The 92,766-nt window shown below is 67.1% G+C and carries 86 protein-coding genes, 1 rRNA gene and 3 pseudogenes; 47 read left to right on the top strand and 43 right to left on the bottom strand.

Annotation, left to right across the window (positions count from 1 at the left end):
• Positions 1-237: 237 nt before the first annotated feature.
• Together NI2_RS33345 and NI2_RS28400 are read right to left on the bottom strand one after the other, a co-directional pair.
• Positions 238-1,605, bottom strand: coding sequence for an esterase/lipase family protein (locus NI2_RS33345; RefSeq protein WP_084476914.1), 1,368 nt, complete (start codon positions 1,603-1,605; stop codon positions 238-240).
• Between the two features lies 1 nt (position 1,606).
• Entirely contained in the window at positions 1,607-6,589 is a 4,983-nt protein-coding gene (locus NI2_RS28400) for a caspase family protein (protein ID WP_166655843.1), read from the bottom strand.
• Between the two features lie 709 nt (positions 6,590-7,298).
• On the opposite strand from NI2_RS28400, the pseudogene NI2_RS35785 reads away from it, so the two are divergent.
• Together NI2_RS35785 and NI2_RS28390 are read left to right on the top strand one after the other, a co-directional pair.
• A pseudogene (locus tag NI2_RS35785) lies at positions 7,299-7,472 on the top strand (hypothetical protein); the annotation flags it as partial.
• A 177-nt stretch (positions 7,473-7,649) separates the two neighbouring features.
• Positions 7,650-8,624 (top strand): hypothetical protein, encoded by a 975-nt coding sequence (locus tag NI2_RS28390; RefSeq protein ID WP_067497037.1) that lies wholly within the window; start codon positions 7,650-7,652, stop codon positions 8,622-8,624.
• Positions 8,625-8,824: 200 nt separating this feature from the next.
• Here the strand turns inward: NI2_RS28390 and NI2_RS28385 are convergent, their stop codons facing one another.
• From NI2_RS28385 to NI2_RS28360, 4 genes are all read right to left on the bottom strand, one after another.
• Complete coding sequence (locus NI2_RS28385) at positions 8,825-10,858, bottom strand: hypothetical protein (RefSeq protein ID WP_133734288.1); 2,034 nt, start codon at positions 10,856-10,858, stop codon at positions 8,825-8,827.
• Positions 10,859-11,090: 232 nt separating this feature from the next.
• The gene (locus tag NI2_RS28370) at positions 11,091-11,390 is read right to left on the bottom strand and encodes a hypothetical protein (protein ID WP_133734287.1); all 300 of its coding nucleotides are present in this window, start codon (positions 11,388-11,390) and stop codon (positions 11,091-11,093) included.
• Between the two features lie 990 nt (positions 11,391-12,380).
• Positions 12,381-12,950, bottom strand: a complete 570-nt coding sequence (locus tag NI2_RS28365) for a hypothetical protein (protein ID WP_133734285.1) — start codon at positions 12,948-12,950, stop codon at positions 12,381-12,383.
• A 392-nt stretch (positions 12,951-13,342) separates the two neighbouring features.
• The gene (locus NI2_RS28360; protein WP_371852020.1) at positions 13,343-13,858 is read right to left on the bottom strand and encodes a DUF1990 domain-containing protein; all 516 of its coding nucleotides are present in this window, start codon (positions 13,856-13,858) and stop codon (positions 13,343-13,345) included.
• 81 nt (positions 13,859-13,939) lie between these two features.
• On the opposite strand from NI2_RS28360, the gene NI2_RS28355 reads away from it, so the two are divergent.
• Positions 13,940-14,644, top strand: coding sequence for a helix-turn-helix domain-containing protein (locus tag NI2_RS28355; protein ID WP_067497024.1), 705 nt, complete (start codon positions 13,940-13,942; stop codon positions 14,642-14,644).
• Here NI2_RS28355 and NI2_RS28350 read toward each other — a convergent pair.
• Positions 14,626-15,201, bottom strand: a complete 576-nt coding sequence (locus tag NI2_RS28350) for a dihydrofolate reductase family protein (protein ID WP_067497022.1) — start codon at positions 15,199-15,201, stop codon at positions 14,626-14,628. The genes NI2_RS28355 and NI2_RS28350 overlap by 19 nt on opposite strands.
• Before the next feature lie 171 nt (positions 15,202-15,372).
• Positions 15,373-15,996: a hypothetical protein gene (locus tag NI2_RS28345; RefSeq protein ID WP_067497020.1), complete on the bottom strand. Its 624-nt coding sequence runs from the start codon at positions 15,994-15,996 to the stop codon at positions 15,373-15,375.
• A gap of 684 nt (positions 15,997-16,680) precedes the next feature.
• Here NI2_RS28345 and NI2_RS28340 point away from each other — a divergent pair.
• Positions 16,681-17,079, top strand: coding sequence for a hypothetical protein (locus tag NI2_RS28340; protein ID WP_067497018.1), 399 nt, complete (start codon positions 16,681-16,683; stop codon positions 17,077-17,079).
• 250 nt (positions 17,080-17,329) lie between these two features.
• On the opposite strand, the gene NI2_RS28335 is transcribed toward NI2_RS28340, so the two are convergent.
• Positions 17,330-17,890, bottom strand: coding sequence for a TetR/AcrR family transcriptional regulator (locus tag NI2_RS28335; protein ID WP_067497016.1), 561 nt, complete (start codon positions 17,888-17,890; stop codon positions 17,330-17,332).
• A 70-nt stretch (positions 17,891-17,960) separates the two neighbouring features.
• Here NI2_RS28335 and NI2_RS28330 point away from each other — a divergent pair, with 70 nt between their 5' ends.
• Positions 17,961-18,734, top strand: a complete 774-nt coding sequence (locus tag NI2_RS28330; protein ID WP_067497014.1) for an ABC transporter ATP-binding protein — start codon at positions 17,961-17,963, stop codon at positions 18,732-18,734.
• Positions 18,731-20,047 carry an FtsX-like permease family protein gene (locus NI2_RS28325; protein WP_067497069.1) on the top strand — a complete coding sequence of 439 codons (1,317 nt, stop codon included), beginning with the start codon at positions 18,731-18,733 and terminating at the stop codon, positions 20,045-20,047. The genes NI2_RS28330 and NI2_RS28325 overlap by 4 nt, the downstream gene beginning before the upstream one ends.
• A gap of 58 nt (positions 20,048-20,105) precedes the next feature.
• On the opposite strand, the gene NI2_RS28320 is transcribed toward NI2_RS28325, so the two are convergent.
• Positions 20,106-20,987: an alpha/beta fold hydrolase gene (locus tag NI2_RS28320; protein ID WP_067497012.1), complete on the bottom strand. Its 882-nt coding sequence runs from the start codon at positions 20,985-20,987 to the stop codon at positions 20,106-20,108.
• Between the two features lie 82 nt (positions 20,988-21,069).
• Here NI2_RS28320 and NI2_RS28315 point away from each other — a divergent pair, with 82 nt between their 5' ends.
• From NI2_RS28315 to NI2_RS28310, 3 genes and pseudogenes are all read left to right on the top strand, one after another.
• A complete protein-coding gene (locus NI2_RS28315; RefSeq protein WP_067497067.1) occupies positions 21,070-21,699 on the top strand; it encodes a winged helix-turn-helix transcriptional regulator in 630 nt (209 codons plus the stop codon).
• Positions 21,700-21,757: 58 nt separating this feature from the next.
• Positions 21,758-21,933, top strand: a pseudogene (locus tag NI2_RS34160) (ArsR/SmtB family transcription factor); the annotation flags it as partial.
• A 77-nt stretch (positions 21,934-22,010) separates the two neighbouring features.
• Positions 22,011-22,301 (top strand): annotated as a pseudogene (locus tag NI2_RS28310) (arsenic resistance protein); the annotation flags it as partial.
• A gap of 100 nt (positions 22,302-22,401) precedes the next feature.
• Here the strand turns inward: NI2_RS28310 and NI2_RS28305 are convergent.
• A complete protein-coding gene (locus NI2_RS28305; protein ID WP_067497065.1) occupies positions 22,402-22,764 on the bottom strand; it encodes an ArsR/SmtB family transcription factor in 363 nt (120 codons plus the stop codon).
• A gap of 5 nt (positions 22,765-22,769) precedes the next feature.
• Positions 22,770-23,996 carry an MFS transporter gene (locus NI2_RS28300; protein ID WP_067497009.1) on the bottom strand — a complete coding sequence of 409 codons (1,227 nt, stop codon included), beginning with the start codon at positions 23,994-23,996 and terminating at the stop codon, positions 22,770-22,772.
• Between the two features lie 425 nt (positions 23,997-24,421).
• Between NI2_RS28300 and NI2_RS28295 the strand changes: the two genes are divergently transcribed.
• The 3 genes from NI2_RS28295 (at position 24,422) to NI2_RS28285 (ending at position 27,027) form a co-directional block, all read left to right on the top strand.
• On the top strand, positions 24,422-24,826 hold the full coding sequence (locus NI2_RS28295; RefSeq protein WP_208115425.1) for a Gfo/Idh/MocA family oxidoreductase: 405 nt from the start codon (positions 24,422-24,424) through the stop codon (positions 24,824-24,826).
• Positions 24,827-24,918: 92 nt separating this feature from the next.
• Positions 24,919-25,350: a MarR family winged helix-turn-helix transcriptional regulator gene (locus NI2_RS28290; protein ID WP_067497007.1), complete on the top strand. Its 432-nt coding sequence runs from the start codon at positions 24,919-24,921 to the stop codon at positions 25,348-25,350.
• A 78-nt stretch (positions 25,351-25,428) separates the two neighbouring features.
• Positions 25,429-27,027, top strand: a complete 1,599-nt coding sequence (locus NI2_RS28285; RefSeq protein WP_166655842.1) for a carboxylesterase/lipase family protein — start codon at positions 25,429-25,431, stop codon at positions 27,025-27,027.
• On the opposite strand, the gene NI2_RS28280 is transcribed toward NI2_RS28285, so the two are convergent.
• Together NI2_RS28280 and NI2_RS28275 are read right to left on the bottom strand one after the other, a co-directional pair.
• Positions 27,028-27,621: a hypothetical protein gene (locus NI2_RS28280; RefSeq protein ID WP_067497003.1), complete on the bottom strand. Its 594-nt coding sequence runs from the start codon at positions 27,619-27,621 to the stop codon at positions 27,028-27,030. It abuts the gene before it with no gap.
• A 101-nt stretch (positions 27,622-27,722) separates the two neighbouring features.
• Complete coding sequence (locus NI2_RS28275) at positions 27,723-27,902, bottom strand: hypothetical protein (protein WP_067497001.1); 180 nt, start codon at positions 27,900-27,902, stop codon at positions 27,723-27,725.
• On the opposite strand from NI2_RS28275, the gene NI2_RS35390 reads away from it, so the two are divergent.
• Both NI2_RS35390 and glmS read left to right on the top strand, forming a co-directional pair.
• Positions 27,901-28,278 carry a hypothetical protein gene (locus NI2_RS35390; RefSeq protein ID WP_243750144.1) on the top strand — a complete coding sequence of 126 codons (378 nt, stop codon included), beginning with the start codon at positions 27,901-27,903 and terminating at the stop codon, positions 28,276-28,278. The two genes, NI2_RS28275 and NI2_RS35390, sit on opposite strands and share 2 nt — an antisense overlap.
• A 10-nt stretch (positions 28,279-28,288) precedes the next feature.
• Positions 28,289-30,121 carry a glutamine--fructose-6-phosphate transaminase (isomerizing) gene (glmS, locus tag NI2_RS28265; RefSeq protein ID WP_067496999.1) on the top strand — a complete coding sequence of 611 codons (1,833 nt, stop codon included), beginning with the start codon at positions 28,289-28,291 and terminating at the stop codon, positions 30,119-30,121.
• A gap of 1 nt (position 30,122) precedes the next feature.
• Here glmS and NI2_RS33330 read toward each other — a convergent pair whose 3' ends face one another.
• The gene (locus NI2_RS33330; protein ID WP_218018533.1) at positions 30,123-30,266 is read right to left on the bottom strand and encodes a hypothetical protein; all 144 of its coding nucleotides are present in this window, start codon (positions 30,264-30,266) and stop codon (positions 30,123-30,125) included.
• Positions 30,267-30,375: 109 nt separating this feature from the next.
• On the opposite strand from NI2_RS33330, the gene NI2_RS28260 reads away from it, so the two are divergent.
• Positions 30,376-30,771 (top strand): RidA family protein, encoded by a 396-nt coding sequence (locus tag NI2_RS28260; RefSeq protein ID WP_067496997.1) that lies wholly within the window; start codon positions 30,376-30,378, stop codon positions 30,769-30,771.
• A gap of 3 nt (positions 30,772-30,774) precedes the next feature.
• On the opposite strand, the gene NI2_RS28255 is transcribed toward NI2_RS28260, so the two are convergent.
• Positions 30,775-31,242 (bottom strand): hypothetical protein, encoded by a 468-nt coding sequence (locus tag NI2_RS28255; RefSeq protein ID WP_133734284.1) that lies wholly within the window; start codon positions 31,240-31,242, stop codon positions 30,775-30,777.
• Entirely contained in the window at positions 31,239-31,655 is a 417-nt protein-coding gene (locus NI2_RS28250) for a hypothetical protein (RefSeq protein ID WP_133734283.1), read from the bottom strand. The genes NI2_RS28255 and NI2_RS28250 overlap by 4 nt, the downstream gene beginning before the upstream one ends.
• Before the next feature lie 196 nt (positions 31,656-31,851).
• Here NI2_RS28250 and NI2_RS28245 point away from each other — a divergent pair, with 196 nt between their 5' ends.
• A complete protein-coding gene (locus NI2_RS28245) occupies positions 31,852-32,124 on the top strand; it encodes a hypothetical protein (protein ID WP_067497061.1) in 273 nt (90 codons plus the stop codon).
• Here the strand turns inward: NI2_RS28245 and NI2_RS28240 are convergent.
• From NI2_RS28240 to NI2_RS28225, 4 genes are all read right to left on the bottom strand, one after another.
• Positions 32,121-34,121 (bottom strand): hypothetical protein, encoded by a 2,001-nt coding sequence (locus tag NI2_RS28240; protein ID WP_067496991.1) that lies wholly within the window; start codon positions 34,119-34,121, stop codon positions 32,121-32,123. The genes NI2_RS28245 and NI2_RS28240 overlap by 4 nt on opposite strands.
• Positions 34,122-34,133: 12 nt before the next feature.
• On the bottom strand, positions 34,134-35,174 hold the full coding sequence (locus NI2_RS28235; RefSeq protein WP_243750143.1) for an ATP-grasp domain-containing protein: 1,041 nt from the start codon (positions 35,172-35,174) through the stop codon (positions 34,134-34,136).
• A gap of 331 nt (positions 35,175-35,505) precedes the next feature.
• Positions 35,506-40,962: an ATP-binding protein gene (locus tag NI2_RS28230; RefSeq protein ID WP_067496989.1), complete on the bottom strand. Its 5,457-nt coding sequence runs from the start codon at positions 40,960-40,962 to the stop codon at positions 35,506-35,508.
• Between the two features lie 291 nt (positions 40,963-41,253).
• Positions 41,254-42,282 (bottom strand): Acg family FMN-binding oxidoreductase, encoded by a 1,029-nt coding sequence (locus tag NI2_RS28225; protein ID WP_084476910.1) that lies wholly within the window; start codon positions 42,280-42,282, stop codon positions 41,254-41,256.
• Between the two features lie 304 nt (positions 42,283-42,586).
• Between NI2_RS28225 and NI2_RS28220 the strand changes: the two genes are divergently transcribed.
• On the top strand, positions 42,587-44,104 hold the full coding sequence (locus tag NI2_RS28220) for a SulP family inorganic anion transporter (protein WP_067496985.1): 1,518 nt from the start codon (positions 42,587-42,589) through the stop codon (positions 44,102-44,104).
• Position 44,105: 1 nt separating this feature from the next.
• Positions 44,106-44,474 (top strand): MerR family transcriptional regulator, encoded by a 369-nt coding sequence (locus NI2_RS28215; protein WP_067496983.1) that lies wholly within the window; start codon positions 44,106-44,108, stop codon positions 44,472-44,474.
• Here NI2_RS28215 and NI2_RS28210 read toward each other — a convergent pair whose 3' ends face one another.
• Positions 44,475-45,506, bottom strand: coding sequence for a hypothetical protein (locus NI2_RS28210; protein ID WP_067496981.1), 1,032 nt, complete (start codon positions 45,504-45,506; stop codon positions 44,475-44,477). It lies immediately after the preceding gene.
• A gap of 170 nt (positions 45,507-45,676) precedes the next feature.
• Here NI2_RS28210 and NI2_RS28205 point away from each other — a divergent pair, with 170 nt between their 5' ends.
• From NI2_RS28205 to NI2_RS28180, 6 genes are all read left to right on the top strand, one after another.
• Positions 45,677-47,749, top strand: a complete 2,073-nt coding sequence (locus NI2_RS28205) for an acyltransferase family protein (protein ID WP_133734282.1) — start codon at positions 45,677-45,679, stop codon at positions 47,747-47,749.
• 56 nt (positions 47,750-47,805) lie between these two features.
• Positions 47,806-48,387, top strand: a complete 582-nt coding sequence (locus NI2_RS28200; protein WP_067496979.1) for a TerD family protein — start codon at positions 47,806-47,808, stop codon at positions 48,385-48,387.
• A gap of 154 nt (positions 48,388-48,541) precedes the next feature.
• Complete coding sequence (gene nhaA, locus NI2_RS28195; protein ID WP_067496976.1) at positions 48,542-49,834, top strand: Na+/H+ antiporter NhaA; 1,293 nt, start codon at positions 48,542-48,544, stop codon at positions 49,832-49,834.
• A 21-nt stretch (positions 49,835-49,855) separates the two neighbouring features.
• On the top strand, positions 49,856-50,383 hold the full coding sequence (locus NI2_RS28190; protein WP_067496974.1) for a TerD family protein: 528 nt from the start codon (positions 49,856-49,858) through the stop codon (positions 50,381-50,383).
• Positions 50,380-51,081 carry a response regulator transcription factor gene (locus NI2_RS28185; protein WP_067496972.1) on the top strand — a complete coding sequence of 234 codons (702 nt, stop codon included), beginning with the start codon at positions 50,380-50,382 and terminating at the stop codon, positions 51,079-51,081. The genes NI2_RS28190 and NI2_RS28185 overlap by 4 nt, the downstream gene beginning before the upstream one ends.
• Positions 51,068-52,450 carry a sensor histidine kinase gene (locus NI2_RS28180; protein WP_084476908.1) on the top strand — a complete coding sequence of 461 codons (1,383 nt, stop codon included), beginning with the start codon at positions 51,068-51,070 and terminating at the stop codon, positions 52,448-52,450. The genes NI2_RS28185 and NI2_RS28180 overlap by 14 nt, the downstream gene beginning before the upstream one ends.
• A gap of 195 nt (positions 52,451-52,645) precedes the next feature.
• On the opposite strand, the gene NI2_RS28175 is transcribed toward NI2_RS28180, so the two are convergent.
• On the bottom strand, positions 52,646-53,311 hold the full coding sequence (locus NI2_RS28175; protein WP_067496968.1) for an MspA family porin: 666 nt from the start codon (positions 53,309-53,311) through the stop codon (positions 52,646-52,648).
• Positions 53,312-53,345: 34 nt separating this feature from the next.
• Positions 53,346-53,990 carry an MspA family porin gene (locus NI2_RS28170; protein WP_084476906.1) on the bottom strand — a complete coding sequence of 215 codons (645 nt, stop codon included), beginning with the start codon at positions 53,988-53,990 and terminating at the stop codon, positions 53,346-53,348.
• A gap of 285 nt (positions 53,991-54,275) precedes the next feature.
• Between NI2_RS28170 and NI2_RS34545 the strand changes: the two genes are divergently transcribed.
• Both NI2_RS34545 and NI2_RS28165 read left to right on the top strand, forming a co-directional pair.
• Entirely contained in the window at positions 54,276-54,647 is a 372-nt protein-coding gene (locus NI2_RS34545; protein ID WP_166655841.1) for a hypothetical protein, read from the top strand.
• Entirely contained in the window at positions 54,596-55,060 is a 465-nt protein-coding gene (locus tag NI2_RS28165) for a CinA family protein (protein ID WP_225281181.1), read from the top strand. The genes NI2_RS34545 and NI2_RS28165 overlap by 52 nt, the downstream gene beginning before the upstream one ends.
• Here the strand turns inward: NI2_RS28165 and NI2_RS28160 are convergent.
• Positions 55,057-56,094 (bottom strand): beta-ketoacyl-ACP synthase 3, encoded by a 1,038-nt coding sequence (locus NI2_RS28160; RefSeq protein ID WP_067497053.1) that lies wholly within the window; start codon positions 56,092-56,094, stop codon positions 55,057-55,059. The two genes, NI2_RS28165 and NI2_RS28160, sit on opposite strands and share 4 nt — an antisense overlap.
• Before the next feature lie 93 nt (positions 56,095-56,187).
• Between NI2_RS28160 and NI2_RS28155 the strand changes: the two genes are divergently transcribed.
• Complete coding sequence (locus NI2_RS28155; protein ID WP_067496966.1) at positions 56,188-56,769, top strand: TetR/AcrR family transcriptional regulator; 582 nt, start codon at positions 56,188-56,190, stop codon at positions 56,767-56,769.
• On the opposite strand, the gene NI2_RS28150 is transcribed toward NI2_RS28155, so the two are convergent.
• The 7 genes from NI2_RS28150 to NI2_RS28120 all read right to left on the bottom strand — a co-directional run bounded on the left by NI2_RS28150 (position 56,760) and on the right by NI2_RS28120 (position 61,627).
• Complete coding sequence (locus NI2_RS28150) at positions 56,760-57,683, bottom strand: alpha/beta hydrolase fold domain-containing protein (RefSeq protein ID WP_067497049.1); 924 nt, start codon at positions 57,681-57,683, stop codon at positions 56,760-56,762. The genes NI2_RS28155 and NI2_RS28150 overlap by 10 nt on opposite strands.
• Before the next feature lie 40 nt (positions 57,684-57,723).
• Positions 57,724-58,266 carry a YaeQ family protein gene (locus NI2_RS28145; RefSeq protein ID WP_067497047.1) on the bottom strand — a complete coding sequence of 181 codons (543 nt, stop codon included), beginning with the start codon at positions 58,264-58,266 and terminating at the stop codon, positions 57,724-57,726.
• A gap of 13 nt (positions 58,267-58,279) precedes the next feature.
• Positions 58,280-58,630: an MmcQ/YjbR family DNA-binding protein gene (locus NI2_RS28140; protein WP_067496964.1), complete on the bottom strand. Its 351-nt coding sequence runs from the start codon at positions 58,628-58,630 to the stop codon at positions 58,280-58,282.
• A gap of 31 nt (positions 58,631-58,661) precedes the next feature.
• Positions 58,662-59,489 (bottom strand): metal ABC transporter permease, encoded by an 828-nt coding sequence (locus NI2_RS28135; RefSeq protein ID WP_371852019.1) that lies wholly within the window; start codon positions 59,487-59,489, stop codon positions 58,662-58,664.
• A 41-nt stretch (positions 59,490-59,530) separates the two neighbouring features.
• Positions 59,531-60,259 carry a metal ABC transporter ATP-binding protein gene (locus NI2_RS28130; RefSeq protein ID WP_067496960.1) on the bottom strand — a complete coding sequence of 243 codons (729 nt, stop codon included), beginning with the start codon at positions 60,257-60,259 and terminating at the stop codon, positions 59,531-59,533.
• Positions 60,256-61,128 (bottom strand): metal ABC transporter substrate-binding protein, encoded by an 873-nt coding sequence (locus NI2_RS28125; RefSeq protein WP_371852018.1) that lies wholly within the window; start codon positions 61,126-61,128, stop codon positions 60,256-60,258. The genes NI2_RS28130 and NI2_RS28125 overlap by 4 nt, the downstream gene beginning before the upstream one ends.
• Positions 61,129-61,252: 124 nt before the next feature.
• Complete coding sequence (locus NI2_RS28120; protein WP_067496957.1) at positions 61,253-61,627, bottom strand: cupin domain-containing protein; 375 nt, start codon at positions 61,625-61,627, stop codon at positions 61,253-61,255.
• Between the two features lie 69 nt (positions 61,628-61,696).
• On the opposite strand from NI2_RS28120, the gene NI2_RS28115 reads away from it, so the two are divergent.
• Both NI2_RS28115 and NI2_RS28110 read left to right on the top strand, forming a co-directional pair.
• Entirely contained in the window at positions 61,697-62,146 is a 450-nt protein-coding gene (locus NI2_RS28115; protein ID WP_067496954.1) for a MarR family winged helix-turn-helix transcriptional regulator, read from the top strand.
• Between the two features lie 200 nt (positions 62,147-62,346).
• Positions 62,347-62,571 carry a hypothetical protein gene (locus tag NI2_RS28110; protein WP_067496952.1) on the top strand — a complete coding sequence of 75 codons (225 nt, stop codon included), beginning with the start codon at positions 62,347-62,349 and terminating at the stop codon, positions 62,569-62,571.
• 4 nt (positions 62,572-62,575) lie between these two features.
• On the opposite strand, the gene NI2_RS28105 is transcribed toward NI2_RS28110, so the two are convergent.
• Positions 62,576-64,000, bottom strand: a complete 1,425-nt coding sequence (locus NI2_RS28105; RefSeq protein WP_067496950.1) for an amidase — start codon at positions 63,998-64,000, stop codon at positions 62,576-62,578.
• Between the two features lie 94 nt (positions 64,001-64,094).
• Complete coding sequence (locus tag NI2_RS28100; RefSeq protein ID WP_067496948.1) at positions 64,095-64,787, bottom strand: DUF8020 domain-containing protein; 693 nt, start codon at positions 64,785-64,787, stop codon at positions 64,095-64,097.
• Positions 64,788-64,887: 100 nt separating this feature from the next.
• Here NI2_RS28100 and NI2_RS28095 point away from each other — a divergent pair, with 100 nt between their 5' ends.
• The 10 genes from NI2_RS28095 to NI2_RS28050 all read left to right on the top strand — a co-directional run bounded on the left by NI2_RS28095 (position 64,888) and on the right by NI2_RS28050 (position 75,397).
• Positions 64,888-66,147, top strand: a complete 1,260-nt coding sequence (locus tag NI2_RS28095) for an ATP-grasp domain-containing protein (RefSeq protein ID WP_133734281.1) — start codon at positions 64,888-64,890, stop codon at positions 66,145-66,147.
• Positions 66,144-66,965 (top strand): hypothetical protein, encoded by an 822-nt coding sequence (locus NI2_RS28090; protein ID WP_067496946.1) that lies wholly within the window; start codon positions 66,144-66,146, stop codon positions 66,963-66,965. Before NI2_RS28095 ends, NI2_RS28090 begins: the two co-directional genes overlap by 4 nt.
• The gene (locus NI2_RS28085) at positions 66,962-68,044 is read left to right on the top strand and encodes a PLP-dependent cysteine synthase family protein (protein ID WP_067496944.1); all 1,083 of its coding nucleotides are present in this window, start codon (positions 66,962-66,964) and stop codon (positions 68,042-68,044) included. Before NI2_RS28090 ends, NI2_RS28085 begins: the two co-directional genes overlap by 4 nt.
• Positions 68,041-69,306, top strand: coding sequence for an MFS transporter (locus NI2_RS28080; protein ID WP_067496942.1), 1,266 nt, complete (start codon positions 68,041-68,043; stop codon positions 69,304-69,306). Before NI2_RS28085 ends, NI2_RS28080 begins: the two co-directional genes overlap by 4 nt.
• Complete coding sequence (locus tag NI2_RS28075) at positions 69,303-70,289, top strand: GHMP family kinase ATP-binding protein (protein WP_067496940.1); 987 nt, start codon at positions 69,303-69,305, stop codon at positions 70,287-70,289. Before NI2_RS28080 ends, NI2_RS28075 begins: the two co-directional genes overlap by 4 nt.
• On the top strand, positions 70,286-71,197 hold the full coding sequence (locus tag NI2_RS28070) for an ABC transporter ATP-binding protein (RefSeq protein ID WP_084476903.1): 912 nt from the start codon (positions 70,286-70,288) through the stop codon (positions 71,195-71,197). The genes NI2_RS28075 and NI2_RS28070 overlap by 4 nt, the downstream gene beginning before the upstream one ends.
• Positions 71,194-72,273, top strand: a complete 1,080-nt coding sequence (locus NI2_RS28065; protein ID WP_067496938.1) for a FecCD family ABC transporter permease — start codon at positions 71,194-71,196, stop codon at positions 72,271-72,273. Before NI2_RS28070 ends, NI2_RS28065 begins: the two co-directional genes overlap by 4 nt.
• A gap of 32 nt (positions 72,274-72,305) precedes the next feature.
• A complete protein-coding gene (locus tag NI2_RS28060) occupies positions 72,306-73,280 on the top strand; it encodes an ABC transporter substrate-binding protein (protein ID WP_067496936.1) in 975 nt (324 codons plus the stop codon).
• On the top strand, positions 73,277-73,837 hold the full coding sequence (locus NI2_RS28055; protein WP_067496933.1) for a GNAT family N-acetyltransferase: 561 nt from the start codon (positions 73,277-73,279) through the stop codon (positions 73,835-73,837). The genes NI2_RS28060 and NI2_RS28055 overlap by 4 nt, the downstream gene beginning before the upstream one ends.
• A 66-nt stretch (positions 73,838-73,903) precedes the next feature.
• Positions 73,904-75,397, top strand: a complete 1,494-nt coding sequence (locus NI2_RS28050) for an AIM24 family protein (protein ID WP_067496932.1) — start codon at positions 73,904-73,906, stop codon at positions 75,395-75,397.
• 63 nt (positions 75,398-75,460) lie between these two features.
• On the opposite strand, the gene NI2_RS28045 is transcribed toward NI2_RS28050, so the two are convergent.
• Positions 75,461-76,747, bottom strand: coding sequence for a hypothetical protein (locus NI2_RS28045; protein ID WP_067496929.1), 1,287 nt, complete (start codon positions 76,745-76,747; stop codon positions 75,461-75,463).
• Between the two features lie 331 nt (positions 76,748-77,078).
• On the opposite strand from NI2_RS28045, the gene NI2_RS28040 reads away from it, so the two are divergent.
• Both NI2_RS28040 and NI2_RS28035 read left to right on the top strand, forming a co-directional pair.
• Positions 77,079-78,224, top strand: coding sequence for an acyl-CoA dehydrogenase family protein (locus NI2_RS28040; protein ID WP_067496926.1), 1,146 nt, complete (start codon positions 77,079-77,081; stop codon positions 78,222-78,224).
• Between the two features lie 98 nt (positions 78,225-78,322).
• Positions 78,323-78,811, top strand: a complete 489-nt coding sequence (locus tag NI2_RS28035; protein ID WP_067496923.1) for a DUF4254 domain-containing protein — start codon at positions 78,323-78,325, stop codon at positions 78,809-78,811.
• Between the two features lie 6 nt (positions 78,812-78,817).
• Here the strand turns inward: NI2_RS28035 and NI2_RS28030 are convergent, their stop codons facing one another.
• Both NI2_RS28030 and NI2_RS28025 read right to left on the bottom strand, forming a co-directional pair.
• Positions 78,818-79,126, bottom strand: coding sequence for an Rv3235 family protein (locus NI2_RS28030; RefSeq protein ID WP_067496918.1), 309 nt, complete (start codon positions 79,124-79,126; stop codon positions 78,818-78,820).
• Positions 79,127-79,440: 314 nt separating this feature from the next.
• Entirely contained in the window at positions 79,441-80,271 is an 831-nt protein-coding gene (locus NI2_RS28025; protein ID WP_243750141.1) for a DUF72 domain-containing protein, read from the bottom strand.
• Between the two features lie 105 nt (positions 80,272-80,376).
• Here NI2_RS28025 and NI2_RS28020 point away from each other — a divergent pair, with 105 nt between their 5' ends.
• From NI2_RS28020 to NI2_RS28000, 5 genes are all read left to right on the top strand, one after another.
• Positions 80,377-81,576, top strand: a complete 1,200-nt coding sequence (locus NI2_RS28020; protein WP_067496913.1) for an MFS transporter — start codon at positions 80,377-80,379, stop codon at positions 81,574-81,576.
• Entirely contained in the window at positions 81,573-81,767 is a 195-nt protein-coding gene (locus NI2_RS28015) for a hypothetical protein (protein WP_067496910.1), read from the top strand. Before NI2_RS28020 ends, NI2_RS28015 begins: the two co-directional genes overlap by 4 nt.
• A 90-nt stretch (positions 81,768-81,857) precedes the next feature.
• Entirely contained in the window at positions 81,858-82,403 is a 546-nt protein-coding gene (locus NI2_RS28010; protein WP_067496907.1) for a YceI family protein, read from the top strand.
• Positions 82,404-82,429: 26 nt separating this feature from the next.
• The gene (locus NI2_RS28005) at positions 82,430-83,632 is read left to right on the top strand and encodes a L,D-transpeptidase (RefSeq protein ID WP_067496904.1); all 1,203 of its coding nucleotides are present in this window, start codon (positions 82,430-82,432) and stop codon (positions 83,630-83,632) included.
• A gap of 125 nt (positions 83,633-83,757) precedes the next feature.
• The gene (locus NI2_RS28000) at positions 83,758-85,206 is read left to right on the top strand and encodes an LCP family protein (RefSeq protein WP_067497043.1); all 1,449 of its coding nucleotides are present in this window, start codon (positions 83,758-83,760) and stop codon (positions 85,204-85,206) included.
• A gap of 68 nt (positions 85,207-85,274) precedes the next feature.
• Here NI2_RS28000 and fadD32 read toward each other — a convergent pair whose 3' ends face one another.
• On the bottom strand, positions 85,275-87,149 hold the full coding sequence (fadD32, locus tag NI2_RS27995) for a long-chain-fatty-acid--AMP ligase FadD32 (RefSeq protein WP_067496901.1): 1,875 nt from the start codon (positions 87,147-87,149) through the stop codon (positions 85,275-85,277).
• A complete protein-coding gene (locus NI2_RS27990) occupies positions 87,149-88,369 on the bottom strand; it encodes a KasA/KasB family beta-ketoacyl-ACP synthase (protein WP_067496897.1) in 1,221 nt (406 codons plus the stop codon). The genes fadD32 and NI2_RS27990 overlap by 1 nt, the downstream gene beginning before the upstream one ends.
• A gap of 181 nt (positions 88,370-88,550) precedes the next feature.
• On the opposite strand from NI2_RS27990, the gene NI2_RS27985 reads away from it, so the two are divergent.
• On the top strand, positions 88,551-89,537 hold the full coding sequence (locus NI2_RS27985; RefSeq protein ID WP_067496895.1) for an acyl-ACP desaturase: 987 nt from the start codon (positions 88,551-88,553) through the stop codon (positions 89,535-89,537).
• On the opposite strand, the gene NI2_RS27980 is transcribed toward NI2_RS27985, so the two are convergent.
• From NI2_RS27980 to rrf, 4 genes are all read right to left on the bottom strand, one after another.
• Entirely contained in the window at positions 89,525-90,844 is a 1,320-nt protein-coding gene (locus tag NI2_RS27980) for a sensor domain-containing diguanylate cyclase (RefSeq protein WP_067496892.1), read from the bottom strand. The two genes, NI2_RS27985 and NI2_RS27980, sit on opposite strands and share 13 nt — an antisense overlap.
• A 48-nt stretch (positions 90,845-90,892) precedes the next feature.
• A complete protein-coding gene (locus NI2_RS27975; protein ID WP_067496887.1) occupies positions 90,893-91,702 on the bottom strand; it encodes an SAM-dependent methyltransferase in 810 nt (269 codons plus the stop codon).
• An 86-nt stretch (positions 91,703-91,788) separates the two neighbouring features.
• On the bottom strand, positions 91,789-92,436 hold the full coding sequence (locus NI2_RS27970; protein ID WP_067496884.1) for a YdcF family protein: 648 nt from the start codon (positions 92,434-92,436) through the stop codon (positions 91,789-91,791).
• Positions 92,437-92,597: 161 nt separating this feature from the next.
• Positions 92,598-92,714 (bottom strand): 5S ribosomal RNA (gene rrf / locus NI2_RS27965).
• Positions 92,715-92,766 lie beyond the last annotated feature (52 nt).

The raw sequence follows: 92,766 nt of genomic DNA, 5'->3' as shown, positions 1-92,766 counted from the left end.
CAGGAGCAGTGTCGGTGGTCCGGTTCATGATGACGGCGTGACGAACTTTGAGGAGTTACCTAAGCTGACGACCGAACAGCTCGCTAAAATTTCCGAGGCCGACCGAGCCGCCTACGAGGAACTATGACACCTGACTGCCCGCTAGAACCTTCGCTCCGACAATCAACCGAGGATTCCTTGGCCTCCCCGCAGCCCGATCTGCTGGCGACGCATCCGCAACCGAACCCGATACAGCACCTATGCGGACGACCACACGAGAAGCGGTGACGAAACTCCAGGTTGCTGGCCGCTTAGGGCAGCTCGAACTCGAATAATGTAACCACCCGGCGGAAGTGCACGAAGAGTGACGGTCTGAGCGAATTCGCGAATAGGCCTGGTGAATTTCGATAGCACAATATTTTGTTCGTTCATGATCTCTATTGCGACGACTTGTGGCGTTCGGGCACAGGACACTTCAAGAACGACATCATCCGCGGAGGTCACGATCTCAGGGGAAGTGACGGCGATCTCTGTATCGCTCGACGCCTTGAAGGTAATCGGTTTGGCCGTGACAATTGCTTCCATCTCGTCTAATGCTGCGCGGTTGGTCTGCAAACTACCGTGCTTCTCCGCGACACGACGAAGTGTGTTGTCGTCGAGCTGAATACCCTTCGGAATGGATGCTGCAGGCACGGTTCCGTCCCCACGGTGGTCGTCGCCGTTGAGAGTGTGGTGGACAATCAGGTTGCCATGCGTGACGGTGAGCGAGGTCGCGGTCCGCTGCATAGTTCCGATAACAGCATGGCGCATCGGGTTGTTTTTTATGTTCAGTTCAGCCGCTTCGAGACGACGGTAGAAGTTCATGGCGTCGTTGACGGCTTTGGTTGGTACGCCGGGGATCACTTGCCCATCAATATGGTGCAGTTCGCCGTCGCGTTCAACACATGCATAGGATGGTAGAAGCTGGTGGGCGGAGGGCAGGGACAGCACCGCAGAGTGCAGGTCGACGCCGACTCTGGCGAGAGCGGGTACCGGACCGTTGGCGAGTGTAAGGACAGCTTTGAGAGAACCACGATACGGTGTTCCGAATGTGATCAGTTTGTTCGTCACCTCAGCGCCGCCTTCGACGGCAATATACCAGCGGGCGATTAGGCCGCCCATCGAGTGGCAGACAAAAGTTACTTCAGCATTTTTATTCTGCGGCGCTGCTTCACGCCAGCGGCTGAGCGCTCGTTCGACAACGACCTTGAGGCGGCGTGCGTTGTAGCGATTGGAAAGCCGCCAGTCGTACGGAAAGAGGACAAGATTGGGTGCGGACGTAGAATTGGGAATGTCCTGGAATCCGATGCTCCGCAGTCGACTGACAAGCGTCCCGTATCCCTGCACCGGGGACCAAAGTCCTGGCACAACATGAATATTCCCCATGAGATCTGTCGGGACTACTCCATCGTCAGGATGGTCATCGCCCAGCCCGTCCGGGACACGTAGATAGTCGATGTTGCGGTTGAGGTGCAGAATAGAATCTGCCAAAGCACCCAGACGGTTGGACCAAAAAGGCCTCTCGCCCTTCTCGAGAGCGCTTCCCATGATTCCCGGGATGACGACGATGAGATCGGTGGGATTCACACTAGTTGTCCTGACGTACGTCGATAAGGAGTGGAATGAGCTGCAGGAACTCTGGCTTGATTGGACCTAGTCGTGCAGCCGCACTGGTCAGGGATACAAGCCGGTCAGGAACGAGTTCTCGAACAGAATCGACCAGGGACGTAGCTTCTTGCTGCTTGCCCTGTTCCATCATGATCGCACTCAGGTAGAAGGCCGCGACTCCGGCCACTTCGGGTTGCCACGCTCGGGGTGGGTGCCGTGTAAGCAGCACTTGAGTGGCCCGCACGAGGGTCGGTTGGTCGTTGTCGCGTGCAATGCGCTCAAGCAAGTCTTGGGCTGCATCGGGGTCGGACAGAGCGCCGGCGACGGCGACGTGCAGGTCGTCCTCTGACAGCCGGAGGAGGAAGTATGCCTTCGTTCCGGACACATCATCGGTGGTGGCGCGGTTACGCAGGTGTTCTTTCACCAGTTCCGAACGAAGTTCTTCTCCGTTCGCGGCAAGGAGTTCGAGCTGTTCGTCGAGGTCGGTCGCCGCGAATGCGTCGGCGATATCGGATGCCAGCGGCTTCTGATAGGCGTCGGCGATATCGCTCACTGCGGCAATCGATCGGATTTCTCGGAGGACGGGGACTCGTTCAGGGATGATGCCCAGATACGCCTCTTCGACGGCGGGGTCGAAGGAAGGATCGACAAGGTAGTGGTGGTGCCGCAGGTACTCGTAACCCTCTCTGTGAGTTGACGAGGACGCCCACTTGAGTGCGGACGCCAGGCGGCGGAGATCGATTGTCAGCCACGATGGAGCATTGGCGTGGGTGGCTCGCGCCCACGCGAGGTCGAAAAGAAAGGGAATCGCTGCTCGTTTGCGTCTGGCGAGCATGCGGAGGCCGAAGAGCGAGGCGGGGTCCTGCTGGCCGAGTTCGTTGAGACCGCGAAGGATCCATTGCGGCACAAATGGACTCAAGTCCGGGAGTCGGGAGACGATCTCACCGAGCAGTCGAGCGCGCTGAACGGCGTCCAACGGTTCGAGCACACGATCGACATACGCGGCAATCGGTAGGCGAGGGTCGAACGCAACACCATCAGTTGCCAGGGCGGCGAGAGCTTCCGCACAGGTGGCGATGTTGGCGGGGGTTAGCTCTGGCAGGCGTTCGTAGTAAACGAGTGCGTCGAGTGCTGCCTGGATGCCCAGGTCGGGATGGGACACGGCAAACTCAAGCCTTGCTTGGATGCCGAGCGCGGATGCCAACTCCGCTTCGACTGCCCGATCAGTCGCAGCAAGCTGGGACAGGACCTCGACCGCTCGCTTAATGGCCTCGACTCCGGCAGTGAACTCTTCCGCCATCCCTTGGACCGCAGCGAGGTTGCGCAACGCCACCGCATATCTCAGGGACTTCGATACTCCTGCAGCTTCGAACGCCGATACCGCGCGTTGTGCGTACTCCAGTTGCAGGCCCAGGTCCAGGGCGCATGTGGTGGCTTGAACGAGTGTCTCGGCACGAGCTTCGGCGAGGAGATTGTCATCGACGATCTTGCGGCCCGCGAGCTCGTTGAACAGTTGTACCGCTTGCGCTGCTGTGGACGCAGCCCCGACCCGATCACGAGCAGCTCGTTGATGGATAGCGAGTTGGGCCATGGTGCGAGCAACTTCCACTCCGAACCGGGCGTTCGATGCCGCGAGGTTGTGGTAGAGATTGCGGGCTTCTTCCGTTGCTACGACTGCATCTTCCGGGTGCCCGACATTTGCGAGCCGATCACCGTAGTTGAGCAGAACACGAGCGACATGCACCAGTTCACCCTTGTTTTGGTTCGCGATCTCGCGGTAGATCGTCAGGGCTTCCTCGGTGAGCTGAATGGCCCTACGGTGTTCACTGAGCTGCGTTAGGCAGTTCGCGAAGTTGTCCAGCGCCATCGCAAGGTCGCCGTTCGTCGCGGGATGATCGGCAGCGATTGTCCGGGCCAGCCGCACCGCAGCGTCACCTCGCCTGGCGGCCTCCATCGTGGCCCCTGCCGAAAGAAGGACGACACAGCAGTTGTTCAACGCACCAAAGTACTGAGTACGCACCTTAAGGCTGGGATTCTCGATCGACTGCAATGTCTCGATCACCTCATCCATCAAGACGAGTGCGCGCTCGTGTTCACCGAGTTCCATCAACCGTGCGGCCACGTCGTTCTTGGCCCCAGCCAGCTTGCTTTTCAGGGAAGGTTCCTCGACTGCTACCTCTTCGAGGACCCGGCGTGCTTCTTCGGCCGCCGAGAGGCCTGACTGAAGGTCACCGATCGAAGCCAGATGACCGCCGAGATTGCTCAGTGATTCCGCGAGTGCGATGCGGTCGCGAACGCGGTTCCGTAGCTCGACTGCTCTCCTGAGTGCGTCGACGGAGTCTCCACTGGCCACCACTGCATCTGCATCGCGGAGGGCGGCGCTGTGGGCGAGAGCGAGGACATTGAGTGTGACACCGAGCCGGTAGTGGTTGTCGCCACCACGTGCGAGAAACTCGCGCTCTAGATCCGCGGCGCGGCTGGCGGCTTCGATCGCAGCCTGTGGCCGGCGGGCGTCCATGAGCGTTGTTCCGTAGTTGTGGACCACAGCCGCGTAGTCGGCGAGCAGGTCCGGATCATGCTGAACGAGCCGGGCGTAGACATCGACGGCAGCGCCCGCCGAACGCACTGCTTGGTCGACATGTCCACTTGCCTGAAAGCAGAGTGCAAGATGGGCATGTGCCTGGGCATACACAGGATCAGAATGCTGCAGGTCACTGTCCTCTAGCTGAGCGATGGTCACTTCTGCGAGTTCCGTTGCTCGTGCAACGTCAGCAGCATCGAGTGCATTGATAGAGACGCCGAGGGTCGCATAAGCCAGCTCCGCCGCATGCCGCGGTACCCGCACCGCGCGATCCCGCAGTAGTGCGAGCCCCTGCTCGCCAGCACGCATGAGGTACTGCCACAAGTATCGGCTGAGGTGCGGGTCAACCGAATCTGCGGACACTGACGACAGAGTTTCCGCCCTGTCGAGGAGAGTCCGCGCAACGCGGATTTCGATGTCGCCGGAAACCTGATCGTTCGTCGCTCTCATTCTGAAGTGCTGTGCGATGAGGGAATGCGCGCAGCGGTACACCGCAACACCCTGCTCGGAATCTTCCACCACATACTTCCCGAGCGCCCCTAACAACCAATCGATATCCGCGCGAGTGAAGTCGCGCTGGGGACAAATTGTATTTGCGACGGCAATCCAATGCTCTTCGGGGAACCCCGCACCCAGTCCCCACTGCAACGCTTCCAGCAGGTGACGTGCGTCGTCGACCGGATGGTTGCGGGGCGATTCATGGACCGAAACAGCCTTCTGCACGACTTGATCCAAAGATGCTGCAATCGTCTCCGTGATGTTCACTTGCCATCCGGACTTTGAAGTGTCAATGGGAGAATCCACCAACCGATCACAGATGAGCTCCATCAAGAGGAACGGAGGCGGATCCTGATCGCCTGCCAACCGCTGAATCTCTAAAGCAACCGCCAGAGTGTCCATGGACTCAGAGACGCCAGACAGGCGCTCATCAACAGACTGCGTCAGTGACCGCCAGCCAGATTCCCGATGAGTCGCCGAATCCAGATCGAGGATGCGGTCGAGCGAGGTGATCACGTCGGTCACGTCCAGCATCGATACAGCTGTCTGCGCAGTGCCACTTCGGTGCACCGTGACGCCGGTGCTGGACCCAGCCAATGCCCTGACCTCAGTGCGTCGAGTGGTCACGATGACGACCGCATACTCGCTCATGGGAACCAACAGTCGATTGATGACCCCTTCGAGATGGCCCGGAGCCTCGCTGAGCCCATCCACTGCGATGACGGGCAGGCGACATTCATCACCGACCGGGTGGCTGAGTCGTTCCAATGCGCCGACCAACTCGTAGGTGTTCCGAGCATGGTCCAACGGCTCCAGAACGCCGGACGCGATGAGTCCCTGCTCGATTCGTGCTGCCAGTGATGTGTGATCAAGTCCGCGAGCACTAACCTGTGTGCAGCAAAGGACGGGAGACAGTGTCGAATCCGAATCAACCAAGGCTTCGTTCGGTTGATGGCCCAATTGCTGCATGGCATATGCGAGTAGGGCAGTTTTTCCGCTACCGGACCGACCGGTGATCACGAAAATTCCGGGCTCATTTGCCAGGGCCCATGACTGGACGATTCCAATTTCCCTGTTCCGGCCAGTGAAGCGGCGGACTGGCGCACCGTCAAGAATTTCTTGCACAAGGGTTGGTGCGGCGGTCGGCGACCACAGAGGGTTTCTGACCATCGGCATCGCGCTACCTGCCTGAGCAAAATGCGGGAGGGCTCCATATGAATGATCCCATTGTTTCACGACTGCGTCGCAGAGATCATCACCACGAATGAACTCGCAGTGCGGGTTCCATCGCCTCCGAAGCAGGTCGGCATGTTGTCCGGCAGGGTCGGGACCGCTCGACAGCAATCTGATCAGGGCGGGACCGAGTGTTTGCTCACGTACGATCTCGTCAGCCGCACATGAGGTGAGAACACCCACCCATGTTGATCCGGCCATTGTACTGGTGCGAGCGAAAAGGTCATCTACCTGGATGGTGACACCGAGAGCGGCACCCGAATGGCAGGCGTCGAGGACGCAGAGAATCTGGTTTGCTCCTGTGACAACACACTGCGAGGCGACTTCTTCAGGGTCGAAACCAGATCCGATGTCGTTCTCACTATCAGCCACCAAAAGGCGGACACGACCAATGCTGCCGGGGACACCGTGGCCAGACCACATGAGGAAGACGCTGCCCCCGCCCACGGAGAATCTTCCCTTCAATGCCCTGAGTGCGTCCCGAACTTCGGCATGGTCCGCGTCGGTCAGGAGATGTCGTTCGTAGTGATCGCCAACCAGTTCGGCGATACGACGCACTTCTTGGGTTGACTGGGTCAGATTGAAAAGCTCCGGGTCACAGTATTGGTTGGTCCCGACACCAATAAACAGTGCATGTTCGCTCGGCGACACAGTAGCCCTTTCTGACTCAGAGTCGTGCCAAGAGTAGTTGGATTGCAATCGCTGGCGTTGTACTGCGTTGACCAAGGGTGCGGCTGATGGCTGTCGGTTTGACGGTCGAAGGGCCAGCGATTCGGATCATGCCGGTAGGTATCCGGCGGGTGCACCGGGAACCACTAACACTCCAGTTGATCATGCACACAGCAGCATTGCGGGATGTTCGTATACACCGGGACTCCAGTTACCTAATACTCCAGTCGGATTCGTGGTTACAGCGTGAGCCGAGATCGTCGCTGGTAGTGGCCTCGGCGGGCGCGGTGTGGTGTCGACGGCACCAGAGCGACCAGCGTATTCGGTGGGTGAGGGTGTCCACAACTCTCGTTACAATGCCAGCACCCGTGCTACGTGGTCGGGTTGCAGGGTGAGAGTGGCCGCAGGTTTCGCATCAGGTCACCAGGTCACCGCCTGGTGCAGCCAGTTGACGAGCCCCACACCGAGTCGGCCGCGGCTGGGACGAGGCGCACGTTTTGCACAGCTCCGGCACCCACCGTCGGACCGATCTACCGGCAGTGGACAATCCTCGGTGAGCGATGGTCGGTAAGAACCGGCACATCCGATTGTCGACCGCTGCGTAATGACGTTGGTGCTCAACGACTCCCGTGAGATCTTGCTGGTGTTCCGGCACCGTCGGCTCATCGACCAGTAGGCGTGGGAGCTTCCTGGTGGATACGTCGGTCATGCCCAGAATGTGGCAGCGGCACGCGAGGTCGAGGAGGAAACCGGGTGCGCCCCGGTCGATGCAACCGACGGCAAAGTCAGTGTCGGTGATGGTCCACGCACTGCGGGCGAGCATGGTTCGACGGGAGGTCGGGTCATCGCGGTAGCTCCAGGCTGAGCGGACGGACTGGCGTACACACCTAGTTCCGGACTAATCGCCGATTGGCGCACTACCGCCGTATGCGATTCGTCATACTGCATTGTCCGCTTCCCTTGTCGGTAGCTGCTCCTACCCTGGATTGATAGCGACCAGGCCATGGGTGGACTGCGTCGTCCCCAGGGGAGGGGTGGACTGATGGACCAGGCTCGTATCGCGGCGACCGACGAGATCGTGGACGCGACAGATCTTCTGGCATGGGATCCGGATCTGGTGAAGCGCTCCGACTTCACGTGCCCGTCAACTCTGTGCGGTGCGAAGCTAGCCGCGTGTGCGTGGCATCCAGGCCAGAAGGTGAGGCCGTACTTCTCAGCCAAATGGGGCCATGCCGCTGGATGCGACGTCGACGGCCGGGTCAAGATGGTGGATCCGCCGGAGCGGTCCGACAATCCCGAACCCCTCGAGGTCGTCGCTGGGTATGTGGCCAAGCTGGTCTTGACTGATGTTCGCCGTATCCAGTCACCGCAACCGCCGGCCGACTCCGATGAATTGGAGCCTCTCTCCGAGCCACCGCCCACCCCGGTCACCGGTCAAAGCACCGTACGGCTCGGGACATGCCGCACGATTCGCACCCTGTGCAGCACGTTCCTGCACAACCCACCAGAGCAACGGTCAGCCATGAAACTCGACGTCCCCGGCGTCGACGCCACCCGGTACGCGACCGGGTTCCGTCGCCTGGAACGGTTCGAGGTCCGCAGCTATACCGAACAGCGCATCTTCTATGCACCGATCCGCTGGTCAACAGAGCCCGTCGACACACCTCGAACACTCACTATCGACCTGTACTGCGGCGACAACGACCCCAGCGGGCTACTCGGCCTCGTTCACCCCTACCAACTCCGCATCGACTGGACGCATTGGAGTTCCCGCCAACGCAACTCCGTCATGCGGGAAGTGGCGCATGCCCGCAGCGAAAGCCGACAGCGATACTCACCGGGCAGCCAGGCGGGCTGCTGGGCCTTTTTCCTCGGTAGCCAGGACCCAACCGATCCCGCGACGTTCCACGTAAACGATCACCGGCTGGTCTGCTTCCTCGCCGCCGACGGCGTCCACCACGACAGCCAACAATCACCGTGGCGCGACCCCGGTTCAACCGCGGGAATGGCCGGATGACTCCACGCTGAGGACATCCGAACGTGCGTCCTACACCTGGCCCGTCGTGGCGTTGAGAGCGTGTGTCGGTGCATCGCCCAGGTACAAAGTTCACTTCGATCATCGCCCCCACAGGAGAACCGAGTCGACGCGATGACAGGACCGGAATCCACCAGCACCACAAGTGCCAACTGTCGCACGCTTCACCTGGCGAGGATGTATCACCCTTCCAGCCCGGCTATTGGCGCCTCGATTTGCTTCGCGAGCGCTCGGATACGTTCGACGGCGAGGACGCGGCTTCCGGCGAGTCGGTAGCGTCCTTTGCTTTCCTCGATCGCACCAACGAACGGCGATGCCAGTAAACGCAGGGCCTCCATGATGACGTCGTTGTCTGCCCCGAGCTTGCGGAGGTCTCGGCGTAGCTCGCCCGGTCCGAGCCAGCCTCCGGGATACATCGGATCCTCATCCTGTATCTCGAGGTCGAGTTGAGTGATAACCGCGTCGAGGATGGTGGCCAGCCGACGACGCACCTGATGACGATCTGCCAACCTGCTACTTCGGGTATCTGCTGTCAGGGCGGGTTCACACAGGGCGCGCAGTTCCTCCGGGGCAAAAGGGATCTCCCAGTGCAGAGCAACCGCGTCAGCCAGTTCCTGCACGTTCAGCACGGCGACGTGCGGGTCCGCAGCCGCCTCGGCATGCACCCTTCGGTGAAACGCCGGACCGACCAACATGGTGACGTCTGCGGCAATCTTGCCCCGATGCTCGCGCAACGCCTGAAAGCTGACATCTCGTTCCGAAACTGTGCCTTCTGCCGAGGTTTTCGCCTCAACTGCGACGATGACGGGTGCCTGAGGAACCCGCAGAATCACGGCCAAGTCGGTCCGGCCAGGTCCCGATAAGTGCTCGACGCCGAATCCGAGAAACGTCAGGGCCGCCCCAACGGCAATCTCGAACCGAACCGGATTAGCGCTGTCGACCGCAGCCTCCAGCAATTCCACGGCGATCGACGCGGCTGAGCCGCGCTGGCGCTCCTCGTCGATCGTCTGTTCCGGAGACTCCTCAGAATCCTGATCCAGTGGGAGCGCGAGCGGCAGACCCGTCAGGAATCCTCGCCCAGCTGGAGTCAACTGGTGCTGCTGATGGTCGAGCTTATCGAGCAGCCCGCACCCCCGGAGAAGCGCACACCGAACGCTGACGGCCGCCTTCGAAACCTGAGCGCGGCCGTACCTTCTACTGCGGGCGGCCAGCACTGGCGCAGCTAGGGGCCCCTCGTGAAGCTCCTGCATGAGCTCACCCACGAACCACAGGTGGGCATGCAGGATCCGTGCGAACTGAACGTCATCACCACTGTCGAGCCACGCGACAGCCGCCTCGGTGGCAGCCCAGCGCCCCGGCCCAATGCGCCGGATCAGGCCGAATGACTTCAGGCTCCCACGCGCCTGGCGTGCGGATACCTCGGCAACGCCGAACCCTTGCAGTACCTCTTCCAAAGTCGTTTCAGTGGCGGAGGGTATCGCAACCGAGACCGCAGCCCTGATCACGTCAACTGGGTCAACTCCCTCCGGGCTCGGGATGTATGAGCTTCCCGGTGCCGTCCGGCGGCCATGATTCTGGAGATCGAGAAGACGAAGCAGTGCATCGACTTCCGGAAGCGGGTCGGGAACGGCGATCACGCTGTCGGACTCAAACTCTTCCGGTGCCCCGAGGGTGACCTCGGCAAGAACGGCAGCTCCGGCAGTGGTCAGATGTACTGCACCGTCGTAGAGTTCGACATGTCCGGTCGCGCGTAGCCAGGTGGTGCGACGGCGAAGCGGGTCGAGCGAGGACCAACCCATCCCGTAGCGGCTGTTGGCGATATCGCGCAGTTGCTCATGTGTCAGCGGCCCATCGACGAGGAGTGCCAAGAGCTCACCTATCAGCTGAACATGGCGGTGCAGGTGGAGGATCAAGTTGTGCGGGGTCGGATCTGCCAGCCATGCAGCAGCACCTTCGGCCAACTGGATTCGACTGTCGCGCCTGACCACGAGGCTCGGCCCCAGCATTTTCAGCAGCTCCGTGGCTACGAACGATGAGCCGAGTGCAGGGACGTCGACGCTTCGATTCGTCGTTTCGATGTCGCTCATCGCGGCAAGCAGCTTCGGCAGCACATCGACCCAGGCTTGCCCTTCGCCAGGTAGAGTCGGGGCAGTCCGGATGCGCCGCCGCCAGCTTGGCAAGCTGAAATCCTCACCGCCACTCGACTTGTCGACCATTCGTGAAGACTATCGTGCAGCGAACCCTTCCGACCCGACGAGCCCGAAACGCCCGCATACGCGCTATGGTTAGCCCGTACCAGCTTCGCGATATGTATTCGATCGCTCTCGATCACACATCTCCGAAGGTCTGATCCGGAATCTGCATGCGAGTCCCCCCTCGCGCACACATTCCTGGCCTTCGGGTCAGATCGCGGCTGAGCGGACGGCGCCGAAGTGGGTCCGCGCGTGTCTAGAACCCAGCGCGTGCGAGAAACGTCTCGGCGTCCTGCACGGTGACCAAGTGGCTCACGTTCAGCCACAGGCCGGTGCGGCGGTCGAGGTACTCCATGAGGTTTCCGAGACCGGGCGGGTCGGAGGGGGTCTGGTCCTGGTTGAAGACCGCGAAACCGGTTGCGTCATCGCGGAACGCGATGCCCTGGTAGCGCATCGTCTTGTAGTAGGAAGTGGCGTTCACGTTCGCGACCTGGAAGATGCCCGCCAATCCATCGTGGGCGGCCAATCCCGCAACCAGTGGGCTGTTCTTCGTCAAATGGCAGGTACCCCGCGCGGAGAACGTGACGTTGTCTGACCGGGCTCGGTTCGCAGTGTTCGATCCCCGCTCGCAGGGTTGCGGGCATCCCAGCCATCAATGCCTCGATATGACGAGAGTAGGCCGCCGAGGAAGAAGTAGCCGCTGCCTGCGACGGTGACGGTTCGGACGAATCAGCCCGGTCGGCGAGGACCACAACCACGCCCACGACTACCGCGGCGACTACACACAGCCCCGCGGCGACACCGGTGATCACCACCGTCCGCGTTGCGTGAACCACCCCTGCTCGCGTGGGTGCGGCAGTCTCGGTGGGTTGCGAGGGGACCTCGGGCGACGGCGTCGCCGATCCCGCAGGCGCGGAAGATGTTCGGCGGGGAGCAGAGCGTCGGGACCTGATTTCGACGAGCGCCCCCGTGAGCAGACTCGCCCCGATCACAGTCAACCCGATGGTCAGCGTGGTACCGGCACTGTCCTTGTTCGCATGTTGCCGCTCGATCTTCTCCTGATAGGTATAGGAGTCGACCGTGGAACCACGGCGAGTGATCTCGCACCGATCACCGACGGACATGATCTTCCCGTCACAGGTCGGAACCGCATCGGGATCCGAGGTCATTCCCCCGAGCCCGACCAAGGTGGCCGCGCCGCCGACCAAGAACGCGATCGCCGCCACACCGAGCAACAACTTCACCGCACCAGAACGCGATCGCCCCACCCGTGTCACGCAAAGGACCCTAAGCGCTTCGGGGAACAGCTCGCACGGCTCGCCACCACATTGTCGTCGACACCGCCTCGCCGGTGGCTGTGCACTCCGGCGAGCCGTCAATTGCTGCCGCGCACAGCGGCGGTCACTCAGTCGGACGTTCCGGATTCATGGGCTCCCCAGGTCGGCACATCAGCATCCCCGCAGCAAAACCCCGGTGCCACTGCGCTTTTCATCGCAGCAGCACCGGGGGTCCCGAATCAGGGGCGGTTACGTGCCGACTTACCTTCTCAGGGCAGAACCTGCGGAACGACCTCCGGATTCACATGGCCCACAACGCCACCGATGATGGCACCGACGGCCGCGTGGGGAAGTACACCGAGGAGGAGGCAGATCGGGTAGCCCACGCCCAAGATGATCGCGGACGGGATGCAGTTGACCAGCGTGGCCAGCGCACCGAGCCCGGCACCAGCGAGGGCACCGTTGACCACCGGGTCGGAGTTCTCGGCCTTCGGATTGGTCGCGACCTCATGCAACTGGGTGTCGATCACGTCCGAAACCACCGGAGCGGTTGCCTCCGAAATCGCGGGAGCGGCCACTTCCGTGACCAAGTTTTCGTCCGAAAGCTCGGCGGCCTGCGGAATCGTAGACTCGGCATCCCGGGAAATCGCTGCGCCCGCCGGAGTGGCGGATCCGAACGAGAACGCGGCGACGGCCGTCGCAAAGTTGTCGTCCTGGACGGCCAGCACGGTGGCCGGCTGGTCGGCGGTGGCGTCCGCCGACGCAACGCCACTGCCGGCGAAGGCGACCGCCATAGCCACAGGCAGTGCACCGAGGAGAATGTTGCGGGTTGAGCGCATGAACATTGACTACTCCCTCTCGACCTTTTGCCCCCCAAAGCCGGACCAATCGAATGTCGACCGGGCTATTAGTAATAGCCGAAAGATATTAAATCAATCTTTGTGATCTATTTCACATTTGCGTCGGTTGACCAATCCGTTCTGCAGTTCGGATTCGCGATCGATATGCGAATCACCTTTCGCGCACAGACTCGAGACACGCACGCTGCGTTCGGAATTCAGCATGATTGCCCGGCTCACGGTCGGCCGCGTGGTGACCTCACCGGGATGAACGAGCCCATGGAGATGGCCGTCCGAAAGTCAGCGCCGATTCTCGCCGGCCAAGAAGGTTCGAACCGAGTTTCGCGCCGAGTAAAAGCGCTGTCCGCCAGCTCGGTAAAGAACGAGATAGGTCAGCGCGGCAGTGCACGCAAATAGCGGCGGCGGTAGTGGCGCTGGGCGACGAGCAGGATCGGAAAGATCGTCCGCCAGAATCCGGTCGGCGCGGGTCGGGTGAGCGACCTCAGGGTGAATTCCACGGTTCCGTCAGGTCGTCGATGCACCACGAACGCCTCCTCACCACACACCGGATGCCCCGGCAGGGTGCCATAAGCGAACCCACACCTGTCCTCGGTATCGACCACCGCCACCACCCGCACGGGTTCATGGACCGACAGCGGCCCCCACCCCACGCTCACCCGATACTCCGCGCCGACCGCGACGGTCCCATCCGGGACGATCCGAAACCCACTGCGCCGCTTCACACCCCAGCACAACACCGCCTGCCTCGCCGCTTCCCACACCTGCTCACCGTCCCCGATCACCACGCAGGTCTCGAATCGCTGGAACCCGTCGGAACCTTCGGCCCACATGCGCTCGGCGGGGCAGGTCGCGCCTGCGGGTGCGTAGGTCAGATCGTGCATGCCTATGACGGTACTTCTCCCCGACAACGGCGGCGGTCGGCTCCGGGACAGGGACCAGATCGTCGCACGGCCGTTTAGCATCGACGTGTGGGTTTGGTGTTCGAGGGGCGCGGGTCCGATTCGCCGTGGATTTCCACGGTGTGGACCTGCCGCAGCGAGCACGTGGCGGAGATGACCTCCGTGGCGACCGAGACGTGGGGCTTGGTCTTCTGGGACCAGGACGGTGTGCGCGGAGCCGCGGTGACGGGGCCGGAGAGCCGGGCGGGGACGGCGCCGGTACCCGAGGGCGCCAGTTTCGTCGGTGTCCAGTTCGCTGTCGGCACCTCGTTGCGTACCGTCGCGACATCGTCGCTGGTAGACGGCGGAATCATACTGCCGGACAGTACCGAGCGCGGCTTCTGGCTCGACGGAACGCGCTGGGAGACACCACATCCGGATGACGCCGAGGCGCTCGTCGAACGGCTGATCGCGGCGGGGGTGGTCGGTCGCGACCCGCTGGTCGTCGAGGCACTGCGTGGTGCACGGCCCGCGGTCGGTGAGCGGACTCTCGAACGCCGGTTCCGTACCTCGACCGGCCTCACGCAGGGGGCGGTCCGCCAGATCGAACGCGTCCGCACCGCGGCGCTGCTACTGAGTGCGGGTGAGACCGCGGCCGATGTCGTGGCCAAGCTCGACTACTACGACGAACCCCACCTCGCCCGCGCGCTGCGACGCTATGTCGGGCGCACAGCGCGGCAATTACGCGAAGGTGCGGGCGGGGCGATCGCCCTCGGTCAGCGCACCACGTCATAGACGAGTTTCGCCACACCGTTGCTGTAGTTGTCCGAATCACGCAGCCGCAGTTGCTGTTTCGGGCGATCCGAGTGACTGAAGAGGTTCTTGCCCGCGCCGAGCAGAACCGGAAAGACCAACAGGTTGTAGCGGTCGATCAGGTCGGCGTCGCCGAGACTCCGTGCCAGTTCGGCACTGCCGTGGACGAAGACGGCCCCACCGTCGGACTGCTTCAGCTTCTCCACGTCCGCGAGGGTACGCAGGATCGTGATGTCGCCCCAGCCGTCGATCAGGCCGTCCTCGGACAGTGTCGAGGACACCACATACTTGGGCAGATCCTTGTACGCGGCGTGGTCTTCGGAATCCCGCCAGATCGGCGCGAACGCCTCATAGCTGCGACGTCCGAACATCAGCGCCGAGGTTTCCGCGAGCTCCTCCCCCTTGAGCGAATACGCCTCGGGCACGAACTCGGTCTGCATCACCCACCCACCACTGCGATGCCCCTCGACGGTGCCACCGGGCGAATCGACCACCCCGTCGAGCGACATGAATCCCGTGTAAACCAGTTCGCGTGCCATGCGATTCCTCCTGAAAGATCGTGCGTCGGACTGCACTCACCCTAGGGCGAGGCACCAACGCCCGTCTTGGACGAAACCGACACCATCACCGCGCGGGCCACGTCGACGCGGTGTCCGCTGGGCAAGGCGAATCCGGCCGGATGCACCCTCCCGGCCGGCTCACCCCGCCGATCAAACCAATTCGGGTACGCGCAGGTGCGCGAAGCCGAGCCGGAACTCCGCTACATCGAGGACCTCGGCACTCAGGCTGCGTGAGGCCGCGTCCCTCATCCGGTCCGTGTGTGCGCGGCTGCTGTCCAACTCCTCGACACTCGACCACACGGTGGAGCCGACCGCACGCCCGGTTTCCCGGTCGACGAACAAGCTGGCGCTGCGGAACCCTTCGAGCTCCTCGAACGCGGGCAGCAGTCTGGTCTTGAAGGTGTCGATCAGCAGGTCCATTTCGGCCGGATCCATCTGCAACCAGGTGCATCGGGTGCAGGCGCGCGGGCCTGCCAGGTGTTCGCGGTGCATGACGGCAACATCCCATTCGTCGATCTTCTCGAGCCGCCCACTCATCGCCTGGGCCAGACCTTCACGCAACGGCTGGGCACGCGACTGGCTCGATCGCAGCGCATCCTCCGAATCCCACGCGGCCGTGGCGATGCAACGTCCCGTCGCCCTGTTCACCATCAGCGACAGGCCGACCCATCCGTCGAACTCGGGCAACTGCGGCATCACCTTGTTACGCAGGTACGCGATCCCGCTGTCGATCGAAGACGGCTGAGCCGCGATAGTGCTCGAACGTGCGTACACAGGCAACCTCCTGCTTCTCCGAAGAGTGGCGCCCCCGGTGGACACCACCGGACATACCCACTGTCCTCCGCGACGGCCGTCCGCACAATGCCACACCCCAACACCCCGCCCGACCTCGAAATTTCGGCGAAATAGTCAGGCGACAAGTATTGACAGCAGCAGAAATCGGAGCAGACTGGAGACATACCGGAGCACCGGAAAATGACTACGCTAACGACAGAGACGTCCGTCGACAGCGGTGAGTTGTTTTTCAGGATCCGGCTAAGCCCCCGGCAAGCCAGTCGAATTCCGGAGCTGTCAGCGACGACTGACAACTTTCGTTTCGATGGAGACTACCGGGGACTGTTCTGTGTGGGGGTATCTCTCCGTTGAGTACCACGGATCGCTCACTCCGCCGCCCTCCGCATCAGTCGAGGAAGTAGGCGAGAGCCTTCTCATCGGAATTCAGGATCTCATCCGCAACCACACCGTCTCTGATCGAAATAGCGATCATGACGCGCAGTAGCCGGAGATGATCCATTCAGCGATCACCGCAATCAACCTACGGACTGTGCACTCCCATGTCAGCACTGGCGTCAGCTGAGCGTCAGGTCCGTGTCAGCGAGGCCGGACAGAGTGTGTTCATCGAACAAGGCGGTCCTACTCCGAAGGAGCTGGACCACAACGGATTACGAGGAGCACACCATGAACGCCACCGTCACCCTGACCGACCAGGACAAGGCCACGCTGCGGACCGCCGCCTATGGGGCCGTCGCGTTGATCGCTGCCGCGGGCGGTCCGCACAAGGCTGTTTCGCACGGCACCATCGCTCTCACTTCCGCGACGGGACTTGTCGGTCATGTTCTGTCGGCGAAGTCCCGTGATATCCGCTTGCCGGGCAAGACTGTCGCCGAACTCGCCGACACCGTGCTGCCCAGCCTCACGGCCGCGGTGGCCGCGCTCGCCGCTTACCCCGGCGAGGCAGCCAACTTCCGCGATACCGTGCTGATCGCGATCGAGCCGGCTACTCACGCCGCCAAGGGTGCTCCGCTCCCGGCGGTAACCGCGATGGCCACCAAGATCGCGGGTGCGCTGGGGGTCTGAGCACCGAGCGGTTCCGCGACCGCCGACACATCGACGGTCGCGGGCCGGGAACCCAACCGAATACTGAATGCAATTGCGGCGCCCCTGATCTCACGATCCGGGGCGCCGCTGTGCCGCCTACGCACCCGACAAACCCGAAGGCCCATCACGGTCGAGTGCCGCACCCAGGAAATTCGCACTCACCGGAAAACTGTGCATCACAGCCGGTTTCGGCGGTCCGGGGTAGGTGTAGCGCACCCTCGTTACGGAACTATGAGTTTCGCAATGTGTCGACCGCGACGATGCGCTCTGCGGTGGGAGCGTGATCGGGATCGGCGAGCCACTGACTGGCCACACCCACGAGCAACGCGAAGTAGTGAGACCCGACCGCATCGACGGCATCGGCATCAGCGGTGTCTAGGTCGAGCCCGCCGAAGGCGCGGGCGAGGATGCGGCGGGCCGCACGCTGCCCGGTGGCGATCATCGCCCTGATCTCCTCGTCGTGACGGGCGGCCGACACCGACTCGAAGTTCACGTACCACAGCGCCCGGTGCTCGTTGATCGACGCGATGATCCGTTCCCACCTGGCCGCATTGCCCGCCGGACCGGGTGGGTCCACACCGTCGAGAGCCGCGAAGAGTACGTCACCCCATTCCCGGTTGAGGTCGTGCAACGTCTCGGTGAGCAGGCGCTCCTTGGAGCCGAAGTGGTAGTTGATCGACGCCTGATTGGCTCCCGACGCCTTGACCAGCTCGCGGACGGTCGTGTTCGCGTAGCCCAGCGAGAGCAGACAGTCACGTGCCGCCTGCCGGAGCTTGTCTCGATTGCTCATGTCCCGATAATATATATAAACGTTCGTTTACAACGATCGTTTAGAACAGTCGTACACATGGAGGAATCCCATGCACGCCACCACTTCGGCCCCGCCTGTGCTGTCACTGCGCGGACTGCGCCGCGAATACCCCGGCGAGAGCGGGTCGGTCCACGCGCTGCGCGGTGTCGACCTCGACCTCGCGCCCGGTTCGTTCACGGCCGTCATGGGCCCCTCGGGCTCGGGCAAAACCACGCTCCTGCACTGCGCGGCCGGACTACAGCCACCCACCTCGGGCCGCATCACCTTCGGCGGCCAGGCGCTGGACGCCCTCGACCAGACCGCGCTGGCGAAACTGCGTCGCCGCCGGATAGGTTTCGTCTTCCAGTCGTTCAACCTGCTGCCCGCACTGTCGACCATCGACAATGTGGAGTTGCCGCTGCGCCTGGACGGACGACGCCCCGACCGCGACCGCACCCGCGCGCTCCTGGCCCACGTCGGTCTCGGCGAGCGCGCCGATCACCGGCCGGACCAGCTCTCCGGGGGCCAACGCCAGCGCGTCGCGATCGCCCGTGCGCTGATCACCGACCCGGAGGTGGTGTTCGCCGACGAGCCGACCGGCGCACTCGACATCCGTAGTGCCCGTGACGTTCTCACCCTGCTGCGCCGCCTGGCCGACCAGGGGCAGACCATCATCATGGTCACCCACGACCCGGTTGCCGCGTCGTACTCCGACGAGGTCCTTTTCCTCGCCGACGGCGCCCTCGTCGACCGCCTCGCGCGACCGACGGCGGGCGATGTCGCGAACCGGATGGCCGTGCTGGTCGAATCCGCCGAACGCGGCTCGAACGCGTGGTCGCGATGATGCGCCTGGCCGCGCGCTCGTTCGCGCACCACCGAACCTCCGCCGTCGCCACGGGGCTCGTCGCGGCCGCCGGAACCGCGCTGGTCACCGCCATGGCCGGGCTGTTGGGCACCGGACTTTCCGCCGCCGAGGGCGACCGCGATTTTCTCGTGCAGTTCCCGCTCATCCTCGGTGGCTGGGTACTGGCGATCGTCCTGTTCGCCATGATCTCCACGATCGCGGTGGCACTGCACGGCAGGACGAACGAGATCGCGGGCATCCGTCTCATCGGCGCCACGCCCTCGCAGATACGCCGGATGGTAGCCGGTGAGACCGCCATCGTGGCGAGCATCGCCGCCGTGCCGGGCCTGCTCGGCGGACAACTGCTCGGCGCGGGCCTGCTCGCGGGAATCCGCAGCGCGGACCTGGTCGACGACGCCACCGGCTATTCACCCGGCACGCCGCTCCCCTCGATCGCGACCGTGCTGATGCTGGGTGCGGCCGTCGCCGCCGCCTGGCTCGGCAGCCGCACCATCGCCGCGCGCAGCCCCATCGAAGATCCCACTCCGGCGCGGATGCGCGGTGGTGCGACGCGCATCCGCCGGATCGCGGCAGGTGCGGCGCTCGCGGCCGGTCTGGGATCGTCGACGGCCGTGTTCGCGGTCGATGCGGACGACATCCTGACCACCGCGCTCACCGGTCCGGCGTGTGTCCTCGCGGCAGTCGGGTCGGGCCTGCTCGCACCGGAGCTCATCCGTGCGGCGCACCGCGTGATCGCCAAGGCCCCGGTCCTGCGGTCGGGCCCCGCCGGGCACCTCATCTCACGCAACCTCGCCACCGCACCGGAACGGATACGTCCCGCGGTCACCTTCCTGACCCTGTTCATCGGGGTCTCCGCGGGCACCCTGTCCATGCAGAGCATCGAGAGCAGTTACGGCGCTGGAGGCAGCGACGGGGAACTGATGGCCACCATCAACTACCTGGTGGTATTCCTCATCGCCGCGTTCATGGCAATCGCTTTGTCCAACAACCTGATTGCCTCCATCGCCCGCCGCCGCCCTGAGTTCGCCACCATGCACCTCATCGGCGCGACGGCGAGCCAGTCACAACGGATGCTCGTCGGCGAGGCCGCCGCAGCCGTCATCATCAGCGCTGTCACCGGTGCGTTCGGAGCGTTCGTCACCACCGTCCCGTTCGCGGTCGTGAAGACCGGTGATCCGCTCGCCGCGTTCGCACCAGTGCCCTATGTGCTCGCCGTCGTACTCGGTGCGGGCACGACGGTCGGGGTGACCGCGGTGGCAGGCCGTCGAGCGGTTCGGGCAGCTGCGGCGTAACAGCGACAAACCCGTCGGCCGACCGGACAGGCGTCAACCGGTCGGCTCGACGCTTTCGCTACGTCGCGGCCCATTCGCGGAAAGCGGCGACGAACTCCTCGGGTGCGTCCGACTCCACGTAAGTTCCCGCACCCTGGACGATCACGGTCTTGTGATCGACGAATGTCGCTTCGAGACGCTCACGCTCCTGAGCGCGGAAGGCGATGTCGGCGTCACCCCACACGATCAGCGTCGGCAGGTGGGCGATGGCGGCGAGTCCGGCCTCGATTTCGGCGAAGAATGCCCGGCTGGCCAGGACACGGCCGGGCAGCACGGCGCAAGCCTGACGGCGCTCCGGCGTATCCAATGCCTTGCTGTAGTGCGACATTTCGGCCGCTGTCGGCTTGCGCCTCCGGTGGCCGGTGGGAATGAAGGTGTTGACCAGCAGATTGAACCGGCGGATCAGGAAGCGGCTCAGGGGCCCGCCGGCGAGGCGGCCGAAAGCCTCGAAGTGGAGGACTCCGTTGACCAGCCAGGCCCAGGTATTGGCGAGCACCAGCCGATCGAAGACGGTAGGCCGACGCTGCACGACAGCCAGGCCGATCGTGCCACCCCAGTCCTGCCCGACCAGGGTGATGCCGTCGAGGCCGAGCTGGTCGACGAAGGATGTGACCACGTCGGCGTGTTCTTCCGGCAGGTAGCCGTAGCCGGGCTTCGCCGTCGACAACCCGAAGCCTGGGTAGTCCAGGGCGATGCATCGATAGTGGTCGCGCAGCTCACGGATCACGTCGCGCCAGAGGAACGACCAGGTCGGGTTGCCGTGCAGGAACAGCAGTGTGGGGCCGGATCCCTCGTCGACGTAATGCGCGGTGTGCCCGTCGGTCTCGACGAATCGGCTCTCGAACGGGAACAGTTCGTCGTCGACCCAGCCGGGCCGCGCGCTCTTGGTTGTGTCGGCCACGGTGGTCTCCTCAGAACTAGGCATCAGAGTATGCTTGAGGATCTCACGCGCACTTTAGAATATCAAGCGATAGTAGGTGATGATGCGCAGCTACGGTCAGTACTGCGGGCTCGCCCGAGCCGTCGAAGTCGTCGGCGACCGATGGAATCTGCTCATAGTCCGGGAACTCCTCCTCGCCCCGGCCCGTTACCGCGACCTTCTCGAAGGCCTTCCCGGTATCGCGACGAATCTGCTGGCGGACCGGCTCCGCGACCTCGAGGCGTCGGGTGTGATCGAGCGGCGGCTGACCGGTGAGGGCAGCGTCGTCGAGTACGCCCTCACACCGTGGGGTGCCGAACTGCGTGAACCGATCGAAGGCTTGATCCGCTGGTCGACGCCACTGATGAGCCGTGGTCCCGCCGAGGGCGACGCGTTCCGTCCCGGGTGGCTCGCCCTCGCGCTCCCCGCCTTGCTCAACGCACGGGTCGAGCTTCGCCGTGCGGTGACGATCGGCCTGGAGATCGAGGCGGAGTTCTTCCAGCTGCGCGGTACCCGATCGGGCTTCGAAGTCGGCCGACATGACGGCCGCGAACTCGACGCAGGCATCCGCGCCGATCCCGGATGCCTTCTCGGCCTCGCCGCCGGTGCGCTGACACCGGACGAGGCGCGCGCCCTCCAGCTGATCGAGATCGACGGTGACGAGTCCGTCGTCGACACCGTTTTCGGCGGCTGACGGGCACAACCCCGTCGGTGGCTACCGCTACCGTTTGCACATTGATGCTCGCCGCGGGTTCAAGGCGTTGTCGGATCCGGTGCGGCTTCGGCTGCTGTCGCTGGTCGCGAGTCAGGCCGGTGGTGAAGCGTGCGTGTGCGACATCTCCGACGGTGTCGAGGTGAGCCAGCCGACCATCTCCCCCTCAAAGTGCTGCGCGAGGCGGGACTGCTCACCAGTGAGCGGCGCGCTTCGTAGGTGTACTACTACCGCGTGGCGCCCGAAGCGTTCGCCCGCATTTCCAGCGCGCTGAGCACCGAGGATGTGCCCGCGTGAGCACGGCGACCACCGCCGAGCAGCCGCCCGTCGTCGGCAAGCTGTCGACCCTCCACCGGTTCCTTCCGTTGTGGATCGGTGCGGCGATGCCGGCCGGAATCCTGGTGGGGCGCATGGTGCCCGGACTCGGCGACACCCTCGGCGCGGTCGAGATCGACGGCGTTTCGCTGCCGATCGCCATCGGTCTGCTGATCATGATGTACCCGGTACTGGCCAAGGTGCGTTACGACCGGCTCGACACCGTCACCGGCGACCGCGAACTCCTCATCGGCTCCCTGCTGCTGAACTGTTCGACACCTATTTGTGGGACGCGCGATCCGGTGCAGACGAGTGACCGCCGAACATCTGCGCGGTCTGATCGCCTACGGGCGGTGCGGGCGGCGAGCCTCACTCGTGCGGCTGTTCTCCTGTCACGATGTGGTCTGCCAGGTTGAGGCCCTCGCGGACCAGGCGGGCGAGGTGGCCGTCGCGGATGCGGTAGACGATGCGTCTGCCTTCGCGGCGGGTTTCGACCATTCCGGTGAAGCGCAGTTTCGCCAGGTGCTGGCTGACGGCGGTGCGTGATGCACCGCAGGCCTCGGTCAGGGCGCTGACATCCTGTTCGCCCTGGGCGAGGAGGTACAGAATGTGCAGCCGGGTGGCGTCGGCGAGCATGCGGAAGGCTGCCGTCGCGGCCTCGAGGTGGGCTTGGTCTGGTTGGACGGCGTGGACGAGGCTCGGTTCCGATACCGGACGGAGTTCACCGGTCATCGCCGTCACCTTCCTGCCGTCACCACCGCCGGGGTGGAGGTGGTCTTCGCGGGCCACACGCGCGTGGCCGTGATCGCCGCAAGTGTAGCCAGCAACGTCAGGGTGATCGCCGCGGTGAGCTGTCCGGCGAGGGTACCGACCCAGCCCGCGATGGGGTAGGTGAGCAGGAAGCAGGCGTGAGAGAGGGAGAACTGTGCCGTGAACACGGCCGGACGGGTGACCTCGTCGGATTGTGCACGCAACAATCGCGCGGACGGCGTGTTGATCATCGAGGTGCCCGCGCCGAGCACCAGCCAGCCGACGACGAGGGCCACCCAGCCGGGCCATGCGATCAATACGGCGGCGAGCACCAACCCGAACGACACGATCACGGCACCGGAGAGCATCAGATTGCGGTCGGAGATCCGTTCGAGCACGCGCGGCACCAGCAGCGCCACCATCATCGATCCGGCGCCGAAACACCCCAGCGCCAGCGCCATCGCCGCCGAGCTGCCGCCGAGCAGATCACGGACGTAGACAACGGTATTCACCACGACCAGTGCGGTCGCCGCCCCGACGACCATGTTCAGCGCCAGCAGCCCGCGCAGCACCGGATCCCCGGTCATGATGCGCACACCGAGGGTGATGCGGGTGAACAACGGCGCCGACCGGTCGACCGGGACCAGCCGCGGCAACGGCGTGCCGAGGACCATGATCCCCGAGACCACGAAGCCCACGGCCGTGCCGACGAACAGCAGGTTGTAGCTGAGCACCGTCAGCAGGACCGCGGCAAGCATCGGGCTGAGCAGGGATTCCAGGTCGTAGGCCAGCCGTGACAGCGACAGACCCCGGGTGTAGTCCCGCTCGCCCTCCAGGACCGACGGGATGACGGATTGGAAGGCCGGAGTGAAGGTCGCCGACGCCGCCTGCAACGCAAAGACCAGCGCATAGATCTGCCAGACGGCCCCGACGAACGGCAACGACAGCGCGATCATCGCCCGCATCACGTCCGCCGACACGAGTAACACGCGACGCGGCACACGATCGGCGAGAGCCGAAACAACAGGCCCCACAAAGACATACGCCACCATCTTGATCGCGAGCGCGGTGCCCAGCACAGCGCCCGCATCGGCGCCTGCCAGGTCGAAGGCGAGCAGCCCTAGTGCGACCGTCGACAAACCGGTTCCGACGAGTGCGACCACCTGCGCGGTGAACAGGCGCCGGAATCGGCGATGCCGCAACACCTCGAGCACGACGACCTCCTGAATTCCGGCTCGAACCCAGGATACGTCCTCATGTGCGCAATTGCGAACCTAATAGAAGTATCCCGCGAGTACCTGATCACCAATGCTCGGATGATGGCGTCGCCGCGATTTCCACATGCCGATCCGCGGCAACCACGATGTAGTGGGGATTCGCGACGGCGGAGGCGCAGCCCGGAAGGCGTGGCCGACGACATCGGCCGCGCCCTCTGGCAGACGAAACAAACGATGGGACAGGGCATGCGGGTCCGGGTCGTGGGTCTGCGAATGGGGTTGCATCTGGCGACGTGGTGCCGGCGGCTGGGGATGGAGGTGGTCGCCGCGTGTGATCGGGATGCGGCGCGACGGGCGATGCGGCCGAGCGGCGGTCGTCGGCGACGTATTCGTTCGCCGAGAACTACGTGTTCCATCCGCATGTGAATCTCATCCGGAAAGCGCTGGCGGACGGGGAGATCGGCCGGCCCACCCTGATCGAGGCCGACTATCTGCACGCCATGTCACCCGCCGACGTGACGGGCCTGATCGGCGATCCCGCGCACTGGCGAGGACGCATCGAACCGACGGCCTCCTGCACGCACACGCTCTCGCCGATCCTCTCCCTCACCGGTGAGCTGCCGGTCGAGGTGTCGGCATACCCGGTCGAGCCGAAAGCCGAGGGCACGGTCCACATCCTCGAGGGGTTCCGCGCATGCGTCGAACACGGCGCGCAACCGTTGGTTCCGGTAGAACAGGCGATCGCGGCATCGCTGGTCGGCGTCGCGGGAGCGCGGTCACTGCGCGAGGGCTCCCGCCCGATCGAAATGCCGAAACTGTCCGAGTGAACTGCCGCACACCACGCCCGGCCCCGCCGCTCTCGACACCTCAGGTAGGTAGCCGCGGACAGCCATTCGTCGGAGGCCGGGAGAATGGCGGGATGGCAGATGGCATCGAAGCTCAGTTGAGTGCGTTGCTCGGACCGCTGCGGCGGGCGGTGTTGCGGCGGACACGGACAATGGAGGGACTGCCCGATCTGCCGGAGGCGCAGATCGAACTACTGAGATTGCTTGTCGCACATGACGGTCTGGCGCCGGGACGTGCGGCGGACGAGCTCAAGGTGGCGCAGTCGACGGTGAGCAATCTGGTTCGGACGATGGCGGACCTGGTGGATCGGGTGCCGTCGACCGAGGACGGGCGCGGGGCCGTGCTGGTCGCGTCGGCGCGGGCACGGGAACTGCTGGCCAGGTATGACCGGGCCAGTGCGGCCATGCTGCGGGACTCGCTGGCGAAACTGTCACCGGCGGATCGACAGGCGCTGGAATCCGCCGTGCCCGCCCTGCAGCGGCTGCTGTCCGTGCTGGACGAATAGGTCGCGCACTCTTCCGCATGTGAGGCCGGTCACCTACAGTAGTTTTGTTTCAAAAGCATTTCACTGTGGGAGCGTGTGTTGCGGAGCCCGAACTTCATCCGTCAGTTGCTGGCGGCGGCCGTTGTTTTCGCGAGTGCCGGTGCGGCGGTGGTGGTTTCGCCCGCCGCCGCGACACCCGACGATACGGTGGTCACCGTCTCGGGCGGGCCGATCAGCGGTCGGCACACCAACGGCATCGTCGAATACCTCGGTGTTCCGTTCGCTGCCGCGACCACGGGCGAAAACCGTTTCGCCCCTGCGCGACCCGCCGTTCCGTGGACAGATGTGCGTGCGGCGGTCGCACATGGACCGCAGTGTCCGCAGGCGTCTCCGGCGCCGTTCGGATTGGCGCTGCAGGAATCCAGCGAGGACTGCCTGAGCATCGATATCTATGTGCCGGAGAACCCCGCGGGCGTGAATCTTCCGGTGATGGTCTGGCTTTACGGTGGCGCCTTCGTACTCGGCTCCAACGCACAGTACGACTCCCCTGACCGGCTGGTGCGTGAGGGCAAGGTCATCGTGGCCATCCCCAATTACCGGGTCGGTCCGTTCGGTTTCCTCGCGCTGCCCGAACTGGCCGACAGCACAGGCGGCATCACCGGAACGTACGGCACGCTCGATCAGCAGGCGGCGCTGCGCTGGGTTCAGGAGAATGCGGCCGCGTTCGGTGGCGACCCCGGCAATGTCACCATCTTCGGCGAATCGGCCGGTGGGATGAGTGTGTGCACGCAGCTCGCTTCGCCGCTGGCACAGGGCCTTTTCCACCGGGCGATCGTCCAGAGTGGGTCGTGCGCGCGGAGCCCGCTGTCACCGCCGGACAGGGAACTCGCCTTCCAGCGGTCGGCCGACTACGCGGCGAGCCTCGGGTGCCACGATCCGCACACGCGACTGAACTGCCTGCGCGCGCTTCCGGTCGAGAAGCTGCTGGATTCGCCCAGTGCCGAACTGCATTCGATGGCGATCACCTGGAGCCCCGTACAGGACGGGGTCGTGTTGACCTCCACTCCCGAAGAGGCGCTCGCCGCCGGAGCCGCGCGCGACATACCGCTGGTGGTCGGCAGCAATGCCGACGAGGGCGCCGCTTTCATCGCCCTGCTCGACTACCTGAAGGGCACGATCCCCGATGAATCCGATTACCTGACCTGGGCGCAGGAACTGTTCGGTGACAACGCCGGCCAGGTTCTGCACCGGTACCCGTCGGCCGACTTCCCCTCACCGGTCAAGGCGAAGGAAAAGGTGCTCACCGACGGATTCTTCGCTTGCCCAGCACTTTTCACTGCCGAGGCCGCACGTGCCGGTGGCGCCGAGGTCTGGCAATACCGCTTCAACGAAGCACCGCTCGGCCAGAATCCGCTGCTGCCCGGCGCCTTTCACGCGGCCGAACTTCCCTACGTGTTCACCGATCTGTTCGGCATCCCGATCCCGTTGCCACCGGCGGGCGACCAGCTCTCCCGCCGCATTCAGCAGAGCTGGGCCCGGTTCGCCCACACCGGCGATCCGGTGACAGCGGACTTCGCCGACTGGCCGACCACCCCCGGCGCCACCCTCGAGATGAGCAGCGCCGGGATCAGCACCGGTGATTCTTTTGCAGCCCAGCATCATTGCGACCTGTGGTCGGGGATCAGCCGGATCGGTTAGTCAGAATTTGCCGGTGTGGTGCACGGTCCGGTGGCCGAGCTGGGCGGCGAGTTCGGCGACGAAGGTGTCGTGCAACGGTGGCCAGTGCCAGAATTCGACAGCCAGCGCGCCTAGTGCGAAGTCGTCGGACCAGGTCCAAGCGTTGATCGGTGCGGATGTCCGACAGGTTCGGCAGGTGACGTCGCCGGCGCCGATGGTGACCCATTCCTCGATCGCGGACGAATAGGGTTGCCAGACAGCGGGGTCGGCTTCCCATCGGTTCGGGTAATCGATGATGACGGTGCGGGTGGCGCAGTGGGGGCAGGTGGCGTACTCGGGTTCGGTCTCGCCCTGGCCGCCATGGTGAGCGTGGCGGCCGACGATGACGGCGACCGGGCCGGGCAGCCAATCGGCGCCCCAGTCGTCCGCGATACCCGCCCACTGCGGCCCGGGGACAAATCCCGCTTCGACCTTCGAGCTGTACATCGACTCGCTGGACATCTGTCGCGTCAGCAAGCCACGCGCCACCATCCAGTCCACCACCCGCGCACCGAGCGCGTCCGCTTCGGCCGCACCCACCTCGACATCGATGATCCGCTCGAAATAGTCGCCCACCCACGCATGGTGCCACGGCTCAGCCACGATGGCGGCGCCCGAAAGCACTCGCAAATCGCTCGCCCGCTGGCGGGGGCCAGGGGCGCGAGTGAGATCGCAGCTCAGCGGGAGTAGTCGCGGAAGGTCATGACGCCGCCGACCATGATGGCTACGACCATGAAGAGGTACACGACGACGCGCAGCCAGGTCGGGCCGTAGAACGTCACCGCCATGGTTGCTCCCAGCGCTGCGAGAATCAGCACCACCCCGTAGAAGGGGGTGCGTTGTTCCCTGTCGACCATGGCTCCAGTGTCCGCCGAATACCCGCGCGGTGCCATGGGCAACGATTCTGCCCGAAATCGGGCAGGGAACTTGGCGGAAACGATCGCGGCGGGCAAGATTGCGGCGGTGAACGACGGATCCTCGGCGGAGCTGGTGCGGCATGTGGCCATGTCCACGGGGCTTCCGGAGCGGGTCGCGGCTCGGGTGGTCGCCGATGTCGTCGGATATTTCGACGAGACGGCCGAGGAGTTCGTGCGCCGCAGGCACGGGGAGTTGCAGGCCCGGCAGGTGCGCAATGCCGAGATCTGGCGGTTGCTCACGGGCGAACTCGCGCAGCGGCCGGTGGCGGCTCCCCGGTTCACCGAACGGCAGTTGCGGCGCATCGTCTACGGGTAAAGGAGCCGGCATGTGTGGAATCGTCGGGTACGTCGGGCATCGGCAAGCGGTTCCGGTGCTGCTGGAAGGTTTGCACCGGCTCGAGTACCGTGGCTACGACTCGGCGGGTCTTGCGCTGCCGTACCGGGGCAAATTGCGGGTTCGCAAGACACAGGGCCGGGTGCAGGATCTGCGGGACAAGGGCGATACCGCCACGTTGCCCGGCAATGTCGGCATCGCACACACCCGATGGGCCACCCACGGCGAGCCGAGTGACGCCAACGCCCACCCGCACACCGACACCAGCGGCCGAATCGCGGTGGTACACAACGGCATCGTCGAGAACGCCGAACAGCTGCGATCCGAGCTCACCGCGCTCGGTGTGGAGCTGGTCTCCGATACCGACACCGAGGCCATCGCGCACCTGATCGCGGCCGAGCTCGACGCCACCGACTCGCTCGAGGCCGCCGTGCGCGCCGCGCTGCACCGCGTGCAGGGCACCTACGGGCTGCTGGTCCTCGACGCGCGCCGGCCCGACGAGCTGGTCGTGGCCCGCAACGGCAGCCCGATCGTGCTCGGTGTCGGCGACGGCGAGATGTTCATCGCCTCCGATGTCGCCGCCCTGGTGCACCACACCCAGCGGGTGGTGTTCCTCGACGACGGCGAGATCGCCACCCTGCGCGCCGACGGATTCCGCACCAGCACCCTCGGCGCCGAACCCGAGCAGACCGACAAGGTGGAGACCACCATCGACATGGCCGCCGAGGACTACGCGCTCGGCGGCTATCCCGACTTCATGCGCAAGGAGATCGCCGAGCAGAGCGAGGCCGTGCGCCGGGCCCTGCGCGGACGCCTCGACGACCGCTTCGCCACCGCGCGTCTGGGCGGCCTGAACATGGACGCCCGCGAATTGCGCGGCATCAGCAAGGTGGTGTTCCTCGGCTGCGGGTCGGCCTATTACGCAGGTCAGCTCGGTGCGCAACTGGTGGAGGAGCTCGCCCGCATCCCCGCCACGGCGGAACCGGCCTCGGAGTTCCGCTACCGCAATCCGGTCGTCGACCCCGACGCGCTGTACGTGGCGATCAGCCAATCCGGGGAAACCCTGGACACCCTGGCCGCGGTGCAGGAATTGCAGCGCAAGGGTGGCCGGGTGATCGGTGCGGTGAACGCGGTTGGCAGCGCGATCGCCCGCCAGTGCGGTGCCGGTGTGTTCCTGCACGCGGGCCCCGAGATCTCGGTCGCCTCGACCAAGGCGCTGACGAACATGACGGTGTCGTTCACGATGCTCGCTCTGCTGCTCGGACGGGTGCGTGACCTCTCGGCCGCCGACGGGCAGCGCATCGTCGACGGTCTTCGCGCCGTGCCCGACGCCATCGACCAGCTGATCGGTGACGAAGCGGCCATCGCCGAGATCGCCCAGCGCTACGCGAAGGCGCGCAGCATGTTCTTCATCGGCCGGGTGCGTGCCTGGCCGGTGGCCCGCGAGGGCGCACAGAAGCTGAAGGAAGTCAGCTATGTGCACGCCGAGGCATATCAGGCCTCCGAACTCAAACACGGCCCGCTCGCCCTGATCGACCCGGAGATGCCGAGCGTGGTGATCGTCCCCGACGACGAACTGCTGGCCAAGAACATCAACACCATCGAGCAGATCAAGGCCCGCGGTGGCCCGGTCATCGCCGTCACCAACGCGGACCTGCCCGCGAGCATCGCCGACGACGTGATCCGGGTGCCGAAGGTCGCCCCGGAACTCGACCCGATGTTGCTCACCATCCCGCTGCAACTGCTGGCCTATCATTGCGCCCTCGCCCTCGGCCGCGACGTGGACAAGCCACGCAACCTGGCCAAGAGCGTCACCGTCGAATAGGTCAGCGGCTCAGGTCGCGGAACCGCCGCACCGCGAGCGGGAAGAACACCGCGACCAACGCCACCGGCCACGCCACCGCCAGCAGTTCCGCATGGTCGGCAGCCCAGGAGTCGCAGGCCGGCGACCGGGTTGCCGAACAGGCCACGCACGGCGGTGGCCGTGGCGCCCCTCGGACGCACGCCAGCGGTTGTCACACTCTCCGGCGGTGCGTCGTCTCCCCTGTGCCGACCATTCGCGCACACAGGAGAGACGCCATGCCTTTGGATATCAGCAACCCCGCCGACCTGCACGATCCCACCGGATTCGGCTACAGCCATGTCGCGAAGGTGAGCGGTGAGCTCGTGCTGATCGCGGGTCAGTACGACTCGGACGCACAGGGACACACCACCACCGACGACTTCGCCGGACAGGTCGAGCGGGCCTTCGCCAACCTCGGAACCGCGCTGCGCTCAGCGGGTCTCGACTACGGCGACGTCGCTCAGTTGCGCACGTTCATCGTCGAGCACGACCTCGACAAGCTGACCGTGCTCGGCGAGAAGATCGCGCAGATCTGGGGCGAGCGACCGCCCGCCCAGACGCTGCTCGGCGTCGCCGCGCTCGCCCTGCCGGGAATGTTGTTCGAAGTGGACGCACTCGCGGTGCGCGGCTGAGGGTCAGCGGGCGGCGACCGGAACGGTCCAGCTGGTCCGGTCGACGACGCGCAGGGAATGGTCGAGTTCGAAGACCTGGACGAGGGTTTCGGCGAGACCGAGATCGTCGTCGGCCAGTCCGTACAGGGACAGCAGAAAACACGGCTGTCCCGCGACCGGCTCGACCACGACGGGGCAGCCCGACAGCAGCATGAGGACGGTGGCCAGGTCCTCGGCCTGGTCACCGCAACCGCAACCGGCCGCGGCCGCCTCGACCAGGTCGCCCGGGCACCGGACGGCATCGTCGAGGGTGATGCCGTCCCAGTGGTTTCGTGGACCGAACACGGCGCGATCGCTGTGGCTGGTCCAGTGCTGCCTGGCGCGTGCGAGAAGCTGGGCGAGCCGCGTCCCGCACCGGTCCCGGTCGAGAACCTCGACGAACAACCGGCACCGGTGGCATTCGACGAAGCCGACTCGCTCTGCCGCCGTCATGGCGCACCTCGCACGGCGACGCCGCTCATCCCCAGCCGGGGACGGAGGCCGTGGGTCACCGGGGTTCGCACGGTCGTGGTGTCGGGGGCCGGGCACGGTGTGCGACGGCGCCACGCCGTGGCCAGCAGCCAGAGCCCGGTGACCAGGCACACCGCCACCGCCGCGATCGCCACCACCAGTGAGGCCGTGACGGCGGTGCCGACCTGCGGCCCACCCGCCCGATACACCAGTACGGCCGCGATGACCGGCCCCGCCATTCCGCCACCCGCGGCGAGCAACACCATCGCCCCGGTGACCAGTTCCGTCACCCGCAACGGCCGCCGCGCACGCACCCGAACCGCGCGATGGCTTCCTCTCAGCGAACCCTTCCCTGCCCCGACCACCATTGCGAAACCCCATTTCGTCCTGAGCATCAGCGCATTCGAACAGGGAATTGCACGATATAACGCCGAGTAACTTCCGGACGAAAATGAAATAGAACAGATGCCGAGGTGGTTACCAGCAATCGGTCAGCGACGGGCCGGTGCCGACGAGGAGCGTGCGCTCACGCACGCCGTCACCGCCGACAACGCAGCGCCCGCCGACACCCCCCCCCGCTACGCTCGGGGAATGCCAGGACCCCACGTGCCGCCGCCACGCAACGGTGCGGGACTGCTCTCGTTGGTCCTCGGCATCCTCGCGTGCGGATTCTCCGTGATCCCGTTCGCGAGTGAGTTTCTCGCGGTGCCCGCCGCCGTGATCGCGGTCGGCGCGGCGTTCGTCGGGTGGGACCGGATCGAACGCGGGATCGCGACAAATCGCGCCGACACCATAGCCGGCGGCATTCTGGGCGCGCTCGCGCTCGGCGTGGCCACGCTGGTCTACCTCGCGACGCACAGTTAGTCCTGTTCGGCCACAACATCTTCCGGTGGTAGGCGGTCCGCACCCCAACTGCGCCGGATGTAGCCGGTGACCCGATCCAATTCCGCGCGGTCCACGGCTGCCGATTCCCCGGGCTCGAGCGGGTCGAAATGGAAGATATAGAGCCGTGAGGCGAACTGCTCGAAGGGCAGTGACGCTTCGCCGAAGCGTTCGCCGTGGCCCGCGGTGCCGACGACTACTCCGTCGCCCCAGTCCTGGCCGCTGTCGTTGTTGGGGTTGTAGAAGTAGACGCGCATCTTGCCCTGCGGGTCGAGGCTCACGCGCAGGATGGTGATCGCGTGCCAGCCCACGAAGCGGGCGGCGCTGTCGGTGACCGCGATACCGGCGGGCTGCGGGTGGATCACGGGCTGATTGCCGTTGTAGAAGGGGTGATAGCTCGCGTAGAAGTGGCGCTGGAAATCGTCGAGGTCGACGAGGTTGCCGGTGGCGACATCGACATTGATACGGAAACCCCGGCCCGACCACCACCCGTGGAACTCGGGGTTGATCCAGCGGTGCGGGTCGCCCTCACGGCCGGCGCACCGGCGGCCCATTTCGGCGTAGATGCGGTCCAGATGGGGCACCACCAGTAGTGATACCGGGTCGAGGTCGTGGTGCAGCAGGGCGTTCGCCTGGTCACCGTGCTCGCGTGAGGACAGCGGCTGACCTTCGAAGTGCATGACGATCTCGTCGTCGCGCGCGGCCCACACCACCGATTGCAGCAGGTAGTCGGGATCGTTGTAGGCCCACATCGACAGGGCCCGCGCCGACTGGCAGGTGGGGTTGTCGCCCTGGCCGATGCCGAGCGGCTGACCGAGCACCGACAGCACCCCGGCGAGCAACCGCGCGCGCGGGTCGGGCACGGCACCGAACACCTGCGTCAACCGCTGCTGTGAATGCGGTGACAAGCGCAGCGACAGTTGCCGCCACAGCGCGGGCGCCACCGGCGGCTGATAGAGGATGCCGCGTTCGAGCAGCAACGCCAAACCGTAGACACACTGCGCTGTTTCGACGAACACGGCTTGCTCGATCAGCGTGCGGACGAGTTCGTGGTAGCAGAGCAGGCTGTCGCGACCGGTGCTCGACAAGCCCATCGCCTCGCCGAGCAGATATTCACCTTTGCCGAGCAGAAAGCGCAGCAGCACAGCGTGATACGGCGATACCAGGCCGGTGTCGTGCATGGAACGCGCGAAACCTGTCGCCTCGTACTGCAGGGCGCTGTCGTCCATGGATTCGAGGCGGGCGCGGTAGATCTCGACGCCGGGATCCTCCCGGCACCCCTCGGTGGTGCCGTAGAGGCTGCTGATGAGCCGGTCGGCGCCGAGTCCACTTGCGCCGAGATCGACATCGGGATTGGCTCTGGCCACGGCGATCTGGGTGATCATCCGCTTCACGGCGTCCACCTGGATGGGCCGCTGTCGCAGAATGCGCCAGATCTCGTCCACGAGATTCTCGAGCACCTTCTCGTACCCGACCTCGGCGACCAGGTAGTGCAGCAGCTCGCGCGATACCTGCGCCATCCGCCCCTGCTGCTCCCGCTCGGCCTCCGTGGGCGGCGAGAACAGCAGCGACAGATTCACCGCGAGCACCTGCGACAGGTGCTCGCCGGCCGCCGCGGCCGAGATCAGCGGATGCTCGTAATCACCCTTGGCCACAGCGAGCAACCGCAGATCGCTCACCGCCTCCACCACAACAGTGTCGGCATTGGCGCTGCGCAGCGAACCGGTGCTCAGCGCCGGAATGAGAATCTGCGGCTGCGCCCAATCGGTGCCGAGGAACAGGCCTGCCGCCTCGAGGCGCTGCGCTCGCTCGCGCACCGCCGCACACCCGCCCGGCACCAGCAGTACCCGGCGCAGCGCGTCGAGCACTCTCGGCAGCTTCACCTGCTTGCCGAATTCGCCGGTGTCGTGCAGGGCCCCGGTGGCGTGGTCGAGGGTGGCGAGACGCTTGTCGAGCGTCGCCTGGTCGCTTGGACTCAATCGCCGATCCGATCAGATGTAGAAGTCGAGCTCTTCTTGTCGCTTCAGCAGATCCCGCAGAGTGTACGGGTCGCCACCGAAGAAATAGAGCAGGCCCCAATGGTTGCCGAAAGCTGTTCGCTTGGTGACTTTCTCGGCCAGCGGCTCGGTGAGCTCGTGGGACTCGAAATAGTCGTGGTCCTCGGTTTCCGGCGGAATCGACAGCCGGCTGACCACCCGCCTGCGCGGGTACACCCCGAAGCATCCGGCGTGCCCGGTGGCGTCGACGACTTCCTTCGGGAAGAAGGCGTCGATCTCCTCGTCGGTGGTCTTCGGGTCGAAGGCCAGCACCAGCGCGTGATAGGCGTTGAAACCGTAGGTGCGTTCGAGTAGCTCGAACACCTTGAAACCCGGTGGCCGATAGGCGACCTCGCCGAAATACATCTCGCCGTCGCTGGTGACGAAGTACTCGGGATGGATGAAGCCGAATTCGATGTCGAAGGTCTTGATGAGCTTTTCGACCTGGCGGGTGATCTCCGGCCGATACTTCTCCAGTTCAGGAGTGGCCGGAACGAACACCGAATAGCCGAGGGTGACGTATTCGGAGATGTTGAGAAAGCAGATGCGGCCCTTGTGCACCCAGGCCTCGACCGCGAACTCCCAGCCGTCGAGATGCGATTCCATCAGCATCGGGAACTCGTCGTCGGGGATGGTGTCGATCTCGTCGGGCGTACGGATCACGCGGTGACCCAGGCAGCCGGCCTTGTCGAAGGCCTTGAGGTGGATCGGGTCGTTGGGGTCACCGTCGAGCTTGAGCAGGGTCTGGTTGACCCGCTTGAGGAAACGGGCCACGTCGTCGCGGTCGTGCGCCTCCTCGAAGATGCCGACCCGGATGCCGCCGAGCTGGGCGCGCCGCTTCATCAGCGACTTGTCGCGCAGCAGCATGGCCTGCCCGAGCAGGCGAGGGTTGTCGAGCAACACGGAATTGATCGCGCCCGCCCATTCGACGGTTTCCTCGAAGATCGGGATGGCGACGTCGACGCCCAGATCCTTCAGCGTTTCCGCGATCTCCATCGAACGATCGTTGAGACGTTCGAAATCCCATGGAATATAGGGAATGTTGTGTTCTGTGCAATAATCTTGCGCCCACGCGGGGGCTACCACGATGTAGCGCCGATCGAAACGATCGACAGCCGCCACCGCATTCAAGCTCCAGCCCAAAAGGGCGATGTAGCCTTTGTTCGGATTTCGACTCTGGGATTCGTCAGCGGAAATCGACAAACCTTATCCCTTCTCGATCGACAGCCGACAGGCTGCCAACCGAGAATTACCCAGTTCGGGCGAGCGGAATCATGACGAAGCTGTGACCGGCCGCCCGAGCGGGGCGGCCGGTCACCGGAATCGTTTAGCCCAGGCGGGTTTCGATCGCTTCGATGATGCGCGGGCGCAGGTCGGCGACGCTGACGATCGCGTCGACCGAGCCGACCTCCACCGCGCGCTGGATGTTGTGCACGCGGTCGAATTCGGCGGCCACGTCGCCCAGCTTCTCCGCGCGGACCGACGACCGCAGTTCGTCGAGTTCGGCGGCCAGGGTCGCCCGGTCGGTGCCCGAGGCGTTGGCCACGCGCGCCTCCAGTTCGCCGATCCGGGGATCGGCGGCGGTGCGGGCGTTGACCTCACCGGCGAACACCACGGCGGCGGCAGGCGCGCCACCGAGTACCGAGGCGAACGAGCCTTCCAGGGCCAGCACGGTCATGTTCGGGTTCAGCGCCTTCGAGAAGACGACGAACGCACCGCCGTGGTAGCGCGAGATCACGCAGAACACGATGGGGCCGTCGAAATTGACGATGGCGCGGCCGATTTCGGCACCGTACTCGAGCTGCAGCTTGCGCATCGACTCCGGCGAACCGTCGAAGCCCGACAGGTTCGCCAGCACGACCAACGGACGGTTACCGCTGGCCGCGTTGATGGCGCGGGCGGCCTTCTTCGACGAGCGCGGGAACAGGGTGCCCGCGGTGTAGGTGTCGGGTCCGTCGGTCGGCACCAGGCCGCGACGCGGCACATTGCGCGACTCGATACCCAGCAGGCACACCGGGATTCCGCCGAGGTGCGCGTCCTGCACCACGGCGGTCTCGGCGTCGGCCATGCCCGCCCAGCGTTCCAGCACCGGGTGGTCCTGGTCGGCCAGCGCGCGCATCACCGTGCGAATGTCGAAGGGCTTCTTGCGATCCGGGTTCGCGGCCGCCGAGAAGATCTCGCCGACGGTGGCGAAGGTGCTGTCGGCCAGCGTGTGCGGGAAGCTCGAGATGTCCCGGTCCACGGGGTCGGTGCTGGTGGCCCGGCGCGGTGCCGACTCACCGGGGACGACGTAGGTGTGCTCGTAGTGCGACATCAGCACATCGCGCGCCGCACCGAGGTTCGGCGCCCAGTACTGCGCCTGGCCGTTGGGGCCCATCACCCGGTCGTAACCACCGATGCCGAAGTTGTCCTCGGCCGACACACCACCGGAGAAGTCCAGCGACTGCTTGCCGGTGAGCACCATCGCCGAATCCGGCGTCATCACCAGCACACCCTTGGTGTGCATGAGCATGGTGGCCTCGGCGTTCCAGTACGGCTGGGCGCCGACGTTGATGCCCGCGACGACGATGTTGATCTCGCCGCCGTCCTGGGTGAATTCGACGATCCGCTTGAGCGCGGCCGCCACCCAGTCCATGTTCTCGGTGCCCGAGGACATCGAGATACGGGCACCTGAGGAGAGTGCGTACCACTCCAGCGGCAAACGCATCTGCTCGGCCAGATCCAGCGCCGCGATCACGCGGCGGCACTCCGGCTCCGACAGGGCGCCAAGGGATTTCGTCGGGTCACCGAGCAGCAGCACCCGGGTGACGCCCTCGGGGTGACGCGGGGTCGGCGTGGTGACCACACCGGCCACGAGCGCCGCCTTGTTGTGGCCCTTCGGCCGGTCGACGGGAACGAGCGCGTGGTTCGCGTCGAGGTCGTACTCGGTGAATTCGCCGAGCAGCCCGGTCAATTCGTAGGGGTAGACGGTGTTGCGGGCCGCCGCGCGCAGCACCTTCTGGCGGTACTCGTCGAGCGGTTCGACGGCTTCGTCGGTCCGCTCGCCGACCGTCACCTCGGTGCCGCCGGTGGCGTCGAAGGAGATCCGGACAACGATCTTGTTCAGCTCGCCGGTCTGCGGATCGCGCTGGCGGGCGATGAGCAGGATCTCCTCGAGACCGACACCCGCCGCCGACGGCAGCACGTGACCACCGATGGTCTCGAGTTCCGCCCGGGTGACATCCATCGGGGGCCAGATGTACATCACGATGCGGTTGGTGTTGAGCCGCTTGGCCGACGGGCGCCGCGACTGGGCCCGGCGGATCGAATCGACACAGGTGGCGATGGCGCTCTCGGCCGTCGGCAGCGCGACCAGCCTGCCGTCCTGCTCACGCAGCGCCGCCAGGTCACGCACCTGGGCGAAGGCGATCAGGCGATCGTCGGAGGGGTTCTCCTTGGCGACGGCGCGGAACAGGTACACCTCTTCGTCCGAGGACGACAGGCGAGTGAGGTCGAACTTGCGCAACCGCTCCATCTGCATGCGCTGCGCGATGTAGGGGTGCAGGCCACGGATCAGCCGCTCCTCGGCCATGCCGGTGACCGAGGGACGGAAGGTGAAGTGGTGGTGCATGACCGAGCCGCCGCTGCCCGCGACCGTCGCGGTGATGCGGTGCACCTGGTTCGGCTGCGGGTGCGCGCCGAGCACTTCCTGCAGGGCCACCGCCATGGCGTCGAAGTCCTCGGGCTGGTCCTCCCAGCTGAGGTAGATGTCGGCGTCGATGGACACCGCGCCGCGGGCCAGCTCGGCCAGCCCGTCCAGCGCGGTACCGAGCGCGGCGAAGCTCACCGCGGTCGAGACGAGGCTCGATCCGGCGCGTTCGGCGACGACGAAGGTGGTCGATCCGACCTGCTCGGTGCGAACCCCGGTGATGCCCTTGTTGCCGTAGTAGCGGCGGGTGAGCACTTCGAGCATGGCGGTGTGGTCGGGCTTGCCGCGCTGCAGCCGCTGGCCGAGCAAGCGGACGAGCGGTTCGGTGCTGCGCACCATCTCCGCGATCCGCTCGGTGCGGTCGGAGGCCTGCGGGTTGGCGTCGAGGTAGCTCAGGTGCCTGCGGACATTGGTGTAGACGCGGGCGCGGTTGCGGCGCAGCAGCGGCTGGCCGTACCAGGCGTACACCAGGCCGCGGGCGAGGTCGGCGACCACGGGGAAACGGACCTGGGTGGCGGCGACGAGCCGTTCGAGGGCAAGACCCACCGGCTCGCGCAGCACCTGATCGGGCATGGGCTCGGTGAGCCATTCGCGCAGCAGGGTGGTGATCACCGCGCCGGTCTCGGAGGGCCGCTGTTGGGCCAGGAAGATCCGGAAGACGGCGGCCTCGAGGTCGGGCGTGCGGTCCAGTTCGGTGATGCCGTAGTGGCCGAGCGCGGCCGACAGCTTGGCCTGGTAGGACTCGGGCAGCCCGGCCCGCTCCACGTCGAGGCTCTGCAGGTAGGTGTGGAAGTACTCGCGGGCGCTGTGCACATGGCTGTGGGCGCCGTCGTCGTCGGCGGGGCGGTTGTGGCTCAGTTCGGCGAGGTCGGCGAAGACCTGCACCAGTTCGAGTTCCTCGCCGAGCGGGCGGATGTTGTCGGCGACGGTTTCCTTGCGTGCGATGACGTAGTCGTCGAGTACGCGACTGTTGTCGTGCGGGTCGACGTCGAAGCCGAGCAGCAGGCTGCGCAGGTCCTGCAGGCCACGCGACATCCGCTCGTGCGGGCTGCGCGGGGTCGGCTCGGCGGGCAGGTCGAGGACGACCGTGCCGGTGGCGGCGGTCTCCTCGGCGTCGTCGTCGGCGAGCGGTTCCAGGCGCAGCAGCGGCGCACCCGTCTCCACCTGGGTGCCGACCGAGACCGCGCACTCCTTGAGGCGGGCGCGGAACGGCGCGCGCAGCACGGTTTCCATCTTCATCGACTCGAGCACGAGCACCGGCGCGCCTGCCTCGACCTCGGCGCCGACTTCCAGCGGGGTGCCGACGACCAGCGCGGGCGCGGGCGAACGGACCACGCCGCCCTCGTCGCGGCTGATGCGGTGGGTGATGCCGTCGACATCGACCACGTGGGTGGGGCCATGGGTACCGGTGATCAGGCGGTACCGGGTGCCGTTGACGACGATCTGGCCGGTGTGGCGATCGAAACGGTCGAGGTCGACGTCGGCGGTGCGCAGGTCGGCACCGGCCTCGATGCCGACGCGGAAGCGGTGCGCGCCGATGCGGGCCACGCGCACGCGGTAGCTCGCGCCGCGCAGTTTCAGGTCGAGCGGGCGACCGCTCTGGTGCTGCACCTGCGGACGGCCACCCGACGCGGTGGACAGCAGCCGGTGCTGTTCGGCGCGTTCGTCTTCCTCGTAGGCGTCGATCGCGGCGACGGCCAGCGCGACGGTGGAGTGGCGGTGGGTGACCAGGCGGCCCTCGCCGCGCACGCGGTCGATCCAGCCGGTGTCGGCGCTGGCGTCGATCACCTCGGGCTGGTCGAGCAGGTCGAGCACGAAGCTCTTGTTGGTGGCACCGCCCTCGATGACGACGCGGGTCTCGGCCATGGCCCGGCGCAACCGGCCGAGCGCCTCGTCGCGGTCGCGGCCGTAGGCGATGATCTTGGCGATCATCGAGTCGAAGTCGGCGGGGATGGTGTCGCCTTCACTGACACCGGTGTCGACGCGGATACCGGGACCCGCGGGCAGGTCGAGGCGGACGATGCGGCCGGGGGCGGGCGCGAAGTCGCGGTCCGGGTCCTCGGCGTTGAGGCGGGCCTCGATGGCGTGGCCGCGCTCGGCGGGCGCGGTGCCCTCGAGCTTGATGCCCGAAGCGACGCGGATCTGGGCGTGCACGAGGTCGAAACCGGTGGTGATCTCGGTGATCGGATGCTCGACCTGGAGTCGGGTGTTGACTTCGAGGAAGGCGAACAGCTGATCGCCGGGGTGGTAGAGGAATTCGACGGTGGCCGCGCCGCAGTACCCGACGGCGATCGCGAGCCGCTCGGCCGAGGCCTTCAGGTCGGCGGTCTGCTCGGCGCTCAGCACCGGCGACGCCGACTCCTCGATGACCTTCTGGTTGCGCCGCTGCACCGAGCAGTCGCGTACGCCAAGCGCCCACGCGCTGCCCTGACCGTCGGCGATCACCTGGACCTCGACGTGGCGGGCACCGGTGACCAGGCGCTCGAGGAACACGACACCGCTGCCGAAGGCGCGGGCGGCTTCCTGCTTGGTGCGCTCGTAGGCGTCGACGAGTTCGGCTTCGTTGGTGATGACGCGGATACCGCGCCCACCACCACCGGCCGTGGCCTTCAGCATCAGCGGGTAGCCGATGCGGCCCGCGGCCTCGATGGCGTCGTCGATGGTGTCGACCGGGCCGCGGCTCCACGGCGCCACCGGGACGCCGACTTCCTCGGCGATCAGCTTGGCGCCGATCTTGTCGCCCAGCTTGCGCATGGCGTCGGCGCTCGGGCCGATGAAGGTGACGCCGATGTGCTCGCACAGCTCGGCGAAGGCGGGGTCCTCGGCGACGAAGCCCCAGCCGACCCAGGCGGCGTCGGCCTTGGTGGCCACCAGTGCCTTCTCGAGCGCCTTGAGGTCGAGGTACGGGCGGGCCGAGGCGGGCCCGAGGTCGTAGGCGATGTCGGCCTCGCGCACGAAGGTCGCGGTGCGGTCGACGTCGGTGTGCAGGGCCACCGTTTCGATCGGTAGTCCTGTCGCCGCCGCCAGATCACGCACGGCATGGATGAGGCGCATAGCGGCCTCTCCCCTATTCACGATGGCGATACGGCTGAACACTCGCCGACTCCTTCCACAATTCTCCAAGGACCTGGCCCGGACGGGTGAGGTTGCGAAACTCGCGATTGCTGGCAGTCTGCCTTCTTCTGCCACGTATGTGTACCGCGAGGCAGGGTTACCCGCACGTATCGTTGTCCGAAGCGGCAGTACGCGTCTGGCGATACAGTCGTATATCGCCGCGTGACAGAGATGATTACGGATGGCGAGCCGATTTCGTTCGAGCCCGAACGCGCGTCAGCGCCGCGCACCCGGATCGGGCGGCGGCGCTGACGGGGGCTGCCGGGCGGAGAACTAGGCCATGGCGAACACGGTCTCGTCGTACTCGATGACGTCGTCCACGAGGCGGCGAGGAGTGGATTCCAGAGGTGCGGCGGCGTGGGGCATGACGCCGAGGCGGACCATCACATGCGGGAAGGCGCATTCCTGCAGGACCGTGGTGCGGATCTGGTCGCGCAGGTCGAGCATGCCGAGGGGTTCGGACTGCAGACTGGTGGCGAGACCGAGCCGGGTGGCTTCGAGCAGGATGGCGCTCGTCGCCTCGCCCGCGCGCAACTGGGAGAGCCGGATGTCGCGCGGGGTGCACACGACCAGCCAGTGCGCGGCGTCGGGTTCGTCGGTGTACTCGGACAGCTGCGCGTCGGCGAAGACCCGCACCGGTAGTTCGCCGGGGCGGCGGGGTGCGGGGGCGTTGTGGGCGGGCACTCCCGTGAGCTCGCCGTGGCAACCGCTCCACTCGCCCAGTTCCGCGAGGTAGTCACCGTCGACGGCGTGCCGGGCGGCGGCCGAGCGCATGGGTTCGGCCAGCTCGGGCAGCAGCATGTCGGGGACGTGGCGGGCCGCGGCGCCGAACCGTGAGGCACAGCGCGACACCGTACGCAGGTCGCGTGCCGGGATGGGCAGGTCGGGGAAGCGGCGCCGGTCGGAGCGGCGCACATGGATGGCGGCGGCCAAACGGATGTCGTGGTCGCTCGGCGAGCGCGGGGTGAGTTCGACCCGCGCGAGGTGATCGGGCCGCGCGGGATCGGGCAGCCGTTCGACGACCGCGTGCCAGCCGAGCATCGCGAACGCGACGGTCAAATGGTGCAGCGCGGCACCGCAGCTCACCGTGAGCGCGCGAGCGCGCGGATCGGTCGCAGTGACCTGTCGGCCGAAATCGGCGAAGAGGTCGACGCGGCCGTGCCCGATGCGCCACCGCCACGGTTGGGTGTTGTGCACCGACGGTGCTCGCACGGCCAACTCCACCGCGTCACGGCACGTCTGTGTACTGGGTCTCTTGCGAAGCAATGTCCGCCCCCGACTTCCTTTCGGCGAATACTCCATTTCGTCGAGCTCGATTACCAACCCTAGGCGCGCTACCTGGTACTTTCCATGCGATCTGGGCCGTTGACCAGTTCGTGACATGAACTCGGATAGTGCGAGAACCCCTGTCGATCGCCGAATCTTTCGCCCACTCCCCCGTCACGAGCGCGGGCGTCAGTGGCGAAGCTCGCACCCCGGCGTTATCTCCTCGTGACCACCACAGGCCAACTCTACCCTTACGGGAGGGTAGGGTTGGCCGATCGCACGGGCGTCCGCTCGTGCCGGCCGAGCGCCGTGATGGCGACACATTCGTTGGGAGCAGCCGATGGGGACAGCCGTGTCCGCCAGTAGACAGACCGAAGGGTCGGTGATGGCCGCCCTGCGCAGCCCGCGCCGACTCCGCACGGAAGTACTGGCCGGGCTGGTGGTCGCGCTCGCCCTGATCCCCGAGGCCATCTCGTTCTCCATCATCGCCGGGGTCGACCCGCGCGTGGGGTTGTTCGCGTCGTTCACCATGGCCGTCACCATCGCGTTCGTCGGTGGCCGCCCGGCGATGATCTCGGCCGCGACCGGCGCGGTCGCTCTGGTGATCGCCCCCGTCATGCGGCAGTACGGACTGGACTACCTGATCGCCACGGTGATCCTCGCTGGTGTGCTGCAGATCGTGCTCAGCGTGATCGGGGTCGCGCGGCTGATGCGATTCATCCCGCGCAGCGTGATGGTCGGGTTCGTCAACGCGCTGGCGATCCTGATCTTCACCGCGCAGATCCCGCACCTGCTCGGCGTGCCGTGGCTGGTGTATCCGATGGTCGCCATCGGTATCGCGATCATGGTCTTCCTGCCCAAGCTGTCCGGCGTCGTCCCTGCCCCGCTGGTGGCGATCGTGCTGCTCACCGCCGCGACCCTCGTGTTCTCGCTCGATGTCCCGAACGTGGGCGACGAGGGCGAGTTGCCGTCGAGCCTGCCCTCCTGGCTGATCCCCGATGTTCCGTTCACGCTGGAAACGCTGAAGATCATCGCCCCGTACGCGTTGGCGATGGCGTTGGTCGGCCTGCTCGAGTCGTTGATGACGGCCAAGCTCGTCGACGACATCACCGACACCCACTCCGACAAGACCCGCGAGGGCTGGGGCCAGGGTGTGGCCAATGTGGTGACCGGCTTCTTCGGCGGTATGGGCGGTTGCGCCATGATCGGCCAGACGATGATCAATGTGAAGTCCTCCGGTGCGCGCACCAGGATTTCGACGTTCCTGGCCGGGTTGTTCCTGCTGATCCTGGTCGTCGGGCTCGGTGACATCGTCGCCCTGATCCCGATGGCCGCGCTCGTCGCCGTGATGATCATGGTGTCGGTGGGTACCATGGACTGGCACTCGATCGCCCCGAAAACCCTGCGCCGCATGCCTTTCGCCGAGACCGCGGTCATGCTGGTCACCGTCGCCGTCACGGTGGGTACGCACAACCTCGCCTACGGCGTGATCGCCGGTGTGCTCACCGCGATGGTTGCCTTCGCCCACCGCGTCGCCCACTTCACCGAGGTCGAGAAGATCGGCGAGGCCGATATCGACCACGACGGCGACATCGACACCAGGGTCTACAAGGTGCGCGGCGAACTGTTCTTCGCCTCGAGCAACGACCTGGTGTACCAATTCGACTATGTCGAGGACCCACGCAATATCGTGATCGACATGTCCGACGCGCACATCTGGGACGCCTCGACGGTCGCCACCTTGGACGCGATCACCACCAAGTACGAGTCCAAGGGCAAGAAGGTCGAGATCGTCGGGCTGGACGCGGCCTCCGAACAGCGCCACGGCAGGCTCTCCGGGCACCTCGCAGGGCACTGAGATGCCCGCCCGCGCGCACTTGCAGATCGGTCAGGTCGCCGAACGAACCGAGTTGTCGGTGAAGACGATTCGGCACTACGACGAGGTGGGCCTGGTGCGGCCCTCGGCACGCAGCGCGGGCGGGTTCCGCCTGTACACCGAGGACGATATCGACCGGCTGCTGGTGATCCGCCGAATGAAGCCGCTCGGCTTCACCCTGGCCGAGATGGGCGAATTACTGTCCGCCCTCGACGATCTCGGCGACCCGGCGGCCCGCGAACTGCTCGCCGCGTTGCACGCCAAAGCTGAGGACAGCGTCGCGAAACTGCGCCGCCAACTCGGTTACGCCGAGGAGTTCACCGCGTTGCTCGCCGCGCGGCGAGCACGGTGATCACTTCTGCCAGTAGTTCTTCGGGCCGACGGTGGTGGCTGCCGCGTTGGCGCCCGCCTTGCACCATTCCTCGAGGCTGCTGTTGTCGGACAGGTCGATGTAGATGCCGGTGGCCTGGGTGAAGTAGCGGTGGCTGTAGGCCGACCACTGCACCCGGGTGGCGGACATGATGTCACCGTGGCAGGTATCGCTGGCCAGACCCGTTGTGGGGCACCAGATTCCCCAGTCCTGCGTCTGGCCGTCGAGGGTGTCGTAGGCGGAGCGGGCGGCGGAGTCGGTGGGGAACACCAGCACGTTCACCGACACCAGGATGTGGTCGTCCTTGTCGATGTAGGAGCCGGTGATATTGGTGGTGCACCCGTTGGACGTGATCGCGGACGACACGTTGTCGGAGTTGCCCGGCTGGTCGCACCCGTGTTCGCCGCTGGCGCGCAGGGTGTAGAGCACACCCTTGGAGTCGGTGAAGCTTTGCGGCAGCAGGGCTTTCACGGTGAGCGGGGTGTCGTCGGTGGCGGCGCTGTCGAGGGTATTCCAGTCGAACGGCTTCGAGGTCGGTGCGGCCGAAGTAGTCGAGTAGGTGGACGGCACCGTCGAGGACGTGGTGCTCGGCGCGGCGACGACGGGCGAATCGGGATCGGAGTTGCCGCCGATCACCACCGCGACCACGATGAGCACGAGGAACGCGCAGACCACCGCGCCGCCGATCAGCCACGGCGTCGACGACGACCCGGACCGCGCGTACGGCGGCCGCGGCTGCTGCCACTGCGGCTGCCCCATCATCGGCTGACCGGGCATCGGTTGACCCGGCATCGGCTGCTGCCACGGCTGGCTCACCGGCGGCTGCTGCCACGGCTGACTCTGCTGACCGACCGGCCACTGCGGCTGGCTGGGCGGGGGCTGCTGGCCGAAACCGGGTGTATCCGCGCGCACCGTCGGCGGGGCGGCATCGGCCTGTTGTCCGTCGGCACGCGGTGTCATCCACCACGAACCCTGATCGTCGGCACCCCCGGCGGGCGGATCTTCGCGTGTCACAGGTCTCTCCCAGCCCCGCGCGGCATCGATTCGGTGATGTCCGCGTCCCTTCCCGAAATTTTGGCGGCTGTTCGGGTGGAAGGCAAACCCGTCGCGCCATCTTCGCTGCGGCGCACGGTTTTCGATGCCTCGATGTGACATCCACGCGGGCGCCGTGATAGTCACATGACATGGCGTGGTCACCCTCGGTTCTCTCGCCGGAGACCTCGGCAGGTTCGGGCTCGACGGCCGAACAACGCAGCGGCACAGTGCAATACCGCTCCGACCTCGACGGTCTGCGTGGCCTCGCGATCGGCCTGGTCGTGGTTTTCCACATCTGGTTCGGCCGGGTGTCGGGTGGCGTAGACGTCTTTTTGGTGCTGTCCGGTTACTTCTTCACCGGGATGCTGCTGCGCCGCGCCGAGCACGGTCCACGCGGGTGGGTGTGGCCGGTGGTGCGGCGTACCGCGCGGCGGCTGCTGCCTGCCATGGCGGTGGTGCTGGCCGGGGTTCTGGTGGCCTCGACGCTGCTGCTGCCCTACACCCAGTGGTCGGCGGTCGCGGCGCAGACACTCGCCTCGCTGCTGTTCGCGCAGAACTGGGAATTGGCGCTCACCTGGTCCGACTATCTGGCCGCCGACCCGTCGGTGAGCCCACTGCAACACCTCTGGTCGATGTCGGTGCAGGGCCAGTTCTATCTGGTCGCGCTGATCCTCGTCGCGGTGTTCGCACGGCTGCGCCAGGCGCGAACCGTGGTCGGAGTGATCCTGATCGCCGCTGCCGCCGCCTCATTCGTGTACGCGACCCGGGGCACCGCGACCCACCAGGGCTGGAACTACTACGACACCTTCGCGCGCGGCTGGGAACTGCTGATCGGCGCGGCACTCGCGGTCGCCGCACCGTACCTGGTGCTGCCGCGCTGGTGCCGGGCGCCGCTGGCCGCCCTCGGCATCGCGGGAGTCGTGCTGTGCGGCTGGCTGATCGGCGACGCCGCCAACCGCTTCCCCGGCCCGGCCGCCCTGCTTCCGGTACTCGCCGCCGCCGCGGTGATCGTGTCGGTCGCGAACGTGCCACGCCACGAATGGGACGGACCCAACCGGCTGCTCGCGCACCGGCACATGCGGTTGCTCGGCGAACTCGCCTACCCGCTGTACCTGTGGCACTGGCCGATTCTCATCTTCTTCCTCACCGAACGCGACAGCGCCGACGTCGACTTGCTCGGTGGCACCGGCGTGATCGCGGTGTCGCTGGCATTGGCCTGGCTCACCAACCAGCTGATCGAGAAACCACTGCGCGCCAAGACGCGCCGGCCCGGCAGGCGCCTGGTCACCGCGGGCGTGGCGGCATTGCTCGCGGCCGTGGTGGCGACCGCGTCGGCCTGGGAGTTCGCCGTCGTGCGGGCGGCGCCGCCGGCCGCGACCACCGACGTCGAGGCGACCAGGTACCCCGGTGCGCGAGCACTCACCGCGAACACTCCCGTCGCGCCCGAACCGTTGCGGCCCAATCTCTTCGAGGCCCGCAACGATCAGCCGCCACCGACACTCGACGGCTGTATCGCCGACTGGAACACCCGCTCCGTCGTCACCTGCACCTACGGCGACCCCGACGCCGAACGCACCATCGCCATGGCGGGCAGCTCCCACGTCGAACACTGGTTGCCCGCGCTGCAGGTGCTGGCCGAGGAGCATTCCTTCCGCATCCAGGTGTATCTGAAGATGGGGTGCCCGCTCACCCTCGCCGAGGACGCCACCTACAACGGCGAACCCGTCCCCGACTGCCGGGACTGGTCGCGCGAGGTGATCGACCGGCTCGGCACCGACCGCCCCGATTGGGTGTTCACCATCGGCACCCGGCCCCGCGACGCGGGCGGCGACGAGACCCCGCGGGAATTCCTCGATGTGTGGACGGCCCTGTCCGAGCGCGGCCTCGCGGTGCTCACCCTGCGCGACACACCGTGGTTGCGCCGCGACGGCGTGCGCTACCGCGCCACCGACTGCCTGGCCTCGGGCGGCGACCGCATCAGCTGCGGCATGCGCCGCGGCGACGCACTCGACCCGATCGACCCGCAGCGCGAAGCGGCGGCACCCTTCCCGCACGTCTTCCCCATCGACCTCACCGACGCCGTGTGCGGCCCGACCGTCTGCGCCGTCGCCGAGGGCAATGTGCTGATCTACCACGACGAGCACCACCTCACCGCCACCTATTCGCGCACCCTCGCCGACGCGCTCGGCCGCGCCATCGGTCCCGTGCTCGGATGGTGGTGAGGTAGCGAAATCGGCTGGGCATGCGGGCAACTCGGGAAGTCCGTAGCCTCGCAGCTGTGATTACTCTGAAGAAGGAAGACGGCGCGGCCGATCTCGCCGGTATCACCAAGATGAGCGTGGGGGTGAGCTGGGACCCGTCGGCCGGTTCCAGCGGTGGACTGCTCGGCATCGCCCGCCGCAAGCGGGGCGTCGATCTCGACCTCGTCGCCGTCCTGATGCAGGGTGGCGAGCCGGTGCGTTTCGCCGGTCTCGATTCGCTCGACCCGCTGGGCAACGGCGCGGTGCTGCACACCGGTGACGAGCAGACCGGAGCGGCCGCGGGCGACGACGAGACCGTGCACGTCACCTTCGCGAATGTGCCCACCGCGATCGACGCCATCGTGTTCGTCGCGGCCGCGTTCAAGAAGGGTTCCTCGTTCGACAAGGCCAACAACGTCTCGTTCAAGATCTACGACGCCACCGGCGCCGACAGCCAGCCGGTGGCCGATATCTGGCCGTCACTGCTCGGCGCCGAGAACGCCAACGCCATCGCGCGGGCCTTCCGCAACGGACCGGTGTGGCAGCTCGAGGTGCTCGATCGCAAGGGCAAGATCAAGCAGGGCGACAAGCAGGCGCTGCTGCGTTTCGCCCTCGGCTAGCCGGACGCACGGTTTGCGCGGGGTGTGGTGGGTGCGGCATCGTTAAGGTTGGTGCGCCGGGAAGTCTGGTCGGCAACCCAGCTCGAACTCCGTCGAGTGGGGTTCGAGTGAAGACGGGAACTTTCATGTTCGTACCTACCGCACCCGGGCACGCATGAACCGCGCGGCACGACGCACTGTCCTCACCCGAGGCAGCTGGCCCGAATCTCGTCGAGTCACCGAGGTGCTGCGACGGGAGACAGTTGGCGGTGTCCTGCTGATCGTCGCGGCGATCGTCGCGCTCGTCTGGGCCAACACACCCTGGGCGGATGCCTATGTGGCGCTTCGCGACTTCCGCATCGGCCCGGAATCGCTGCACCTGAATCTCACGCTGAGTCAGTGGGCCGCCGACGGGCTGCTCGCCATCTTCTTCTTCGTCGTCGGCCTCGAACTCAAACGCGAGTTCGTCGCGGGCGATCTGCGCGATCCGCGCCGGGCCGCACTTCCGGTCGTCGCAGCCGTCGGCGGTATGGCCGTGCCCGCGCTCATCTACTTCGCGATCAACAGGGGCGGCTCGGTCGACGGCTGGGCGATCCCGACCGCAACCGACATCGCCTTCGCGCTCGCCGTACTCGCGGTCATCAACACCCATCTGCCCGCCGCGCTGCGCACCTTCCTGCTCACCCTCGCCGTGGTCGACGACCTGCTGGCCGTCACCGTGATCGCGATCTTCTACACCGGCGAACTGCACCTGCCCTATCTTGCGCTCGCCTTGGTCCCGATCGGCCTGTTCGCTGTCGCTGTGCAGCGCCGGATCAGTTCGCCGTTCCTCTTGGTTCCGCTCGCCCTTGTGACGTGGTGGCTGGTGCATTCCTCCGGCGTCCACGCCACCGTGGCGGGCGTGTTGCTCGGTTTCACGGTGCCGGTGCTCGCCGGTCGCGGCGAGACCGATACCGAGCACGGCCTGGCCGAACGCTTCGAACACACCATCCGCCCGCTCTCGGCCGGAGTGGCGGTGCCGATTTTCGCCTTCTTCGCGGCCGGTGTGACCATCGGCGGCCTCACCGGGCTCACCGAATCCCTCGCCGACCGGGTGACGATCGGCATCATCGTCGGCCTGGTCGTAGGCAAGCTCGTGGGCATCACCGCCACCACCTACCTCACCGCCAAGCTCACCCGCGCCGAACTCGACGCCGACCTGGCGTGGGTGGACGTGGCCGGTGTCGCGTTGCTCGGCGGCATCGGTTTCACGGTGTCGTTGCTGGTCGGTGAACTGGCCTTCGAAGGCGACCCGACCCATGCCGACCACGTCCGCATCGGTGTCCTGTGCGGCACCCTCGCGGCGGCCCTGCTGGCGACCATCGTGCTGCGCGCCCGCAACCGCACCTACCGCCGCCTCGACGAGGCCGAATCACTCGACGCCGATGGCGACGGCGTCCCGGACGTCTACCAGCAGACGTCCCCCTGACCGTCCGACAGGAGCACCACCATGACCTTCACCCACGTGTCCGTCGGCCTCGGCTGGGACCCGGCCCCGCCCACCGGCTTGTTCGGCCGCAAGCGCAAGGACATCGACCTCAATATCACGGCGCTGTCGTTCGCGGGGCACGACTTCGTCGACGCGGCCTTCCATGAACAACTCACGTCTCGTGACGGCGCGCTGCGCCACCTCGGCGACAGCGTGACCGGCGACGGTGACGGCGACAACGAGGTGATCACCGTCGACCTCACTCGCGTCGACGTCGCGACGAGCACCATCGTCTTTCTCGTCACCTGCTACACCGGGCAGACGTTCGACCAGGTCGTCAACGGCTTCTGCCGTGTCGTCGACAGCGTGAGCGGTGCGGAGATGGTGCGCATCGACCTGTCCAGCGCCACCTCGCACACCGGCTTCGTACTCGGCAAGCTGCACCGCATCGGCACGGGCTGGGAGTTCTCCGTGATCGCCGATCCGATTTTCGCCGATCACCCCACTGTCGCGCTCCCCCTGCTGACCACGTACTTGGGCACGGCATGAACGCCCAGTTGATGATCGTGGAGGACGACACCCGCGTGCGGGAGTCGTTACGACTGGCGATGGAGGACGAGGGGTACGTCGTCGCCGAGGCCGAGAGCGCCGAGCACGCACTGGAACACGTACACCGGATCGGTGTGCCGGACGTCCTGATCGTCGACCTCATGCTCGGCGGTATGGACGGGTTCACCTGCATCCGGGAAGTGCGCCGCGAACACGACGTGCCGATCATCGTGGTCAGCGCCCGTGACGACACCCACGATGTGGTCGCCGCCCTGGAAGCGGGCGCCGACGACTTCGTCACCAAACCCTTCGAGGTCAAGGAACTGACCGCGCGCATCAGGGCCGTGGGCAGGCGCACCCGCAACAACACCGAACGCGAGGTGGTCGAACTCGTCCTCGACGCCGACCGGCAGCTCGTCCTCTGCCCGGAGCGCGGTTCGGTGCGGCTGGCCGGTGAAGACGTGCACCTGACGCTCACCGAATTCCGGTTGCTGTGCGAACTGGCACAGAACGACGGGCTCGTGCTGAGCAGGCAGGTGCTGCTCGACAAGATCTGGGACCGCGGGTTCTTCGGCGACGACCGCATCGTCGACGTGCACATCCGCCGCCTGCGCACCAAGATCGAACGCGATCCCGCCGAACCGCGCCTGATCGTCACCGTGCGCGGGCTCGGCTATCGCCTCGATGCCGGGTCCTGAGTTGCCCACCCGGTTACGTGGCCTGCGTGGTCGCGTAACAGCGGCGTTCGTCCTCAGCGCCAGCCTCGTCGCGGTGCTGCTGTCGGGTTCGGTTTATGCGATCAGCACCAACTACATGGAGTCCCAACGGGTTCGGACGGTCGAACGCGCGGTAGGAGTGCACGCCGAGATCCTGCGGTTGCGGATGGAATCACTGGCCGCCGGGCAAGAGGCCCTCGAATCGTTGCGGCTACCCGCCGGAACCATCGCACTTCTCGACACCACCACGGGCACCGGTGTGCTCGGCGCCGACCAGGCCACCGTCGCCACGCTCGAACGGGCCGCCGAGGTGCCGTCGCCGGCCACCCGCGTCCGGATCGCGGGCGAGCCCTATCTGCGCACCGCGACCTACGTCGAAAACGGTGCCGTCCTCCAGGAATTCGCGCCGCTGCGCGAACTGGAGGACACCCTGAAGATGCTGCGCACCATCCTCTTCGCCTGTGCGGTGCTCGCCGTCGCGGTGGCCGCCGCGCTCGGCGCCTGGGCCGCGCACCTCGCGCTGCGCCCGCTGCGCCAGGTGGCGGGCACCGCGTCGCGCATCGCCGCGGGCGATCTCGACCTGCGTTTGTCGCAGCCCGAAGACGTCGATCTGTCACCGACCGTCGAGGCCTTCAACGCCATGGTCGACTCCCTGCAGCGGCGCATCGAACGCGAACGCAGGCTCGTCTCCGACCTCAGTCACGAGTTGCGCACCCCGCTCACCACCCTGACCACCACGGCGACCGTGCTGGCCGGACACCGCGACGAACTGTCCGAAAGACCGCGCGCCGCACTGGGACTGCTCGTGGAGGAGACCACCTACCTGCGCGGTCTGCTCGACGACATGCTCGCCCTCGCGCGCGCCGAAGCGGGCATCCATCGCTCCGACCCGGCACCGCTGTCGCTGGCCGAACTGCTGACCCACCTGCTCGCGAGCCGTCGCGTCGCGGCCGAGCTGCTCACGGCCACCGACCGAGGACTGGTGCGCGGGCGGCGGATGGAACTCGAACGCGCCCTGCTGAACCTGCTCGTCAACGCCGAACGCCACGGTGGCGGGGTGACCGCGGTGCGCGTCGAGCGCGACGGCGACGACGTGCGCGTCACCGTCGACGACGAAGGCCCCGGTGTCGAGGCGGCCGACCGCGAACGCATCTTCGAACGCTTCGTCACCGCCTCGCGTCGCACGGGCGGCACCGGCATCGGCCTGGCTCTCGTCGCCGAAACCGTTGCGGGACACCAGGGCCGGATCCGATGCTCGGAGCGGCCGGGCGGTGGTGCGCGCTTCGAGTTGACGCTGCCCGCGCTGGATCGTCACGTGATCGCAAAGAAAACGTCCGAGCCGCCGCAATGAAAGTGATCCATTCTCGTCACGGTCACCGGGTCGGGTGATCGTCACGGCCTCGGGCTGGAGGAGGACAAGTCGCGCTGCCACGGCACGCGGCCGATTCCCGAAGTCGTCGCGCGACACCGACACCGGTGACTTCTCGTCATAACGCAGCGGGGCCCGGCGTCACTCGGACGCCGGGCCCCGCTGGGGTTGTCAGGATCAGCCGATGCTGAAGGGCTGGCCCCACAGGGTGACGACCGAGCTCACGTTCTCGGTCTCCACCTTGACCTTCACGAAGGCACGCGCCTGGGCGTACCCGGCGCAGCCGCTCAGGCCGATGGTCGAGTCGGCCCAGGTCACCGAGCCGCTCTTGCCCTTGAACTTGTTGTTGGTGCCGTGGTCCTCGTTGCCGTAGTCGTCGGCCTTCTCGATGTCGAGAATGTAGAACGACTTGGCCTGGCCGGGGCCGAGGCTCAGTTCGGCACCGGACTCGGCGCCGACGCTCACGTCCTCGCCGTCCCAGCTGCTCTCGCCCTCGACGCCACCCTCGACGCCGCCGCCGTCGATGTTGACCTGGCAACCCACCACGTAACCGGGGTAGATCTTGCCGCCCTTGGCGTTACCGGAGACCTCGACCTGCGCGGAGCCCGACACCCACGCGTTGCGGTGCACCGGGGTCGAGCCCATCGACGGGCTGATGAGGGCCGACTCGCCGACCAGGCGAACGGTGACGGTCGAGCCGTCGGACAGGGTCTTGACGATCTCGCCACCGGGCAGCGGAACGAAGGTGTCGGCGTTGGCGGCACCGGCGGACAGCAGGCCGAAGGTCACGGCGGCCGCGCCGACCAGACCGGCCATGCGGGCCGAATTCTTACGGTCGATCATGTGTGTCATTCCTTGCGATCGAAGTCGGATGCGCTCAGCCGATGCTGAACGGGGCACCGTAGAGGGTGGTCTTGGAGTAGTGGTCGCCGATGATCTCCACGACCGAGTAGGCGCGGGCCTGGGCGTAACCGGCGCAGCCCTGCACCTCGATCTCGACGTCCTGGTACTCGACCGAGTAGACGCCCGCCTTCAGGATGTCCTTCTTCTCGATCTGGACGAACTTCACCTCGCCGGGGCCCAGGTCGAGGCCGACCGAGCCACCGATGCTGCCGCCGGACAGGTCGATGCCGCCGGAGACGCCCGCGGAGATGGCGTCGTCACCGATGGCCACCTGGCAACCGACGATGTAGCCGGTGTTCAGCTGCGAGGCGCCGTGGGTGGAGGAGTTGTTGGAGCCGTCCTTGCCCGCCGGACCGTTGTTCGGGCCGACCTTGCCCTCCGGCGTCGCGGTGACGTCGGCGGTGACGGTGCCCGAGACCCAGGCGACGCGGCCCGCGCCGTTGGCCGCCAGCGACGGCGACACGGTGGCGCGCTCGGCGGTGCGGGTGATCGTCACGCCCGGGCCTGCCTTCTGGCCGTCGGGCAGCGGGACGAAAGCGTCGGCGCCGGCGGAACCGGCGGCGAAACCACCGAGTGCGACCGCGGCGGCCGTGGCCACGTAGAAGCGTTTGATTGTCATTCTTCCCCTCATCAGGTTCGAGCGGTATCGCCTCGACGTCGGCACCTGGCAGGGCGCGTCGAGGGCCGGACCGAAGCATTCACGCGCCCCATGGCGGGGTGAGAACCAGTCGTGGACCCGGCGATGAAGCTCATGGAACGAGAAGATTTCCGGTTCTTTGCGATGGTGTTGCGATGGGCGCAGACCGATCGTCACAAATGCGACGTTCAGCCAATGTTGCGAAGTTCGGTATAGGGGGCGTGATTTCGATGTTCCCTGGATAGTTGCTGCGTTACGGTTTCCCACATGGACGACATCGAGTTGGATTTGCCGAGCGTCGCTTCTCCCCACAACTCCGGACGAGTTCTCGACATCGGCGCGGTCGGATTGCGCAATCCGCTTCCGGTCGACGGTGAACAGACCCACGCCTATGTTTCCTGCGTCGACGGCACCACCCTGCGGCTGCCGGATTCTTTGCAGAACTGGGCCATGCAGACCCTCGCCGCGAACTACGACCTGCGCGCCACCGGCCTGCCGTCGCTGTTCCCGTGCCGGTTCGAGTTCGGCATCCGCGACGGAGCGGCCTACGCTGTTCCCGTCAGCGATCAGGCGCGTCAGAGGAGGCCATCATCACCACCGCAGCAGATGTCGGCGACTTCGCCAAGCGTCACGGGCTGACAGTCGCCGTAGCCGAATCCCTCACCGGCGGTAACCTCGCCGCCGCCCTCGCGGCGGCGCCCGACTCCGCGCAGTGGTTCCGCGGCGGGGTCGTCGCGTACTCCGTGACGGTGAAACAGTCCGTTCTCGGCGTGCCCGACGTGCCGGTGGTGTCGGAGACGGCCGCACTGGCCATGGCCGAAGGCGTACGAGCACTGACCGACGCCGATATCGCCGCCGCGACCACCGGCGTCGGCGGGCCGGGCGATCAGGACGGCGAACCGGCGGGGTCGGTGTGGTGCGCTGTCGCCACCCGCGACACCTCCTGGGCCGTGCACCGCAATTTCGACGGCGAACCCGAGCAGGTACTCGAGCAGTCGGTGCGGTGCGCGCTGGAGATGTTGGGCGAGAGCGAGAAGCGCTTCACCGGCTAGACGATCGGTGGCAGGTGCACCACCTGGCCCGCGTACGCCAGACCCGCACCGAAGCCGAGCAGCAACGCGGTCTGGCCGGGTTCGGCGGCGCCGCTGCGCAGCAACTGTTCCATGGCCATCGGAATCGAGGCGGCACTGGTGTTACCGGTGTCGACGATGTCGCGCGCCACGGCGACGGTGTCGGGCAGGTCGAGAGTGCGGACCAGCGCGTCGGTGATGCGGATATTGGCCTGGTGCGGCACGAAGGCGTCCAGGTCGGCGGCGGTGACACCGGCCAGCTTCAAGGCCTCCCGGCATGCCTGCTCCAGAAATGTGACGGCCCAGCGGAATACCTCGGTGCCGTTCATCCGGATGTAGGGCCGCACCGTCGTGCCGCCACTGGCCTCGGCGGCCGCCACCTCGGCGAAGTACTCCTGGAAGTCCTTGTCCTGCTTGATCGCCGAGGTGCGTGACCCGTCCGAGCCCCACGCCACCGGGCCGATCCCCTCCTGCTCGGCGGCGCCGACGACCACCGCGCCCGCGCCGTCGGCGAAGATGAACGCCGTGCCGCGATCGGTGCGGTCGAGCAGGTCCGAGAGCCGTTCCACACCGATCACCAGCACGTGGCGCGCCTGCCCGGAGCGGACCAGGTTGGCGGCATCGGCCAGCGCGTAGCAGAAGCCCGCGCACCCGGCGGAGATGTCGTAGGCGGCGGTGTCGTGCATGCCGAGTTCGGTGGCGACCACCGCGCCAGCCGAGGGGCCGAGGACCATCTGCGACGAGGTCGCCAGCAGCACGGCGTCGACTTGGTCGGCCGTGATGCCCGCGGCGGTGAGGGCGTCGCGGGCGGCGGCGGTGCTCATCGACACGATGGTCTCGTCGTCTTCGGCCCAGTGCCTGGCGGCGATGCCGGATCGAGTCTTGATCCATTCGTCGGAGGAGTCGATGGCCTCGACGATCTCCGAGTTGGGCACGACGCGGCGCGGCCGGTACACGCCGAGGCCGAGAATTCCCGTGTGGGTGATCGGAATCGAGGTGGCGATGGGGGTTGGCATGACATCCTCTCCATGTGAACCGATCGGTTCATCTGTCATTAGGTCTAACATGAACCGATCGGTTCAATCAAGCGTTTCGGGGAGGAGAGTCGGATGCCGGCCGGACCACGCGCCCGACTGATCGAGCACACCATCGCGACCGTGCAGGAGCACGGCGTGCACGCGGCGGCCTTGAGCGAACTGCTCAAGCGGAGCAATACCTCACGCAACTCGCTCTATCAGCACTTTCCCTCCGGCAAGAGCGAACTGGTGCAGACCGCCGCCCGCATCGTGTCGCGGCTGGTGTACTCGCACGTCAGCGCCGTGGCCGACGCCCTGCAGACCGCGCCGTCGGCGCAACAGTGGCTGACCAACCTGTTCGCCTTCTGGCGAGTGCCGCTCGAACAGAGCGAGTTCCGGGCCGGATCGTTCATGATGGCCGCCGCGCTGGACGAAAGCGATCCGGTGGTGCAGTCGATCGCCGGGCAGGCCTTCGCCGAATGGACCGCGCGCCTGGCCGACGGCATCGTCGCGGCCGGGATCGAACGGGCGACGGCGGTGTCGCTGGCCGGGTTCCTGCTCACCACCATCGAGGGCACCATCGTGCACAGCCGGGCGCTCAAGTCGGCGCATCCGTTCGATCAGGCGGTCACCCAGCTGACCATCCTGTTCAACTATCACCTGTCTCAGCGTTGAGATGAAACATCCTGTGCGCCATCGAGATCCGCGCACAGCGTGGTGACGATGTGGCGGCGGGCCGTTGCGCCTTCGGGACTCGGAGTCAGCGGATATACGTGCACCAGACCCGGTTTCTCGATGTAGTCCAGGTCGACACCGGCCGCGCGGGCCTTGTCCCGCAGCAGGCGGGCGTCGGGATTGAGGATGTCGTCGGTGCCGGTGAACAGGGTGATCGGGCCGAGGCCGGTGAGATCGCCGAACAGGGGGCTCACCATGGGGTCCTTCATCGGCAGCTCGCCGCTCCACCGGCGGCCGTAGACGAGGCCGCCGTCGCGACCGAGCCACGGGTCGCGCTGCTGTACGACATCGATCTGCGGGTTCTCGAGGGTGAGGTCGAGAGCCGGGGAGATGAGGACCGTGCGCGGCAGCGTGGTGCCGAGGTCGCGTAGGTGCAGTGCGGTGGACAGGGCGATCTGGCCGCCGGCCGAATCACCGGCGAGGAAGGTGGGGCCGTGTTCGTCGGCGCTGGTGCGGACGAGGTCGGCTACGCGGGGAATCACGTCCGCGGCGGTGCCGAACGGGATGAGGGGGTAGATCGGCACCGTCACCGTGAGCCGTGCGCGGATGGCGAGCATGGCCGCCAGCCGCCAGTGCTGCACCGCGATCTCACCGACCCAGCCGCCACCGTGCGCGTACACCAGACCGCCGCGTGGTTCTCCGGTGCGCGGGGTGAGGGTGTAGACGGGCCAGCCATGATCGCGCACCACGGCGATGTCGACTCCGCGCAGGGTGCGTGGCGGGCCGTAGGGCAGTGGGCGAAGCGCCGACTCGCGGATATGGGCCTCGGCGCGTTCGGCGTCGATGTAGTTCCGGTTGCGGCGCGCTACTCGCAGGAACCCGGGAATCACGAACCGGCTCATCACTGTGGGCACCGCAACCTCCACTCGTACAGGTGCCCGCCAAATTACCCGTTCAGGCCAACGGTTGTTCGATGATGTCGGTCCGCAGGCTGGAGCCGTTGAGATCGAGGTACACCACGCCCTCGGTGATCGACAGGCTCGCGGTATTGCGCCGATCCACCAGCCGCGCCGCCTCGTCGATGAACGCCCGGTCGAAACTGTAGAGCGGAATCGCGGCCGCGTTGTGAATCTTCTTACCCGCGTACTGCGCGAGCACCTTCACCGGATCCCGATGCGTGTACACCGCCGCCCGCCCAGCCAACTTGCTCCCCCGATGAATCCGCTCCGAGTCGGGCGCCCCCACCTCGATCCAGGCCGTCGTCCGCCCCGTCAGATCCCGCACCTGCACCGCGGGCTCGTCGGTAGCCGAGATCCCACCCTCACTGAACACGATCCCCTCCTCGTACTGCAGGCAGTACGCCAGAATCCGCGTCACCATGTACTCGAGCGTCTCGGACGGATGCCGAGCCACCCGCAACTCCAACTCCTCATAAACCCCCCGATCCACATCGGCGAGCTGAATAGCAAAAGTGTGCACAGTAGCGCTGATTCCCATAAGACCCGCCACCCTAGTTGGTAGCGGACTCATGAGACTCCAGGAGGGCTCGGGGGGCGGCCTGGGTCCAGGAGTCGGTGATGATGGCGGTGAGTTCGTCGTGGTCGTCGAGGGCTGAGAGGCGGACGCGGACCCAGGCGTTGTTCGCCTCGTGGGAGGCGATCCAGAACTTGGCCGGTTCGGCTTGGACCAGTTCGTCGCGGTCGATGATCGGGCAGCGGACGGCCATCGAGGTCTCGTTCTCGGGGAGGGTGAGGAACAGGCGGCCCGAGACCTTGAAAATCGGCATGCCCCAGGCGAATTCCTCCGCCGTGCCGGGCAGGGACCCGGCGATGGTGCGGACGTCGTCCCCGGTGACTGTCATGACCCGATCATCTCAAAACGCACCGACAGGTTCAGACGGCGAGCTTGGCCGAACGGGCCCGGCTCGCGGTGATGCGGCGGCCGATGATGCCGTGGCGTGGCGCGAACAGGTAGACCAGGGTGAAGGCGACGCCCTGCGTGACCACCACCATCCCGCCCGCGGCGGTGTCGAGGTGGTAGCTGATGTAGAGACCGGTGACCGCGCACAGCACCGACACGGTCGGCGCGATCAGCAGCATCCGCGAGAAACGGTCGGTGAGCAGGTAGGCCGTGGCACCCGGAATGATGAGCATGGCCACCACCAGCACCACCCCCACCGCCTGCAACGCCACCACCGAGGTGAGTGCGAGCAGTGCGAGCAGCGCGGTGCCGAGCACGCGGGGGTTGAGGCCGATGGCGTGGGCGTGGGTGGCGTCGAAGGCATACAAAGTGAAGTCGCGACGCTTGAGCACCAACGCCACGAGCACGATCGCCGCGAGGATCATGATCTGGGTCATCTCCTCGCGGCTCACCCCGAGCAGATTGCCGAAAACGATGTGGTTCAAGTCGGTTTGGCTCGGTGTCACCGACACCAGCACCAACCCGAACGCGAACAGCGTCGTGAAGACGATCCCGATGGCCGCGTCCTCCTTCACCCGGCTGGTATCGCGCACCACCCCGATCAACGCGACCGCGAGGAAACCGAAGATCACCGCGCCCACCGCGAACGGCCAGCCGACGATGTAGGCGAGCACCACCCCGGGCAGCACCGCGTGCGACACCGCGTCACCCATCAGCGACCAGCCGATCAGCACCAGCCAGCACGACAGCACCGCGCACACCACGGCCGCGGTGACGGTGGTCGCCAGCGCCCGGACCATGAATTCGTAGCGCAACGGGTCGAGGAAGAATTCTTCGAGGTTCACTGGTCTGTGTCCAATCCGAACGCCTTGGCCAGGTTCTCGGGCCGCAACACCACGTCGGGGTCGCCGTGTTCGAGCACCCGACGATTCAAAAGCACTGCCTCGTCGGCCAATCGAGGCAGCGCGTGCAGGTCGTGGGTGGATACGAGGATCGTCGCGCCACCGGCGGCAAGCTCACGCAGCAACGCGGTGATGGTGGCCTCGGAGCGCTTGTCGACACCGGCGAACGGCTCGTCCAGCAGCAGGATGGTCGCCTCCTGCGCGATGCCGCGCGCCACGAAGGTCCGCTTCTTCTGCCCGCCGGAGAGCTGCCCGATCTGCCGGTCGGCGAAGTCGGTGAGTTCGACCCGGGCCAGCGCCTCCTCCACGGCGGCCTTGTCGGCCTTGCTCGCACGCCGGGTGAAGCCCATTTTCCCGTAGCGTCCGGTCATCACCACATCGCGCACCGACAGCGGGAACGTCCAATCCACGTCCTCGGATTGGGGCACGTACCCGAGGGCGCCCGCCTTGCGCGCGGCGGCGGGCGCGCCACCGTTGACCAGCACCCGGCCGCGGTCGGGCGTGACAAGCCCCATGACGGTCTTGAACAGTGTCGACTTCCCCGACCCGTTCATCCCGATCAGCCCGCACACCCGACCCGATTTCAACGTGAGTTCGACGTTGCCGAGGGCGAGCACATCACCGTAATGAACTGTCACGTCCTGGATTTCGACTACCGGCTCGGTCATTTCGGTGCTCCTGCCAGTGCCGCCGCGATGGTGTCGGCGTCGTGGCGGATCAGGTCGAGGTAGGTCGGCACGGGGCCGTCCGCCTCCGACAGCGAGTCGACATACAGCGTGCCGCCGAAGCGCGAACCGGTCGCCTCGACCACGCGCTGCATCGGCGCGTCCGATACCGTCGACTCGCAGAACACGGCGGGCACCCCGCGCCGGCGGACGAAGTCGATCACCGACCCGATCTGCTGCGGTGTGGCCTGCTGTTCGGCGTTGACCGGCCAGATGTACTTCTCGGTCAGTCCCGCGTCGCGGGCCAGGTAGGAGAACGCCCCCTCACAGGTGACCAGGGCCTTCTGGTCGGCGGGTAGCGTGCTGACGGCGGCCACCAGCTCGTCACGGACCGCACCGAGCTGGGTCTTGTACGCCTCGCCGTTGGCGCGGTAGGCCTCGGCGTGGTCGGGGTCGAGCTCGGTGAACGCGCGAACCATGTTGTCCACGTAGATCTGCGCGTTCACCGGCGACATCCACGCGTGCGGATTCGGCTTGCCCGCGTAGGCGTCCTCGCTGATGTTCATCGGCGTCACACCCTCGCTCACCACGGCATGCGGCACCTCGAGGTCGGCGACGAACTGGGCGAACCAGGCCTCGAGATCGAGGCCGTTGTCGAGGATGAGATCGGCCTTGGCGGCCTTCTTGATATCCCCCGGCGTCGGCTCGTACCCGTGGATCTCGGCGCCGACCTTGGTGATCGACTCGACCCGTAGATGCTCACCGGCCACATTGCGCGCCATATCGGCGAGCACGGTGAAGGTGGTGAGGACCACCTTCCGGTCGTCGTCGGACGCGCCGACGCCACCGCAAGCGGTGAGCGCGAACACCATGACACTCAGCACGCACGCCGCGAGCATTCGCGACGAACGGTGGAACCCAACCTTCATCCCGGAATTATATTGTTCGGGTGACCGAACTTTCAAGTTCTGCCACCGAAACAGCGGTGGTGACCGGTCATGATGCCCAGGGCGGGACGAAGGTCGACCCGTCCGGCAACTCCGCGGCGAAGCCGGTCCGGACGGTGACCAGCAGCCGCGCGCCCGCCCCGGCTTCGTCGGTGAGCGCGATGACCGAACCGGCGGGCGCCACGGCGGCATCACCGGGTCGCAGGGTGGCCGCCTCGCCGTCGATGGTGAGAACGATTTCACCCGTGAGCAGCACGAATGCCTCCTCTCCGAGAATTCGGTGGGCGACTCCGGCCGTGCCCGGCGCGACCTCGGTCTGCCAGACACACAGGTCGGCACTGCCGGTGCCGGGGCGGATCAACGAGGTGAAGCGGGCGTTGTGCACTTCGTGCACCTGGGCGTCGGCGGAACGGACTACCGGCATTGCGTCTCCTATTGGTCAATTTACTTGTCTATATAGTCAAGTAGCTTTCCCATCCCGTCAAGTGCCAGAATGACGAACGTGCCCTCTGCCGGTGACCTCCCCCTACTGCTGCTCGCGGCCGCCGCCCAGGTGACCGATGCGGTCCAGGCGGGGGTCGCCGCGGCCGGCTTCCCCGATGTACGGCCCACACACGGCTTCGCCTTCGTGCGAGTAGCACCCGACGGGGCAACCGTCGGCGAGATCGCCGAGCATCTCGGCGTCACCAAGCAGGCGGCGAGCCAACTGGTCGACGAGCTGGTCACCAAGGGCTACGTCGAACGCAATCCGCACCCACGCGACGCACGCGCCCGGCTCATCACGCTCACCGATCGCGGCTGGGCGTGTACTCGCGCCGCCGACGCGGCCTTGGGCGAACTCACCGAAAACTGGGCCGAAACCCTTGGCGCGGGCGATCTCGACCAGGTCAGGGACGCATTGGCGCGGGTCGTCGCCCCTGGCCGGGTCCGCCCGAGCCGGTGAGGGCGTAACCCTTCGCGGTGGACGAACGATCTGCTTGTCAGGTATCCGTTAATCCGAACAACAGGATTTTCGAAACCCGCGCGCGACATCGCGACGAGCGGCATACTCGGCTGCGAGCGGTGACGCGCCACCGCAGCACCCCGGGCCGCCGGTCCGGGCCGTGCCTCGTCACGCACCGTTCCCGCTATCCCGGAGTTCGAATGTCTGCTCTAGCGACCGCCACCTCGGTCGACACCATCACCCGCCACAAGTACGAACGGCTGCAGTACACCGGTTCCGCCGGTGTCGTCGCCTCCCTCGAAGACCCGCGGCTGGTCGACCGCTGGCGCACCGAACACCCCACCTGGCGGGGCGAGCACTGGGCGTTCGAGGCGGGCACCACCGGCAGCCTCCGCCCGATCAACGTGGCGACCCGCCACAACTGAGCCCTCAGGCCGCGCCCGCGTCGGCGCGACGATCGGTGATCCGGGGGAACGGGCTGGCCGCTTCCAGCTGGTAGGCCAGGTCGAGCAGGGTTCGCTCCGCGCCGCGCGGGGCGGCCATCTGCACCGAGCCGGGCAGACCCGTCGGCAGCAGTCCGTGCGGAAGCGAGATGCCCGGTCCCCCACCGACATTGTTGAGCGGCGTGAAGCCGACATAGTCGACGAGCTTGGCGAACAGGTCGTCGAACGGCTGATCCGGCGCCAGCTCACCGATGCGCGGCGCCGGATGCGACAGCACCGGGCTGAGCATCACATCGATATCGGCGAAGTGCCGGTCGTAAGCCGCGGTTCCGGCGCGTAGCCGCCACGCGGCCGCCGCGGAACCCAGTGGGTTACGTTTGGCCATTCCGATCAGGCCGGTGGTGAACGGGTCGAGTTTGCGCGCGTCGAATCGTCCGCGGTGACCGAGCCGGAACGACAGCGTCATCGCCGCGGCCATCACCGCCCAGTACTGCTTGAAGTCGTCGACGAAGCGCGGGTCGACCTCCAACCGCTTCGCGACGATCTCGTGCCCGAGACCCGCGAAGACATGGACGGCCGAATCGAGGACGGCCCGATTGTCGGGGTGCACCGGCCTGCCGAACACGTCCGCGGTGACCACGCCGATACGCAGTCGTCGCGCACTCGGCCCTTCCACCAGCCCCACCGGCGCCAGTTTCGGGTGGGCACCGAAACTCTCGACCGCGGCCAGGTAATGCGCCGTATCGCGCACCGACCGGGTGAGCACACCCTCGGCCACCAGGTGCACCGGCAGTTTGCGTGCGCCCGGCTGGTCGAGCAGCCGGTACCGGGTGGGCTTCAGCCCCACCAGACCCGTCGCGGCGGCGGGAATGCGAATCGAACCACCGCCGTCGTTGGCATGGGCGATCGGCACCGCCCCGGCCGCGACCAGCGCCGCCGACCCACCCGAGGACGCGCCCGCCGAGAACTCGGGATTCCACGGGTTGCGCGTCGGCGGGCGGTGGACGAACTCGGTGCTCGCGGTGAGCCCGAACTCCGGCAGCGTCGACTTGCCGAGCACGACCACACCCGAGTGCAGGAATTGCGCGGCAGGCCCGCTCGTCGCCGTCACCGGGTGCGGTGTGAACGCGGCCGACCCGTGGCAGCTCGGCAGCCCGGCGACATCGGTGTTGTCCTTGACGAACGCGGGCACCCCGGCGAACACCCCGGCGGTTTCGGGTGCCGCGGCGGCCCGTTCGAAGCTGCGCACCTGCACGGCGTCGAGGCGCGGGTCGACGGCCTGGGTCCGGGCGATCGCGGCCTCGATCACCTCGGCCCGACTCACCTCCCCGGCGCGCAGTGCGGCGGCGAGGCCGACGGCGTCGTGGTCGCCGAGGGCGTCGTCGGTGAATCCGTGGACGACAGAGCTCATGACCGCAGCCTAATCGCGACCATACGCGCGGGTAACGAACTTCGGCCAGACAGTGCGGCCCGCCCCGCAGTGGGCGAGCCGCACGAGCGGTTCCCTACTTGGCGGGCGCCGTGAACGGCTGGTTGATCGTGGTGACGTACTGGATCACCGCGCCGATGGCGACCGGCGCGGTGACGAAGATCTGACCCGCGAGCACACCGAGGAAACCGACGGCGGCCGCACCCGCGACGCAACCGGCCAGCGGTCCCGCACCGAACAGGGTGAGCAGGGCACCGGTGAGCACGACGCCCGCGGCGGCACCGGCGAGGCAACCCAGGGCCGCGCCGCCGATGCCACCGACGAGGGTGCCGATGGTGGCGCCCATGGAGATGGTGCTCGTCATCCGGGACCAGGCGGCCTGTTCACGGTCGTATTCGGATTTCCACGGCGCCTTGTCCTCGAACGGCAGGGCGACCGGCTTGTACACAGCCTTGTCCATGCTCAGCGCGGGGGTGAGTGTCGCCGTTCGACCGTCGACCCGGGCGTCGATGGGGAACTGGAAGTCGTCGATCGAGAAGGTCAGCGGCGTGGCGCCGACGACGGTGCCCGCGGCGTCGCGCACCTGCAGGGTGCCGTTGTCGACCACCAGCGAACCGTGCTCGATCTCGATGACCGAGGTAATGCCGTCGGTGTGCGCGGTGTATTCGACCGGCCGCGGTGCCGCGGGTTCCGCCTGGGCTCCGGCTGCGGTGACAGCCAGAGCGGACAGCGAAAGGGCCACGGGCACAGCGATTTTCTTCAAGAACATGGGTGATTCCTCATCGATTTCAGCCGATCGCGGTGACCGGCGGTGGCAATCCTAGCGATAATGGTTATCATTATCATCTCGATGAGGCTTGGAGGTCGTAGTGGGACATCTGCTGATGGTGGAGAGCTGGGTCGGCTCGATGAGCACCCTGCTGCCGCAGGGAATCAAGGACGGCGGACACCGATTCAGCTTCCTGACCAGGGATCTCGGGCATTACCTCCGCCCGGGCACACCGTCGCCGCACCCGCTGCTGGCCGCTGACAATGTGTTCACCGCCGAGACCAACGACGAGGCCGCGCTGCTGCCGTATGTGCGAAAGCTGCACGAGCTCTTCGGTTTCGACGGCGTACTCACCTCGTGCGACTACTACCTGCCGACGGTGGCCGCGATCGCCACCGATCTCGGCCTGCCCGGCCCCGGCCGGGATGCGGTGGTCGCGGCGTGCGACAAGTACCGGACGCGCGAGATCTGTCGCGCGGTCGGTGTTCCCGGGCCCGACTTCGCCGTCGCCGAGACGATGGACGAGATTCTCGGTGCCGCAGCTCGATTGGGCTATCCGCTGGTGGTGAAGCCGATCGATCTGTGTGGCGGGATGTTCGTGTGCCGGGTCGACGACGACGCCGAGTTGCGCGCCGCGGTGGAGCGCATCGCCGGGTTCCCGGTTAACGCGCGTGGGCAGCGCAGGTCACCGCAGGTGCTGGTCGAAAGATGCGTGCAGGGGCCCGAATTCAGTGTGGAGACGGTGACCGTCGCCGGGCGGACGACTGTCGTCGGGGTGACCGACAAGCAGCTCACCGGCGCCCCCGCCTTCATCGAGTCGGGCCATATGTTCCCGGCCGACCTGTCGGATACCGATCGCCGGGCCGTCGCCGAGACCGCCGTAGCGGCGGTCGAGGCGCTCGGTCTCGACGCGACCGTCGCCCATACCGAGGTCAAGCTCACAGTCGACGGGCCGTGCCTGATCGAGGTGAACCCACGACCCGCGGGCAACCGGATCACCGAACTGGTCCGCCGGGTCACCGGCATCGACCTCACCAGGGTTCATGTAGAAGCCGTCTCGGGTGGGACACCCGAGCTCACCCCACGGCAGACGGATGCCGGGAGCGCCGCCGTCGCCTTCGCCGTCCCCGACCGGGCAGGCGTGGTGACCCGTGTCGCCGGTGCGGCCGGCTGGGCCGACGATCCGCGCATCGTGGAACACAAACTCCCCGAGCCCGGCGCCGAGGTCCACCCGGCCACCGACAACAACACCTACCTCGGGCACGTCCTCGTAACGTCCGAAAACTGCGGCGAGGCAGGCAAGCTCGCGAATTCGCTGATCGCCGAGCTGCGTGTCGAGCTCGACGGCGGTGTCGCGTGATCCGGACGCACCCCGCCTCGGTGGCCGAGCTCACCACGTGGGCACGGACCGGGCGACTCGGCCCCGACCCCGACACTCTGAACGCATCGACCGCCTTTCTCACGACCTATGGCACCAGGCACGCGGGACGCGCCCGCGCCTACCGCAACGAGGTGCTCAGCATCCGGGTCGGTGCGGCGGTCGGCTCGTGCGGGCTCGAACCCGGCTCGACTACCGGCGAGCTGATCGACGACTGTGTCGCGGCGACCGTCGGCGACCTGCTCGAACACCAGGTCGGGGCGGTACGTGTCGCGGCGCTCGATGCCTATCTGATGCATGTGCACCCGCATCCGGAGGCAGCGGGTCTGCACGGTAGCCCCGTGGTGGTGGCGGGGCCGACCTCGTTGACGAAATCGCGGCGCCGCGCGAACACCGTCGTCGATCTGCTCCCTTCCGAGGTCACCAAGGTGCTGGTGGTCGGGGTGGTCGGTTCGCTGCTGGCCGAATTGCGCGACCGTGGCATCGCCTACGTGCCGTGCGATCTCGCGGGTGGTGTCACCGAGTGGGGCGAACCGATTTTCGAGTCCGTGGCGGCGGCTCCGTCGGACTACGACGCACTGCTCGTCACCGGAATGACTCTGGGCAACAGCACATTCGACGAATTCCGCGCCATCGCGCGCGAGCGGGGACTACCCCTGGTCCTCTTCGCCCAGACCGGCAGCGCGGTGCTGCCCTGGTTCCTCGGCGCCGGAGTCCACGCGATCTCGGCCGAGCCCTACCCGTTCTTCTCTCTCGACGGTGCCGCGAGCACCCTGGTCACCTACCGGGAGCGCTCATGACCGCACCGCAACCCGGCCTGCTGCGGCTGATCGGCAACACCCCTGTAGTCCAGGTAGCCACCGGAAACAGCTGGTACACAGCCAAACTCGAATCGGCGAGCATCGCCGGGATGAAAGCCCGTGCGGCGGTCTCGATGATGCGGGCGGCGGCCGCGCGAGGCGACCTCGCGCCGGGCGCCACGATCATCGAATCGACCAGCGGCACTCTCGGATTGGGCCTTGCTTTGGCAGGCAAGGCGCTCGGTCACCCGATCGTGCTCGTGGTCGACGACGAACTGGAACCGGACCTGCGCGCTCTCTTCTCGGCGTTCGGCATCACCCTCGAGGTGGTCACCACCCCGCACCCGACCGGCGGCTGGCAGCAGGCCAGGCTCGACCGGCTGGCCGAATTGCTGGCCGCGACGCCCGGCGCGTACTGGCCCGACCAGTACGACAACCCCGACAATGCCGGTGGCTACCAGGCCATGGGCGCGGAGATCCTCGCCCAGGTCGACGACGTCGATGTACTCGTCGCCTCGATCGGTTCCGGCGGCCACTGTGCGGGGCTCACCCGCGTCCTGCGCACCCGCTGGCCTCGGCTGCGGGTGGTCGGCGTCGACGCCGTCGGCTCCCGCATCTTCGGGCAACCGGACCGCCGCAGGCTGATGCGCGGCCTCGGCAGCAGCATCCTCCCCCGCAACGTGGCCTATGCCGACTTCGACGAGGTGCACTGGGTCGGCGCCGCCGAAGCCGTCGCGTCCTGCCGCGCACTCGCGGCCCACACCGGAATCGCGGGCGGCTGGAGCACCGGCGCCGCCGCCTTGGTCGCCGGCTGGGTCGCCGACCGCGAGCCGCATTCCCGCGTACTCACCGTCTTCCCCGACGGTCCTCACCGCTACCTCCGAACCATCTACAACGACACCTGGTGCAGCGCGAACAACCTGTTCGCCCCTCCCGCAACAGAACCCACAACCATCCCGACCCCCGATAGCGCCGAGGTCAGCGGCTGGGGCCGTTGCACAGTGGTCCGCGACCCCGCCCCCGCGCCGACCGATCCCGCCACCGAAGTGCACGACGACGCTGCCGAGGTGCTCGGGTGAGGACGACGTTTCTCGCGCTGCCCAAGGGCGTGCGGCTGCTGCTGGTCAATCATCTTGTCGGGCATATCGGTTTCTATCTGCTGATCCCGTTTCTCGCCGACTATCTGCTGCACGACCTCGCGCTGTCGGCGGCGGTGGTCGGTGTCGTGCTCGGGGTGCGCAATCTGAGTCAGCAGGGTCTGTTCCTCGTCGGGGGGTCGGCGGCGGATCGGCTGGGGGCGCGGGGCGTGATCATGGTGGGGCTGGCCGTGCGGGCACTCGGGTTCGCGTTGTTCGCACTCGGTGGTTCACTGCCGGTGGTGCTCGCGGCGGCGATCCTCACGGGTTTCGCCGGCGCGCTGTTCAATCCGGCCGTGCGCGCGTATATCGCCACCGACAGTGGTTCGCGGTCGGCGGAGGCATTCGCGCTGTTCAATGTGTTCGGCAACGCTGGTTCGGCGATCGGGCCCGTGCTGGGGACCGTGCTGATCGCGGCGGGCTTCCGGATATCCGCGCTGGTGGCCGCCGTGATTTTCGTAGTGCTGGCGGTGGTTCAGTGGGTCCTGCTGCCCGCGCGACCGGTGCCCGCGCACGAGAGCGGGATCGGCGCCGACTTCACGACCGTGTTCACCGATCGCCGTTTCTGGGCGTTCACCCTCGCCCTGATGCCGATGTTCGCGTTGCAGAGCCAGATCTATTTTCTGCTCACGCTGCAGGCACAAGACAGCGCCGAGCCCCGGTACCGCGCCGGGGCGGTGGCCGCGCTGTTCGTGGTGGAGACCATAGCCGTTGTGGCCCTGCAGGTTCGGGTCACCAAGGTGCTCATCCGTCGGTCTCGGCGCGGGCCAGCGATGGCGGCGGGGATGGCGATCATGGGCGTGTCGTTCCTGATCGCACCGGCTGCCGCGGGTGTCGTCACAGGCGTGGGCAGCGGACTCACGGGGACCGTACTGCGGGTCACTCCCGTGGTGGCGGGCGCGGTGGTCCTGGCCATCGGAGTGACGGCAGTGCAGCCGTTCGTGAACGAGTCGATCGGACGCTTCGCCGGAAACCGGCTCACCGGAACCTATTTCGGGGCGTTCTACCTGGCATCGGGACTGTTCACGGTGGTCGCTACATCCCTGAGCGGCGCGGTGCTCGACTGGGCGGGTGGGTCGCTCACCTGGCCGCCCGCACTGCTGTGCGCCGGGACGGGTGTGCTGTCCGCGGTCGCGATCCTCGGCTTGCATCGGCGGGCCGTTCTGCCCGATGCCGACATCGCTCACTCGGGAGACCGCACATGACTGATCCCCGCCACCCGGTGCGCGAGTGGCGCACGCCTTTCGTCGAGCACCGGACACCGCTGACGACCGACACTCCGGGTATCGGCGTCGGCCGCGCCAACGGCAGTTGCGGGGAACTGATGCAGGGCGTCCTCGACGGGGACCGCCATTTCCTCGTCACGCTGCCCATCCAGCGCGGCTCCGTCGCCGTCTTCGAACCAGGCGGTGACGACATCACCGTCGTCCCAGGGCACAAGTCGAAGGCTCGGCGCCTGGCGAGCGTGATGGTGGCGCGCTCACGGGTGCTGCGCGGCGGACGACTCACCGTGCGCAGCGAATTGCCCGAGGGCAAAGGCCTTGCCAGCTCCACCGCCGACCTGGTGGCGACGGCTCGCGCGGTCGCCGACGCCGAAGGCCGCACGGTCGGCCTCACCGAACTCGAAGCCGACCTGCGTGCCATCGAGCCCTCCGACGGGGTGATGTATCCCGGCACGGTCGCCTACTTCCATCGGGAGGTGCGTCTGCACACCCGGCTGGGCGCGCTGCCGCCGCTGACCATCGTCACCGGCGACGAGGGCGGCGTGGTCGACACTGTCGAATTCAACCGCACCGAACCGTCTTTCGGTCCCGGGCACCAGCGCGAATACGCCGGATTGCTCGACGAACTCGGTGTCGCGATCGTGCGCGGGGACGTGACGGCGATCGGCGCGGTGGCCACCCGCAGTGCTGTACTGAGTGCCGCGTTCCGCCACCGCCCGCATCTGGACTCGACCATCCGGGAAGCACGCGCGCTCGGCGCGGTGGGTGTCGTCGTCGCGCACAGCGGCACGACGACCGGAATCCTGCTGAGCGAGAACGACCGCGACTATCGCACCAAACTCGCTGCCGCGGAGCAGCTGTGCGCTTCATTCGGCTGCGCGGTGAGCGTGCATCACACCCGCCGACCGGTCCGGGGACACCGGCTTCCGCACGAGCGCCTCCCGAGCAGAGAGCTACCCGCATGATCACCATCGAACAGGTCCGCTTCGGCTACGACGGACGAATTACTCTGGACGACATCAGTTTCCGTGCTGATCCGGGCAGCACGGTCGGGTTGATCGGCCCGAACGGGTCGGGCAAGTCGACGCTGTTGCGCCTGCTGTACCGTGCCCTGCGCCCGGCCGGTGGGAACATCACGATCGATGCCACCCCGGTCGGCACACTGCGCGGACGCGATCTCGCCACACGCCTGGCCGTCGTCGCTCAGGAATCACCACCGGACACACCGATCACGGTCGCCGAGACGGTTCTGCTCGGCCGGGCGCCGTGGGTCGGTGCCTTCCAGGGGTATTCACGCGCCGACCGCATCACCGCGGCCGCCGCCCTGGCCCGCGTCGGCGCCCGTGACCTGGCCGACCGCCCCTTCGCGACCCTGTCCGGCGGCGAGCGGCAGCGCGTCCTCATCGCCCGCGCCCTGGCCCAGCAGGCCGACCATCTGCTCCTCGACGAACCGACCAACCACCTCGACATCCGCTACCAGCACGAACTGCTCGCTCTGGTCCGCGGCCTCGGCAAGACGACGACCATCGTCGTCCTGCACGACCTGAACCTGGCCGCCCGCTACTGCGACCACCTGGTCCTGCTCGACAACGGCCGCGTCGCCGCCGCGGGCCGGGTCGACGAGGTCCTCACCCCCGAAACCCTCGAGCCGGTGTACCGCATCCCCGTCCGCCGCACCACCGCCTTCGGCGCCACCCAACTCCTCTTCGGGCCGTCGGACGATGCCGAAGAACACAGCGCGGTTGTCGCGGAGGCCGCCGAGATCCACTCCGAGCCGGTTGACCACACTCCCGGCGGCTCAGCAGAACTCACCGATAACGGCCCCGACGGGTCGCCGTCGATGACCCAGACCCGAGAGGCGGCGACGCGATGACCGCGACACTGGAGGTCGAGCAGATCGTCGACGACCTCGATCACGCACGGCACCGCACGCGCACTGTGCTGCTGATCGGCGGATTGCTCATCGCACTCGCCGGCACCGTGTTGGTGGCGGCCGGGCTCGGGCCGGTGGCCGTTCCGCCGGGCACCGTCGCCCGGATCATCGGCCACCACACGTTCGGCCGGCCGGTAACTCCCGATTGGACCACGGCGCAGGACTCGATCGTCTGGCTGGTCCGGGTGCCGCGCGTACTGCTCGGCGCGCTCGTCGGCGCCGCATTGGCGATCACCGGCGCGGTTCTGCAGACCATCGTGCGCAATGTGCTCGCCGATCCGCACATTCTCGGCGTCACCTCGGGCGCCTCGACCGGCGCCGCCGTCTACCTGCTGTTCGGCGTGAGCGCGGCGGCCACCTCCGCCGCACTCGCGGCGAGTGCGTTCATCGGGGCGCTGATCGCCACGGTGCTGCTGTTCGCCATCTCCCGGATCAACGGGCAGCTCACCTCGCTGCGCCTGTTACTCGGCGGGGTGACCATCGGCTACATCTTCTCGGCCGCCACGAGCTTTCTGATCTTCGCCTCCGACCGCCCCGAAGGCGCGCGGACCGTGCTGTTCTGGTTGCTCGGCTCGCTCGCCCCGGCGGCCTGGTCCTCGGTGGCGACCACCGTCGCCGTGGTCGCGGGCGCCCTGCTAGCGGTGCTGCTGATGGCGCCACGCCTGGACGCGCTCGCCGCGGGTGACGACACCGCGCGCACGCTCGGCTTCGCCCCGAATCGAATCCGGTTGTGGGCCTTGCTGATCGTCGCGCTCGCCGTCGGCGCGGTGGTGGCCGTCGCGGGGGCGATCGGCTTCGTCGGGCTCATCGTTCCGCATGTGGCGCGGCTGTGCGTCGGCGGAACCCACCGGCACCTGCTGGTGGTGAGTGCCTTGCTCGGAGCGCTGTTCCTGGTGATCGCCGATGTTGGTGCGCGCACCGTTTTCGCCCCGCGCGAACTACCCATCGGCATCGTCACCGCCGCCGTCGGCGCGCCCCTGCTCCTGCTGCTGATCCGCCGCTCCCGCGCCTCCTGATTTCTGCTCCATCGAAAGGAATACCGATCACCGTGTTCACAGGTGTCTCCTCCGCACGTCACCGTGCGATCCCCGCCCTCGCACTGCTCACCGCCGTGGTCACCGGTTGCGGCGCGCCCGCACCGGCCACCACCACGGCGGAAGACGGCTTCCCGCTGACTGTTTCGAGTTGTGGGCGTGATGTCACCTTCACCGCACCACCGCAGCGGGTCGTCACCGTCGGTTCCATCGCCGCGCCGACGATCGCCGCCGCCGGTGCCGCCGACCGCATCGTCACCCGTACCTTCGAAGCCGCCGCCTTCCCGGGCCAGTACGGTGATGCCCTGAAAGGCATCGAGATCACCGCGCCGACAGCCGAGCTCGCTCGCGAGGAGATCATCGCCCGCTCCCCCGACCTAGTGGTGAGCGTCGAGGGACTGTCGGTGACGCCCGACGACCTGGCCCAGGTGAACATCCCGCTGATCGTCACCCGTGGCTACTGCCGCGACGCGGCGGGCACCTTCGAGGACGTCTTCGCCGACATCTCGCTCTACGGCAAGCTCTTCGGCACCGCGGGCGCCGCCGACGCCGAAGTCGCCACGCTGCGGCAGCGGGTGCGAGCGGTCACCGAAAAGCACAGCGGCACAACAACCCCTCGACGTGCGGCCGCGCTGATCCTGTCGCGGGACGGGGCCCAGCTCAAGGCCTACGGCTCCCAGAGCACCGTCCACGAACAGATGCGCATCCTCGGCCTGTCCAACATCTACGGCGACATCGCCAAACGCAATTTCGAAGCCAACACCGAAACGCTCATCGCCCAGGACCCCGAGGTGATCATCCTGCTCACCCAGGGCGACCAGACCCCCGAATCGGTGCGAACCACCCTTCGCCAGCGCCCCGAGCTGGCCGGACTGCGCGCCATCCGCGACAACCGGATCATCGTCGCACCCTTCGGCTACACCGGTCCGGGACCGGTCGCCGTCGAGGGTCTGGAAGTGCTCGACCGCGAACTGGCCGGCCTGCGATGACCGCGACCACCACCGACTATCTCGTCCGCCCGGCCGGTCCCGCCGACCTGGCCGGCGCGCGCAGCGTCATGCTCGACACCTTCTACCAGGTGTTCGGCATCGGCTACCTGCCCGAACACCACCACGATGTGATCGACCTCGACGCCACGTACCTGCGTCACCCGCGTAATCGGCTGTGGGTGGCCGAGCACGAGGGAGCCGTCGTCGGCACCACCGCGATCCGCGCGAAGGGGCCTGCGCACCCACCCCATCCGGCCGAGCTGGCACGCCGCTATCCCGACGACACCACCGCCCAGCTGTTCCGGGTCTACGTCCGGCCCGAACACCACCGTCGCGGGCTGGCCACCCGGCTCGTCACCGCTGCCATCGAAACTGTCCAGGCCACACTGGAATTCGACCGGCTTTACCTGCACACCGACGCGCGGACTCCGGGCGCCCTGGAGTTCTGGCTCACCTTCGGTCACATCGTCCACGACGCGCGCGGTCCGCACGACGGTTTCCAGACGGTGCACCTCGAGATCCCCCTCGACCGGCCGAATCGAGAACTGGCGCGGTGACGGCACACACGGCACTATCGAACTCGTGGAACAGCAGCGAAACCGCCCGCGTTCGGATGCCGTGTCGTGACCGTGCTCGCACCGGGAGAGAACCGGCCCGCGCCGGGCGATGAGCTGACCGTCACCGTGGCCTGTTCGGCCCCGGTCGACGTGTCGGCTCTGTTGCTCGACAGCGCGGGCAAGGTGCGCTCCGACGCCGACTTCGTCTTCTTCAACCAGCCGACCGGGCCGGGCGTGGTGTACCGGCACGGCAACGGCGGACCCGACATCGTGCAGGTGAAAACCTCCGCGCTGCCCGCCGACGTGGACAAAGTGGTGGTCACGGCGAGCCTCGACGGGCGCGGACCCGCCACCTTCGCCGCCGTCGGCAACCTCACCGCCGCCATCCAGTCCGGGCCGACCGCCCTGACGTTCCCCGTCTCCGGGCTCACCACCGAGAGCGGTGTGGTGTGCGTGGAGATCTACCGGCGCGGCGGGGCGTGGAAGGTGCGCGCCATCGGCCAGGGATACGACGACGGCCTCGCGGGCATCGCATCGGCCTACGGCGTGAACCTCGACGACGAACCGGAACCCGCCGCGCCCCAAGGGAATACAACGCTTCCCGCGCACCCGCCACAGGGTGCGCCACAGTATCCCGGCGCCCCGATGCCTCCCGGGCAGCCCCCGGCCCCCGGACAAGGCGCCTGCGCCCCTGCGCCCGGACATGCACCACCCCCCGGACCGGCCGCCTACCCGCCGCCCGGGCAGTTCCCTCCGCCTGGTCAACCGGGTTCCCCACCACCCGCTCACCCTGGTGCGCAACCTTCGTACGCCTCTCAGCAAGGAGTCCCGCCCGTGCACAGCGACCTGTTCGACCCCTCGCATGCCGAGGTCAACGGCCTCGGTATCCAGAAGCAGGGCGGCAAGATGGTCAAGGTCGGGTTGAACGGGGAGGTGATGGCGCGGTCCGGGTCGATGGTGGCCTACCAGGGTGACCTGAAATTCGAAGCGCTCGGCTCCGGCGGCATCGGCCGCGCCATCCGGCAGCACCTCACCGGCGAAGGTGTGCCCCTGATGAAGGTGAGCGGGCGCGGCGACCTGTTCCTGGCCAACAGCGCCGCGGACGTGCACATCATCGACCTCGACGGCTCCGACGGTCTCACCATCAACGGCGCCAACGTGCTCGCCTTCGACTCCACCCTGCGCTACGACATCGGCCGGGTACAGGGCGCGGCCGGAATCGCCTCCAACGCGGGCCTTTTCAACTGCGTCTTCACCGGCCGCGGCCGCATCGCCATCACCACCCACGGCACCCCGGTCGTCCTCACCGTCGACCAGGCCACCTACGCCGACCCCAATGCCGCCGTAGCCTGGTCCTCCAGCCTGCAGACCGGCATCAAACGCAACGACTCCTTCGGCCTCGGCCGCCTCATCGGCCGCAGCACCGGCGAAGCGAGCACCCTGTCGTTCTCCGGCCGCGGCTTCGTCATCGTCCAGCCCTCCGAACTCCCACCCGGCGGCCTCCTCGGCGGCACCGGCGGCGGCCAGCAGGCAGGCACCGGCGGCAGCCTCTTCGGCTGACACACACGAAACCGCCCTGGTTCGCTCGGAACCAGGGCGGTTTTGCGCGTGTGGAAGGAGTGGCTACGACCCCGCGCGCTCCTTGCGGGCCTGCCTCCGGGCCTCGCGCATCTCGTTGAGTTCCTGTTCCAGGCTCTCGGCGATGCGGAACTGGCCGGTGTCGTAGATGCTGGTCGGTTCGATGGCCTCGTAGCCGAAGTTGGCTTCGGCGAAGGCCTTTTCGACTCGGGCCTCGATGTCGGAGATCGTGCTCTTGCGGGCGGCGGGGACCGAGTCGGTGGTCTTCACCTGCTCGACCGGCTTGGGCGTTTCCTTCACCGGCTCGGCCGCGGCGACGACGGTCTTCTTCGCTGTGGCCTTGTCGCCCGAGGACGGCTTGCCGATGCCGAAACGCTTGCGCTTCTCGGCCGGCCTGCCGTTGGAGACCGGCTCGGACGGGGTCCAGGCCGGTTCGCGGGTGGTCGGGGCGGTCACCGACGGCGCGGGCGGCGCCGACTCGATGCGGGTGCTTCCGGTCATCGGCGGGGTGTAGGTGAGGCGCACGCCGTCGACGGCCTGGCGGTTGAGGATGCCCTCGGCGGGGTCGGGCAGGTCCCTGACCTGGCTGGTCGCCCGGGTGATCGCCAGTCCGTACCTGGCACTAACCGCGTCGTGGATGAGCAGCGCGACACCGATCATCACCGGAGCGACGGCGTGCACGGCGGCGTCGTACCAGCGGCCGTCACGCACGTAGGGGTAGGTGTTGAGCGTGACGGTGAGCGAGAGCAGCGCCATCTCGGCCAGCGCCACCTGGCGCCGGTTGTCGATGACGCCCCATTCGGCCACCTTGTTGGTACCGACCATGATGATGATCAGACACACGCTGATCATGGCCTCGAGCAGGTAACTGAACCAGAACAGCGGGTCCGTCGGCCCGCCGGGCGCGATGTTCTGCTGCACGTTCACCGCCGACCACAGCATGCCCGCGGCGACCACGCCCGCCAGCGCCTTCAGTGACCAGGACCGGTGCCGATACAGCGAGGCGAGTTTGGCGTGCGGGCTCGATTCGCGCCGCTGGGCGGCCATCGCCTTCCTGGCGAGCAGCAGATCTCGCATGTCGGCCTTCTCGATAGCTTCGGTGGTCTGCCTTGCACGGTCCGAGGCCTGCGCCATCGCCTGGGTGTGTTTCCAGCGCTGTTCGCGATCCTGTTCACGGATGCGTTCGGCGAGTTCACGTTCGGCGCGCAGTTCGTCCTCGGACAGGGCGTCGGTGAGCGCCGGGTCGAACTGGTAGGCGAGTCGTCCGCGCGCCCGTTCGACGCGCTGGGCGAGCTGGCTGACGTCGTCCTCGAGGGGCGATTCGCTGGTCATGCCAGACCACCGCCCCGGGATCGCGATGGCAGACAGGTGAGCACACGTGTGAACGGCACACGCCATTCTTAGTGCATTCACCCTCCGGCGCGAAACCGATGCTCCCACACCACTGCCCAAACGCGGCGCGCCGCGAGCGACACGCGCATTTCACACCTGCGGCCGAAACAGCCCACTTTTCACTTCACTGCGGCTCAAATGTTGTCGAACACCGTTCGCCACCCCGATCGAAGCCGCTATTGTCACTCCGCCAATATTGGTACACACTGTATCCGTAACCACCGGTCACGCCTGAGGCCGGTGCTGTGCCGAGCCGTAATAAGGAGACTCGATGGCCGCCAATCGGTCCAGCTGGATGAACGAGGATCTGGACGCCCTGCGCGACCTCGCCCGCGCCTTCCTGGCCAAGGAACTCGTCCCCAATATCGACAAGTACCGCGAGCAGCACCATGTGGATCGCGACCTGTGGAACAAGGCGGGCGAAGTCGGTCTGCTCTGTCTGTCGATCCCGGAGGAGTACGGCGGCGGTGGCGGCACCTTCGCCCACGAGGCGGTGTTGATGGAGGAGCAGGCGCGCGCCGTCGACACCTCGTGGGGCGTGAGCCTGCACAACGGCATCGTCGCCCACTATCTGCTCGCCTACGGCACCGAGGAGCAGAAGAAGCAGTGGCTGCCCAAGATGGCCTCCGGTGAGGTCGTCGGCGCCATCGCCATGACCGAGCCCGGCACCGGCTCCGACCTGCAAGCCGTGAAGGCCAAGGCGATCCGCGACGGCGACGAGTACGTCATCAACGGCTCCAAGACCTTCATCACCAACGGCGCCCAGGCCGACCTCATCATCGTGGTCGCCAAGACCGACCCCACCCAGGGCGCCTCCGGCGTCTCGCTGGTGCTGGTCGAGGCCGACCGCGAGGGCTTCCGTCGCGGCCGGGTGCTCGACAAGATCGGTCAGAAGGGTCAGGACACCTCCGAGCTGTTCTTCGAGGACGTGCGCGTCCCGGTGAGCAACCTGCTCGGCTCCCAGGAGGGCCAGGGCTTCGTCCAGCTGATGCAGCAGCTGCCCCAGGAGCGCCTGATCGTGGCCCACGGTGCGGTCGCGGGCATGGAGGTCGCGCTCGAGCACACGCTGCGCTACACGAAGGAGCGCGAGGCGTTCGGCCGCCCGGTGTTCGGTTTCCAGAACACCAAGTTCAAGCTGGCCGAGGTCGCCACCGAGGCCCGCATCGCGCGCGTGTTCATCGACGACTGCATCGAGAAGCACCTGCGCGGCGAGCTCGACATCCCCACCGTCGCGATGGCCAAGTGGTGGTGCACCGACAAGGCGATGCAGATCGCCGACACCTGCCTGCAGCTGTTCGGTGGCTACGGCTACATGAACGAGTACCCGATCGCGCGCATGTGGGTGGACAACCGCGTGCAGCTGATCTACGCGGGCACCAACGAGATCATGAAGGAGATCATCGCGCGCAGCCTGTAGGACCGCGGGCGCAACCGTCCGACCTATCCGTATCCGCGACCGGGACGAATGTTCTTCGGAAAGCGGTACGAACTCCGGCAAGGACGGTGCGGCGAAACGTGGACAGGGAACCGGGACTGCCTGCCCGCACCGACATGATGCGTGCCGTGTGCGGGGTCACCGGGTCCGTCGACCCCGTGCTCGCGGCCGCGCACGAACTGGCGGTCCTGCACGAACGCCGCGAACAGCTGGTGCCCGGCGACACCAGCGATATCGATTGGGAGCGCGCCCGGTTGGTCTGCGAGATCGACCGCTGGGTGCTGCTCCGCTCGCCGAAACCACCGACCACGGCGCCGATGCACACCGAGAGCATCGGCGCCGTCGTCGATCGCATGGCCCATTTCGCCGCGCTCACCTACCGGGCGCTGGCCTGCGGCGCCGAGGCCGAGTTGCGCGCCGCCCAGCAACGGCTGCACGAATTGGCCTGCGGCTACGACGATCTCGTCGCCGAGGTGGCCAACGGCACGCGCCGCCTGCCCGACGGCTCCGACGACGCCCCCGACAGCGGCCGCGACCAGGCCGACCAGCATCGGCCGGGCACCGAATAGCCTTCTTCAATACATTCGCAGCGCGACCAACCGCCAGGTGTCCTTGCCCGATTCGATCCGTCCGGCGATGGCGAGGGTGCGGTCGCCCCGCTGATACAGGGCGAACACCTCGGCTGCTCCCGGTTCGGCCGAGGTCTGCCGGACACGCGTGAGATTGGCGGCGCCCAATCCCTTTCCGGGAACCAGATCCTGGGCGAGCATGGTGGCGACCGCCGACACCACCAGCGGATCGGCGAAGGGTCGCAGATGCGTGACCGACCGCCGCCGGTCGAGGACTTCGAGCACCCACCGCAGCACCTGCTCGGCGAATCGCATTGTCTCCGTATGCGCTTCGACCACCGACGTCTGCGCCACACACGCACCGCGTACCGCGCGCCTGATCCCGGCGGGCGTGCCGTGCCCGGACCGCCGCGTGCGCCCCCGGGTAACCCGATGCGGCACAACCTCTTCCGATCGCCCGCCGTGCTCCAAGCGCGGCTCACAGTGCGGCGCGGGCAACAACGCCGTTCCATCCATCGACCCAGACATGGGCTGTCCCCTCGAGTCCCGCCCACACACTCCCCAGTGCTGGCGCACAGCATGCCACGACCCTCCGACAAGTGTGCGCGGAATCGACGCGGACAGGCTGGTCAGAACAGTGTCATCGGTTCCTCGGTCCCGCCCGCGGGTTGCGGTGGGAGTTCGGGAACCACCGCGGCGACCTCGGCGTGGAACCGGCGGGCCAGGTCGCGTGCGGCCGCATTGTCGGGCGTGTGCACGAAGACCGTCGGCGACCGGCCTTCCCGCAACCACTGCGCCACCGTCTCCACCCAGGGCTCCCACCCCGCCACCGTGCGCTCCTCGTCGGATCGGCCGTGATAGCGCACGATCGGGTACTCGGTGAGCGCGCGGGTACGCCTGGGTACCCGAGGCTTCTTCGCCCGTGCCTCCACCTCGGCCGCATCGACCGACGGCCCGTCGAACAGCACCGTCGTATCGAAGGGCACCCATTCGGCGCCGATCCGCCCGAGCACCCGTTCCAGCTGCACGGCGGCGTGGTCGTCGGTGAAGAAGGCCGGGTGCCGCACCTCGACGGCGCAGCGCAGCCCCGAGGGCAGCTCACGCTGGAACCGGGCGAGCGCGCCGAGATCACCTGGACCGAACGACGCAGGCAGCTGCAGCCACAGCGCGTGCACGCGGGAACCGAGTGGCGCCATCACGTCCAGGAAGGTGGCGAGTTCGGCGCGCGCGTCGACAAGCCTGCGTTCGTGCGTGATCGCCCTCGGCGGTTTGAGGACGAACCGGAAGTCCGGCGCGGTCTGACGCGCCCAGGATTGCACCGTCGAGGCCGAGGGGGTCGCGTAGAAGGTCGTATTGCCCTCCACGGCGCCGCAGTGCGCGGCGTAGGAACGCAGCTTCTCGGCCGACGCGGGCCACTGCGGATGAGTCCACATCGCACACCCCACCCGCAGCTCACGCACTACCCGACCGTATTACAGCGGGCGCCCGTCCCTAAAATGAGACCGGTTGCCACCATTTCGCCCGTGCGCGTTTCCCCGGTGCGCGCACGACGGAAAGGGCCTGTGATGGCGATTCTCACCAGCGAGCGGCCCCGTGCTGTCCCGGCGACCCGCGCCTGGCAGGCGGTCTCGGCCGCCGTGGTGACGATCGCCTGGGGTGGCAACGAGTTCACCCCGTTGCTGGTGATGTACAAGGGGCACGGGCTGGCCGCCACAGCCGTCGATCTGCTGCTCTTCTACTACGTGCTCGGCATCGTGCCCGCCCTGCTCATCGGCGGTCCGCTGTCGGACCGATTCGGCAGGCGCCCGCTCATGCTGCCCGCCCCGCTGATCGCCGCGGCCGGTTCGCTGTTGCTGGCGGCGGGGGCGTCGTCGGTGCCGATGCTCGCGGCCGGGCGGATGCTGTGCGGTGTCGCGCTCGGGCTGGCGATGGCCGTCGGCGGCAGCTGGCTCAAGGAATTGTCCGGGCCGGGCGTCGGCGCCCGACGCTCGGCGATGAGCCTGACCGCCGGTTTCGCCCTCGGCGCGGGTGTGGCGGGCGTCCTCGCGCAGTGGGGTCCGCTGCCCGATTCCACCGCGTATCTGGTCAATGTGGCGCTGTGTGTCCTGGCCACGGCCTGGCTGGTGCGAGCGCCGGAAACCGTGCGCCGACAGACACATCCGGCCCGGTTGCTCGACGATCTGAAGATCCCCGCCGCAGGTCACCGCCGCTTCCTGCGGGTCGCGGTGCCCGTGGCCCTGTGGTTGTTCACCGCCAACGCCACCGCCTACGCCGTGCTGCCCACGCTCATGCTCGGGCAGGTCGCCCAGGCCCCGATCGCGTTCTCGGCCCTGGTCACCATGGTCACGCTCGGCTGCGGCTTCACCATTCAGTCGGTCGCGCGCCGCATCGATCGGCCCGGCACCGCCCGCGCCGCGGTGCTCGCGCTCGTGCTGCTCACCGCCGGCATGCTGCTCGCGGCCTGGACCGCGTCGACCCTCACCATCGGCGCGACGCTGCTCACCGCCGTCGTTCTCGGCAGCGGTTACGGCATCGGCCTGGTCGCGGGACTGCAGCAGATCGAGCGGATCGCGGGCCCCGGTGACCTGGCCGGGCTCAACGCGGTGTTCTATTCGGTGAGCTACCTCGGTTTCGGTGTGCCCGCGATCCTGTCGGCGCTGCACGGCAGCTTCGGCTTCGGTTATCCCGCCATGTATCTGGTGACCGCGGTGATCGCCGCGGCCTGCCTCGCGCTGGTCGCCGCCAACTATCGTGAACGGGTATGAGCACCGACCCGGTCGAAACCCTGCGTCGCTGGGCTGATTCGGGCGCGATCTGGCGGGTGCTCACTCGCCGCGCCGACAGCGTCACCATCGGTTTGTTCGAATGCACCGGCGGCCAGGAGGTCGACCGGTTCACCTCCGCCGACCCCGCGCTACTGCGGTTCCTCGGCGAACGGACGAGCAGCGATAGCTGACCGATACTCTCCGCCGGGCTAGGCTGGGTTCGTTATCGCTTCACACCCCGTCGGCCGTCCCTCGGCCGGATCGTCAAGTGAGGAGAGATCATGTCGGCACCTGCCAAGGGACTGGCCGCGGGAACCTGGGTCATCGACCCCGCCCACTCCAGCCTCGAATTCTCGGTTCGTCACCTCATGGTGAGCAAGGTGCGCGGCCGGTTCACCGACTTCTCCGGCACCCTCGTCGTCCACGACGACGGCACCGCCGACACCGAAGCCGAGATCCAGGTCGCCTCGCTCACCACCGACAACCCCCAGCGTGACGCCCACCTGGCCACCGCCGACTTCTTCGACGCCGCCAACTACCCGACGGCCACCTTCAAAGCCTCCGGATTCAAGGCCCTGAGCAGCGAATTCAGCGTCACCGGCGATTTCACGGTGCGTGGCATCACCCATCCGGTCACCCTCGACGTGGAGTTCCTCGGCACCGGCCCCGGCATGGCCGACGCGCCGGTCGCCGGTTTCACCGCGACCGCCACCGTGAACCGCCACGATTTCGGCCTCACCATCGACATGCCGATGGCCGACGGCGGCGCGGTGATCGGCGACAAGATCAACCTGTCCCTCGACATCGAGGTCGGCCTGCAGAGCTGAGCGGAACCGGACCGAGGGAGGGGTAGATGATCCGACAACGTTGTTCGGCCGCGCTGGCCGCCGTGCTCGTGCTGCTGCTGGTCGCGGCCTGCGGCGGCTCGACCACCGACTCCGGGTCCTCGACCGACGCCCCGCCCGAGGCCGTGGTCTCGGTGTCGCCCGAGTCGGGTGCCACCGAGATCGACCCGCTGGCTCCGGTCCGGGTCAGCACCAGCGAAGGCACGCTCACCTCGGTCACGATGACCAACGAGCAGGACAACGAGGTCGAGGGCGTCTTCACCCCCGACCGCACCGCCTGGAAGCCGACCGAACCCCTCGGCTACGGCCGCACCTACACGATCACCGCCGCGACCGACCGCGGCACCGAGCCGACCACCTCGACGTTCACCACGCTGGCCCCCAACAACCAGACCAAGGTGTATTTCCGCACCACGGGCGGCACCGCCCTCTCACCACAGGGGACCTTCGGCGTCGGCACGGTTGTCGTCGCCCATTTCGACGAGAACGTGCCGGATCGCGCCACCGCCGAACGGCACCTGTCGGTCACCACCGACCCGCCCGTCACCGGCTCCTGGTACTGGCTCGACGACCGCAACGCCCACTGGCGCCCGCAGAACTACTACGAGCCGGGTACCCGGGTGACGCTCGCCGCCGATATCTACGGCAAGGATCTCGGCGGCGGCCTCTACGGCCAGGAGGACACCAAGACCAGCTTCACCATCGGCCCGTCCCACGTGTCGATCGTCGACGACACCACCAAACAGGTCCAGGTATACGAGAACGGCGCGCTGGTGCGCACCATGCCGACCTCGATGGGTCGCGGCGGCAGCGAACAAGTGGCAGGCAAAACCATCTCCTTCTGGACCCAGCCCGGGATCTACACGGTCATGGACAAGGCCAACCCGGTGGTGATGGACTCCTCCACCTACGGCCTGCCCGTGAACTCGCGCCTCGGCTACAAGGAGACCATCGGCTGGGCGACCAGGATCAGCACCGACGGCATCTACCTGCATCAACTCGACGACACCATCTGGGCGCAGGGCAACACCAACGTCTCGCACGGCTGCCTCAATCTCAGCGGGGAGAACGCGCGCTGGTTCTACGAGTTCTCCCAGCCCGGTGATGTGGTGGAGATCCGCAATACCGGCGGCGCACCGCTCGAAGTGTGGCAGAACGGTGATTGGAGCGTGCCCTGGGACCAATGGCTGGCGGGTAGTGCCCTGAGGTGAACCGGATCGATGAACCACCGGCGCCCTGGCCGCGCCGGCAGCCGCCCAGGCGTATCGGCGCCCCGCCCGTCCCCCGGTCGACCGGCCATGCCCGGTTGCGCCGCATCGGCTCGATCGTCACCAGGATGTTCGTCGCCGCCGTCGCACTCGCGGTGTTGGCGGGTACCGGCCTCGCCTGGTCGGCGAAGAACGGTTTCGATGCAGGCTTCCTGCACTCCGACGCGCTGGGCGACGACGCGCCGCGCTCGCTCGACGGCGCGGTCAACATCTTGCTGATCGGCCTGGACACCCGCAAGGACCTCGACGGCAAGGACCTGCCGAAAGCGATCCTAGATCAGCTGCACGCCGGTGACGGCAGCGAAGGCGGTTACAACGCCAATTCACTGATCCTGCTGCACATTCCGGCCGATATGAGCAAGATCGTCGCCTTCTCCATCCCCCGCGACAACTATGTGGCGGTCACCGGCATCCCCGGCTACTCGCGCATCAAGATCAAAGAGGCGTACGGCCTGAAAAAGGCGGTGGTGCAGGCGAAGTTGATGGAGCAGGGCGTCGACGACCCCGTGGAACTCGAGCGCCGCAGCCGGGAGGCGGGCCGCGAATCCATCGTCACCACGGTGCGCAACCTGGTCGGGGTGCCGATCGACCGGTTCGCCGAGATCTCGCTCGCCGGGTTCTACGACCTGGCCGACGCGGTGGGCGGCGTCGATGTGTGCCTGACCAATGCCGTCGACGACAGCGAGTTCTCCGGCGCCGTGTTCCCGGCGGGCCGTCAGCATCTCGACGCGGCCCAGGCCCTCGCGTTCGTGCGTCAGCGCCACGGTCTGCCCAACGGCGACCTCGACCGCACCCACCGCCAGCAGGCCTTCCTCACCTCGGTTGCCAAGTCGCTCAAGGACTCCGGCACGCTCACCGATCTGAGCAAGCTGTCCGCCCTGATGGATGCCGCCCACCGCGACATCGTGCTGTCGCAGGGCTGGGACCTGTTCGAATTCGTCCGTGATCTCGGGGCGGCGGGCAGCATCCCGGTCGAGTTCCGCACCCTGCCGGTGCTGCGCTACGACGTGATCGACGGTCAGGACGTCAATATCGTCGACCCGGCCGCCATCAAACGCGAGGTGCGCGCGGCTTTCGGTCAGCAGGCCCCGACCACCACTGTGGCGGCGGCAAATCCCGATGCCGTGGTGGACGTGCACAATGTCGGCTCGGCGACCGGGCAGGCTGCCCTGGTGTCGAAGATGCTGACCGCGCGCGGCTACGGCGAGGGTGAGGTCGGCGGCGGTGACGGCAACGACGAGCCCTATTCGGCGGTCACCTACGGCCCCGGCGCCATCCAAGACGCGCGCGCTGTCGCCGAAATCCTCGGTGGCCTACCGGTTTCCGCGTCGCCCTGGGTCGAGGACGGCCACGTGCGCGTCATCCTCGGCGCCGATTTCACTCCCCCGGCCGAACTGAGCCCGACCACCACCACCCGCCCCGTCACCACGACAACCAGCGTCGCCGGACAGCCCCTGCCGGACGCCGGGAAACCACTCACCACCAATATCGGCGACACGATCCCCTGCGTGAACTGAGCCGCTCCACGGCCGACGACAAACGGCTCGGCCACCGGTTTCCCGGCGGCCGAGCCGTTTCGATGACGTCAGTCGACCGGAGCGTCCGGATAGTCCTGCTGCCGGTAACCCCCACGCAGCGTCCCGTCGAGGTAGGCCGCCCGGCACGCGCGCCGGGCGATCTTGCCGCTCGAGGTCCGCGGAATCGAACCGGCAGGCACCAGCAGCACATCACGCACCGTCACACCGTGCCTGCGCGAGATCGCCGCACGCACCGTGTCGATGATCGGCTGCGGATCGAGTTTCGCTGCCCCCGACCCCCTTTCGGCCACCACGACGAGCTGTTCGGCGATGTCGTCGGCGTCGGCCACCCGCACCGGCGCGGGCAGTTCTCCGGCCGGAACCGAGAACGCCGCGATGAAGCCCGGCCGCAGCGCGTTGCTCGCTTCCTGCGCCGAGTATTCGAGGTCCTGCGGGTAGTGATTGCGTCCGTCGACGATGACGAGGTCCTTCACCCGGCCGGTGATGAACAGTTCCCCGTCGTAGTAGGCACCGAAGTCGCCGGTGCGCATCCAGGTCGCGTCCTCCGGCGCGCCCTCGGCCCGGCTGCCGATCGGATTGCGGGTAACCCGGTTGTGGAAGGTCTGCGCGGTCTCCTCCGGCCGCCCCCAGTACCCGATGCCCATATTGTCGCCGTGCAACCAGATCTCGCCGACCTCGCCGTCGCGCCGCTCGATACCCGTCTCCGGATCGACGATCACGGCCCACTGCGACCTGGCGACATACCCGCACGACACCTGCGCCACCGCCTGCGCGGCGTGCTCATCGACCTCGACCATGCGGCCGGCATTGAGCTTGCCCCGGTCCACATAGACCACCCGCGCCTCGTCCTCGCGACGGGTGGCCGACACGAACAGCGTCGCCTCGGCCATCCCGTAGCAGGGCTTGATCGCGGTCTTGGACAGCCCGAACGGCGCGAACGCCTCGTTGAACTTGCGCATCGAGGCCACCGACACCGGTTCGCTGCCGTTGATGAGCCCGATCACGTTCGACAGGTCGAGTGTCTCGTCGCCCTTGGGCAACCCGCGCACCGCAGCGTGCTCGAACGCGAAGTTCGGTGCGGCCGAGTAGATCTCGGCCCCGTCCGCCTGGGCAGCGAGTTCCTTGATCCAGCGCGAGGGCCTGCGGACGAATGCGCTCGGCGACATGATGGTGATGAACTTGCCGCCGATGGTCGGCAAAATCACCGTGAGCAGACCCATGTCATGGAACAGCGGCAGCCAGGTGACACCACGCGCGTTCTCGGTGATGCCGATGGCGTCGATCATCTGGAGCAGATTGGTGCCGACCGAGCGGTGGGTGATCTCCACACCGGCGGGCACCCGGGTGGAGCCGGAGGTGTACTGCAGGTAGGCCACGCTGTCGATCGAGATGTCGGGCCTGCGCCAGCGCGATCCCACCGCGTCGGGAATCGCCTCCACCGCGATGATTCTCGGCCTGCGCGTGTTCGGCTGTTCACGGAAGAAGTTGCGTACCCCCGCCGCCGAACCGGTGACGGTGAGCACCGCGGCCGGCTCGCAGTCGCCGAGCACCGCGTGCAACCGATCGCTGTGCCCCTGCTCCTCCGGATCGAACAGCGGCACCGCGACATTGCCCGCGTACACCGCCGCGAACAGCGCCACCACGTAATCGAGCCCCTGCGGCGCCAGGACCGCTACCCGGTCGCCCGGCTCGGTGACCTGCTGCAAGCGCGCCGCCACCGCACGCAACCGCACCCCGAACTCACGCCAGGTGAGTTCCTGGTATTCGCCGTCGCGTTCGCGCGAGTAGTCGATGAACCGGTAGGCCAGCTCGTCGCCGTTGGCCTCGCTGTGCTTGTCGACGAAATCGATGAGCGTCTGGTTACCGGGAATGCGGATGGCGCCCTGCTCGTCGAGGTAGTCGTCAAGTGTCTCGCCGATCATCAGAACCGCCCGAAGGCCAGGGCCACGTTGTGCCCGCCGAAGCCGAACGAGTTGTTCACCGCGTAGTCGATGCGGCCCGGCCGCGCCTGACCCGAGACCACGTCGAGGTCGATCGCGGGGTCCTGGTTCTCCAGGTTCAGCGTGGGCGGGACGATGCTGTCGCGCACGCTGAGCACGGTGATCACCGATTCCAGCGCACCCACCGCGCCGATCGAATGCCCGAGTGCCGACTTCGGCGCGTACACCGAGGCATGCGACCCGATGGCCTTGCCGATCGCGTTGGCCTCGGCGGTGTCGCCGATGGGAGTGGCGGTGGCGTGGGCGTTGATGTGGGTGACGTCGGTACGGCTGATGCCGCCGGTCTGCATGGCCCGCGTCATCGCCCGGGCCGCGCCGGTGCCGTCGGGGTCGGGCGCGACCAGGTGGAAGCCGTCGGAGGTGACGCCAGCACCGAGCAGGCGCGCGTGGATCGTCGCCCCACGCGCCTTGGCATGTGCCTCGGTCTCGATCACCATCATCGCCCCGGCCTCGCCGAAGACGAATCCGTCGCGGTCGACGTCGAACGGGCGCGAGGCGCCCTTGGGGTCGTCATTGCGGGTGCTCATGGCACGCATCTGGGTGAAGGCCGCGATCGGCACCGCCTGGATGCAGCCTTCCACCCCGCCGGTCACCACCATGTCGGCATCGCCCATCACGATCATCCGCCACGCGTTGGCGATGGCCTCCGAACCCGACGAACACGCCGAAACGGGCGTGGAAACGCCTGCGCGCGCGCCCAATTCGACGCCGACACACGCGGCGGCGCCGTTGGGCATCATGGCCGCGACGGTCTGCGGCGACACCTTGCGGTAGCCGCCGTTGGACAGCTTGTCCCGCGCGTACAGCAGGGATTCGGCGCCGCCGAGCCCGGTGCCGATGGAGACGCCGAGCCGATCCAGGTCGACCTCGGGGCTGCCCGCGTTGCGCCAGACCTCACGGCCGAGCACCACGGCCATCTGCTCGACGTAGGACAACCGGCGCGCCTCCTCGCGGGTGAGCGAGGCCGCCGGCGACACCTTCAGGTGACCACCGATCCGCACCGGAAGGTCGAAGTCGTCGATGAAGGAGTCCTCCAGGACGTCGATGCCGCTCTCGCCGTTGAGCAGACCTTTCCAGGTCGAGTCGACGTCGCCCGCGATCGACGTGGTCGCCGCAAGGCTCGTGACCACGATGTCCGTCATAATTCTTCGCTCACTCTCTCTAGCTATGCCACGACTGAACGGGAACCGCTGATGGAGCTGAACTGGTGAAGCGTAGAGAATGGCACCGCGTTTCGCCAGGTGCCTTGTGCCGGGTCTATTCTCGGCGACGACCGGCAACATTACCGACTCTTGCTTTTCCCTGCAGCGAAAGGGCACGAGCGTGGCCAGGAACCTCACCCAGCTGGAACTGCTGATCGAATTGGAAGATGTTGCGGCGCGCAATGTCGATCGTCATCTATCGATGGCCAAGGACTGGCATCCGCACGACTACGTGCCGTGGGAGCAGGGCCGCAATTTCGCATCGATGGGCGGAATCGATTGGGCGCCGGAGCAATCCGCGTTGAGCGAGGTCGCCAAGGCGGCGATGATCACCAATCTGCTCACCGAGGACAACCTGCCCTCCTATCACCGCGAGATCGCCGAGAACTTCTCCCAGGACGGCGCCTGGGGTACCTGGGTCGGTCGCTGGACCGCCGAGGAGAACCGGCACGGCATCGTGATGCGTGACTATTTGGTCGTAACGCGCGGCGTCGACCCGGTCGCGCTCGAGAACGCGCGGATGATCCACATGACCAACGGCTACTCGGCCATGTCGGTGGTCGACGAGAAGGCGGGCGCCTTCGATGTTCGCGACACCTCCGGCGCCGGTTTCCTGTACTCCGTGGCGTATGTGACGTTCCAGGAACTGGCCACCCGGGTGAGCCACCGCAACACCGGCCGTGTCTGTGACGATCCGATCGCCGACCGCATGCTCGCCCGCATCGCCGCCGACGAGAACTTGCACATGATCTTCTACCGCAACCTGTGCGCGGCCGCCCTCGACCTGGCACCCGACCAGACCATGGAGGCGATCGCGACCATCGTCGCCGGTTTCCAGATGCCGGGCGCGGGCATGCCCGGGTGGCGCCGCAACGGTGTGCTGATGGCCAAGCACGGCATCTACGATCTGCGCCAGCACCTCGAGGAAGTCCTGCTGCCGGTGCTGCGCAAATGGGACATCTTCGAGCGCACCGATTTCGGTCCACGGGGCGAGAAAGCTCGCGACGGTCTGGCTGCTTTCCTCGACCGTTTGCGCCAGGACGTGGTGCGCTTCGAGGAACAGCGCGATCGTTCACTCGCGCGCGCGAAGCAACGTCAGCTGGTCTGATCGAGCGCGGGCGGCGACCGGTGCACCTGTGGCCGGATCGCCGCTCGCGCATGGTGTTTGTTCCGGTACATCGCGGCGTCGGCGGCCTGGAGCAGTTCGTCGGCGGCGGCCGGTGGCTGTTCGAAGAAGGCGGTGCCGATGCTCACGCCAACGGCCAGCATGTGCCCGTCCACCTCGAGCGGCGCCGACAACGCCGCCATCAGCTCGTCGGCCAGCTCCGTCAATGCCTGTTCGCCCGAACACTTTTCGACGAGCACGAGGAATTCGTCGCCACCGATACGCGCGGGCAGCGCCGAGCGGGGGCCGAGAGTGTCGCGCAGCCGGTCCCCGACCACCCGCAGCACCCGGTCGCCGATGGTGTGGCCCCACAGGTCGTTGATCTCCTTGAAGCCGTCGAGGTCCAGATAGCACACGCCGACCGGCGGTTCGGCGCCCGCGAGGCGGCTGAACAGGTGCGACCGGTTGGGCAGGCCGGTGAGCGCGTCGTGGTTGGCGTCGTGCCACAGCCGGTCGGCCAGCTGCTTGCGCTCGGTGACGTCGACCGCGACGCCGACCAGGAACCGGATCGCGCCCTCGGCGTCACGAACCGCTGACATCGACAGATCGATCGAGGTGACCCGACCGTCGTCGCGAATGTGTTCGGTCTCGGTCCGGAAGCTCTCCGACTCCCCCGCGACCATCCGCTGCAGTTCGATGAAGGCATCGTTGAGGTTCGCCGGGCCGAGGATGTCGGCGACGGTGCGACCGACCATCGACTCGGGGGTCTGTCCGAGCATCTCGGCCAGGGTCAGGTTGCAGTTCACCACGCTGCCGGTCATGTCGACGGTGCCGATGCCGACCAGCGCACCGTCGAAAACGGCCTCGAAACGGGCCTCCGACAGGGCGCGGCGGTCCTCTGCCTCCTGCGCGGCCGAGAGCACCGCGGCCAGCGTCTGTTCCTGTTCGGCCAGTGCCGCCGCCCGCAGCGCGGCGGTGAAACCGGCTGCGAAGTCGGCCGCCAAAGCGACTGCCCGGCTGCGGATTTCGGGTAATGCCGGGTCGTCGGAGCCGGCGGCGGCGTGCTCGACGAGGTCGGTGCACAGCACCGGAACAGTGCGGCTCACCGCAGCCGGGTCGCGGTAGTTCACCGCGACCAGCATGCGCGCCGCCTGCCGGGCAACGTCGGGGTCTTCACCACCGCGCGCGGCGTCGATGAGGCCCGTGCAGAGGGCGGCGAGCATGTCCTCGATCTGGGAGCGGGTGAGGGTGGGAGCGACCACACCGTCGAGCGCGTCAGCCCACCGCTGCGCCAGCTCCCATGACCCCACCGTTCATCCGCCCCTGTCGTCGTCTCTCGCACCGCCGTGACGACGGGCTCAGCCCTTGCGCGCGACCCCACCGAGACCGAGCGAACGCCCGGGCTTCTCGTGCTGATCTCGCTCCGACTCAGGTCGCCACGCCGGCAGTTCCACCACGCCCGGCGACTCCAGATCCCAACCATCGAACATGGCGACGATCGCGTCCTTGGGCCGGAAATGGATACCGACTCGGTTCTCGTTCGCCGCGTTGGCGCTCAGTTTACCCGCGTCCTCCGGCCGCAATTCCGAGGTCAGATGGGAGATGGCGACGAGACTGCCCGGCGCGAGCACCTCCCGTAGCGCGCCCACTTTCCCCGCGGGATCGTCGTCGTCGGACACCAGATGCAGCACCGCGATCAGCAGCAGTCCGACCGGTTCCGCGAAGTCGATCAGCCCGGTCTCCCGGACGGCGGCCAGCAGGTCGTCGGTCTTGCGCAGGTCGGCCTCGATCGCGCCCGCCCGCTCGTTCCCGTGCAGGATCGTGCGCGAATGCATGACGGCCACCGGGTCGATGTCGACATAGAGCACGCGGGCCTGCGGGTCGAGTTCGTGCACGATCTCGTGCACATTGCCCGCGGTGGGGATGCCGGACCCGATGTCGAGGAACTGGCGGATTCCCGCGTCGAGCATGAACCGGACCGCGCGCCGCAGGAACGCACGGTTGCTCAGCGCCAGGCGCGGCAGATCCGGCACCAGCTTGGTTCCCATTTCGGCAGCCATCCGGTCGACCGCGAAATTGTGCGAGCCACCGAGTAGCGCGTCGTACATCCGAGCCGGGCTCGGTTGCTGCATATCGACACCGTCCGGTGCCCAGGCAGGCCTGTCCATCGCCGATCAACCCCTGTCTTTCCGTGCCGCGCCCCGGCGGCATTCGATGATCGTAAACTCCTGCACCGACATCGGCGCGGTTCGGTTCACTTGTCCGCACCGTAGGGCTGCGCCCACAGCGGCGCCACGTCGGGCGTCATGGTCGCGACGACGGGCACCCCGGCGGCCAGAAAGTTCTCCAGCGCCCGGCGCATATGGTCGGCCGAGGTGATGAGTACCGCCTTGTGTACGCCGAGTGCCGCCATGAGCTGTGCCGAGAATTTCGCGTTCTGCACGGTGGAACCGGCCTCGGTTTCGGCGTGCAGCCGGTGCCTGGCCACTCCGCGCACATGCAGCCAGTCGGCCATCACCTGCGCCTCGGTGACCCCGTTGCGCGGATTGCCACCGGTGACGATCACCGGCGAGGCGGGTGACATGTACGCCTGAACAAGCGCGGCGTGCAGCCGGTTGCTCAGCTCGGCACGCATGGTGCCGTCGGGTTGCAGGCCGTAGCCGAGTACGACGATCGCCGTCTCGGGGCCGTAGGTTTCGGGCAGATCGATTCCCGCTACTCCCGCAAGGGAATTCGCGGCGCCGAGCATGTCGGCGGTGACCCGGTCGGTGATGCCCGCGAGCGGGTCGGGTTTCGGTTCGGCGGCTACCGGTGCGGCGGTGAGGACCGCCCCGATGAGGGCGGCGGGAAGCACGAGCGCAGCAGCGCCGCGACGGAGAACTTGATGAGCGAGCCGGTCCATGTGACAACCTCCAGAGCGACGTCGCATCATGGTGACGGACAAGCGCTCCCGCCGCTGCCAAATCCGAAACATTTGCTGGTCGGTTTTGTTTCGTGCCCGGAACCACCCCCGGAAACGACGAAAGCCCCCTGACCGTAGTCAGAGGGCTTTCGTGAATGATTGTCCGGCGGTGTCCTACTCTCCCACACCCTGTCGAGTGCAGTACCATCGGCGCAGGTGGCCTTAGCTTCCGGGTTCGGAATGGGACCGGGCGTTTCCCCACCGCTATAACCGCCGTAACACTATGAAACTATCCACAAACAGCGCTCCCACACCAAACAATCCTCACGA

Source organism: Nocardia ignorata NBRC 108230 (genome assembly GCF_001612905.1).
Classification (GTDB): domain Bacteria; phylum Actinomycetota; class Actinomycetes; order Mycobacteriales; family Mycobacteriaceae; genus Nocardia; species Nocardia ignorata.
The sequence above is the reverse complement of the archived record's forward strand: the minus strand, read 5'-3'. Positions and strand labels throughout refer to the sequence as shown.

Coding starts and splice junctions, on each gene's coding strand:
- NI2_RS27990 (WP_067496897.1), bottom strand. CDS start 88,369: ATGACGGACATCGTGGTCACGAGCCTTGCGGCGACCACGTCGATCGCG.
- NI2_RS28245 (WP_067497061.1), top strand. CDS start 31,852: ATGCCAGGACCCCACGTGCCGCCGCCACGCAACGGTGCGGGACTGCTC.
- NI2_RS28305 (WP_067497065.1), bottom strand. CDS start 22,764: ATGACCGGTGAACTCCGTCCGGTATCGGAACCGAGCCTCGTCCACGCC.
- NI2_RS28175 (WP_067496968.1), bottom strand. CDS start 53,311: ATGATCGACCGTAAGAATTCGGCCCGCATGGCCGGTCTGGTCGGCGCG.
- NI2_RS28015 (WP_067496910.1), top strand. CDS start 81,573: ATGAGCACCGACCCGGTCGAAACCCTGCGTCGCTGGGCTGATTCGGGC.
- NI2_RS28390 (WP_067497037.1), top strand. CDS start 7,650: ATGGACCAGGCTCGTATCGCGGCGACCGACGAGATCGTGGACGCGACA.
- NI2_RS28190 (WP_067496974.1), top strand. CDS start 49,856: ATGACCTTCACCCACGTGTCCGTCGGCCTCGGCTGGGACCCGGCCCCG.
- NI2_RS28085 (WP_067496944.1), top strand. CDS start 66,962: ATGACCGCACCGCAACCCGGCCTGCTGCGGCTGATCGGCAACACCCCT.
- NI2_RS28040 (WP_067496926.1), top strand. CDS start 77,079: ATGGCCGCCAATCGGTCCAGCTGGATGAACGAGGATCTGGACGCCCTG.
- NI2_RS28020 (WP_067496913.1), top strand. CDS start 80,377: ATGGCGATTCTCACCAGCGAGCGGCCCCGTGCTGTCCCGGCGACCCGC.
- NI2_RS28010 (WP_067496907.1), top strand. CDS start 81,858: ATGTCGGCACCTGCCAAGGGACTGGCCGCGGGAACCTGGGTCATCGAC.
- NI2_RS28220 (WP_067496985.1), top strand. CDS start 42,587: ATGGGGACAGCCGTGTCCGCCAGTAGACAGACCGAAGGGTCGGTGATG.
- NI2_RS28065 (WP_067496938.1), top strand. CDS start 71,194: ATGACCGCGACACTGGAGGTCGAGCAGATCGTCGACGACCTCGATCAC.
- NI2_RS28260 (WP_067496997.1), top strand. CDS start 30,376: ATGCCTTTGGATATCAGCAACCCCGCCGACCTGCACGATCCCACCGGA.
- NI2_RS35390 (WP_243750144.1), top strand. CDS start 27,901: ATGGCTCCAGTGTCCGCCGAATACCCGCGCGGTGCCATGGGCAACGAT.
- NI2_RS28365 (WP_133734285.1), bottom strand. CDS start 12,950: ATGCGCTCAACCCGCAACATTCTCCTCGGTGCACTGCCTGTGGCTATG.
- NI2_RS28160 (WP_067497053.1), bottom strand. CDS start 56,094: ATGCCAACCCCCATCGCCACCTCGATTCCGATCACCCACACGGGAATT.
- NI2_RS28115 (WP_067496954.1), top strand. CDS start 61,697: ATGACGAACGTGCCCTCTGCCGGTGACCTCCCCCTACTGCTGCTCGCG.
- NI2_RS28350 (WP_067497022.1), bottom strand. CDS start 15,201: ATGGCACGCGAACTGGTTTACACGGGATTCATGTCGCTCGACGGGGTG.
- fadD32 (WP_067496901.1), bottom strand. CDS start 87,149: ATGATCGGCGAGACACTTGACGACTACCTCGACGAGCAGGGCGCCATC.
- nhaA (WP_067496976.1), top strand. CDS start 48,542: ATGAACCGCGCGGCACGACGCACTGTCCTCACCCGAGGCAGCTGGCCC.
- NI2_RS28340 (WP_067497018.1), top strand. CDS start 16,681: ATGAACGCCACCGTCACCCTGACCGACCAGGACAAGGCCACGCTGCGG.
- NI2_RS28155 (WP_067496966.1), top strand. CDS start 56,188: ATGCCGGCCGGACCACGCGCCCGACTGATCGAGCACACCATCGCGACC.
- NI2_RS28235 (WP_243750143.1), bottom strand. CDS start 35,174: ATGGAGATCGCGGAAACGCTGAAGGATCTGGGCGTCGACGTCGCCATC.
- NI2_RS28330 (WP_067497014.1), top strand. CDS start 17,961: ATGCACGCCACCACTTCGGCCCCGCCTGTGCTGTCACTGCGCGGACTG.
- NI2_RS28145 (WP_067497047.1), bottom strand. CDS start 58,266: ATGGGAATCAGCGCTACTGTGCACACTTTTGCTATTCAGCTCGCCGAT.
- NI2_RS28205 (WP_133734282.1), top strand. CDS start 45,677: ATGGCGTGGTCACCCTCGGTTCTCTCGCCGGAGACCTCGGCAGGTTCG.
- NI2_RS28005 (WP_067496904.1), top strand. CDS start 82,430: ATGATCCGACAACGTTGTTCGGCCGCGCTGGCCGCCGTGCTCGTGCTG.
- glmS (WP_067496999.1), top strand. CDS start 28,289: ATGTGTGGAATCGTCGGGTACGTCGGGCATCGGCAAGCGGTTCCGGTG.
- NI2_RS28140 (WP_067496964.1), bottom strand. CDS start 58,630: ATGACAGTCACCGGGGACGACGTCCGCACCATCGCCGGGTCCCTGCCC.
- NI2_RS28180 (WP_084476908.1), top strand. CDS start 51,068: ATGCCGGGTCCTGAGTTGCCCACCCGGTTACGTGGCCTGCGTGGTCGC.
- NI2_RS28325 (WP_067497069.1), top strand. CDS start 18,731: ATGATGCGCCTGGCCGCGCGCTCGTTCGCGCACCACCGAACCTCCGCC.
- NI2_RS28315 (WP_067497067.1), top strand. CDS start 21,070: ATGCGCAGCTACGGTCAGTACTGCGGGCTCGCCCGAGCCGTCGAAGTC.
- NI2_RS28100 (WP_067496948.1), bottom strand. CDS start 64,787: ATGTTCTTGAAGAAAATCGCTGTGCCCGTGGCCCTTTCGCTGTCCGCT.
- NI2_RS28185 (WP_067496972.1), top strand. CDS start 50,380: ATGAACGCCCAGTTGATGATCGTGGAGGACGACACCCGCGTGCGGGAG.
- NI2_RS28335 (WP_067497016.1), bottom strand. CDS start 17,890: ATGAGCAATCGAGACAAGCTCCGGCAGGCGGCACGTGACTGTCTGCTC.
- NI2_RS28255 (WP_133734284.1), bottom strand. CDS start 31,242: ATGACGGCGGCAGAGCGAGTCGGCTTCGTCGAATGCCACCGGTGCCGG.
- NI2_RS28110 (WP_067496952.1), top strand. CDS start 62,347: ATGTCTGCTCTAGCGACCGCCACCTCGGTCGACACCATCACCCGCCAC.
- NI2_RS28135 (WP_371852019.1), bottom strand. CDS start 59,489: ATGGTCCGGGCGCTGGCGACCACCGTCACCGCGGCCGTGGTGTGCGCG.
- NI2_RS28075 (WP_067496940.1), top strand. CDS start 69,303: ATGACTGATCCCCGCCACCCGGTGCGCGAGTGGCGCACGCCTTTCGTC.
- NI2_RS34545 (WP_166655841.1), top strand. CDS start 54,276: ATGGACGACATCGAGTTGGATTTGCCGAGCGTCGCTTCTCCCCACAAC.
- NI2_RS28045 (WP_067496929.1), bottom strand. CDS start 76,747: ATGACCAGCGAATCGCCCCTCGAGGACGACGTCAGCCAGCTCGCCCAG.
- NI2_RS28275 (WP_067497001.1), bottom strand. CDS start 27,902: ATGGTCGACAGGGAACAACGCACCCCCTTCTACGGGGTGGTGCTGATT.
- NI2_RS28170 (WP_084476906.1), bottom strand. CDS start 53,990: ATGACAATCAAACGCTTCTACGTGGCCACGGCCGCCGCGGTCGCACTC.
- NI2_RS27970 (WP_067496884.1), bottom strand. CDS start 92,436: ATGGACCGGCTCGCTCATCAAGTTCTCCGTCGCGGCGCTGCTGCGCTC.
- NI2_RS27975 (WP_067496887.1), bottom strand. CDS start 91,702: ATGGACAGGCCTGCCTGGGCACCGGACGGTGTCGATATGCAGCAACCG.
- NI2_RS28130 (WP_067496960.1), bottom strand. CDS start 60,259: ATGACCGAGCCGGTAGTCGAAATCCAGGACGTGACAGTTCATTACGGT.
- NI2_RS28000 (WP_067497043.1), top strand. CDS start 83,758: ATGTTCGTCGCCGCCGTCGCACTCGCGGTGTTGGCGGGTACCGGCCTC.
- NI2_RS28105 (WP_067496950.1), bottom strand. CDS start 64,000: ATGAGCTCTGTCGTCCACGGATTCACCGACGACGCCCTCGGCGACCAC.
- NI2_RS28225 (WP_084476910.1), bottom strand. CDS start 42,282: ATGGAGTATTCGCCGAAAGGAAGTCGGGGGCGGACATTGCTTCGCAAG.
- NI2_RS28385 (WP_133734288.1), bottom strand. CDS start 10,858: ATGGTCGACAAGTCGAGTGGCGGTGAGGATTTCAGCTTGCCAAGCTGG.
- NI2_RS28055 (WP_067496933.1), top strand. CDS start 73,277: ATGACCGCGACCACCACCGACTATCTCGTCCGCCCGGCCGGTCCCGCC.
- NI2_RS28250 (WP_133734283.1), bottom strand. CDS start 31,655: ATGCTCAGGACGAAATGGGGTTTCGCAATGGTGGTCGGGGCAGGGAAG.
- NI2_RS28030 (WP_067496918.1), bottom strand. CDS start 79,126: ATGCGATTCGCCGAGCAGGTGCTGCGGTGGGTGCTCGAAGTCCTCGAC.
- NI2_RS28215 (WP_067496983.1), top strand. CDS start 44,106: ATGCCCGCCCGCGCGCACTTGCAGATCGGTCAGGTCGCCGAACGAACC.
- NI2_RS28290 (WP_067497007.1), top strand. CDS start 24,919: ATGGCAGATGGCATCGAAGCTCAGTTGAGTGCGTTGCTCGGACCGCTG.
- NI2_RS28125 (WP_371852018.1), bottom strand. CDS start 61,128: ATGGTGTTCGCGCTCACCGCTTGCGGTGGCGTCGGCGCGTCCGACGAC.
- NI2_RS28120 (WP_067496957.1), bottom strand. CDS start 61,627: ATGCCGGTAGTCCGTTCCGCCGACGCCCAGGTGCACGAAGTGCACAAC.
- NI2_RS28070 (WP_084476903.1), top strand. CDS start 70,286: ATGATCACCATCGAACAGGTCCGCTTCGGCTACGACGGACGAATTACT.